We start from the raw sequence: 115,343 nt of genomic DNA, 5'->3' as shown, positions 1-115,343 counted from the left end.
GTTGTGAGCAATCAAACTGGAATTTCTATATCATAAATTACCAATCTTTGCCGATTTTCTCTGTGATGATTCCTTTACAAGGATGACAAGATTGTGGATATACCTTGCCAATAAACCTTGCGCCCCTTGGTTGCAACCAGGGGCTATACTCTTTAAAATAGTAATAAAAGAATTCGTGTAATTTGTGTAATTCGCGCAAAACAAAAAATCATTTTAATCTGCGCGCCTAAAACTAATTAATGAGCTTACTGGGCGGGAAACCAAACTGTTTTTTAAAGCATCTGCTGAAATACAAAGGATCATTGAAGCCCACCAGATTGGTCACCTCCGATACATTGTACTTTTTGGTTTTGAGCAGTTCTGCTGACTTTTTTAAACGAATGGTTCTGATAAATTCATTTGGTGCCAAATCGGTCAGCTCTTTGATTTTTCTGTATAATTTTGAAGAACTTACACCCAATTTATCACAAAGAAATTCTGTAGAAAGATCAACCTCGCTTAAATTATCATTGATCAGATTGGTCACTTTTACCATAAATTGCTCATCAATTGGCGAATGAGTCAGCATGCTGACCTTCCCTTCTACCTCACCTGAGAATTTTTGCTTGAGTTCTAATCTTGATTTGATCATATTCTCAATAACTGTTTTGAGAAGTAAGGGCTCAAAGGGTTTTACCAGATAGCCATCAGCCCCCATGTCGTAGCCTTTTACTTTATCCATATTCTCGGAAAGGGCAGTAAGCATCACAACGGGAATATGGCTGATGAATTCATCATTTTTAAGCTCACGGCAAAATTCCAATCCGTCCATAACGGGCATCATCACATCGGTAACGCATAAGATGGGTTTTATTTGTCGGCAGATTTTTAAACCTTCTTCTCCATTCTCTGCCTGGTAAACTTTATAATAATCCGATAAATAGTCTACCAGATATTTTCTAAGCTCGCTGTTATCCTCAATTACCAGGATCTTTTCTTTAAGATCTGTATTTTGAATGATTTTCTTGGCCGCCTTCTCTGGGATAAGCATACTGAGATTGTCATTTTTAAGAGCGTATTCAAAGACCTCTTTATGCTCGTAAGCATCACGGTCAATGGGAATCTCTACCCTAAAGGTACTTCCTTTCCCTGGTGTACTTTCCACAGATATACTTCCTTTATGAATGGCAACTAAAGATTTTACTAGCGACAATCCAATGCCTGATCCGGTATTATTGGCCTTACTGTTTGTGGCCTGATAAAATCTTTTGAAAATTTTATCCTGACTCTTCAAGGGAATCCCAATTCCATTGTCGCTTACTTCAATCACTAAAATATCCTCAACGGTATCTTTGAGCCTGATATACAAATCCACATTGCCGTTTTTATTGGTAAACTTCAAGGCATTGGACAATAAATTATAGAGGATTTTATCATACTTGTCATTATCCAGCCAACCCTTTATTTCATCGTCCTCAGAGACAAAACTCAGCCTTATCTTTTTATTGAAGGCCATCTCATTAAAGGAATCAAAGATATTTTTGGAATAAGAGAGAATATCGGTTTTAGTGACTTTTAATTTCAATTCACCTGACTGGGCTTTTCTAAAATCCAACACTTGATTGACCAAATTGAGCAATCTGCTGGCATTTTGATAAATTAAATTGTAGCGGCTTTTTTCATAATCCGTTGCATTACTGCTTTCCTCTAAAAGCTGTTTGGCCGGCCCCAAAATAAGCGTTAATGGCGTTCGCAATTCATGGGAGATATTGGTAAAGAAACGCAATTTCTCATTGTTTAATTTAATATCGTGTTCTCTGTTTACTTTCTCGGTAAGGAGCTCTTGTTTTAAACGAATTCTGTTTTTGATTTCTTTTCTTATGAAATAAAAAATTCCAAATAAAAGTGCCAAAAACAGTACAAAAGAAGTTGGCGTTAGCCAAAAAGGCGGCAGGATTTTTATTTTATAAGAAACCGTTTTACTCCAAAATCCGTCGCTGTTGCTTGATCTGATTTTAAAGGTATAACTGCCCGGATAAAGGTTGGTATACTGAACAATTCTTGAACTACTATTGGCAGTAATCCAATGTTTGTCAAATCCTTCGAGCATATATTGAAATTTATTGAGCTTTTCATTAGCAAATGAAGGGGCAGAGAACTGAATCGAAAAATTACGGTTTTTATGGCTTAGTGCTATTTCTTTTCCATAATTTAAATCTTTTGACAGTGGAACTTCGCCATTAATTTCCATCTCTGGAAGCACTTCTTCATTCTGAATTTTAAATTCAGAGATAACCGGCAAAGGTGACCATTTATTTCTTTTCATCTCAGGGGGTGAAAAAGAGATAATACCATTTTTACCTCCCAGAAAAATATTGGAATTGTTAAAGTAAAAAAAGCCACTTGAACTAAAAACATCCAGTCTATTGCCGCTGTTGACGTGATAAATACTGATATCGCGTAAATTGGATTTAACAAAGGCAATGTTGTTGTTATTGATATTGAGCCATAAATTTCCCTGGGCATCCGATAAAATATCAGTGATCCATTTTCCTGAGAGTTCTTTAAGATTTTTTACCGGTTCAAATTGGTTCTCCCTGGCATTGTAGAGACACAATCCAAAACGCGTTGATGCCCATATTTTACCTTTGGTATCCACCAAAACATCACTTACGTTCTCATCATGAGGAATGCCTTTTTCTTTGATAAAAAGCGATGAGTAGGTTTCTATCCTCCCGGAATTGATATTGTACTTTACAACGCCGGTTTCTGTTGCAAACCAAACATTCTCCTTGGTGTCTCTTTCAATGGCATTAATCTGAAAATCGGGCAGCAGTCTACTTGAAGATTCTACCTGGAGCGTTTTAGTATTTAAAATTACTGCGCCTTCTCCAAAGGAGCCCACAATCATGGAATGATCTGAGATTCTGGCAAAAGCAAAAACGGGTGATTTTTCAAATCCTGCCTTTATCTCCCTGGAAGAATTTGTGCTGTAATTGTACACCAATATATTGCCGTCCCAAAGACCGCAGTAAAAAATTTTTCCATCATCAGAATAAATACTGGCGATATCTTTTCCTGTATTGTGCAGTGGAGTTGAGCCTTTATTGTTAGAGATAAAAAGTCCGTTGTGATAGGTCGCTACAATCACTTTCTGATCATAGGTTTTGGCAAAACCTCTTATACGCGGTGCCTGATTGCCTATTGAGCGTGAGATATCTTTGTTTAAAGTGAACTGATTCTCATAGGGATCATATTTATCCAATCCGTCCTCGGTGCCAATCCATAAAACCCCCGAAGCATCAAAATAAAGGGATGAAATTAAATTATCTACCAGGGAGGTATCATCTGATAGAATTGAATAATACCATTTGTAATTTCCTCTCTGGATATCTTCGAGTTGATTGCAAACCAACAATCCCCCTAAGGTTCCCACCCAGTATTTTCCATCGGGAGCGCGCGCAACTGATAAAAAATAAGGTCCTAAAGCGCCTCTGACCTGTTTGTTTTCTATGTATAAATTCACAAACTCATCCCTGGCCTTATCGAGTTTGTACAAGCCTTCACGCGTTCCCACAAAAATATCGGACTTGGCATCCTCATAAATAAAATTACTATAGGGGTTCTTTATATTGGAATAGGGAACAGAAAGTGTGTAATTATTAATTCGAAGGATTGCTCCCTTAGGATCCATTGTTATTTTTGCAATACCTGATTTCTCGTAGCTACCCACCCAGATATTGCCTTTTTTGTCCTCAAAGATTTCTTTTACATAATCAAACCCCTTGAGCTTTATTTTTTCAAATCGGTTTTCTTTCAAAAAAAACAAATACATTCCTTTTGTTTTGGTACCTACCCAGACTCTTTTGAATTTATCGACATAAACAGATCTCACTTCATCATCGGGCAGACTCTTTGGATCCTGCTTTTTATGGTAAAAGGTGGTAAAGACATGCGTGTCCATCTCAAAGAGTGTGAGTCCTTTTCGCGTACCAATCCATAAGTGATTGGAGGCTTCGTCCAGCTCCAAAGCCGTAATGTCATCATTGTAGAGTTTATTTTTCCCCGGGGTGGAACTCATGTAGTTTTTAAACTGATAACCGTCAAAACGGTTTAAGCCTGAAAATGTTCCAAACCATAAAAACCCTTTTTTATCCTGCACAATATGACGTACAGAATTATGAGACAATCCGTTATTATCATTGTAGTGCGCAAATTTTATATTCTGTGAATAAGAATGATAAAAAATGGCAAGAAATAAAAATAGTGCAAATTTTTTCTGTCTCATTGAAATAAATTAAAAACGCAATTTAATGTTTTTGATTTAATTAATATCAAAATTATTTAACAGATAATCTATCAATTTTGTTGTTTTTTAAATCAATCCTAAAATGATCAGACGGCTCGCCATTCATGGTTTTGCAAAATATTTCTGCCCATAGGATCAGTTTTGGATCATTTGATTTTTTTAACGCTGTGCAAACCAATTCATATTGCTTTAATCTGTTTTTTCCAATTTCGGGAACTGCCAGTTCACCGGCGCTTCTCAGGCGGTAAAAATCCAATATCATATCAAAACCACTCCACAATTCAAAATCGCAAACTCCCAGTGCATTTGCTTTCAAACACTCACTAAGCTCAGATGCATTTTTATTGATTTCCAATAAATCTCTACCGGAAAGATTTAGAATTGATTGTAAAAAATCAGCTGGAAAATCTTCGGGCAGGAATCTTAAACGCACTAATTCTTTTAAATGCCAGCTTGTAAATGCTTTATAATCCTTGGCCTTTAAAATTTCCTTGTTCCAAATAGGATCGCTTTTACTTTGCTGCAAATAAGCATATTCTTGTTTGTAAAAAGCAAACAAACTATTGAATTTCTTGACCTTTCCAATGACTACTGTTTGCACCTCAAGCTCAGAGTCCGAGTGAATTGTCAATATTTTATACCCTGGCATATAGGCTGCAAGGGATGGCGTTTGAATATTAAACAATGTATTTCCCTTTGCTGATGTTCGCAAGCCCGTATCGTTGATGTGCATGTGGCCTCCAAAATGAATCTGAATTCCGGCATCTGCAAAGAGCTGCGCTACCTCTTCGCTGGGAACTCGCTGTAGCTGCATTTTATCGGCGCCAAAAAGCTGCTTTAATTCCCCCGACGCATTATCATTGAATTCCACCATGGGATAATGGCTAAAAGCAATGAGTATTTTATGGTTTTCCTTGGCCTGCTGAGCTACTTTTTTTACCCAGTTCAATAAGTGGCTTTTATAAATTAGAACGTTATTATAACCTGTATTGGCGCCCGAGAAATCATGCGCATTATCTATCTGACCCGATAGCTTCTGGCTGGGAACATAGGCGTTGGCATCTATGGCCAAAAGCCAGATTCCTTTGATGGGCTCCACCAGATAACTCGCATCGGAAAGACGAAGATTGGTGTTTTTAATTACATAGGTTCTTTTCTCCAAAACAGCTTCTCTTTGCGCCTGGGCAAAAGTATAATCTTCATAGCTATAGTGCGAAAAAGGGGTTTGCCAATACAAATGGGTCTTTTTTGGAAAAAAACCAAAATCCCGCATTTGCTCAATAATTTCCTTATAACCCCCGTTTTTTATATCGGCTGTGATAATGGGCGGCAGCTCGTTTTTATCTTTACTCAGATCAGTTTGTGAACTGCTGATGATCTGCTCTTTTCCGTCTTTACCTAAAAAATCAGTTTTCACAGCATCCTGCCAAAATGGTCTTACAACATCATGATTGCCGGTGGTGACAAAAAATGAGATTCCGTATTTCTCTGAGTATTGGCGGAGTATTTTTCTTAATCCGCGCACGTGAACCGGCTGCCCGTCATCACTGAAATCACCGGGAAGAACCACTTGCTTGATGCCTTTTTTGACAATATCATCTAAAGCTTGCAAAAACGCAAAATAATTTTCATTGAAAATTCTCGTAGAATGCAATTGCGCGTTCATCGTCCTGATATTGGCATATTCACCTGTAAGGGGATTTTTGATTCCCTGATAAGGGTTATCTTCAAATTTGGCAAAAATATCCTGTAGATGAGCATCGGCTATAAAGGCGATTTGGATCTTTTTCTCATTGAAATCTTGCCCTGTTTTACAGGAAAACAGCACCAGAAGAAGCAATGAGGCAAAGATATTTTTAAATGACATTCTTTATTGTTTTGATATTACGCGACAGACCCCATAGGTCTGTCTTCTTCGCGGGATTTACTTTTCAATTCACTTGGTCCACTACGCCTACCAAAGTAAAATTTATCCCTAGGGGATTCTTGGTTATTTTACAGATTAAAGGAAACTGCGGATTCTTTACAATCCACATTTCAGTTTGATCAATTTGCGCGATCACGTGCAGCGCATCGATTAGCTTTCCTTCAATAAAAACGCCGTTTTTGTCTTGGTTTTTATCCAGAACATATTGGGTATTGTTATAGAGAAAAGAACTGTTTTTCAATAAATCCCCATAAGCCGACTGTGAGATCATAAAAAAAGTCTCTGTTGGTTTTAAGTGTAACTCCGGGGCATATTCCCCTTGATTAAAACTCAGGGCATTTCCGTTTTTCACTGCCTCGCCGAGCATAACAATACTGCTTTTCACCCCTCTTGTCTCGAGTTTAAAAGTCAGTTTATCCTCTGACGTCTGGGCCCTTAGCGATAAAGTTCTGGTCTGTCCGTGAAGTTTGCACACGTAATGCAAGACTGTATTATTTTTTATTGTTGGAATGTAGCTCTGAGCTACACCTGTTTGATAAAATATCAAAAACAGAAATGCTGTAATTATATTTTTCATCTTTGTGATTGTTTTATTTTGCCGGTGGTAAAATAGTAGTTCCCCAAGGCGAAGGTTTGGAATCCATCTCTAAGATTAATTCTCCTCCCTTATTAATATCATCATGTAAAATCCAGGCTTTATTATAAGATTTTCCGTTTAAAAAAGCCGCTTTTATATATTTGTTTTTATCGGTCATTTTCTTGGCTGTAATTATAAACTCTTTACCGTTTTCTAATTCTATGGTGGTTTGTTTTACAAAAGGGGTATTGATCAGATAATAAGGCTGTCCGGCGTTTGGATACAAGCCCATCATGTGAAAAGCCAGCCATGAGGACATCGCTCCCGAATCATCGTTGCCAGGAAGTCCTTCTCTTGAAGTATTGAAATTCTTCTTGATAATGGTGCTGATTCTCTGGCTGCTCAAGTGCGGTTTTCCAATCCAGTGATAAAGACATGGGGTTAAAAACGAAGGCTCGTTGGCCACATTATAAAATTCTGAATCAAAAAAAGTATTCAATCTGTTTTCAAAGGCTTTTGCGCCTCCTGATTTTCGAATCAGTTCGGGAACATCATGGGGAATGCTAAGGGAATATTCCCATGAATTTCCTTCATAGAAAAACACGCACCAGTGGCATACATACCAAGGCGATTCGATAATTACCGGGGTGTATCTAAAGGTAGGCTTCTGGATTTTTGATTCCCCGAAAACAACATCATCGAGCCATTTTCCCTCTTTGTCCCTTGGCATAATAAATCCTCTGGCGCCATTATTTTCATAATCCGAGCGCCATAAATTCTGCCAGCTGTCGGCTTGTTTGATGTACTGATTGTACAGATCGGTTTTGCCTAAACCTTTGGCTAGAATGGCAATATTGTAATCATTGTAGGCGTAATCGATAGTTCGGTTTCCCGCGCGGTCTATGCCGTAGGGAACATATCCTAAGAGGAGATAATCTGCAAGTCCGCCCCTTCCTTCTTTTTCTTCATTTCCTCCCGGGGGCACTGTGGCGTCTTTGAGCATGGCCTGCAGGGCGAGATCATAATCTATTCCTTTTAAGTTTTTTACAAAGGCATCGGCAAGAACAACCTCGGCGTTAGATCCGCCCTGGGTTCTGCCGTTATCATTACCGCTTCTTCCTTCAGGCAGAAAACCTTCATGTTTGTAAATGTTGAGCATAGCGTTTATGATTTGCACTTTACGCTTAGAATCTATCAGGGTAATTAAAGGACTTGAGGTTCTAAAAGTATCCCAAATGGTATAAAAATCATCATAGTAAGGCTCCTCATTTGTCCATAAGGGATTCTCACCTGTGCGGTCCACAGGCATAATCATGGTATGATACAACCCTGTGTAGAACATTTTTTTATAATCTTGGGAGGTATCTTCAGATAATTTGATTCGGTGTAATAAATCCTCCCATTTGTTTTCTAAAGCAGTCAGGACAGTATTAAAATTCCAATGCGGAATTTCAAGCTCTATATTATTTTTTGCTTTTAATTCACTCAAAAAGGAAATTCCGATTTTAACATTCAGCTCTTCTTTTCCTGCGAGTCCAAAAGAAAGCAAGGCTGCTGTTTTTTTGCCTGAATCAAACTGCGCTTTTTCATTATTGTAAAACGCTCCGTCTTTAAAAGTTACATATCTTGCAATAGGCTGATCAAAAACGGCCCAGAAATAAACCGTGTAAGCGCGCCCGTTATTCCAGCCTCCCCTGATTCTACTGTATCCCCTCACTTCAGTATCTGAAACAATTTCTATTTGCGAGCCCACAAACTGCTGGGCTTCCCTGGCATCAGGAATCTTTTCTTCTCCCAGAAAAAATCCCGGATCAATCTTTAATTCTTTAGAGGTATTTTTGGGGTAAGTGATGCGGTAAAAAGATACTTTCTCTGCTGTTGTGATTTCGGTTTTGATTTTATTTTCCTTGAAAACGCTTTGATAATAGCCCAGTTTTACATTTTCTTCAGATCTAAATGCACTTTGATCCATTTTATCCAAAGCGCCGGAGAAAGGCATAATCTGAATGTTTCCGTATTTAGGGCCTCCACCTGTTCCACTGACGTGAACCTGGCTAAAGCCTGTTACTTCTTTTGGCATTGGAAGCCAGCCGCTGTTGGGACTCACCGTACAGTCCGGACTTGGTTTTACCATTCCATAAGGACAAGAGGGCCCAATAAAAACCCTGCCGACTCCTTCTGATCCAATCATGGGATCTACATACTGATTCACCGTTCTTTGTGCATTAATGCTAATTGCAGCAAGAAATGATAGTGCTAAAAAAAAGATAAACTTAGCCGATATTTTCATTTGCGTATTATTTCTTTAGTTTTTCTTTAGGTCTTTTTAAATGTTCTTTAATTGAAATATTTCGGGGATTTGGTTGAGCTGACATCTCTAAGATCAGCTCGCCTCCCTTTGCAATATCCTGGTGGGAGAGACTAAAATCCCGCACTGTTTGATTATTGTATTTTATATCTTTTATATACACATTCTCAGGGCTGTTATTGGCCGCCTTTATCACAAAGGTTTTGCCTTTATAATATTTAGAATTTAATTCTATTGCAATTTTACTAAATATTGGACTTCCTATTTGATAAACAGCATCCTTGTCTGTTCCTCCATTGATTTGAAATAAACCCAGTTTAAGCAACACACTTAGACTTCCCATTAATCCCTGATCCTCATCTCCGTTATAACCTGTCTCGGGAGATAGACCACTGAAGGTTTCCCTCACTACGCTTCTTGTCCAGTACTGGGCCAGATCGGGCCTTGCCAGCAGGGTAAAAATATTTGAGGTCTGTATGGAAGGCTGATTTCCAAAATTGACAGGAATTCTGCTAAACTCGGGATGTAACTCCGCATCGTGTGATGTACCGGAGGTATAATGTTGCTTTTTAGCAGTCTGAAATTGAGCGTTCAATTTTGCAACAGCCTTTTCTTTTCCGCCCATTAAAGCAGCAAGACCTTCAATATCGTGCGGCACAAACCAGGTGGACTGGGCTCCATTGGATTCTATAAATCCATTTTCATATTGATAGGGATCATAATTCTCGCGCCATTCTCCCTGCACGTTTCTCGGGCGCATCCAGCCTATGTCTGGATCAAAAACCTTCTGATAGTTTTTTGATCTTTTCATGAAATAATTATAATCCTCCTGATGATTTAGTTTTTTTGCCAGTTGGGCCAAAGTCCAATCCTGATAAGCATATTCTAGGGTCTGGCTAGCACCGTCCTGATGACTTCCAAAATTACCTTCGGGAAGCGGGTAAGGCACATATCCTTTTTGCAAATAATATTTTAATCCCCCACCCATATTGGTATTATGCTCATATCCGGCTTTTTCCATAATACCTCCGGGCATATGATTTTTTTTAAGAGCAATATAAATAGACTCTAAATCTTGCATTACAATTCCTTTTTGAATGGCGCTCACTATAAAAGGAGTTGTGCAGGCCCCTGTCATCACGTAAGTATCATCTCCCGCCGAAGGGCCACGCGGAATCATACCCCCATCTTTATAATATTGCATTAAAGAATACACAAACTGCTCCATAATTTCAGGATATACAAGACCCCAGAGATTATTTATGGTCCATTGTGCTCCCCAAAAAGCATCTGAGTTATAATGATTGAATTTGGGTTTTCCATCAGCATTTAAAGGCAGCTGTCCAACCCTGAATTGCTGCCCTGTATTATCAGGATAAGCTCCATTTGCATCACTGATCATTTTTCTGCCTTGCAGGGCATGCCACAGATCGGTGTAAAATCTTCTTTGATCTTCTCTTGTTGCTCCCTCTACTTTTATTCTTCCCAGTAAAGCGCTCCATTCTTCTCTGGAATCAGCCACTGTTGTTTTAAAATTCCAATGCGGTAATTCAGTTTCAATATTGTTATTGGCATTTTCAACTGAGGTGTAGGATATTCCAACTTTCATTAGTAGCTCAGGGGTAGCTGTATTAAAATGAACTAAATAATTCCCGGTCTCATTGTCTTTTTCCAGCGAAGTAACAGGCTGATTTGTTTTAATTTTAAAAAATACAGTTAAGGGTTTGGGGCGTCTGAAATTGGTACTCAAAACCAGTGATCCAGAGAGTTCATAATCATTGTTTTTTTCTAATTTCCCATTGGTATTCTCACAAGGCCCTAAAATAGTGTTCAGATTAAAAAGAACTGCTTTTTGCCCTTTTAGTGGAAAAGTATACCTGTGAAAACCTACTCTTGGTGTGCTGGTTAATTCTGCCTTAATTTGATATCGATTTAATTCTACCAAATGATATCCTGGTGTTATAATTTCGCTTTGATGGCTGAATTTGGAATAAAAATCTTTAAAAATTCTTTGTTTGTTTTCATCAGAAATTATTACAGGCATTAGAGATACACCCGACATCTGCCACTCGTGAATATGGCTAAAGCCTTTAATGGTATCTGTGGTATACTTATAGCCACCTCCCCAATCGCCCTTAATTTGGGTATCAGGACTTAAATTGACCATACCAAAGGGACGGCTTGCCGATGAGAAATAAAACCATCTGGAATTCTCTGTATCAAGCAGGGGATAAACCATATCGGAGAGCTGCTTTTTTTTTAAAGAAACCTGATTTTGGGTTGTACAGGCCCCTAAAAAAACAAGAGCTAAACTCATTGCAATGCGCGCTATTTTATAGATTATATTTAGCTTCATTTATTCTTTGTATTGTTGGGACAATAGTGGTTTATTTCTAAATCGAAATAGAAAAGCGCAGAATTTCTGCTGATAAGTATCGCGTTGTAATGCATTTTAAAAACATGCCTTGAGAGAAAATTACAAAGCTTAATCTTTCCTTTACTCCTCCCGGCGTCATTCAATTAAGCTTTGTTTTTATTTAAAAAAATCAATCTGAAACTGATTTTTATAAGAAACTGAAAAATCAGTTTTTCTCTATAGTAAAAAAGGAGAAGATTTTTTACTCTCCTCTCCTTTTAAAATCAGACTTGACTTACCCTGTTTACTTTATTGAATCCTCAGGATCAATACCCATCATTTTGAGTTAGAGCCGGATTTAAAACCATAGCATTGGTTGGGATAGGAAACACGCGATGACGAATATCTGTATCGGTTTTGTATCCCCATTGCCCTTCATATTTTCCAAAACGGATCATATCATTTCTATGCCATGCCTCCCAGGTAAACTCGCGGGTTCTCTCCTTATAAAGTTCTTCCAGAGTAACACCGCTTAGGGCTGCAGATGTTGTACGGTTAGAACGAACCATATTTACCAGTGCATCTGCACTTTGTCCTAAGGTTGCACCTCCTCCGCGAAGAATGGACTCTGCTTTCATTAAAAGGATATCGGAATAACGCAAGAAAGGAACGTCGTTCTTTTGGTTACGATTTGTTGAGGTAGCATCGGGATAGAATTTAATATTTCTATACCCCATATTCCAGGCAATTTCATCATTTCCAAGATCAAATAAAGTTACGCTTTGACGAGGCACAATATCCGGGGTTAAATTCACCTGATAGGTATATGCTGCCCCTCCATCAGATCCGCTATAAAACTGATCGTATCCTTTTTTAGTTGTGGTAACCATGACCGGGGTAACCCCGTCATTCATAAATTGAAGACCTGTAAGCCATTGTTTGTTACGTATATCATTTACATCATTAAAATATGCATAAAACTCCGGAAGGGTACTTCTTGGTGAACTTGGCGTATAGGGAAGACCGAACTTGGCTCTTTCAGAACGAGGTACATCATAACGCGCATGATACATTTGTCCATTAAAACCAACTGAAACTGATACCGGATCATAAGGAACTGCAAAAATGAACTCTTTGATCTGCGGTCCGTTAGTAGGATAAAACATTTGAAGATACGTAGCTCTTGGTTCAATAAGATATAAACCAGAATTAATTACCTGATCGCAAGCCGCAATACAATCATTATAGCGTTGCGTTCCTGTATATACATCAGCATTCAAATACAATTTGGCCAGCATTGCATTGGCAGTTTGTCTGTTGGGTCTTCCATAGGTTGTAATGCCCGCCGCAGGATTTAAATTAGGAACTGCTTTTTTTAATTCTTTTTCAATGAAATTGAAAACGTCTTTTCTTGGAGTCTTAGCATGAGAGCTAAAATCTCCATATAATGTATCTAGTGGCACATCTCCGTAACTATCCATTAACATGAAATAAGAAATAGCGCGCATTGTTTTTAATTCAGAAATCAACGTTTGTTTATCTGAACCCTCAGGCATAGTTTGATTTAAAATTGAAATGGCCTGATTGCTTGTTCCGATAACCTTAGAGGACCAGTCCCAAAGACTCCCTATAATACCATTATCTGCATTCCAGTCATGGTAATGCATGGCGATGTAATTTCTGTTATCAAACCAGTTACCTCCTCTTGATGGCAGAATAGCTTCATCTGTAGATAAAGATTGAGACCACCACCAGGCAAATGAAAATTCACCACGAAATGCGGAATAAACAGGCCCTGTGGTCTGAATATATTGCGCTGAATTTTGAGGAAAAACCTCCGGTGTCAATTGTGTTGTAATAGGCACGTCTAGATCATCACAAGACCATATTAAACCAGCCATAAGTACTGGAAGCCCTAAATATTTTAATATCTTTTTCATAATTTTTAGCATTTATTTTTTAGAAGATCACATTTAAACCGAACATAAAAGTTCTGGTCTTTGGATAGAAGTTGTTTGAATCTACACCTGGAGCTGTTCCTCCTTGTTCAACCTCGGGATCAATTCCTTTGTACTTGGTAATCGTAAATACGTTATTTACTGTTTGGTAAATACGCACACTGCTGATATACCTGCCCACTTTACCAAAATTATACCCTAAGGTCATATTGTCTAATCTGATATAACTTCCGTCTTCTATGAAACGATCCGAATATTTATATGAGTTTAAATCATTTGGTGACTCCCCTGCTGCATCCACCAATATATTGTTTGTCATGGCAGTACTCGGCCTGAATAAATCAGCGCGCGTTGCATTGAAAATTTTATTGCCGAAAACACCTCTGAAGAAAATACTTAAATCAAATTTTTTGTATTGAAAATTATTGGCCCACCCGGCTAATAATTTTGGCTGTGCACTTCCTGCATAGTGATAATCTACTCCAATTAGAGGTGTAGTGGTCAAATCACCATTTTTATCATAATATTGGGAAACCCCACTGGCATTTTTACCGGCATACTTCAAGGTAAAGAATTGTCCTAAAGGTTTTCCTTCTTTAAAAATCTGTAATGTACTTCCTGTTTGTCCACCACCATCTGGTTGTACACGACGGATAGAATCTCCCCCAACAAAGAAAGGGCTGGTTAATTTAACAATCTCATTTTTGTTGTGGGCCAAATTCAGGTTACTAGTCCAGCTGAAATTGGCCGTTTTAACCACAGTGGCGCTCAAACTAACCTCAATACCTTTATTGGACATAGTACCTCCGTTTGCTACAATTGTTCCCACCGGTACCAGTACCGGATTAACATTATAGTTAAAGATCATATCTGTTGTTTTTTTATCGTACAGATCAACAGAACCTGATATTTTTCCTTTTAAGATCGAGAAGTCCACTCCAATATTGGCAGTAGCTGTTTTTTCCCATTTCAAATCCGGGTTCGCAGCCTGGTTGGGACCATAAGCTCCAATTTGTTGTCCATTGTAGTAGAAAGTTCCCAAACTCCCGGAGATAAACTGCGCCGTATAGGCATTAAATCCAGAAGAGTTACCTGTTACCCCCCAGCTTGCGCGGAATTTCAAATCACTAAAAATATTTTGATTCTGCATGAAACTTTCTTTGTCTACTCTCCATGCGCCTCCCACAGAAGGGAAATATCCCCAGCGATTATTGGCCCCAAACATAGACCCGCCATCTCTTCTAAGGGATCCCTGTAAAAGATATCGGTCTTTATAATTGTAATTTAAACGTCCAAAATAGGATATTAAACGCGTTTTTTGATACGCCTTGCTATCTCCAAAATTCACCACATAACCATTAACAGAGGTGTAGTTACTCAGTGCAAGGTTGTTATATCCTACATTATCTACCGGGAAGTTAGTTGTGGTAGCCTGAAATCCGTCCCCTAAGGTATTCTCCTGCCAGGAGTACCCGGCTACAGCTTTTATTTTATGCTCTCCTATTGATTTTTCCCAACCAAGGTAGCTTTCAATAATGTTGTTTCTGGTCTCATAGGAATTTCTCAGCGCAGAGCCGTTTACTCCAAAATTAACCAATGTTTTAGTCAAAGGCGGATCTGGGTTGTTGTAAAAGTTGGCACTGTTGTACTGCGAGTAATAACTGTCATAAAATTCTCCATGAGATGAGGTTAATCTTTGGTGGGCTAAATTCAAATTATAAGTAAATCCAAAGGGAAGTTTTACCTCAGCGGTAAGATTACCCACAAGGTTATCGGTTTTAGTCTCATCAGTACCATGCTCAATTAAAGCCACCGGGTTAAAATATCCCGGACTGGTAAAGTTTTCAAAAAAACTGCCATCGGCATTTCTTACCGGAGAGATAGGAAGATAGCTTGCTGCCTGCAAAAGAACTGTATTTCTTTGTGGCACATTTTTATATTTGGTAGTAGAATTGGTAACATTTAAACCAAATTTAACCTTATCATCAAAAGCAAATTGTTCCACAGATAAACGCGCAATGATACGCGAGAAATCACTCTTAAGCATGATCCCTTCTTTACTCAGCGAGGTAATACTGGCCGTGTAGTTTCCATGATCTCCACCACCGCTCATCGATAAGTTATGGCTACTTGATGAAGCGCGTTCTGGTCTTAAAATTTCTTTTTGCCAGTTTGTATTGGCCCCCTTGTCGTTCTCTGGTGTAAAATTCAAATTGTTTTTAGTGGTAAAGGCCCTTAATTGATCGGCATTCATCATGTCCAGATTATTTGAAACTTCTTCCCAGCCAACATAACCATTGTAGGCAATCTGGGTTCTGCCCTTACTTCCTTTTTTTGTGGTTACCATAATAACTCCATTTGCAGCACGGTTACCATAGATTGCCGTAGCGGCAGCATCTTTTAAAACATCAATACTTGCAATATCATCTGGTGCAATCACCGAGATATCAACCCCTGGAATACCATCTATGACATAAAACGGACCTTGCGAGCTATTCAGTGTTGAGGCACCACGCAAAACCACAGAAGCCGTTCTTGTCGGGTCGCCACTTGATGAAATGTTCAAACCAGAAACCTTACCCTGCAAGAGCTGTCCAACATCGCTAATGGCTCCTCTGTTTAAATCCTCAGCCTTAACAGACGTTACAGCAGTAGTCAGGTTTTTACGCGATCCCTTACCATAACCAACCACTACTACTTGTTCTAAATTAGTGGTATTAGATTGTAATTTAATGGAATAATTTTTTTTTGCCGGCTCTAATTTTACAGACTGATCATTAAAGCCCATAAAAGAAACCAGCAGTATCGCATTTGGGTTTGAAACCGAAATTTTAAATTTCCCGTCAAAATCTGTTGTGGCTGTATTAGTTGTCCCTTTCTCCAGGACATTAGCCGCTGGCAGAGGAATACCTTTCTCATCTAAAATTATACCCGAGATTTCTGTTTTTTGCGCCCAGGTATTAATTGATAAGCCAAGAAAAAAGGCTAGTAATAAAAGTTTAAGTTTTTCCATTGTTTTTTTGGTTAATTGGTTAATATAGTATTGACGAAATTACTGGTAAAGAAATCTTAAGAAATGGACAAGTTATTCACAAACATGGATAAATCCTTTAAAGCCAATAAATGCAAGGGTTCAGCAGCGTATCTTTATAAAATTATATCATTAAAAACTGACTAATTAATCGATTTCGTAAAAGATTTCACTTCATATCTTCAGTATCCTTTAAGCCCAGGGTTCAAAGCTTAGGTTATATTGCCTTTATCGAGGTAATGGTTATGCTCTTTGTATTATTTATTTACTCTCAGACCATTTAATTTCCCAGTTTTTAATTAATTGTCTTTCTTTTACCTCATCAAATGGGGTGTTATCTAGAGCTGACTCTCTTAAGGCCTCTAAAAACATTTTCCATCTTGGCCAGTAAAATCCCTTGTACATTCCCTTCCATGATCTTGAAGCGTAATCATTTAAATGACCTTCTCCGCCCCAAAGGGTAATTAAGGTTTTGGCATTTTTTACATACAATTGCGCTACCTGTGGAGAACTTGCATACTCAGCGGCCGATTTCACCCAATTATCAAGACTGTTTAAAGGTTGTCCGGTCATGATATTGTCAATAGCCAAGGCTTGTTTTTGGATCTTTTTAAATAGTTGGTCTGCCTTTGTGATGTCTTTGTCCCGGTACGCCTTTACGCATGCTATCAAATCCTCATCAATGCAGAGTGAATAATAATGTCTTGAAATATCAATTAAATCATAATAAATAAAATTCTTTTTATCATATCCTTTAGCCTCTTTGCTCAAAATATCTAAAGCCTGTTTTAGTTTTTTCTTGTCTCCTGGATTTCCTTTAAATTCTGTAATTTCTTGCGTTGGACGCTTAAAAAGCAAATACGCTCCAGCGCTATCATTCCACCAGCGCGTTTCCCAATACTTGACATTGTAAACAGATTCTAACAATAATTGCCACGCGTGAAGAGCCCCAGCAGTAGTCTTTTTACCGTATTTGGCATGAAGATATGTCTGGAGCCAGTCCTCTATAGGCTCCTGTCCTTTATTCCAGGGAAGATCATAAATGTATTCATAGACTATAGAGTTGTTATTCAAACCTTCTGGCATAGCTCCATAGCCCACAATATTTCCTTTGTTGGGATTTTTCAGCAGACTTGTTAATTCATTTTTATAGAAATTCAAATCTCCATACACAGGATTTGACCCGCCATAATTATGTACATAACCATAAGTCCATTGTTTTCCATAAAAGGCTTCCTGATTCTCCCATACTTTATATCTGTCGTTGGCATAATCCTGAACCATTAGTCTGTCATTTGGCACTTTACTTAAAAATGCACTGGTGGCTTCTTTGGTCCAAAATTCCTTATTGTCTCCAAAAAGCCATCCCTGCATTACCCAAACCGCCCCTGGTGCTGCCTCATTAATAGTTTCATAGATAGCGCTTCCGTAATTGGAGAGTTCTTCATATTTATTATCCTGGGATACTGGAGGCTCGATCTCGTTAAAAGAATCTGCCAGATAGAAATTAGACGCTCCATAGATACCGGTATAAATTTCAATAAAGCGTTTTCCTAGTTTTTTAAATAAAGGATCTTTTGAATCCAGTAGAAACGTACTGGCAAAACCACCTCCTGACCAGGATTTTAATTCCGTTATTTTGGCCTCTGGATGTTTCTGGGCAAAAGCTTTGGGAACATACCCGCTAAATGCCGGTACAACAGGATGCATATCTAGAGCCCTCATTCTTGCCAGGATTCTCTTTTGCAGTGCTTCTTTTTTAGTGAACCATTCAGGGGGCAATGGTCCTTGAAGACTGTTGATGTTTCCCATACGCTGCCAAGGCAGAAAGGCTGGTCCTGCAAAATGTGCTTCCAGTTCAGTACTTGTCAAACCGTACTCTTTCCATAATTGCTGCCAAGCGGCTTCCTGACCTTCCATGGCCGTTGGAAGATTTACCCCGTGCATGGCCATCCAGTCAATTTCCTGTTCCCAGCGTTTCCAATCCCACCATGGTGTGGTGTATCCAAAAGTGCAGGCATTTAAATACTCTCGGTACTCAAAAGGCGTATCCCCTTTTTTTAAGTACTTGGGCCAACTCTTAGGCAAGCCTACTCTATTTCCTTCCCAGCTCACTAAAACCGCTCCGATATCCCTTAGAAAATGATACGCTGCATAACAAATAGCAGTATTACTTGATGCCTTAATTTTTACCTTATTCCCTGTCGTTTCTATTTCAAACCAATCTGATTGATTAACCTGTTTTTTCTCAATTATGCTCAATTCAAAATCACTGGCCCGGTTGCCTATAAGTCGCTCTATTACTCCAAAGGCCTCATTTGTATTTTCCTTGTTCTGACTATAGCCTGTAAAGGCGCAAAAAAACAAAAGTATAAAGAGTGATACCATCTTTAAGGAATGGCACTTTTTAATTTTAAAATTCTTTCTTTTCATATAACGTTATATTTATTAAATTCTCTGACCCCTTATTATTCTAGTAAAAACAATGGAGATGAATTCATCTCCATTGAAACTAAAAACCAAACAAAAATCTACTGCTAATAATCAGCAATCCTATTGCATGAATTCAGGATAAACCATAGATCCTAAACTAAAAATAAAATTATATAGAATTTTATGCTACTTAATGGATTTATCAATCAAAAGCATAGACATATTCATTGAATGCTTTAAGTTTTTAAAGTAAAAAGGTATAAATTGAGAAAAAAAGTAAATTCTATAATCAGTATATATAAAAAAAAAGGTTTTGGATTTACAGTTCGAATTACTCTTTGCCCGTCAGTATTTAAAACACATAACAATCCTTAAGGGCTTTATTTTTTTATTATATTATTTTCTTTGTAAATAGTTTCAAAAAAATTTCCACAATCGAAAAACCCCTTATATTTGCACTCGCAATCACAAAATGATCGCGACATACTGGAGAAATGGCAGAGCGGTCGAATGCGGCAGTCTTGAAAACTGTTGACTGTAACAGGTCCGGGGGTTCGAATCCCTCTTTCTCCGCGAAGGCCCGAAAACAAAGGAAAAACAAGATTTTCAAAGTTTTCAAAAATGGCCAAAAAAAGCGGTAAACCCTGCAAATCCAACGATTTGCAGGGTTTTTTATTTTATACCGCTTTTCAATATTTATAAAATCGAACAAAATCTTTGTGGCACATTCGTGGCACACTTGGAAATTTCGAAAATGTGCCACAAAATTTCATCTTAAGTCCCGATATCAAAGGGGTTAAGCACGTTTACATCTTGTTTAAATGAGGTTATAATTCTACATTTACTAATCTAATAAGTTGAATTATGCTAGAGAACAGCTTTGGGTTGATATTCTTTTTGAAAGCATCCCGCAATGAGAGTAACATTAGAATCGTTTATTTCAGGATAACCGTTGACGGAATCCCGAAAGAAGCATCCACCAGACGGAAATGGGACAGCGAGCGCTGGAACCAGAAAACTGAAAGAGCAACAGGCACAAGAGAAGATGCTAAGTCGCTGAACTTTTTTCTGGATTCACTCGCTATGAAGATTCATGAAATCAAATCAGAAATTATGTACACCGGAAAACCCATAACTTCCCAAAAGATTATGGATCACGTTATGGGAAGAATGATACCCAGAGCCAAGGTGCTGGAAGAATTTCAAAAACACAATGATGAATTGAAAGCCCTGATTGGCAACGGATATACAGAAGCCACATTGGAAAGATTCAATATTACTAAAAATCACTTAACGGCTTTTATTAAATCTAAATACAATTCTAGTGATTTTGAATTTGCTGACTTAAATTTTGAATTCATAAAAGACTTTGAGTTCTATCTCCGTACCGTAAGGAAATGCGCAAATAATACCACACTTAAATACATTTCCAACTTCAAGAAAATTGTAATACGAGCCATCGACAAAGAAATCATTATCAAAGACCCTTTTAAGAATTTTAAAGGAAAGAAAACTAAAATCGTAAAGAAGCCTATATCTGCAAAAGAATTGGCTGAATTGGAAAGGCGCGAATTTTCGACTGACCGGCTTAATACCGTGCGCGATATTTTTGTTTTCCAGTGCTACACGGGACTTGCTTATATTGATGCATTTCAGCTCCGGAAAGCTGACATAAAAGATGGTGTTGACGGAAATCAGTGGATTTTATCTGAGAGGCAGAAGACAAATTCTACGGCAAGAATCCCGCTTCTTCCAAAGGCGATCGAAATTCTTGAAAAATACAAAGATCATCCGGTTTGCATTAAACGCGGAACTGTACTGCCGGTTTCTTCTAATCAGAAAATGAATGAATACCTTAAAGAAATTGCTGCATTATGCGGTTTTCCATTTACGCTCAATACACATATGGCACGCAGGACATTTGGAAGCACGGTAACATTAAATAATAATGTCCCAATCAATGTGGTAAAGGAAATGCTAGGACATTCATCAGTCAAACAGACAGAATCCTACGCTATTACAGAGCAGGCTACTATAGGCCGGGAAATGACATTGCTGAATAAAAGGCTAAACCCTGAAAAAACTGAAATGTCACAGGAAGATCTAACGGCACTGATCAGACTGGAGAATGAATTAGAATTAATTAAAGAGAAATATAAGATACCATCCTCTTAGAATATAATCTCTAAAATAATTTGATATAAAAGAAAGAGGTTATCTCAATTATGAGATAACCTCTTTTGATATAATTCAACTTCACTTCTATAACCAGGATGGTAAGAAGGCATATACTTAATATAGCCCAAATCCTGCAGCTGTTTGAAATATTTATGATAAGTGGGCAGTGTATTGATATGTGACAATAACATGAGCTTACGACGGCTGACTTTAATTCTCTGCCTCTCTCCCTGCCTATATCCTAAACTTAGAATTGCATTTAAAATAGCCAAATGCCATACGTTGAGCTGCGGATCTTCCATATAAATGGATAAGCAATCTATGACTTGGTGTTCGGTTATATTATTAATTTGACTCATCTTTGAAAAGTTTTAAAAGATCTTCTTTATTGTAGTAATACGAGCCAAGAACCTTTTTAAATCGGACTTTCTGTGTCATTCGAAGATTTTGAACCGAACCGGCTGAAATATCAAGCAGTTTCCTGACGGCCTTACTTTTTAACCACTCTGGATCTGACGATTCTTTTTGTTGAGAATTCTTTTCTTTAAATATAGTTTGTATTTTATCCAGTAATAGAAGACCAAACTGCCTTAGATCTTCCTTTGTAACAATTTCTTCCATAACATCTTTATTTATGATTCTAAATGAAATAAATGCTGCTCCTTCTATTTTTATTTTTCGTTGGAACATAAAAAAGGTATCCGTATTCATGCAATTCACGCATGCACTTATGATATGTCTTAGGTGACATTATTTTGGCAATCTTTTGAATTTCGATGCTGTATGCTTGTATTGGGTTTATAAAATCTCTGTTTGCGCGAAATTGAAGCAGGGCAGCAAAAATTGCAATGTGAGTTGTGCCTATTCTGAAGTCGTTGTCAATTGCCTGAAAAAATCCCGATAAAAGTTTAAGATTTTCCATAACTATATAAGATATATACACATCACATGTGATGCGACTTTTTTGCGGTCTGAGTCTCAATATTCTGCTGCGGTTTTAGCAGCGGACTAATTTTACAGCCGTTTTTAATTTCTGTAAAACTAACTTTCTGCATCCTGTCGTTATAAAAAGTCAATGTCTTAAAGCGTGGATTTGCTTCCAAAAAAACTTTCATTTCTCTCCCTTGAATCAGAAGCACTGCTTCTTCCCTCCTGCCCTTTTTCAAAGAATCGGCCAAGGATTCGAATGTCTCATAGCCATCATATTTAAGAGGAATTGCTCTTAAGGCATTGCTGACGTTATATCCATACGCTTCCGGAAATTCATGCATCCGATAATTGTCATTAAGGTCTTTATCGTAGAAGTTAAACTGTTTCCAAGTTCCGCTCTTCAGAACTGCTCTTCCTGCAAGCATTTCGTATGCCTCTGTAGCGTTAAAACTCTCAGATTTTTCATTCTTGAAGTAGTGCGTACTACGGCTAGATGGCGACGAATCTGTATCCAGACTTGATCTGAATCCATCAAACTGGTAAGCCCCCTGTGCATCTTTTACAAATTGCAGTGAATGTTCAAGTCTTTCATTTTCTGAGATGTGATAAGAAACGGGAACAGAAAAATTTAACTGCTGTTCCTGAATATGTTCCAATACTTTGCCATAAGCCTCATGAAAACCGCTTTTTATAAGCTGTTCCTCTAAAGTCTTCTTGTTTGATTCCAGATCTCTAACATAATCACGTTTATCTATCCTTTCAAAAACAACAGCACTAATTGCTTCATTTAAAAGCCGCTCAATGATATTGGGATAGACCTGACGGCTCAATTTATTATATTCATGCTTAAGAAATCTCAAAGTTATTTTTTCGTCTACGGATTTCGTCTTTTTATATTTAAAAAGCAACATCTTAAAAAATTTCAGTTTCTCTATGCCAAAAGAGCGTTCTATCGGTGGGCTGTTTTGAAATAAAAATTTTAATTTTTCTTCCTTGGACATCCACAATTTTATCTCGTTTTCTACTCTATTGTTTTCAGAAGACATAGCTGATTCTTATTACTACAAAGCCTTAAACCGATCTGCCCGCTTTTTTTGAACGGGAGTTACTGTTCTTTTCCTTCTGAGAAGGCTCATCATCGTTATTACTCTGGCTGTTCTGCTTTGACTCAGCCTTTTTTTCCTCCTTGCTTTCGCGATGATTAATTCTCTGTTTATCGCCGTCGTAGACATTCAAAGTTTTAAATTGCGGGTTTGCCTCTACGTACATCTTGCTTTCCACGCCTGCTACAACAAAAGTTACAGACTGCAGGTTTCCTTTTTTTAGCGAGTTTAAAAGATCTTCTTTGTACTTTGGAGTATTGAGTTCTTTAATTGAATGTTTCTCAAGACTTGCTTCCAGATCGTAACCGTAATTTTGGTGGTAGTGATCCAATTTGAAGTTTGAATTGCTGTCGCTTTCTTTAAAATTTAATTTCAGCCACGCGTTATAAACTTCACCTTCCCTTGTTTTCAGGTCTTTATTAACCGAGCGACCTTCCATTAAATTATAAGCTTCTTTAAGGGTAATATTACTGCTGTTGTTATTAATATAAAAAGTCTGTTCCAATACTTGTTTGGAATCTTCTTTTTTAAGGTTTACATGATAGGAATTAAAAAAATACAAATCGCTTTGATCTGATTTTTTAAAATTCAGTACTGCAGTCATGGAATCTGTTCCATAGACACCTTCCTTCATAAGCTTAAATTCTGTTTCTCCTTTAAGCATTTTCTCCTTCAAGTCCTGGTCGAACGTTTCTCCAAAGCCGTTATATTTCAGCTGATCTTTCAAGAATTCTAAATTTTTCTGATTCATGACAATTATTTTTTTAGTTATTACTCATTTATAAGCTGTTTAGAACATCGAGATTTATTAGATCATTATTCTTAACATCTATTTCTATATGCCTCCCGCCATTTTTTTCAATAAGCTGTATAGTGAGGTATTTCTTTTCGGGGATCGTAAATTTGGATACGGCGTAAACTATATTCACTTCAGATTTGTCCGGAATTACAGAAGAGGCAGAAGTTGAATACAGGGGTATTACCTCTATTTCCTGAGAGGCTGTTCGCTTTGATTTCTTGCGGTCGCGTATAAAAAACCTCAGCTGGTCTATCTCATAATTAATTTTTGAATTATTGCCCAAGAGAAGCCTCAAGTACAATATATCCTGATGAATGAATATACCGGTAACATTCAGTTTCATTTCAAATCTTGAACGTTTTAGTCCTTCTAATTTTTTCTTTTTAGACAAAGCAAGGCTGGCATATTGCTCAATTTTCTTTTGATTATCGTTCTCCATTGAAAACAAAATATTCCCACTTACAACAGCTGTATTATCGGCTTTAATATTTAAATCAGGACAGGATTCATCATAGTTCAGAACAAATACATACAGCCTATTGTCAGCTGTCACTACAGTGAGGTTAGTCTGATTGAAATTTTCCTTTGACGCTTTGACCAGTAAAATATTCTCAACTCCTTTGGCTTTCTGCATTAAAACATCCGGGCTTCCCTTGTCAATACTTTTAATAGCATATGGAAAAATGATACTGGTAGTTTTCGAATATCCTATCTGAAGATTTTTATACTCTTCCTGATTCAAACCAATTTTTTCATTAATAAACTGCGCATAGCCTGACAGCATTGTCAGCAAACAGCATAACATAAAAGTCCAATTTCTAATTTTCATCTTTTTTAGTTTTTTAATTATTCAAATTCTTTTGTTTCTCATCAAACAGCAGTACCTGATACCCGGCTTTAACAACTACTTTAATCAGTTTCACTTTTTTGCTCATCAGGCTCTTTGCTGCTTCAATTCCCATTCCTGCTGCCTGCGCTCCCCAGGAATCTGTAACTCCGGTCAGTCCTAAGGTTTGAATAGAACGGTCAGCAGAAGCCTTGGCAACATCTCTGTTGATCGCACCTGGAATATAAATCCCGTCAATACCATCCATATCATACACCGTTAATTCCACCGGAAAAATTGAATTTCGAAACTGAATGTTGTTGATTTTAACTTCCAGCCTCTCCCCTTTCAAAGATGCTATTCCGTATAAAAATGTGTTTTTGGGAATCATAGTTCCTTGCAGAGATATATTACTGATTAGTCTGAGCTTGACCACAGACCCGTTGACGATGGTCTGAGTTTCATGGATCACTGCCTCTATTGAATTTTGCTGTTTCTCCTCGTGCTCCAGAGTCTCATCAGCTGTATAAAAGGAATTACTCTTTAAAGAACTTGAGATGGAATTATCCTTCTGAAGCGATGTTGTATTATCTTCTTCTTTTTTACGGTTAACCGTAAAGATTTTTCCCTTTTTATTATCTGAAGACTGTTTTAACCTTTCCTGCACACGCGATGGGTGTTGAATATCCAGTATGTTCTCAAGCATCCCTCCAAGCTGTTTGAGTTCCGGGTCAGGTTCCTGTGATTCTCCCATCTTACTCATTATTTGCTCTAAGTTCTTTACCTCATCGGAAACGCCTTTTGATGAGCCGTAGTTTTCAAACTCTCTCATGTCCTGACCATAATTGTCGGTTATTGCAGGCTGGCTGATTGCTTTTTGAAGTGCCTGCAGTTTTTGGTAAACTTTCTGCTCATTCCTGTTTTGAAATGATGACGAATTAAAACCTGTTTTGCCTTTTTGAAATTGTTGAACTTCAAAATCCGTATCTGAAAACTCTCCTATAGATTCTTGTACTATTTTTTGATTGGAATAATTAGGATCTTTTTTAATCTGTTCCTGAAGCTTAATAGAATCTACTGCTGCCTGATCATAATAACTCATTTTATCAAGCGCTGAATCTTCTTTAAATTTTGGAAGAGGCAGATTAAAATTAAATCCCTTTTTTATTTCATCTTTTCCTCCCATCGCTTCCATTTTTCCTCCTCCCAAAGTGTAAAACAGAATAGTGATGAAAGGAAGTGTTATAAGAGGCAGAACCAAAAGCATTTTTCGCTTTTTGGATTCTTTGGGTAATATTGATTTATGTTCCATAATTTTACTTTTTAAAGTTGATAGTTCTAATTTTTGAAATGACAGCTGTCTTTTGAGCGGTTGGAAAATCACTTTCTGAAAATGCTGTATAAATGTTATAGATAAAGTAACTTCCTGTTAGAATGGTAAATGAAATCAGAAGGCAGATAAGCTTTCTTCTGGAAAGACCATTGATTAGTACATCCATTTTCTGGGCCCATTTTGTCTGTGCAGAATGATAATACCTGTGATACACAAAAGGCGTTTCCTGTTTTTGTAATAGTGATTTCATAGGCGTCTATTTTCTATTCTCAACTGTTAAATCTTTGTTTTCGATGGTATTGAAGCGTTCAATTAAAAAACCGTGGGGATTATTATCGCTTCTTGAGACATTGCGAAGACACCCTTCTGTTACAAGGTTTCTTTTCAGAATGCTGGTTGTTCTTATAATGTTCTGTTTTGCAAAACATTTAAAGCGGTACGGATATTCATGTGTATCTATCGAAATACTGTCAATCTGAACGGTCTGACTGATATTGCCCGATATAATTCCGGAGTAAAATCCGTTTTCTTTCAGGTCATCATAAATACGTTTGGCACTGTCATCAGCCAGATAAAGCGCTTTTGTAACATTGGTTTTAATGACTTTATCATCGGGATCAAGGGTAAAGAAAAACTTGTGAAAGGTCTTTACGTGATCTCTTGCTTCCACCGGTACATTATCTTTTCTCTCCGACGCGTAAGCTTCGAGCGCTTTTCCATTTGCCAGTATATAAACCTTATCCTGCATCTGGGTTACAGACTCAAAACTTTTGTAAAGTGTATAACAGCATATCATAATACATCCGACAATAATCAGCATCGTAAAGCCTCTGACATATTTAAAAGCGGTATCTATATTTTTCATTTTGGTAAACATGAGCAGAATTTTTTTTTTATTTAGAATTTCCTTTAAGCCTGTCGCTCATATAGTTTCCTTTCTCCTCAAAATAAGGAGCACTTCCGGTCGATGATGACATGCTTTGGGACATCCGCCCTGCTGCATTCCCCATTGAATCCAGCACCATACCAGCTCCCATTGATGTTTTGGAAACCACTGAACTGGTTGAATTACTAAAGAGTCCGGTAACTTTCTGACCTAAGGCGCCTCCTCCAGCAGCGTGGACTATATAGTTGGCAACCGATGGAACGGTAAAATACCCTATGATTCCGATAATCATAAAAATCAAGTAAGACATATCGGTCCTGCTAAAAAAGGTGTCTCCTGTAGCCTGCACCTGGGACAGATCCAGTTTTAGCATCAGTTCCTGAATTTTCCCTATAATACTTCCAAAGATATTGGCCACTGGAAGCCAAAGATAAATGTTGATATATCTCGCCAGCCATACCGTGAGTGTATGCTGAAAGCCATCAAATACAGCGATACCAAATACAAGAGGTCCTAAAATAGATAACACCACCAATTGGAATGTCCTGAGCGTATCAATGCACAATGCCGCAGCCTCAAACAAAACTCTGAGTACCTCACTCATAAATTCCTTGACAGAGTTTCGAAAATTATAGGAAGCTTTTTCCATTGCAAATTTGACATCGTTTCCGATTCCGGCCAGCATGCTCTCATTGGACGGATCTTCATCATGGGTGTACTTATACCATTTATCCCTATCCCCTGTTCCTGTCGCACCGACATACATTTTCCACGGATCAGTTTCCTTTATTGCCTTTTCTTTCTCTTTCAGAAGAACTGCAACAGCATTATTGGATCCTGTAACCATAGCAGCAGTTGCTGTAACCGTTGGTTTCATTATTCCATTAATTAGAGCTAATACCGAAGGAAAAATCATAATACAAAACCCAATTACAAACGGTCTGAACAGCGGATAAAAATCAATGGGTTCGGCGTTGGCAATATGTCTCCATACTCTCGAAGCTATATACCAAATCGTTCCGAATCCTGCTATACCCTGCCCAACCGCTAAAAGATTACTGCATAACGGCATCATTTCATCATACAACTGTTCCAAAACAGAGTGAAGGCTCTGCATATTATCTCCAAGTCCTTGTGCATGGATAAAAAAAGGCATTAAAAATGTGACGGTTATAAAAAGAACCGTTTTGCAAGATTTAAAAATGTTCATCGCTTTAGTTTTTTAGTTCCTGAAGTTCTTTGGAAGCATAAACATCCTTCGCTTCTTTTGCTCTTTGCAGTGCCAGCACATTTGATGTTGAATTAAAGTTTCTGAGAAACAAAAGCTTATCCTGCATCTGCAGATAAATATCATCTACCGCTTGGAGCCTTTCGTCATCCGACATCCTTAGTTTATCTGCTGTTACAACCATTGTAAGTTCATCGAGATTCCTTAAACTCTGGCTCAGAAGATTTCCATAAACCTTTTCAAAATAGCTGATTTCTTTTTCGCTAAAGTTGCCGCTCTTTACAAATCGATTCAATCCATTTTTGGTTTCCTTCATCAGCAGCAGCTGAAAATTTATGATGTCCCCTACTCTTTTGTAATTTTTTACAACAGGGCTCACCTGCATAAGGGCATCCAGAAAAGTTTTATGTAGGCTGAAATTTCCCTCCGACATATCCTTGACTGTTTTATAGCCACCCGAAAGAAGCTCATAACCCTTTTTCATATCGCTTAAGATCTTTTTAAACTGGGAGAGTTTTTCAATGTTTAAGATTAGCTGCTGAATCTCTGCTGATTGTGCATTTGCTTTGTGGGAAACAATTGTCATTGAGACTGTCAATATTAAAATCAATATTTTTTTCATAGCTTTTTATTTTATAATCCGTAGATAGATCCTGCATTCTGGGCATCTCCTTTTTCACGACTCTTTGATAAAGACAGAAGTTTCGCTTCATTGCTGAAAGACAAACAGAAATTATAATCCTCCACCATCATTTTGTGCAGCGCATCAATACGCTCGATCCTCTGGTCATCTTGAAGTTGCAGTTTGGAATCGGTAGTAATAAACAGGAGCTGGTCAAGGGTATCGTTGCAGTTCTCAAGAAGTCTCTCAAAAGAACGCTCTATATAATCCAATTCATTTCCGTGAAATAAATCACTTCCCTTCAAATCACTATAGGTCCTTTTACAGATTTTCATTATTTTAAACTGCATGGAGAGAATCTCAGCTGTCTTATAATAATTTTTAACCTTGGGATTAATCTTCAGTAAAGAAGTAAAATAATCACCATGAAGATTCACTTCTCCCCTCTTTGCATCGCCAATAAAATTCAGTCCTTTTGATACAACTGAATATCCTTTTTTGGCGTAGTCAATGTAAACCTGAAGAGCAGCAATCTGCAAAAGCAGTTCCTTTCTCTGCTTGGCCTGCGCCTGAATTCCCTGATGGAAAAGCAGCACTATCAAGGATATTGAGATCATTTTTTTCATGATATTTTTATTGAATTACGGAATTCCGTAAAATTGTTTGACCTGATTTACATCTGCTTCTGTCTTGGCCCTCTGAAGGCTAAGCATCACATTCTGCTGATTAAAAAGAGTGAGATCATCATAATTGGCATCAATCTGATCTGCAGCTTCATTAATTATTTCGAGTCTTTTCAGATCGCTCATCTGTGTGCTGAAAGAATCCAGTATTAAAAATATCTGATCCATATTCTTCACGCTTTCTTCCAAAATGCCCGAATAAACACGCTCCATATATTGGATTTCATTATCTTTAAAATGAGTATCCTGTTTGAATAAATTCCAGGCTCTTTCATATTCCTGCACCAGTTTGGTTTGTTTTTTAGTAATATCTTTTATCCTCTGATAATAGGTAATAATTGATTTTACCTTTGCCAGTTCTTCATAATAGCCTTTATATAAATCTTTCTGCTTTTTAGTCCAGTCCGAAATTTCATCCAGCTTTAACTTAGAGAGTACATTTTCAATCTGTTTCTGGGCATTCTGAAGCCAGATCGTTTTGTTCTGAAGTTTCTGAATCCTAAGATCAATTGCTTTTATCACTTTTTTGGTGACTGCTTTTACTATTTCCAATATCGGCAGTGCAGCTATCCTTTCTGCCGGTCTTGCTGGCGTGCTGATTAGCAATAGACATATTATGCAGGTAATTATTTTTGCTTTCATTTTTTCCTTAATTAATTTCCATTCCTCATATCGTGGGCCATAGCTGCGATTCCTTTTTTGATGTCGCCCCCAAACTTTTGGGCATAGGCATTCATTTTCACTTTCTCGCTTTCCTCTGTTGTATAGGCTAAATACTCCTCCAGTGAAACTTCTGTTCGGTACACTTTTGAAAGCATACTTCCCAGTGAAATAAACACTTCCTTATATTTCTTATCAGGATCGTTCGCTTTATTAACCGATAGCACCAATGCCTTTTCTTTTTCGGTGAGCCCTAGCAATTCCTGTATCTGATCAAACTTGTTCTGATATTTGCTTTGGTCCAACAGTATCTTACAGTCGCTGTTATTTATAATAGCCTGTTTGACAACTGGCGATGAAATAATATCTTCAACCTCCTGAGTGACTACTATAGCCTCTCCAAAGAATTTCCGCACAGTCTTGAACAAATACTTAATATATTCTGACATCCCTTCTTTGGCAATCGCTTTCCAGGCTTCTTCGATGAGTATCATTTTACGAATGCCTTTGAGCTTTCGCATTTTGCTGATAAAAACCTCCATGATAATGATCGTTACCACAGGGAATAGAATCGGATGGTCTTTGATATTATCCAGTTCAAATACGATAAATCTTTCCTTTAAAAGTTCCAGATTCTCTGTGGCATTTAATAGATAATCAAACTCTCCTCCTTTATAATACGGACGAAGTACATAGAGAAAATTATTAACATCAAAATCCTTTTCCTTCACCTTATCGCCTTCCAGTATCTTTACAAAATCATCTTTCAGGAAATCGTAAAAGCTGTTGAAACATGGGAAGAGATCGGAGTTCAAATCCAGTTTTTCATAGTAGAGCTGAAGCGCATTTGATAAAGCCACATACTCGCTCCGATTAAAGGTTTCATCGTCTTTTTTCCAAAGTGCCAAAAGCAGTGTTTTAATGCTTTCTTTTTTCTCCGTATCTAGAGTATCTCCTTCTGAAATGTAAAAAGGATTAAAGCGGATAGGGTTTTTCTCATCGTAAGTGAAATAGTACCCGTTAACCATATCACAAAGTCCCTTGTAACTATGACCTACATCAACTAAAACAATATGTGTCCCCTGCTCATAATAGCTTCTGACCATATGATTGGTAAAAAATGATTTACCGCTTCCCGAGGGTCCGAGTATAAATTTATTCCTGTTGGTGCAGATTCCCATTTTGACAGGCTCATCACTGATATCAACATGAACAGGCTTTCCTGTTAAACGGTCTCCAAGCCTGATACCAACAGGACTTAGCGAAGACCTGTAGCCTGTTTCCATATTCAGGAAACATACGGCCTGCTCGGTGAAGGTGTCAAACGTATCATTCATCGGAAAATCAGCTGCATTGCCCGGCATGCCTGCCCAGAAAATCTGCGGAGCGCCGACCGTTTCCTGCTTGGCTGCCGCATCCATCTGAGCGAGTGCTGATGACACTTTGTTTTTAATATCCTTCAGTTCTTCTTTGTCTGTACTCCATGCCAGGACATTAAAATGTGCCTTAACCGGAAGTCTCTGCTGGGATACCGCTTCGTTCAAAAAATCATTCGTCGCATCCCTCGCAATCATATTTTCCCTACTATACGCTGATAAAGACTGTAATCTTAACCTTTTGCTTTCCAGTTTTTGAATAGTCTTCTGGGCATCTTCTATAAACAGATATTGATTATAAATATGATTGCAGGATAAAAGCTGTCCCAGAGTGGATGCAAATCCAATACTGAATTTGGTTTTATCAGTGGAATACCTATCAAAATTGATTCTCGAACCGCACAACGCCGGCAGATCAGCCGCATCTCCAAGTGTAAAAAGCTGGCAGTGTTTATCGCCGACAGCTAAACCTTCATCAAATTTGATATCCTTAAAAAAAAATGAATCTTCCTTCTCTGATAAAAAACAGTACTTTTCAATCAGTCCCAATTTTCTGCTTTCACTTTTAAGTGAATCATTTTTCATTCGGGTAAACTTGACAAAACCGCTGTCTTCCATAATTCTTTTAAACTGGCCGGTACAGTCAATAAAATCCTGTAACACCTGTGCTTTTAAAGTTTCTTCCGGCACAATTGAACGTCGCAAAAGATTTGAAAAAAGCGAACTTGAATTTTTTCTTCCCTGCGGCTTCTTAGTCAACATGATATAACAGGAATGATCCAAAAACGGTCTTTCATTAAAAAACCGCTCACTGCTCCGGGTTAAAAAACTGCTGTCATCACTCGTAAAATCAGCTTTGTGACTCTTTTCTAAAAACCAGTCCTGCTTGTGAAAAACACAGAATTTAGGAAGCACTTTTATTGCTTTTATCCACGACTGATGAAAAGCTTCATATTCATGATCCGACAAAGTAAAAATCTCAGGCAGCTCAGCCTTAAACACTACAGTTACATCGCCTTGTTTTGATAAAATACAGTCATGTTCAACTGCCATAATCGGCAGTAAATCTTCCATCCTCTTCTCCATCTCCTTTTCATTTCAACATTAACGTTCTATAGCTACATCTTTATGAAAATGGCCCTACTGTAAACTTTTATACATTTTGGAACCTGCTTTTTGGCCAGCGCCTTCATCATGCCGTATTCTCCGTACTGGTTACTCATTTTGTATATTTTAAAAACAAGAAATGTACCTGCAGTCCCGATAAAACCAACACACAATAATGAAGGCAGACCAATAATGTACATCACTGCAAAAAGAATCATAAGCGATACAACACCTCCTCCCAAATACCATATGTACTGAGCCTTCAAGCCTTTAAATTCTATACTCTGATTGATTCCTTTGTTGATCTGGTAAACACTGTTACTCATAAGATCTTGTCTTTAAACCCCGAAGAAGGATTTAATTACTGTGGCTACCACAACTAGAAACACACAGCTACCGAACCAGGCAGCGGCTACTTTACCTGTATCAGGATCTCCCGCATTCCATTTCTGATAAACCTTAACCGCTCCTATAAGACCCAGTATAGCACCAACAGCATACATAAGTTCTGTACCTGCATCAAAATAACTCCTTACTTTTTGGTTCGCCTCGTTAATTCCTGCTACACCATCCTGCGCATAAATTCTCGTCTCGTATGTTAACATCAATGCAAGAATGCAATATGACATTACTTTTTCTTCATCTAATTCCTTTAATTTCCACCAGCATTTTCTCATCACACATCATTTTTAAAGTTTATATCAATTTTAAAAAGCAGAGGAATATCGCCGTTGCAACTCTATTTCCTGTCACATAAAGCCATACCGCACCAGAGAGAACAGGGATTATTCCTCCGCTGAATTTTAGGAAGTAGTCTCTTCCCACAGAGTATCCGCTTCGGCAGACGTTAAATAGAACTGCGGGTGTTTTTCGCTTTCAGAGACTATTAGATTATTTATGTTTTCACGTAAAGAGGAGATCTTCACGTATGGGTATTCTTCCAGTACCATTTTAAGGTAATTTTGAAATTGTTCTTTTGATAAGCTCATTTGAGAGCTTTCTTCTACTGCTTGTACTATGCGAGTAGAAAGTTCCTCAGCATCTTCTAAAGTATCAAACGATTCTGAAAAAGCGGAAGACAACGAGTTTTGCCCTTCTAACTCGTTTTTAGAAGTTTTTTTTAATGCAGGAAATTTGAATTTCTTATCTCCCGAGAAAAGTTCCCTTAAATCCTTACTGTAAAATTTTAGTATTAATACCAAATACCAAATCAATAGTAATATACCCACGGCAGCGAGATAGCTGCCCCATGAAACATTTGTAAACATAGTCATCATCATTTATCATTCAACATTCATCTTGTCTATGTAAATCATTATCACAAAATTTGATATGATTCATTCTACAAGTCAAAGGAACGATTAAGATAAGTCTGCTACAAGTACAACTTTTTCTGTACCCCTGCTGTACTTCTGTACCTCTCAGTCATATAAAGAAATGAGAAAAGAAATTAAATTTAAACCGTAAAAAAACCTCCGTAAAAGGAGGCTGTTTTTTCTTGTTTTATATATCTATTTTTCCATAAGTTTATTTAACATCAGAAGCTCTGCGTCTTTTTTCAATAATATGCCACCCATTATCTGAGAATATAAAATATGCTTTTTCTTTCTTTTCAGCAGTTTCATAATCCAGTTCCTTTTCTTAGCAGCAGATAAGCATAAAATTCAGTAGTGGCACCATTCTAGATAATCTTTTCATAGTATGGCAAATTAAAATTAATATTCTTTTATGTGCTTTATCATCCTTTCTAACGTTTTAATTACAAACTCTTTATCTTTTTCTTCAGGATTATATGACTTGCTTCTCACTGAGTGATAAGACAAGTTCCGTTTAAATGGAGTGGACAGATACGGGACAATCGTTTTAAAAATTAAACTCATTGATTTAGCTTTTAATATTCTTGTTTCATCAGTTGCTCTCAAAATCAGCCCCATCTGATCACTTGAAAGTGTACACTGAATTTTATTTTCGTCCGGTAAATAAGAGGGATTTATAGTTCTTTTAGAATTTTTATTCCCAGACTTTTCGATTTCATCTCTGTTTTGCAAAAAGCTGATTTCTGATGTAAACCAGTTCTCCAAAACATCTTTTATATTTTGATGACTGGCATCAAATGTAATTTTTACATTTGAATGCAGCTGTTTGAAATCCTTGAAGAAACGTAAAAGTAAGTTCAATTTTGCAGGGTGCTTTTCAGTGATATAAATCTGCTCGGTCATTCTTTCTGTAAGAACCGAAATATACTGCAACGAATTAAAATTATGGTCAATTAGAAGTTCATCAAGCGGAGTGAAAATGGAAGGATTTTCAAGATCATCATTATGTTCCTCGAGAAGCTTTAATAGTTCTCTAAAATAAAGGATACGACGATATGTAAGTTTTTTGCCATTGTCTTCTTTAATCGCATTCTGCAGTATTTTCACTGTCCTTTTTATTGTCAATTTATCTGACTCTGAGCTAAAGATTCTTTTATTGATTCTCTGCAGTTTTAAAGCAAGTTCCTTTCTGCATACCATAAGGTATGTAATTGGAACCCTTTCGTCAAGGCTCAAATAATATGAAAATCGATCCTCAATGAAAGAAATCAGATAATCAAGATTTGAAATGAGAAGATCCGCAAGTCGTCTTACTTTTTCAGATTGAAGAACCTTTTCTGTCCTATTCTCAATGATACTATCCAGCAGGAAAATTAGTGTCGAATGATATTGCCTGACAGTAACGCGTATATGTCTTTTCTTCTTTAATGAAAAAACTTCATTTTTCAGATGTACTTGTATTTTAATAGATTCTTTGGAAATACTTTCGGAAATAACTGCTATATCACTATCAGTCAAACTATCAATATTCGTGCTCAATGGATCAAACGTCTGCAGTATCAAAGAATCAAACCATTCTAATGGATATATATTATTCATCATAGTGTACCTTTTTGCAATAATTACACTTGGAAACTAATGGCCTCTAGATTTCTCGAAAAAAGAGGTTCGATAGTCTGAGGGTGATAAAGAAGTATGCTTTTTAAAAAATATTCCGAAAATTGACGTACTTGCAAATTCCATTTCCTCTGCAATTTCAGCTAAACTTATTTGACCGTCTTCCAAAAGAATTTTGGCCTCACTGATGATCGCCTCTATTATTAAAAGTTTGACACTTTTACCAGTGACTTCTTTAACCACTCTGTTTAAGTAAATTGGTGTGATAAAAAGCGCGCCTGCATAAAATTGAACATGATGATGCTTTTTATAGTGAATTGACAAAATAGTAAGAAACTGCATGACAATATTTTCTTTTCGGGTGAAGTTAGGTATTGAGTTTGAAGCATACTTATTATAAATTAGCTTAAGTTCATAAATGAATAAATTTAAACTTATGCGGTGTAGTTCATTTTCATGCCCATCTTTTTTCGAATCCAGATTTATATAATAGATGAGTCTATAGATCAGTGATAAAACTGAATACTCGTTTTCATCAAGGGAAGCTTTCATAGGTTCTTTTCTAATAAAGAAATAAAATGAATCTACAAGTTCTTTCCTAAGACAATTTTTAACTGCAAAATCAGAAGAGAATATTATTAGGTAAAGGTGTAGTTTACCAAGAACTTCAATGACATGACAGTCAGAGTCTTTAGGGATTATTATTAAATCACGTACAGAAAGTTCTTGTATAACATCTTCTATTTTAAGCTTGAAATTACCGGATTTTATAAGTAATACCGCTAAATTCTGAGCTTTAAAAGATTCATCTTTACCGCTAAGTTCCTCATACTTTTTAATAATGTGAATATCAAAGCCTTCAATAGGAAACATTTGTAGTTTTGAATTAATCAGATTTTTAATCATGTCCATAATTCTTTATGTGTTCGGTAGTTATCATTCTACTCTTTAAATTTTTCACGAATAAGTAAGTAGAAGATGAAATAAAGGTTGAATAACCAGGTGATATACAGCATATATATCTGTAAACGGTAAGATATATATGCTGATTTTACAATTTGACAATAATCTGCCGTTGGGACGCCTAATAAAAATCCGAGAATAAAATAAAGGCTTATTAAATTGGTAAGCACCAGAGATAGACTTAAAATAGATGGTATTTTCATTAGACAACAGATTAATATTAAATTGTTTAGTGTCAAAGAATTTTATCAAGAAGAGCTATTATGATTACAATAGATCTCTCATTGTTTTTGAATAGTGATCTAGCAGGTTTACTTCCTACTAGAATATCCCAATCCTTATCCTTACGTTCTACTTCTGAATAGAGGGAGTATCTCGAAATTGATGCAACAGTTAAAATTGTTTCGGCTTCCTGTGATGTAAAAACTGTATCAGTGATTACTTCTGACTCGTATCCAGTAATATAATTATTTATGATACTGAATTCTTGCTGTCTTTTAATGATGAGATTCTGCAAAAAAGTGATAAGATTATTTTTTGCATACAACTGTAATGTACTATTCTGAACAATCTGAATCATACTATTGTCAGGATCTGCCATTATTGAATCTACCATTTCATCAGTAAAGGGAATTAATCTATTAGTCACATTAGAACTTTCTGGAAATACTTGTGAAATCAATCTAATCTGATGTGTCAGTTCGGCAACTGATTTCGGAGTCTGATTTTCTTTGTAATAGAAATTCAATGCTTCGTATAACTGGCGTCCTTTTAAATCGAAAGGGTTGTCGTTATTATAAATTTTTCCCGAACTTTCAGAAGCTTGTGGAATAATTTCTGATTTTTCGTTGTCATAATCAGCTGAACATGAAATAATAATAAATAATGTAGCGAAACATAATAAAAAGGTTTTCATAATTTTAATTGTTTGAAGTGAACGAGAATTTCTTCTCAGTCCTCTCACCCGGATAAGCAGACTTTTGTCCAGCACCCTGCCGAACATTTTGCTTTGAATTCAAGGCAAAGCTATTCTGCTAAATTTTGACTCGCAAGGCAACATCTGTGGATTTTCGGCATTTCCACTGTGGATTTCCACGAAATCCACAGTGCTTTTTCATAAAACAAATCACTGTATTTCAAATGTTTATGTTATTTTTATGTTATTTTAATGTAAAATAATATAACAGCAACAAACAACGTAGCTTGTCTGAGAATTCCCTAAATCACAAACAAATGAATAAGTCATATCTGTTATTAATTTCCTTATTACTTTTTCAAATTATATCTGCACAGAAAAAAGTATTCACAATTCCTGATTCTTTGAAGAAAAAAAATTACGAATACTTAGATAATAGATTCTATGATCTGAAAAAGGATAGCGCTCGTGCGTCAGTTTATGCATATGCGTTGCTTAGTAAAGCCAAAAAAGAAAAGAACATTAAAGAAATCTTAAATGGATTTCAAAACATAATGTTGATCTCCACTGAAAAAACAAGGATAATATATGTTGACAGTATGCTTTATACAGCAAAAAAATCTAAAGACAATGCCTTGATTGGAGGAGCGTACCTCAGCAAAGGCACATTTTTCTACGGATTAAAACAGCAGAAACTGGCAATGGATAATTATTTGATTGCAAACAACTATATTTCAAAGACTAATGATCAATATCAAATACATAAAGTAAAATACTGTATTGCCCTGACTAAATTTTATGTTGGATTTTATGATGAAGCGGTTTCACTCTTAAGAGATTGCGTAGACTATTATAAGAAAGCAGAAACCAGACCTTACCTAAATTCTTTACATATGCTTGGGCTCTGCTATAATAAGTTGGGAAATTACGGTTTATGCTCGAAGATAAATGCATTGGGAATATCCGAAAGCAGAAGACTTAACTCAACAGTGATGATACCATACTTTACACACTCTGAAGGAATCAATGACTACTTTAAAAAGAACTATTCAGAATCTATAAATCATATTGAATCCTCACTTGACTCAATAATTGAAAACAATGATTTTGCAAACGTTTCTATCGGAAACTTCTATATCGGCAAAAGCTTCTGGTCTCTTAACCAAAAGGAAAAAGCGGTGGAGCATTTTCAAGTAGTAGATGAAATTTTTCGGGAAAAAAAATATCTACGCCCAGATTTAAGGCAGGCATTTGAACTGCTAATTAACTTCTATAAAACAGAAAAAGATCTTGACAAGCAGCTTTACTATGTCGAAGAACTTTTAAAAGCTGATACTTTGTTGGTCGAAAATAATAATTATATCGTTAGCAAAATTCACAAGCAGTATGATACAAAGGAACTCATTTCTGAAAAGGAAAGAATTTTGATAGAAAAACAAGAAATTGCGGATGAACTTGTTAGGGAGAAGTACTATGATGTGTTTTATATATTTATCATCTTCCTTTTATTTATATTTATTTTATGGCTGACCCGTCGCCATCACAAAAAAAGAAAGGAATATAAAAAGAATTTTGAAGCGCTGATGCAAGAATATGAAGCTGCTAAAAATAAAGCAAAATTAAAAATAGAAAAAGAACCAATTAAAGACATTAACATTGAAACAGTAGCTTTAATTTTAAAACAGTTGGAGAAGTTTGAAAATGGAAAAAGATTTTTGGAAAAAGATTGGACCCTAGTTACTTTATCAGCTGCGTTTAATTCCAATACCAAGTATTTAGCTGCAATTTTGAGTCACTATAGAGATAAGGGCTTTAATGAATACATAAACGGTCTCAGAATAGAATACATAATTAATCTTCTTAAAAATGATAACAAATTTAGAAAGTACACTTATGAAGCGTTAGCAAATGAAGCGGGATTCAGCTCTACACAGCGCTTCGCTAATGCATTTTTGGCAAAAGCAGGAATGCCGGTCAGCTTTTTTATAGAACAGATTAATAAGATGTAATTTCAAATAATGAGGAGCAACATGTGTTCATTAGCTTTTAACATTTACATTTGCAGCCGTAATTAAAAAAACATGACAATATGAAAGATCTAATCGCAAAAATTAATTCAGAGATTGAAACATTCAAAACTGAATCCGATTCTTTATCTGAAAAAGGAGTTAAAGCTGCTGGTGCTAGAGCTCGTAAATCATCTTTGGAAATTGAAAAACTTTTAAAAGAGTTTAGAAAAGTTTCTATTGAAGAATCTAAAAAGTAATTACTTTACACTTAGTTCAAAAGCCTTTCAAGATTTTGTAAGGCTTTTTTTATAATATATTCTTGCTAGATTTAGTTCTATTTTGTTTTTTATTATAATCTTCAATTTCTGACTCTGTGCAAGGAGAAATTTTAATGCTTTTAAATCTTGATTCCTGGTTTTTAGTATTTGTATCTAAGAGCTCTATTTTAATTTTAACCACATCATTAGAAATTATTTTTTCAGGAAATAAGTCACAATATGATTTTAATTCCAACGCATTTGCAATTCTATTTAACATCCTAATATTATATTTTTGATTTTGCTTAGGGTTCTCAACATTCCCAATGAAACCTTCCGATACACCAATCTTATGCGCCAATTTTACTTGTGAGATATTTGCTTTTATTCTTAGCTCTCTGACTTTTTCAATTAAATAAAAATCTAATTCTGAAATAATAAACTCTACAATCATACTATTTTTATTAATTCAGAAATTACGGGATTAAATAAAAATTTAACACATACATATAAGTATGTGAATATTTTTTATGTATATTTGTTCTTTATTCAATATTTGAATATTAAATTTGCGATTCTTCACATAAAATATTTGAAGCATTCGCTTTGAATCTCGTTATCGAAAACTGGCGTTTAAAATAACCACGAGATGATAAGTGCTAATGCTCACGCCTTATATTGGGCGTGGGCTCACTTATTCGTGGTAAGGTACCGCCAGTACCTCGGTAACGTCTAAAAGTGAGTACCTGCCCTTTTTTTGTACTTTACATTTTCCGATTCTAGCGTCTCTCCAACTTAGAAATTTTCGTAAATCAATTATTTTTAAATTAATCCTAAAAATCTAAAAATATGAAGAGACAAGTATAATGTGATTATACAAAAATGGCCCTCAGCTGCAGCGACCAAACTAGAGCAGAGGACCTTAGCTAATCAAAATCCTTTTAACTAACCAATTCCAATATTATGAATTATTTTTCATTCTACAAGGGTGGAAAGGCGCTTTATTGCCTATTTTTTGCAGGCTTTCTAATGTCTTTTTCATCATCATTTGGTCGTGACATAGACCGGCATGATAATATTTTTTTCCAGCAAAATCAGGTGCAGGGTACCGTAACTGATGGCTCTGGTCCTCTACCTGGTGTAACTATTTCCATAAAGGGCAAGACTCGTAATTCGTCCATTACTGATTATAATGGCCAATACACAATAAATGCTCTAGCCAGCGATACACTGATTGTCTCCTTTATAGGCTTTAAAACTAAATTTATCCCAGTAAATAACAGCACTAAAATTGACATCAAACTGGAATACGATACTACTACTCTTCAAGAGGTCCGGGTTAATGCTGGTTATTATTCAGTAAAGGAAAGTGACCGAACGGGGAGCATCGCCCGGATTACCTCTAAAGATATCGAAACCCAGCCTGTTACAAATGTTTTGGCAACTATGCAGGGACGTATGCCGGGGGTGAACATTATTCAAAACACAGGAATGCCCGGCAGCGGTTTTACCATCGAAATCCGCGGCAAGAACAGTATTAGAAGCGATGGCAATAATCCGCTGTATATCATAGATGGAGTCCCGTATTCTTCACAAAGTATCGGAAGCTCCTACACTTCAACGAATATGCCCGCTGAGAACAGTCCCCTTAATAGCATTAACCCGGCAGATATTGAAGTAATTGAAGTTTTAAAGGATGCTGATGCAACCGCCATCTACGGTTCCCGAGGAGCAAACGGAATCGTGCTTATCACAACAAAAAAAGGCAGGGCCGGAAAAACTTTATTTACTGGTTCTTACACTTATGGAATAGGAAAAGTTACCCGATTTAAAAATGTTCTGCAGACGCCAGAATATATGGATATGCGTAAAGAAGCCTTTGCCAATGACGGCGTAACGCAATTTCCGGCTAATGCTTATGATGTGAATGGTACATGGGATCAGAACCGTAATGCCGACTGGCAGAAAGAATTGATAGGAGGCATTGCCGATTATACGAATGCACAGGCTTCACTTTCAGGAGGCTCCTTGCAGACTAAATTTTTGCTAAGTGCTAATTACTCTAAAGAAACCACCGTTTTTCCGAAAAATTATGATTACACAAAAGCGGGAGGGCATTTTAGTTTAAATCATGAATCCGAAAATAAAAAATTTAAAATTAATTTTTCATCAGTTTATACGGCGCAGCTAAGCAGTCTTCCATCTGCTGATTTAACACAGATTGCGGTCAGACTCCCTCCTAATGCGCCTTCACTTTATGATGCAAATGGAAACCTTAACTGGGAAAATAATACTTTTGACAACCCTCTCGCTCCTTTAGAGGGAAAGATAAAGGGTAATACTTACGATTTTCTGGCTAATGCCTTGCTAAGCTATGAGATTGGCGCGGGTTTTATTCTTAGCTGTAGTTTTGGTTATACGGATCTGCGTCAGAAACAGCTTAATTTACAGCCGTCAACAATTTATAGCCCTGCAGCCGGTGTTGGAAGTGAAGTGTCAACTGTTTTCACTAATCAGATAAATAGGGCTTCCTGGATTATTGAACCACAGCTGGCATGGAATAAAAATTTTGGCAAAGCCAGAATGGAAGTTCTTCTCGGATCCACATTTCAACACCAAAAAGGAGATCGACAGGTAAATTATGCACTTGGATTTGCCAGTAATAGCTTAATGGAAAATCCATCATCTGCTTCAAGTAACAGAGTTTTAAATAGCGAGCAGAATATATACAGATACAATGCAGGATTTACTAGAATAAACCTTAATTGGGATGGAAAATACATAATCAATCTGACAGGAAGACGTGACGGATCCAGCCGATTTGGTCCGGGAAAAAAGTTTGCAAATTTTGGAGCTGTTGGAGCTGGATGGATATTTAGCAAAGAAAAGATTTTAGAAGAAAACGTTTCTTTCCTTAGTTTCGGAAAAATCCGCGGAAGCTATGGCAGCAGCGGAAATGACCAGATTGGCGATTATCAGTATCTCGATACATATTCTTCTGCAGGAATTAATTATCAGGGAATTTCGGGTTTACAGCCAAGCAGATTATTCAATGCTGATTTTGGTTGGGAAACCAATAAAAAATTAGAGTTTGCCTTGGAAACAGGATTTTTAAATGACAGGATCTTTACGGCAATTGCATGGTATTCCAATAAGTCATCCAACCAGCTTGTAGGTAATCCATTGCCGGGAACTACAGGTTTCACTTCCATACAGGCAAATCTTGATGCGGTAGTCCAGAATAAGGGAATTGAATTTAGTCTGAGAACACTCAACATCAAAAACGATGTTTTTACTTGGACCAGCACATTTAATTTTACAAGCAATAAAAATAAGCTGCTATCATTTCCAGGACTTAACGCATCCACATATAAAAATCAATATGTAATTGGAGAGCCTCTTAACATTGTTAAAACATATGAATATAGTGGTCTTAATCCGTTGACGGGAGTTTACACCTTTAAGGATGTAAATGGCGACGGTATTTTAAATGTTATCGATGACAGGCAGACTCTAAAAAATCTCAATCCAAAATATTTTGGAGGTTTTCAAAACCAGCTTCTTTACCGCAGTGTGAGTCTTGACTTTCTATTTCAGTTTGTTAAACAGGCAAATTATAATGAGAATTTTTCCAATCCGATGCCGGGAACAATGTTTAACCAGCCAGACGGTGTTATTGCACACTGGCAGGGTTCAGGGGATGTCGGGCCTTACCAAGGATACAGCAACAGCAATACTGTAAGAAATATTGCCAATAGCCAGTTTTCACAAAGTGATGCGGCTATAAGCGATGCTTCATATATAAGGCTCAAAAATATTTCCCTCTCCTATCAACTGCCAAAAGAATGGACTAAAACAATGATGTGCAGACTGAGCATTCAAGGACAAAACGTATTGACCTTTACCCGATATAAAGGAATAGATCCTGAGTTTAGAATCGCTGGTTATGTGCCGCCATTACGCATTTATAGCACTGCTATTCAAATAATTTTTTAATCAAATTACTTTGAGCATGAAAACAATCATTTCAACAAAATACAAGTTAAGAAAATTAATCTCGCTGGCAGTGTTATTTTCAGGATGTTCAAATTTTACCGAAGTAGAACTTCCATCTTCACAATTAACATCGGCTGCCGTATTTGAAAACAAGACAACGGCGAATGCAGCAATGACTGACATTTATTCTAAAATAAGAGATAAGGGATTATTGACAGGCAACGCCACAGGTCTTTACAGGCAGCTTGGATTATATACCGACGAGCTTCAGTACTACGGCCTTGAGGGAACAAGTCAGGCAAATTTTTTCAATAATTCCCTCTTGGCTACAGGTTCAGAAATTACAGAACTCTGGAACAGCAGCTATAATCAGATTTATGCTGCAAATGCTGTAATTGAAGGCGTAAAGGGATCTCAGGCATTATCCGATATAGACAAAGCGCAGCTCACCGGAGAGGCGCTATTCGTTCGTGCATTAATTCATTTCTATCTGGTTAATTGCTTTGGGCCTATCCCTTTTATCACTGAGACAGATTACAGAAAAAACAGTGCTGTATCCAAGATTCCTGAAAAAACAGTATATCAGGTTGTCAAAAAAGACTTAGAACAAGCCGTTGAATTACTTCCCGTAAATTATGTCAATACAGACAGAGTGAGGCCAAATAGAGCAGCTGCACAGGCGCTTCTTGCACGCTTATGCCTTTACATGGAATTATGGGAAGAGGCTTCGAACAATGCTTCTGCAGTTTTAAATCAGACCGATCTTTATGTTTGGCCTACAGTACTCGATGCGATCTTTCTTAAGGAAAGCCGTTCTACAATCTGGCAATTTTCCCCATCAATAGCTGGACGAAATACATATGAAGGGGCTAATTTAATTTTTGCTCAGGGACCGCCTCCTTCAGTTGCAGTTACAAATGATTTGTTAATGGCGTTTAGTTCCAATGATTTGCGAAAAACGCAATGGATAAAGACAGTTACCAGTGGAACTTCGGCTTGGTATCATCCTTATAAATACAAAAGACAGACAACAACCAGTTCATCTGTTGAGTACTCCATAGTTTTTAGGATTGCAGAACAATATTTGATACGAGCTGAAGCTCGTGCACATTCAGGTGATTTAATTGGTGCCAAACAAGATTTAAATAAGACAAGAAACCTTGCGGGACTTGATAATACAGCAGCAGTGACTGCATCAGAAATTATTGATGCTGTTCTAATTGAGCGTCGCTTGGAATTTTTTACAGAATGCGGCCACCGCTTTTTTGACCTTAAAAGAACAAATCGTCTTGATGCAGCGCTTTTAAAAGTAAAGCCCCAGTGGAAAAATACGAATAGGCTTCTTCCTCTCCCCGAAAATGAGCTATTGTTAAATTCAAATCTAAAACCGCAGAATGAAGGCTATTAATTATATGATAAAAGATTTTTTTTTCAGGTTTACCTGTTTCATTTTTTGGTTAGTAACCTGCCCTGAAATAATGGGGCAGGCTGACCAAAAAAAACAATTGAAAACTGATGATTATAAATTATGGAGTCAGCTGAATCCTGACAAGATATCAATTAACGGAAAATGGGTCAGCTATAATCTTCATTACAAATACTCGGATGCTGACTCTTTGATTGTACAGAATTCGGATGATCTCAAAAACAGAGTGATTTTTCCGAATGCCAGTGATGGAAAATTTAATGCTGAATCGGATTTTGCCTGTATGACTGGCGACACTTTTAAACTCATAAATCTTAAGACTAAGAAATATTACAAAAGAAATGCAGTATCAAGTTTTGAGTTTTCATCTAATTATAAATATCTAATCCTTTTCCTAAAACAGAATAATGGAAACCTTGGTTTAGAAATAAGGGCTATAAATGGCAAAATTTTAGAAGCTGGTTCAGACATAACACATTACTGCTATGACCCTAAAATGAATGGTGTAGTATACAGCACCGCAAATGAAAAGCAGTTTGGAATTGAAGTAGTCACATTCGAAGATGCCATAATCAATAAGATTATTGTCAAAAATAACAGTTTTCCATTTCAGAATGTGATGTGGAAAAAGAATGCAATTGCATTTGTTGGCAATAAAATAAATGATCCTGTGCTTTACAATTATGACTTAAAGAAAAAACAGCTGGATAGTTTAAATTCAGCTAATAATCTAGGGTTTTCTGCTGATATGAAAATTTCAAATTTAGAATACAGAGTTCCTATTCGTTCTGACGATGGATCTAAACTATTCTTTTGGATGAAAGAGTCTCTTTATGAGAATAGCAAGTATAAGCAAGGGGAAGTGCAAGTCTGGAATTCCAAAGACAAACAGCTCTTTGACTTTCAAAAATACATGCCTTTTTATACGTGGTCAGATAAAATGGCGGTATGGAATCTAGAAGAGAATAAAGTGCTTCAGATTACAGACAAAGAGCAGCCAAAAGGTTTTCTGGCGGCAGATTACCGGACGGCTTTTATTTATGATCCAGTGGCGTACGAACCTCAAACCAAACAAAATGGTCCTTATGACTTATATGAAATAGATTTAAAAACTGGAAAAAAGAAATTAGTGATTAAAAATTATTCTGCCGGCGTCAAACCTTCAGGTTCACCCGACGGACGAAATATATGCTATCAGAAAGAAGGGCAATGGTGGGTTTACAATATTGAACAAAAAAAACATACCTGTATTACCTCACGGATGACCAACAGTTTTGTTTCTGAAGACACTGACAGACCTGGAGAAATTGCCTCTTACGGAATAGCAGGATGGACCAATGAAAGTCAGATTGTTTTGTATGACAAATATGATCTCTGGCTGCTTTCACTAGATGGGAAATTTAAGAAGAGAATCACTAATGGAAGAGAGAGGCAAAAGTCTTATAGAGTAAAACTCTTCGATGTTGAAGTTACACATGGAGACACCGAGACAAAAAAATATATTCTCGATCTTAACAAAGGTTTTCTAATGACAGCTTCCAACAAGGAAACAGGTGAAACAGGTTTAAGTTATTGGAGTTTAAAACTTGGAATCAAAGAATTGGTATGGGGTCATAAGAAAGTTTTACCAATCAGTAAAGCAAAAAATAAAAATGTTTACATGTATACAGAGCAGAGCTTTTCTTTGCCACCAAGACTTCTTGTTTATGACGGCAAGCCTAAAGAAATCATACAGAGTAATAAACATCAGAAACATTATGAGTGGCCGAAGAATGAACGCATTGAATATATGGTAAATGGCCAAAAAGTGAAAGGAGTGCTATCCTATCCTGCAGGGTATAAAAAGGATGAAAAATATCCAATGATTGTGTACATTTATGAAAGGCAGTTTTACAGACTTAACGAGTACGAGAATCCGACATTATTTTCTGGAGACGGTTTTAATGTTACGAATTTTACCGCTCAAGGATATTTTGTGCTGTATCCGGACATCGTATATGAGTTTGGTAATCTGCGTGAATCCGTAACTAAAAGTGTACTGGTTGCGGTAGATACAGTTATCAGAAAAGGAAATGTTCATCCTAATAAGATAGGATTGATTGGCCATTCTTTCGGAGCATATGAAACCAATCTGATAATCACACAGACCAATCGTTTCGCGGCAGCTGTTGCAGGTTCTGCGTGGACAGATCTGGTAAGCGCCTATCTTTACATCGGTCCGTCTTTTAGAAGGCCGGATTTCTTTAGGACAGAAAATCATCAGTTAAGAATAGGTAAATCTCTATATGAAGATATGACGAGTTATTTAAACAATTCACCTGTGCTTTTGGCAGAAAGCATAAAAACGCCTCTTCTGGGATGGGTGGGCGAAGACGACCGCCACATTCATTCACTTCAAACGATGGAATTTTACCTGGCTTTAAGACGGCTGAATAAGGAACATACGTTGCTGGTTTATCCGCATGAAGGGCATGAGATCGTTTCAAAAAAAAATCAGGAAGACCTTAGCCTGAGAATCATGAAATGGTTTGATCATTACCTTAAGGAAGGTCCAAGAGAGAACTGGATAGAACCTAATTATAAGCACTGAATTTATTAAAATACCGCCGCATAAATCCTATGCGGCGGTTTCATTATCCGCAGTCACTTTTTAAGGAGTACTTCTTTTAAGCGGAATTAAACAAGTTTCCTCATCATAAAGCTGTTTACCAATTCCGCTATCGCTAACAGTACACGCAAAATTTCCATTTTCGTCACATTGTCGTACGTAATCGCATGGGGTTGGATTAGCGGTGGTACGCTGATACCCGTTTTGGGCAAAAGCTCTATCCGTTGCACTTAAAGAGCTTGTACTAGCCGCACTTGCCAAGCCAAATGCTATGACACCCAGCGGCAGACCGATTTTTAAAACATTTGATTTCATAATAATATAATTTATGGTTAATGATCTACTCTTTTTTACAGGTTTTCGATCACATCCCTGCTATTTGGCCAATAGATTGTTTGTATTTGTTTTACTATATTTTGAAGTGATTTGCGAGTCCATTTTGAATCTTATGATATGAGTCCCTATTAACACATATAATTGATTATTGTGCGCAACAATTTTCTTTACTTTTCTATTATCAAGATCGTTTAGTGTAAAACTTAAAATATAAGTCTTATTCATTAGGTCATAAACATCTATAACACTCGTTCTCTTCCACATTCTGTCAGTCTCGTACCGGCCGGGAATAGCAGAATTAACAAACAGCAGATTTTTATATACCGTAACGTCTTTATTGACAAATAATGGAGGCTTAGAAAATTTTCTTTGATTATATTTTTGGTCTTTAATTATACTTAATTTTGCATGAGAGATTGTATCTATAGTAGTTCCTCTTCCTATAATCTTTAACTTTTTATCGCTAATTGTAAATTGATTTCTGTAAGCGTATAGATAAATTATGCTCTGTATGTCTTTACTGTATAAGAGATGCCCGTCAGTATCAAAAACACCATCAAATTGTTTCTGAAGTATCTGTGGATTTAATATGGTTTGAGTTTTATTTCCAATCTGAATTACACCAAGAATGTTATCTCCATTTTTTTTACTGTTTGTAGACACAGCAATGGTAACCGAATCAATTGGTATTACAGTTGTAAAATATTCACCGTTTTGATTAACCAATTCTGCTTTCCAGTTATCGGTTTTACCTCTAAAAATGCATGGTATGGTTCCATCTGCTGCAAAAAAATATGGGGGAATTACACAAACTTTGATGCCTCTAAAAGGAAGATTTTTTTTATTTATTTCAATCATATTTTTATGTATAGACTGAAATTGTTTGTCCAAAGTAGTAACTACTAAAGGGGCTGTCACATTCCCAAGATAAACATGTATACTATCTACACCTGCAATATAATACGAATTGAGTTTAAGATCCAATATAGCTTCCTGTTCCACTGGTGAATGGGGAAATCGTCTGGTCAGTTTATTGTGGTAGTGCATAATATTTTCTGAAAGGATGAATAATAATGCAACTATGCTTATTCCAATTATTGTTACTAATGAAAAAAGGCCTAATAACTTGCCGTTTAACATAAATTGAGAAGTGTTTTTTTTATTTTTATCATAGAGTAGAATGCCAGCAATAGCAAGACATACAAATAACGTGTTAAATATCATGTGTGATTTCCAATCGAGCTTTTCCAATACTCCTCCACAGGAACAGGGCACAAATGAGGTATATTTAAGAATAATAAAAATATAAGCAGTAAACATAACCATTAGACCATAAGCACAGAATAATCCCGCCAGCCTAAATCGTGGGATCAGAATCAGCAAGCATGTAAGATACTCCACGACAGGTACTAGTACCGAAATCCAATCTGCAAATGCACTCAGCAATGGAGACTGTCCCAGCTCAATTCTAAAATGCTCAAAATCCAATAATTTACTTGTTGCCGCATAAACAAACAACAGTACATATAGCAGACAGATGATTTCAATTATGACAATTCTTATTTGAGGTTTGATATTCATAACAGCTAATTAATTAGAGAACAGATGACTAAAAAAAACATAAACAAATTTAAAACGCTAATTTGAAAGAAAACACATCAAAAACACGCCAAAAAACATCAAAAACACGCCAATTTATATTTTCAAACAATTGCAATAAAAAATGCTTTACAGATTAAAAATCCATAAAGCATTTTCACTTTTCAAGTCTTTCTTTAATTTAAAACTTCGCATCTTCAATAAAGCTCAAAAGCTTTTGATTGAGTTCCACAAGCCCCGCCTTCTGAAGACATTCCTGCGAGATGTTTTTTAGTTCGGTAAGTTCGTCCTCTGCTATGCTTCCCATGAGGCTGCCTTCATCCTTTTCCATCAGCAGTCCTCGTTCGATAAAATGGGATAACAGTAGCACATTTTTGCGTGAAATTTTCAGATCAATCTTCACCGGCTCACTCATGCCAGGGATGCTCAATACAGTATCAAACACCTTGGCTGCATAATTCTTTGTACTCATAATTTCAGCGTTTTTAAATTAATAAATCACAGTCTAAAGTTAGCAATCGCACTTCAAAGCATCATAAGCAAAATTTACCTATGATGGGATGCATTGGATTTTCCTGCATAAATTCGTCTGAATATTTGAAAGAAGTCTGAGTTTTTTATTCAGGCTCTTAAAGATTGCTACGTTCCTGCAATCTGCAAGATGTCCGGTTGTATCACATCCGATATCTTGCCGCCTTTTTACTCGGAACTCGTTGGCGGTGAAATCAGAAGAAAAATAGTTTGTGAAATGAAAAAGATAAATGATGGAAGAAGAAAACAAAAACAGAACCAGATGGCTGCATCTGAGACTGACTAGCTCCGAATATGAAACACTGCAGAAGCAGTTTAAAAAATCAACCTGCAGAAAATTGAGTGATTATGCCAGAAAAAATCTGCTGCAGAAACCTGTGGTTTTGAAATATCGAAACGAATCACTCGATGAATTAATGCATGAACTCATAATACTCAGAAAAGATTTAAATGGCATTGGAAACAACTTCAATCAGGCAGTTAAAAAGCTTCACACACTTGTACAGATTTCAGAATTTAAACATTGGATTATGGTTTATGAAATAGAAAAAAAAGTACTCTTTAATTCCATAAACCAAGTAAAAAAACACATCGAAAATCTCAGTAAAAAATGGTTGCAGTCATAAATACAGGACGCTCCATTAGGGCTATTTTCAATTACAATGAGAACAAGGTTTCCGTTGGTGCCGCCCAGTGCATTGGAGAAGGAAATTATCCAATGGACGTAGAGGAAATGAATGTGAGCTTTAAATTAAACATGCTTTTAAAACAGCTTGAACTCAATGAAAATGTGACTCGAAACAGTGTGCATATATCGCTCAATTTTGACCCGTCAGAAAAAGAATTATCAAAGGAAAAACTCATGGAAATTGCAGGTAGTTATATGGATAAAATTGGTTTTGGGGATCAGCCTTATTTAGTTTATCAGCACCATGATGCCGGACATCCGCACATCCATATTGTCTCCATAAAAGTAAAAGCAGACGGCAGCAGAATTGACATGCAGAACATTGGAAAAAATCAGTCTGAAACAGCACGAAAACAAATCGAAACACAATTCAATTTGGTACGCGCAGAAAGTAAAAAAAAGACAACCGTAATGGATTTAAAACCATTAAACGTTCATAAAATCGAGTATGGTGTTTCAGATTCAAAAAAAGCGATCGCAGGTATTTTAAATGCCGTAATACCGCATTATAAATTTACAACTATTGGAGAATTAAATGCAGTATTGAACCTATATAATATTTCAGTACTGCAAGGAAAAGAGGATTCTAAAATGTTTATTCATAAAGGGCTGTTATACCAGATTATTGATGCAGACAAAAACCCAATTGGAGTTCCTATAAAAGCGAGCAGCTTTCATTTTATGCCTACTATGAAAACTCTTGAACAAAAATTTGAAGCCAATAAAAAATCCCGGGTTCCTGACATGAAAAGAATCAGAAACAGTATTGACATGGCATTTTTAAAAAACAGCAATATAGACCTTGACGGGCTGGAAAAAAAATTACTCAAGGAAGGGATCGCTGTAATTTACAGGCAAAGTTCTCAAGGTCTGGTCTATGGAATTACATATGTAGACCATACTACAAAATGCGTTTTTAATGGCAGTGCGTTGGGCGTTCAATATGCAGCGAAGGCAATTCTTGAAAGGTGCGGTAATGTATGGATAAAACCCGACGGAAATAATTATGAAAACAAATTACAGAAGGAAGAAGCAACTAAAAATCCTGCTTTTATTTCTGAGCGTGAATTACAAAAGATAATTGACAGCATTTTACAGCCTGAATATGCATCTGAATTTATTCCTGCCAGCTTAAAAGGCAGACGAAAAAAAAGAAAAAGAAAAGGACAGTCCGACAATTAATTAAACACTAAAGCCATGGCGATGCAGACAGGAGAAAATGATCAAGCACTTAGAAAAATTTTAGATATGACAAGGCTCATAAGCATAATGCTTTTGAGTATTCACTTCTATTATTTCGGTTATTCGATTTTTAAACATTGGGAATTGGTCAGCCCATTTAGCGATAAGATTTTACATAACATTTACAACACAGGGCTTTTCAGTAATTTTCATAAAACAAAAATTTTTGCCTTGGGTTTACTTCTCATTTCATTGCTCGGTGCTAAAGGACGAAAAGATGAAAAACTGCAATTTAAAACGGCATTATATTACATCCTGACAGGACTGATTTTATATTTTATCAGTTACCTGTTTTTGCTGACAGTTCTTAGTCCTGTTTTTAAAATTACAGGTTATATTATAGCTACTTCGATAGGATACCTGATGATACTTTCCGGAGGTACGCTGCTCTCAAGAATTATCAGTCGAAAATTAAATCATAAAGATATTTTCAACAAAGAAAATGAAACTTTCCCACAGGAAGAAAGGCTTATAGAAAACGAATACTCAGTTAACCTTCCTGCCCGATATCATTTAAAAGATAAAGTGCGAAACAGCTGGATTAATATTATCAATCCTTTTCGATCGCTTCTGGTTCCGGGAACACCAGGTTCGGGGAAATCTTATTTTGTAATTCGCCATGTAATCACCCAGCATATCAAAAAGGGGTTTAGCATGTTTGTGTATGATTTTAAATTCGCTGATCTGACGATCATTGCCTATAATACTTGGTTGAAATACAGGCATCTTTATGCTGTTGAACCCAAATTTTACATGATTAATTTCGATGATCTGAGCCGCACCCATAGGTGCAATCCTCTGTATCCTGAATCGATGACCGACATAACCGATGCAGCGGAATCAGCAAGAACTATTCTTTTGGGACTCAACCGGGAATGGATTAAAAAACAGGGTGACTTTTTTGTGGAATCCCCTATCAATTTTCTAACTGCTATTATATGGTATTTACGAAAATATAATGATGGGGAATTCTGTACCCTTCCGCACGTTATTGAACTCATGCAGCTGGATTACGACAGTCTCTTTACACTGCTGAGAACAGAAAAAGAGATTGAAGTGCTTATCAATCCATTTCTCAGCGCTTACCTTAAAGATGTTAGTGAGCAGCTTGAGGGTCAGGTTGCCTCTGCCAAAATTTCCATGGCAAGGCTCTCATCCCCGCAGCTCTACTATGTACTTTCAGGGAATGACTTTACTTTGGACATCAATAACCCGCTCGAACCTAAGATTGTATGCATGGGAAACAACCCTCAGAAAATACAAACTTACGGCGCTGTTTTATCACTTTATGTAAGCCGCTTAATTAAGCAGGTCAATCAAAAAGGAAAACTGAAAAGCAGTCTGATATTTGATGAATTTCCAACGATATACCTCAACAATATGGACAGCCTAATTGCTACGGCAAGAAGCAATAAAGTAGCGACCTGTTTAGGAATTCAGGACTTCAGTCAGCTTAGGAAGGACTATGGACGCGAACAGGCGGATGTGATCTTAAATATTACAGGAAATATTATCAGCGGTCAGGTCACCGGCGATACAGCCAAACAGCTTTCCGAACGATTTGGAAAAATTATGCAGGATCGTGAAAGCCTTTCAATTAATAGCGCAGATACCTCAATCAGCCGTTCCAAACAGTTGGAATCTGCCGTTCCTCCTTCCAAAATTTCTTCATTGAGTTCAGGTGAATTTGTGGGGATTGTAGCTGACAATCCTGATTGTAAAATTGAGCTCAAAACCTTTCATTCCGAGATTATAAACGATCATGATGCGCTTAAAAAAGAACAGGATAACTACAAGGACATTCCAATAATTAGAAAAATTGACAGTACTATGGTACAGCGAAATTATATGCAGATTAAACAGGATGTGCAGGATATTATGCATGCTGAAATAGAGCGTTTAATTAACAATCCTGCGCTGTCTCATTTAATTATAAAAAAAGATTCCTAAATTCCTTAATTAAGAAAAAACACATTAAAAAATAAACGCTTTACATTTTTTCTTTTAGGTTAATTTCTCCAGCATTTCAATTTTTACGGGTATTTAGCTCGTCAGAAAATATTGATTAAGTTTTTTTGTTATAAATTAGAACATATTAATACTGATTTAATGTTACGATCTATACTAATTTTGACTTGTATAAAAATGAGAAGATTATGGAAAGATCGGTTGTACATATCGATATGAATACGTTTTTCGTGTCCTGCGAAAGGCTCACAAATTCGGAATTAAGCGGCATACCGCTTATTATTGGAGGTGGAGACAGAGGGGTTGTAGCATCATGCTCTTACGAGGCACGCCGCTTCGGAGTCCGATCCGCAATGCCGATACAAATGGCGCTTCGTCTCTGCCCTCAGGCTAAAGTAATGAAAGGAGATATGGAATTATACTCCCGACTCTCACATGATATTACAGAGATTATTCAGGAAAAAGCTCCCGTGGTAGAAAAAGCCAGCATAGATGAATTTTATCTGGACATTACCGGTATGGATAAATTCCATGGAAGCTATAAGTGGACAAATGAACTGGCCCAGACCATTACAAAGGAAACAGGACTCCCCCTTACATTTGCCCTTTCAATTAATAAAACCGTTTCCAAAATCGGTACAGGGGAAGGCAAACAAAAGCAGAACCTTCAGATTCCCCCAGAAATGGTTCAGCAATTTTTAAATCCGCTGTCTGTCCAAAAAATACCAATGGTTGGGGATAAAACTTTTCAGCTCTTGTCAAGGATAGGGATCAGAACTATTGAAACTCTTTCTAAAATGCCCTGTGAGGTACTCCAGCAGATGATCGGAAAGAACGGAATTGAATTATGGAAAAAATCCAATGGTATTGATAATAATCCTGTAGAACCTTACACCGAGCGAAAATCCATATCCACAGAGCATACTTTCACTCAGGATACTATTGATATTGATAAACTAAAAAGAGTAATCCTTGGAATGGTGGAAAAACTGGCTTTTCAACTCCGGTCAGAACAGTGGCTGGCTTCAACGGTAACCATCAAAATACGCTACGCTAATTTTGATACAGAAACCAAACAATGTCGCGTTCAGTATACATCTGCCGATCATATTCTCACCAAAACCGTAACGGAACTCTTTGAAAAATTATACCAGCGCCGAATGCGGCTTCGGCTTATTGGTGTTCGGTTCAGCGGACTGGTTCGCGGTACTTACCAGATCGATCTTTTTCAGGATACCGAAGAAATGCTGGCACTCTATCAGGCTATGGACAAAATGAAAAGCCGTTATGGCTTTGATGCGGTAATGAGATGCGCCGGAGCTTCATTCAAGCCCAATACTAAAAATGAAATTTTAAAACGTAAACCCTAGTTATGTACCTAAACTGCCATTCCTTTCATTCCCTGCGATATGGCACCATTCCCCTTGAGGAATTAATCCAGCATGCAGTAAACTGCGGAGTGACTTCCATGGCACTTACAGATATTAATACCGTAACTGGAATTTACGATTTTATAAAAGGCTGTAACATTACAGGTATTAAGCCTGTTATAGGAATGGAGTTCCGCAGTGAAAATCAGCTGCGCTACATCGGGCTGGCAAAAAATGCAGATGGGCTGGCTGAAATGAACCGCTTTTTAACCCACCATAATTTTGACAATACCACTCTGCCGCTCTCTGCTCCGGAGTTTGACCATGTTTTTATCATCTATCCCTTGGAAAATGTGCCCTCCACTTTAAAAGAAAATGAATATATCGGCATTCGTCCTGAACAGCTGCAAAAGCTCATTTTGTCCGAATGGAAAAACAGGCAGGAAAAAATGGTTATCCTCCAGCCTGTAACCTTTAGAAACAAAAAGGAATACGAACTGCACAAGATTCTTCGGGCCATTGACCTTAATGTTATTTTATCTAAACTTGCCCCTTCGGATTTCTGCAGGGATTCAGAAGTAATGGTTGATGTTCAAAGAATTTTATCCTGCTATGGGCAGTATCCCGGAATTATTGCAAACACCGGAAAAATTATTGCGCAGTGCAATTTTGAATTTGACTTTAAGACTCCCAAAAACAAGAAATTTTATACCAATAACCGAAAAGATGATATGACCTTGCTGACTACTCTGGCCAAAAAAGGTCTGGAGTGGCGCTACGGAGAGAATAATGCAGAAGCAAAATCCCGCATGTTCAAAGAACTCAAAGTAATTGATCAGCTAGAGTTCAGCGGTTACTTTTTAATTACGTGGGATATTATACGCTTCAGTAATTCCCAAGGATTTCTTCACATCGGACGTGGCAGCGGTGCCAACAGCATCATTGCCTATTGCTTGGGTATTACAGATATCTGTCCATTGGAACTTGACCTATATTTTGAACGTTTTTTAAACCTCAACCGTAAAAGCCCTCCCGATTTTGACATTGACTGGAGCTGGAAAGAACGTGATACGATTTTAGAGTATATTTTTTCACGTTATGGATATGAACACGTCGCTTTCTGCGGTACCAATGTTGAATTTAAATACAAATCTATATTTCGTGAAGTAGGCAAAGTTTTTGGACTTCCAAAAGAAGAACTCGATGCATTGGCTAAAAATCCAATGGAACTTCACGCCACAAATAAGGTAGTAAGACAGATTCAGCAGTATGGTATGCTTTTAGAGAAGTATCCCAACCAAAGAAATATGCATTCCTGCGGCATACTGATTTCTGAAGAGCCTATCACAAATTATACACCTCTGGAAATGCCTCCTAAAGGTTTTCCAATTGTACTTTTTGATATGCATGTTGCAGAAGACATTGGACTGGAGAAATTTGACATCCTGAGCCAGCGCGGTATCGGTCACATTGATGACAGCGTAAAGCTCATTGAAAAAAACCGGGGTATCAGGCTTAACATCCGTGATACTGCTATTTCAAAAAACGAGACCAGGTGCAATGAGTTCTTAGCATTGGGTAAAACAATAGGCTGCTTTTATATTGAAAGCCCGGCTATGCGCGGACTACTTCGTCGTCTAAACTGTGATAATTACAAAACACTCGTTGCAGCCTCCTCTATCATACGTCCAGGTGTGGCACAGTCCGGCATGATGAAAGAGTATATTTTCCGCCATAACCATCCTGATAAATTCGAATACTTCCACCCGGTTTTCGAGCAGCAGTTGGGCGAAACTTATGGTATTATGGTATATCAGGAGGACGTCATAAAAATTGCGCTTCATTATGGAGGCCTTCCTGCCGCTGATGGAGATATCCTTCGCCGTGCAATGTCAGGAAAAGGACGTTCAAAATCGGCGCTGCAGAAAGTAAAAGATAATTTCTTTGCCTGCTGTGGTGAAAAAGGCCATCCGCTCAGGCTTAGTGAAGAAATATACCGCCAGATAGAATCTTTTGCGGGCTATTCTTTCTGCAAGGCACATTCGGCTTCTTATGCCGTGGAGAGTTATCAGAGTCTCTATTTGAAAGTGTATTATCCCGTTGAATTTATGGTAGCAGTCATAAACAATCAGGGTGGTTTTTACAGAACCGAAGTATACGTTCATGAAGCAAAAATGTCAGGCGCTTCTGTGCATAATCCATGCGTGAATAAAAGCGAGTTCGAAACAACGTTATATGGAACAGACGTGTATTTGGGTTTTATGCACCTGCAGAGTCTGGAATCCAAAACAGCTTTTATGATACAGACCGAGCGTGAAAAAAATGGAAATTACAAATCCCTGGAAGATTTTATCAACCGTATTCCAATTGGCATTGAAGGCATTCAGATCCTGATCTTTATAGGGGCTTTCCGCTTTACTGGAAAGACAAAGAATCAGCTGCTGGTAATCGCAAGATTGATTCTGATCAACTTCAAGCCTGAAAACAGAAATCTTATGCTCATTCAGGAGCCTGTCAAAGAATATGAACTTCCAAAACTGGAACGCTCGGAATTTGAAGATGCATTTGATGAAATTGAATTATTGAGTTTTCCTGTCTCATGCTCTCCCTTTGACCTTCTGAAAACTAAATTCAGAGGTGATGTCTTGGCTAAAGATTTATTAAAATATCACAAAAAAACAGTCCGTATGCTCGCTTATCTGATATCCAGAAAACATGTCCCGACTAAAATGGGAGCCATGTATTTTGGGACTTGGATAGATGCTTATGGCGAGTTCTTTGATACGGCGCATTTTACCGACAGCCTGGCAAAATATCCATTTCAGGGAGGAGGATGTTATCTGCTGTTGGGAAACGTGGAAGTAGATTATCACTTTCCAACGATAACCATCCTTAAGATGGAAAAAATGCCTTTCATCCCCGATCCGCGTTACTCCAATGCAAGTGATAATCAGTATAAAGCACACCAGCAGATTCGTGAAGATGTGAGTATGACCCATCGGGCACCATATCCGCAGGAACATGAAATTAATCTGCCTAGAAACAAAATGATTTTATAAATAATAAAGTCTTTTGAAAATCATAAAGAGAAAATTTTATCTGCAGTATAGTGACATAAAAAAGTCCCATTACATGTGTAATGGGACTTATAAAGTAAGAGGCATATATAATTGAATATTTAAACTTTTTTGTTAAGTATTCTCATGTAGTCGGGTTATATATCTACATAACGAAGAAATAATTACGATAGTATATCTCTTTTTTATTTAGTTTTCCGGGTTTTCCATCCTGCTGATGATCTTGCTGACTTCCGCTTCTGTGTTTTTAAGTTTGGTCTGGCAGAACTCAATAAGCTCTGAAGCCCTTTTCACTTTGGAAGCCAGGGTATCAACCGAGATCGTTTCATTTTCTATTTCTTTCGAAATAGCTGTTAGCTCAGAAAGGGCAGCCTCATAGGTCATTTTCTCTTCCATCGTATTGTATTTTTTCTTTAACGGTGCTTTTTAGTTTAGCGTCTTTCAGGATCACCTCTATCTCCTGCCCAGCCTGAATATTTTCTGCACTGCTGATTATTTTTTCATTGAACTTTACAATTGCATAGCCTTTACGAAGGATATTCTGCGGGGACATCATCTGAATACTTTTAAGGTGATGCTCCAAAGTAACTTTCTCCCGGCGAAGATAATCATTAGTAGTGTTCTTTATGGAATTTTTGATATGCGTCAAATCATTTTTTTTCTGCTGCAGCAGCATTTTTGGGCTCTGAACTACCTTATGGGCAGTCAGGATTAGCTTCTTTTGATGTCCATACAAAACCAATCTTGAACTACTGATAATCTGCTGGTTGGTTTTTGCCAGTTCTTCGCGATGTATCTGTAAAAGTTCCCTCGCATTATGGGAAACAGCGTTTTTAAGCTCGCTGAGTTCTTTGTAATGAACATGAAAAAGCTGCTGGGATTTTATGACAATATTTTGCTGCAGTGATAGGATTTCCTGCTCAAAACTGCGGTTATGGGCAATAATAAACTCAGCTGCCTTGGTTGGTGTTTTGGTGTGGGTATGGGCCATCAGATCCGTTATACTGACATTTTTCTGGTGTCCAATCCCTGTTATAATTGGAATTGGGAATTTAGCCACAGCCCTTCCGATATTATAATTATCAAAGATTAAAAAATCGGACTGCGAACCGCCGCCCCTGTTAACGACAACAGCGTCGTATGGGATTCCGGTATTGTAAATCTCGATAAGTTTATTCATAAAAAGTTTTGCATTATTATCTCCCTGCACAACAGTATAATAATCATCGATCTGAAAAACGTAGCCAAAATCATTATGCTGCATCGTATGGCGGAAATCTTCATTTCCTGCCGAGCTGCTCGACGATATGACAGCCACCTTTTGAATTACAGCTGGAAGTTTGAGCCTCCTGTTAAATGTGGAATAACCATCTCCCTCTTTTTGGATAAAATCATTTTCCTTCACCAGACGCTCAAGGGTGGCATTTCGCTGCTGCTCAAGTATTCCCAGCATAAAATTGCTGTCGATATCCAGAACGCTCACAGACAATCCGTATAAGGGATGATAATCCACACTCACCTGCACCAGTACATGTAGGTTGTTGGTAAAGGCCTGTCCTGTATTTTTTTCAAATTCTTCAATTCGCTGTGCTCCCCCACCCCATGATTTACCGAGCATCTTGGCAGTTACCGCATTGCCGTTTTGGGCTTTCTCCACCAGTTCGAAATAATGGCTTTTTTTATCTGCCTTATACGAATGATTGGTGATATCGGCCAGTACCCAGAAACGCTGCGAGGCAAAACGAGCACTGATCGTATCATGAATCATGTCATTAAGCGCTGAGAGTCTGATATAGGGATGCGGTTCCATTGATTGGGATTTCTTGTGTTTAGCTAAGGTACTACTATTAGCCGAAAATCTCAAAAAGGCTCAAAAAGTATAATCTGATTTTCATTCAAAACGGGTTAAAAGGGCAGCTAAAGTAGTGCCCGCCGTCACCTGCATGCGCATAACGGCTCTCGCCGCCCTTCGGGACTTATAGCACTCCGGCTTCCTTATCCGGACACTTTACTTGTGCTTTCTTTTTTCCCGTTTTTTCTTTTGAAAAAATTCATTTGGAAACATTGGGAAAGAAAACGAAAAAAAAGTATCCACTAAAAAATCAAGTACCATGGAAATCACAGGAAGAATTGTAAAAGATGCCTCAGTTTTTAAACTAAAAGAAAACCGTGAGGTGGTAAACTTTACCATAGCAGTCAATGACAGCTATAAACCTAAAGACAGCACAGAGCTTAAAAAAATTGTCACCTATATCGACTGTTCCTATTGGCTGTCTTCCAAAACAGCACAGTGGCTCAAAAAAGGCGCACTGGTGGAACTTTTCGGTCGCATTGGTCTGAATGTCTATATCGGGAACGATTCTGAGGCGCACGGCTCTCTGACCTTTCACACAAGCCACATTAAAATCCTTGCATTTGCTAAAAGTGAGCAGGAAACATCGCAGATAAGTGTAGGCACTAAAGCTAAAGCCAATGCCGAAAAAGAACCTGACGACCTGCCTTTCTAAGATCCCGATAAACAATGTATAAGCCTAAAGAAATAAGTTATGAAAGCCTTAGAAAAATCAATATACAAAGAGTACGAAGTATGCCAAGCATTCAATAAAATAATCCTTTCCGATTTAGGATCGTATGACGGAACTAAAAAAGAACAGCTCAAATCCTTTTTAGAGGATTTGCAGAATGGCGGATGCATGAGCGGTATGATATCCGAATTTATATACCATGCGGACTGCAAAAAATTCTACATCGAACATCTTGATGATTTGGAAAACATCAGGGAAGACCTCGAAGATTCTCTTGGCGAACCTGTTAAAAACCGCCACCGCCTGCCTCACTACACTTTTATGTGCTGGCTCTGCTTTGAAGAATACTGCTTTGAAATCTATAGAAGCCATTTTGTATAACATTTTTCAATCTTAAAATCTTCCCTTATGAAAGCTACAGAACAATTTAAATCCGTAATGGAAAAATATCTGAATGATACTGCGCAAAGCGATACTGTCTTTGCGCAGAATTTCAGTAAAAGCTCCAAGAACCTTGAAAGCTGTTTTAATTACATTTTTGGCGAGGTTAAAAAAACAGGATTATGCGCCTTTGACAATCAGGAAATTTTTGATATGGCTGTCAAATATTACACAGATGACAGTATCGGAATCCCCGCTCCTGTAATATGTAAAGCGGTAGTAAGTCAGCCTACAACCGCTGATTTATTTACCTCTGCTCCTATCGTTTCTGAAACTCATGCTCAGAAAACTGAAATGGCGGTAAAAACTTCTAAACCTTCTGCACAGCAAACCTTAACACTTTTTGACCTATGATACCGAAAACCATTATAGAAAAAGAGATTACTAAACTTAGCACTACCCTGAAACCCATATCAGCTGAGATGCACGCTTGGGCGGAAAAAAGTATTTTCCTTAAATGGGGCGTGCTGTCTCGTGGAAAATTTCATTGCCTTGAATGCACACATTCTTGGAAACCTGAATCACAGAGTAAATCCTGCGAGAAATATATAAAATGTACTGCCTGTCAGGGAAGGCTCAAAATGCAGGGATGCAATCAGGTGCATTTCAAGGAAATTGAATACTCTGCCGTTTTGGATACTTGTGCAGGGTTTCAGGTAGTACGTATTATCTGTTCGCATAAGAATATGAAAAAGAATACTATTCCAACTTACTCGCACAATGAAGTAATGCAGCATTGGATAAATGCTAAAGGCGAAGTACGTACCATGTCAATTAGTACTAATGTTTTTTCAAATGTCTATGATGCATGGCAGTATTATTCTGTTCTTGAAATCCGACCTAAGGATTTTCAGAACTCCCCGAAATACCGTATTAATCCTTATAAGGTTTATCCAAATATGAAAGTGCTTCCTGTCTTAAAAAGAAACGGGTTTAAAACTTCCGTTTACGATATCGCTCCCCAGATACTTTTTACCTCTCTTTTAAAAGACTCTATGGCGGAAACACTTTTGAAATCTTCACAGACTTCCCTACTTTCTTACTATCTTATGTCTCATGAACAGCATATCAGGGAAAATTGGCTGGCAGTTAAAACATGCTTGAAATACAGCTATAAAATTGAAGATTTTAAAATATGGGAAGATTACATAGCCCTGCTAAGATGGTTTAAGAAAGACCTGAACTGTGTCTCTTTCGTATGCCCTGAAAATTTAAATGAAGCGCATGACAAACTAGTTGTCAAAAAAAGGGAATTGCAGAGAAAAAAATATCTTTTAAAAATGCGTGCTGAAATAGAGCAGGCACAGGTTTTGTACAAACAGGAAAAAAAACAGTTTTTCGGGCTTTGTTTTAAAGAAGAAGATATTACTATTACATTACTTGAAAATGTGACTGAATTTATGGAAGAGGGAGATACTTTAAAACACTGTGTTTTTACCAATGAATATTTCAAAAAGAAAGATTCCCTGCTCTTCTCTGCACGAATAGATAATAGCCCCATCGAAACCATCGAGGTGTCGCTTTCTAAAATGGAAATAGCGCAGTGCCGTGGTATGAAAAATAGTAATTCAAAACATCATAAAGTCATTCTTAATTTGATGAAAAGAAATCTCTATCAAATTCGCTCCCGAATGAAAAAGGAAAAATTGGAAAAATCATAAAAGCGGAAAAACCGAAATTTATTCGGTTTTTCCGCTTTCCATTTTTTTAGACACTTTTATCTTCCCAGCAATTTTAAATATAACTTCCCTCTAAGATTTCAGAAGGCTTTTTTTATTAAATAATCTGGCTTCCATTTCGTGAGTTATAAAATTTTTGCCACCTGCCTATGTTGTAATCATTTCCTTTTTTTGTTTGAATTTTATAATAAGCATTGATACTAGTATGAAGATCATAAATCAGAAAAGGGACATTATATAAAATAGCAGTCAGCAAATTATTAAAATCATCATCCGAAATTTTAAAATTGTTACATAAGTGTACCATGTATTCCTTTATCAGAATAAAACGTTTATGCTCAGGATATTGCTCCAGTTTGTCTAAATACTGTTGAATTTCGGATAATTCCATTCTGGAAATGCCAAGTTCATTACCTCTGTCTTGAAGATAATCCCCAAGATGTAGTTTTAAAAGTGCTCCAGCATCGGATATTTTCAATTCTAATTGGCCTCCCTCTAATTTGGGAACATTCAGTTCACTGTTGTTTAGGGTAACTTCAAAAGGTGCAAATGCAAGCAGTCCCCAATTTAATAAGTCGGAATCCGATTCTACAGTATAAAGCGACCTGTCATCTTTAAGGAACAAATCCAATTCACTGACAAGACATTTATCAAGGACCAGACTGCATTTTAAAAAATCATTGTATTTTAATTTTCTTTCATTTACCGCTTTAAATAAATACCCAAGTATTCCAGCTTTATCATAATCATCACATTTATCAATTAAATAAAGTAACTTTTCACCTACCTTAATTCGATATTCTTTTGATGAATCGATTTCTTCAATAATCTTAAGTCGTTCTTCGGGTGTGGCAGTTTCAGAATAAATTAAAAATTTAATAATTTTTTTTAAAAATAACTGCTCTTTTACATTTATTCCGGTTTTTAGAAGTCCAATCAGTGAATTCAAAAAAGGAATATCTTTTACCATCCCTTCTTGCAAAAAACTGTCTATAACTGCTTCAATATTTTCTTTTGCTACATCATGAAAATTATTATCCTTGATTGCGCTTACAAAACTGTCGGCTAATTTTTTCATTAGTTTTTCTACAGATTTTGTTCCTTATTTACAAAATAGCTCGTGTTTACTACAATACGGATACTTGGGTCGTACAACACGTAATCTTCAAATTCAACTAAACTCATTTGCTCCAGTTTTGATGATTTTAATCCATTTGGAACAACTTGGGACTCACTTAAATTGATTCCTACAATTTTTTTATGCATCTTCAAGTAAGATACTGTCGTACCTGAAATGGAATCAAATTCAATAAAATCAGGATGTAAAGTAGTCTTGATCTGCGAATCAATTGAAACATATAGGTCTCCTTTTGTCATAATATTTAGATTTAGTTATTAAAGTAAAGCCGTTTAAAAGTAGTAAAAAATAAAAAAGACAGCACTTCTGCTGTCTTTTTCTATATGTGGAAAACTATTAATGGCAAGTTAGAGGGTCAGTCACGTTTTCTGAGTTTTTATACTGACTCGCCGCAGTTTTATAGTTTATTGTTTCCATGTTATTTATTTTTTTAGTTAAGTTATTATTTTCCGTAAAGTATTCTACCTTACTCTCTGCTGTTGAACTCTTTCTATCTAAATAAATTTTATTCCCGTATGAAACGGTTAATAGTAAATACGCTATAAAAGCAATTAAATTGCTGTAAAAGTGTGAATGACCTTCCTTATCAACTTCCAGGACTAGTTTAGGGTCTCTGTTTGTAGCAAAGGTACTACCTTATTGCCAATAAAGCAATGTTTAAACCGCTTTTCTGTTTCATAAAAGTAAGATCTTTGGTAAAAAACTCTGCTTTGAGGCCAAAAAATGCGCACTAATCATCCATGCCATTTCCTCATGCTTACACCGTTACCACTACGGGGGTGTCCACAGTTATCTGATTGGCAATTTCTGTATATATATCTGCTGTATTCTCAGGAGTCTCAATTGACACTATCAAAGAATAACGTAGTGAGGAATCATATTTTTCATGCTTTTTTAATTCTTTCCACCAGCCTGATGCAAGAGGAAAAACCGCTAATTTATTACAAGCAGCGATCTCAGCTGCAGATCCTCTCCAATAATTACTATGTATTGACCCTTTAAAAACAGTATCAGCTCCAAGTGCCCATCTATGTGTACCTGTAGTTTTATCATAATCCCCAGAATCTAATTTTTCTACTCCTAAAAAATCTTTTAAATCGTCCTGTTCTATTTTATTGGTTCTCAATTTGAAGTTACCAAAATCTTCTCCCGGGTTTATTAAAGAAAATTTCAAAGCAGTTGACTGATAAGCATATTTGGTTGTATATCCTCTATCCCCTGGATTAGGCTCAATAAAATAGGATAAAGTAACCCTTAAAGTAACATCTGCAGTTCCCAAATCTTCCAGAATCTCCTTTGGCCATGGAAATTCATAGTAATGAATCTGATTTGTTTTTACAGTTCCGTCTAATTTATAAGGCTGGATAGTCTGCTCCGAGATAAAAGTCAGATAATTTGATTTACATTCAATAGCTTTCGTAAGATTAGGAACACCGTAACCAACAATTTTAAGAAGTTTTAAAACATCGCCGACCCTATTGACATCAATATTAAACTGAACAATCATTTCCTGTGTCCAGGATGAAGAATGAATCATCAAAGCTCTTAAAGTTTCTTGCCAGGCCTCAGGATATGCATCTCTAATCTTAGCCAAAAAATTAGCAGCAAAAGCGGTTGCTGAACTTGTCGCGTTCATGGTTGTAAAATAATTTCTGTATGAGTTGTGTGCGACCGTCAAAACCTCTAAATTATCATGCCCTTCAACATCCCCATTTTGAAGACGAATTAAATTTCCTCCTTCAAAAACTACTTCTGGTTTGATCGGCCAATTTGAATCCCATGACGACGATGTTGTACTGTGAGGTGACAATTGAAATTTTTGAGCTACTGTATTTACATTCTCCAGTACCTTTTCTGTATAAGCGCCAATACTTATTGCATTCCAAGACTGCGCAGGACTCTCCACCGAAAGGTCTAAATTACTGGTTGGATAATTCTTCCAGTTATATTCCTCCCTGACATTGCCGGCACTGACAACAAATAGTTTTTTATCATCCGGGTCATCTCCAAATATGATACTGTCTAAAACTGAGGAATAGGTCGAAGGTTTTCCAAAATCTACCTGAAAACCAGTTGTAACGGCCATGCAAAATATTCTCCTATGTTCAGGGTTATTTAAAATAATCCTACTAACGGCATCGAGAGTTATTGATGGTAATTTATTATTTTCATTTGGATAAGCGGGATGCAAAATTTTTATGGATTCTAATTGATGATGAATAGATATTGGGAGCCTATTCTCGAGGATTGAATTTAAATTTCCGTAAACAGCCACTCCTGCCATATTTGTCCCGTGCCCCAAACTGTCATTAATACCCCAGTTGGGATCAGCAGTAAGTCGATCTACATCTTCTAAAACCGGTTCAATAAGTCTGGGGCCATTATTTACCCCTGTATCGAGTATAGTAACAAAATTATTGGTTTTCGTGAAATTTACCAGTCCTAAAGCGTCCTCTATCCACCCATTGTTTTCAGTATTGCTTCCTGCAATCCAAAAACTGTTTAGTTCTTCGGTTTTACGAATTTCAGCTATAAGACCAACAGAGGCTATAAGCTCATTGAGCTGGGCGTAATTTGCCTTTACAACCATGATTGAGCGTTGTGGGAAACTTAAAATCCCATCGAGTATCTCAATGCCAAAAAAAGCACAGATTTCCTTTAATTTCCGAATTACATAATCTAAATCGACATTTTCAGAAACAAGCCATAACTCACACCACAATGCTGTGTGTTTTGGAATGCTCTCCATTGAGCTGCTCCACAGATTCTCCACAGAAGTTCTGCTTATCAATTCTATTTTCTCAACCAGAGCTTGATTTGCAGGTTTTCCATTAGTATCGTGGCTTATATAATTTTCAACCTTTTGTACCAGCTTTTCTTTCTGGTCCTCTGGAATATAAAGAGTTGCCGTTTGCTGTTTTGTTTCTTTATCAACGCTTAAATTTAACAAGACTGCCCCGCTGGAATCTAAGGCATCAATCTTCAGACTATCCTTTTCAGCACTCTTAAAAGTTACATATTCGCCATCTTTTACAGGCAGGCCTTTCTCGTTTCTTAAGCTTACATCTTCAGCATGTAAATGCCATATTTCACTTAAAGACCGAAGCAGCGCCTCACCATGGGTAGCTCTTTCCCTTGGAGGCAAAGCTTTATCGCCTCCCCTGCTGCCAGGCGGCGTTGTGTAGTTTTCTGAGGAATGTACATTTTTTACAAATAGATGGGGTTTTGAATTTTCACTCATAAATTATTAAAAATTATAACTGATTTTTCTATCCTTCATCATTTGAACTAATAATTTTTGTGTTACTAAATTTTTATCGGTAAGTATAATTTCTTTCAGTGCGTCATTACAGGCATTTGTAATCTCTGCATGAGATAATCCGTTTGCCGCGTCAACAGAAGATTTGAGAGCAAAGTCACCAAGGAATTTATTAAGCTTAAGTTTAATTAATTCCTCAATTTCAGCCTTAGTTGGTAAAGTGTAAGTTATGATATCATCAAAACGCCTAAAGAGCGCAGAATCAAGTATTTTTATATTATTAGTAGCGCCAAAAATGATGCTTTCCGATGAGTCTTGTTCAATAAACTGCAGAAATGAATTTAATACTCGACGCATTTCTCCCACCTCATTATCTCTTCCTCTCTCTGCCCCAATTGCATCAAATTCATCAAATAAGTAAACCCCTCTGTTGGATATCATCATATCAAAAATCTGCCTCAGTTTTGAAGCAGTCTCACCCATATATTTTGTCATTAACTTATCCATCATAACAACGTATAAGGGTAATTTTAATTCAGCCGATATAGCAGAGGCCGTAGCCGTTTTTCCAGTACCTGGAAGTCCGGACAATAAAACTTTTCTTCGATTGTGAAGACCATGTTTTAAAATTTTATCACGCTGTTTATATTCTCGTATTATCCGGTTTAATTTATTTGAAATATCAGTAGAAAGAATGAGTTCGTTTAACCTATTTTCAGGGTAATAAACAAGAACTAAATCACTTAAATCAGGATTTATCCTGATTACTTTAAAACCATCAGTTTTTGATCTGTCAACTAACTCTTTTATCTCTTTTGCAATAGACATGTGACCTTGCCTAGCTTCATGCGCAGCTACCTGAAGTGCAATAGAAGTGAACCTCTCATTATCATTTTTATAATGAGACTGCAATAATGATTTTAATTGTTCCGCTGTTGCCATATCGCAAAAGTAATGAAAAAAGGTTGTAAATATATCTTAATTAATTTTGTAAGTTTATTTCTAAATTATTTATTTACTTTGAGTTATGTTAAAGTATAGAAAATAACTTAACAATCATACTAATAATTTTATCTGCTATGAAAAAAATTGATCCACAGAATAAAACTTGTATATATCTCGATCAATTTGTTGTCAGCAATCTCATTGACCAAACTAATGATACATGGAAAGAAATTAGAAACATGCTTGAATTTAATTTTTCTATAAATCTCCTTTACTGCCCTTTATCACATCAGCATATACTTGAAACTGCAAAAAAAGAAATTAATAATGCTGTTATTCATGATGAGTATTTTAGAAAACTGTCAGACAACTATATATTTAAAAATGAAATATTTTTAACTTCACAATTAATATCTTCCTTAATAAGAGGGAACAGACATACCATTAATACTTATCTTGAAACCGGTCCTTTCAAAAACTTAAATGAGTGCTATTCACAGATTAATGATGTTAATAAAGTTTTTAATGAAAGTATTAATTATCACATTCTATCTCAAAATGCAATTAGAAAAATTACTGACGGGAAAGCTGAAAAGAAAATCGAAAATAAATTTATAGAAGTAATAAAAAATCTTGAAATTGAAAATTTTATCGAAAGACTGGATTTTTGCATTACGGAAAAACAGATTTATATAAGACCCGATAATTATGGAATTCATGAATTTCCGAATTGGATTGATCAGTTATTATTTCAATTGGCTCATCGGCATTCTTTTAAGGAAATTCATTTCAAACAGTTTTTAAATGAACTTAAAATAAATGGCTTTAACAGAATACCAACATTGAATATACGATTTTCATTAGGAGCATATCTGACTGTTAAACATAAACAGGAAAATGTAAGTGATCATATAGACATCATGAGAATAACCAATGGCTTATTCTCATCTGATATTTTTTTTACTGATAAAAAGCGGAAATTTGAAATTATAGATTTAGGATTAGATAAGTTATATAATACAAAGATTTATTGTGGCGTAGAAAAAGATCTTTTAGATTTTAATTGTTATCTGCAAGATCTTAAATAATTTTTACTATTCCGCTATTTTTATTGACCCAATATGTATTTATAAAAAAACAACCTTAAATATTTTAAAGCATATGGCATTTATAAAACAATTACCTATCAATTCTTTAATAGATAATCCAATAGAATATAATTGGACTTTTGATGTTGAAAAACTGGACCTTGCTTTTCAATTATCTTACGACCCTCTGGCAGATACACTGGAAACGGATGCCCGACGACGTTTTATAGAAGCAGATAGATTATATTTTTTAAAGTCAAATAAACATATTGACATAAATGAAGGTTCAACAGCAGAGGGTAATGCCCGACGAAGCTGCAGCAGACAAATGCAGCTCTGGATGGGCTGGAGTGTTATGAAACTGCCGGGTTATGCCAAAGCAAACCTGCCGGGCTGTTCTCATCATAATTATGGTGTTGCAGCTGACTTACGTTATGTTACAGATGAAATGAAGGAGATACTTCTTTCACAAGGCTGGTCAGATATATATCACGGTGAGGAATGGCACTTTACATGTATTGAAAGCAATGCTTTTAAAAAAATAGAAGCAAAAATTAATGAACTTCGCAACGGCATATCTCAGCAATGGGCTCAGGACATGACTGTAGCTTATGAGCTCAATAAGAAAAAAAACAGTTTTTATACAGAATTGAAAGTCCGTCAAAAAAAATTTGAGGGTGAAGCTTTGGAATTTAACAGACAGGTAAAAATCTATAATGATGCAAAATTACAGTTTCAAACAGAGACACTGCCACAAGCACAGAGACGTGATGAAATATTAATTAGACTCTCACAACACGACCAAAGAATTGCACAATTAGAAAAACTTTATGTAGAGTTTCGCAATGTCGCTGATGAGATTATTGAAAGGCTTAGTGATCAAATTGATGAGATAAGAAGACTTATGGCACTACCAGTTGAGCAGATTCATCAGGTAATAAGTTCGAAAGTTCCTGCAGACTTAAGAGCCCGCTATGACAGTATAAGTGCTTTATATTTTGCAACAGCACAGCAAATTAAAAATGAAACTGATTATATCACTTCACTAATTAATTCTCTGAACAGTCAAACAGGAGGTTTCGAAAATAAGGCAGTTGTTCTTTTACAGCAGTACGAATTTTTGAAAAACTTAAGAACTACATTAGATAATGAGAAGCAATCCGTAGAACGTGGATTTGTTGATGTACAATTGATGAGCAATGAATCATTTTTAAGAATGAATAGAGCAGCACAGCTATTTGAAAAAATCGAAGCAGAAGTTAAGACAGTTTCAATATAGGAAAAACTCTAATTTTTCTTAGAATCAAGGTATTAAATCTGATACTAAATTGAGAAAATAAGAAAAGATTTTATAGCATATAAAAAATAAATCCTATAAGCAGTCTACGTTATAATTAGGTCAAACCACAAAATGTTTTTCATAATCAGCTTAAGAAACAGTATAGTACAAGTAAAAAAATTATTTTGAAATTATATGAAAACGGCAATTCCAATCAGCAAAAAACTTTTTGACATCTATCTTCTTTTTACTAGAGAACCTTTTGTACAATACTTTACAAAAGAATTAGAATTCTACACTAACGGAAATGGTGGTTTATTAGGTTTGATTAGTTTAGACATTACCGATAACGATTATTATGCTTGTATTTTATCAAGAGACAAATCTAAACAATATAGAGCTGAACTGGTTACTGCCAGTATCGAAACTATAGAAGAAGCTAGAAATTGGATTGATGAAAAAATGAGTAGTAACTCCATAGTTTTTCACGATAATAAACATGAATATTTTGATGTTTTCAAAGACTTAAACAATGATCATAAGCAGCATCCAAATTACAAATTATTAAACTCAAGTATTGCTTTTTCTTCTGCGAAAGAAACGATAAAAGAAATCTCATATCATTATAAAGATATTGACGGGAATTTTATAGATCAATTTCAGTCAGTAAATGGCTTTGATTCCAGAGTTTGGGAACTATTTTTATTCTGCTTTTTTAGAGAGCAATTTTTTTCTTTTAAGAGGAATTATGATGCTCCCGACTATATGATTGAAAAATTCAATCAAGAGATTGCTGTAGAAGCTGTAATTGTAAGTAGAAAAACCGACATGGGAGACAGTTTAAAAAGTCCAGAGGAAATTGAAAAAAAATTGAACAATGAAGTTCCATTGCTTTTTGGTAATGCATTATTTGATAAAATGAAAAAGAAATATTGGGAAAAGGAACATGTTATGGGAAAACCATTTTTAGTAGCAATAGCAGATTTCCACGATACTATGTCAATGTCATGGACATTTAGTGCTTTATCTGATTACTTATATGGTTATAAATACGATTACTCATTTGACAAAAAAGGAAAGCTTATTGTAAAACCCGTCAAGATTGGAAGCTTTATAAAACAAAACGGAACTGAAATTCCAAGTGGTTTTTTCTTTTTTCCTGAGTCTGAAAATATTAGTGCTGTAATTTTTTCTTCTTGTGGAACACTTTCAAAATTTAATAGAATGGGAAAACAAGCAAAACTTGGCAACACAATTCCCACTTTGATGAGGACGGTAAATTTTTACAATCACACTCCAAATGCAGATAAAGCAAGTATTGCAACTTATATAGTTGATGAAACTAGCGAAGAAACTTGGTCGGAAGGAGCTATTGTGTTTCATAATCCGAATGCCAACATTCCTTTAAATCCAGAACTATTTGATGATAAAGTTGCACAGTGCTTCTTTGATAATAATTTAATAAAAAGTTTAATGCCTAAATATTTCCCTTACGGCTCTATAACGATAAATCTAATACCAAAGGATGAAAAAAATAAAGGACAAAAATAAAATACTAATATAAGCATTTAAAAAATGATATCAACCAGTCATGTTTTTTAGATAGCTTTGATAAAAACACTAGCAAAAAAGTCAAGAATGATTGAAAAATTTCTCTCGACGAGTTATAGGCAATTAAAAAGTAACATCTGCAAATTATGGAGAATTTTCGACTAGATAAGCAACACTTAAGTTTAAAAGCACTTTACAATGAAATAGAAATCTCTCACAACAACAAACTTATTCATAAAGTTAGAGGAATATCGATAATTCCAATTCATGTGACTATTGAACCTCTTAAAATCAAAGATAATTTAGTTTGCAAATCACTCGATGTTGAAAGAGAATTGTTTACTGGAATTTATTATACAAATATTATTGACTACACACTTGGAGAAATAACTTTTGCAGCAAATTTTCTAACTGATGATTGGGTCGCAGACATCTGGAATTTATTAGTTGAGGAAAAAGAAAATTTTTTATCAATTACTCTTACCGACGAAACTATCAAAGAACATTTATTAAAAGAAAATTCAGAATTATTTCAAGCAATAGATGAAGTTGATTTTTTCTGCGAAAGGTATAATTTGAAAATTGAAAATTTTGTAGTAGCCGCCAAATTTGAACAAATTGAAGTAGATTTAGAAGGAATCTCAGCGAGATTATCTTCCGAGATTATTTTCTTTCGAAAAAAAATATTTACTGAATTATTAATTCAAAGACTGGATGCTAAAATATTTGAATATGAAGAAGTGAAAAAAAATTTACTTCCTAAGTCAAAAAAAGAAATCTTTCAAAAATGGAGGACAAAACAATTGCGAGAAATCGAACTTGTGCAAAAATATATTAGGTCACCATTTACTTTCGATGATTTGGAACAATTCACCAACTTTCGATCTGTAAATGAATTTGCCATTAGCAATTACAATCAGCAAGACTTAGTTTCGGAAACATTTTATTGGATTGGGCATTTCCCAAAAGCCAAGACACGGTTTGAAATTGCAATAAAGCATTATCAAAATAAAGAAAATTACAGAGATAGTATTGATAACCTAAGACTCGCTTTAGAATTGTTATTGAAAGATCTTTTCAAAAATTCTAAAAGTTTAGATAATCAAATTCCAGAAATTGGAAAATATCAAAAGGATCTTGGTATCAGTAAAGAAATTAGAAATACTTTTCAAAAAACATTGGAGTACTATAATGATTATCAAAATGAACATGTCAAACACGATGACAGTGTTGCAAATGAACATGAGGTAGAATTTATGTTTGGTTTAACGATGCTTCTAATTAGAATGCTTGTTAAGCCAAATCCCATGTTCAATATACAATAACTGCATATAACTGCCACAAATCGTAAGTGCATTTTTAAGTAAAATAAGCTTTTAATTTACTAATTTTGTTTTAGTTAGCAGAAAACACACTGCTCATTTTTCTGCACCGCGCAGTCAAAGGTCTAATGTCAGCAACAAGTTTAACTGACTGTATGTGTATAAATAATAATCCATAAATTCATATGTTAACATATAATGAACTCATAGAACTAAGAGACAAGCTAAAGAGTGGTGAAATAGGACTGGAACTCGCAAAAGCGCTGTATTGGCAAGATTCAAAAGAAGGACAACGATCTTGGTACACAAAAGACTGGAAAGAAAGAAGGTCTAAATTTATTAAAGACGAATGTGAAATTTGCAATAGCAAAGAAACATTAACGATACAACATCATTCTCACCCAAGAAAATACGCCGAATATCTAAGAGAACTAACAAGGGAATATGCTAAAGACTATATAGATACTAATCCTATAATTGATAAATCAGCATTAAGTAATCACATACTAAAAAATTACGATTATGTGCCCGTCCCTCTGTGCCCAAGTTGTAAGAATAAAAATCCCAGCGAAAGGGTGAGAAAAGCGCCAAAATATCGTTGTGCAGATTGTAAGCACGAATTTGATAAAGCAATTTATAGATCGTCAAATGAACTCATTTCTATTTTTTATGAAAATGAAGAAGCATATGAAGTTCGAGACAAGTGTTTTGTGTCTAAGGATAAATGGAGAAATATGCATAATCTATCACATGTTAGGTATTGGCTTCAAAGAGAAAGGGCAAAGAATAAAGATGCTGGCACAATTGATAAAGAGGCATTTTTGCTTCATGTAAATGACTGTATTAAATATCTTTCTTTTGAAGATGCAATAACTGCTTGTAAAAAATGTGCATATAATTATGATATAAAAAAAATGGACTTATGCCCTAAATGTAAACAACATTACAAAGGACTTCAGTATCCAACCTGTATTGAATGTTTACCAGAGGAAAAACGAAAAGCAGCATTAGAAAGTATTGAATTTGGAAAACAATGGACGGAAATGCATAGAAGACTTGGAATCGACTAAAACCCTCTGAAAACCTGCTACTATACAAGAATATCAATAATTAAAAACAATTTAAATGGGCACACTTATACTTTCGTATCCACCGCCAAGAAACTGGCAAGATTTTGAGCAATTGAGCAAAGATGTTGCTAAATTTAAACTCTCAGGAGAGTTTGAAAATTATGGTAGACAAGGTCAAAGTCAAGATGGAGTAGATGTTTACGGTTGGGATAAAGATGATATTAATACAGGTTTACAATGTAAACACAAAGGTCATACGCAAAGTATTGCAAAAAAAATCGTAACGACCATAACTAAAAAAACAATAGATGATGAAATTATACTTGCCGATAAATTTAAACCAAACCTTAAACGGTATATAATTGCCACAACAACTTTTAGAGATGTAGAAATACAAAATCACTTACATAATATAAACGATAGCAGAAAAGGAAAAGAGTTACCAAAAATAGAAATCTGGTTCTGGGAAATGTTTGAAGAAGAAATAAACAAACATACAGAATTAGCATATTTCTATTATGAAGAAATACTTAAAACTTTTGAGCAGTATGATAAAGATATCCATATTCTTGCTTTGCTAAAACATTCATTAAGTAGACCCGCTTTTAATACAACCTTTCACTCAGAAAATAATTGTGATGATTTTCTCAAAGCTATTTCTGATACGCAAAGAGCATTTAGCACTGGAAAATTGTATGATCGTGACGACAACTTACTAGCCTCATCTTATCCTGCTAAAACATTAAGCAAACAAGAAGATCGTGATAAAATTAATATATTAGAAAGTTTGCTTCAGAAAATTAGAAATTTCACAACAGATAATTTAAAAAATGGTAAGATTGAACAGCGCAAAAATTTCCTTTATTTCCCTAATGATTGGGAAAACAAAATTAGCAAAACTTTAAACGAGGATAGAAGTCAAATTATTGACATAATAAATACAATTCTAAAAACACATAAAATTGAAGAAATTCATTCTCATTTGCAGTAATATTACTATTTAATGAAGAATACAAGACGTTTATTATACGCTGTATCATTAAAAATTTTGAATAGAAATTTTTGTTAACAAGAATGAACCTGTTTTTTTAGCCCCAAATAATAATGTTGGCAATGCTACCTCCTTCAATAAAATAATAGCTGCAGTTGAAAAAAAGAGTAAAATTAAAAGGAGAATAATAGTTTTTATTCCCGGATTAACACATTCGAATTTTAAACCAAAAAAGTCGAATTTAAATGATTCGTTTGACTTAGATTTTTCCATTTGTAAATAGATTTTAATTTATTAGCCAAATTTCGTCAGTTTTAATAATTCTAAAAGGAACAAGGATTTACTAATTTCACACCCTTTTGTACCTACTCTAAATCAACAACTTAAAAGATAATTCATTTTTTTTCAAGATACAAGGAATGCCATTTTACAACCATCTTTACAGCATAATCTTCTGGCACTTGCTCAACATAAAAGAAACGGGAAAAACTTAAAAAATTAGCTATAATTTTGTAAAATCTGAATTCTGGATCGTATTCTGTTTCAGGTATTTTAGTTTCCGTTTTCAAATAATTATAAAATCCACCGACAAAACTTACTACAAATCTATCACTTGGTTCTGAAAATGAATTTTCACTTTTAATCTGTATCGCACCATTTTTTTCTTTTTTAAAGTGAATTTTATAGAGTTCCGTATCAAATTCTACTCTGTTATTATTCTGATAGCTTTCTAAAGCATCGTAAATTAATTGCAATGGCAACGTGGAATGTATAGATGGTTCCCCATCGATCCCCTCCATTTTAAATGATATTCTTTCAATCTTTTGCCCATTTTTAATCCCAAGCAGTAAACTCTTATAGGCTTCAAATTCCGGAAAATCAGATGGACTTCGTTTTCCTACTCCGGTAATCTGATGACCAATATAAAAATTAACCTGCTCCAGACATTGATAAATGTGTGCAAGATCCGGTCCTACAGATTCAATATCAAAACGTTTACCGAAATATAGGGCAGCGCTTATCGCATCAGCTCGTTTGATATCTTCACCCAAACTCAAAAATTCAATTGAAAAATATTTTTCCAATCGGGTGAAATCTGCTTTAATCTCCTGATAGGGTGAAATCCTACGTAATGTCGACCTTTTAACCCAGTTTCGAACAACTTTGGCTTTCTCAGTATCAGAATCTCCCCCCTTAAATACTTTAATTAGTGAAAACTCCATCAATTTTGCGATACAAGTCATTAGATTATTTGGAGTAGGTACCTTTTTATCAATCTTAAAAAGGCCAGTTTCTGTAAAAAGATTATAGAAAGAAATTGCCAGCCTGAATCTGTAATTCAATTTATCTTTATTTTCCTCAAATCTCAACGGATATCTTTCAAGATCTTTTCTCCAATCCTTATAGAGTAAATTATCATAGTGTTCCTTAAAATGTTCTATAAATTCTCCGGCAAGCCATTCATGTTCAATCTTGATAATTGCATCTGAAAATAAAAAATTTATTCCTTCCAACCTAGAAACTCTCATATCTGGATCCAATAAATTTAATGGATCTGCTTTTGTAATAATTTCAATTGCTTTATCGCTTTCTTTTTTTGCTGTATTAATTAGCTTTCTACTCGACTCCAATTCCCAAAATGCAATATCATCAGTATAATTTTGTTGAGCTATTGCAATAACCTCAAAAATAAGGTCCCGCATTGGAAGCAAACCATACTCATTAATAACTGCCATAATCTCATAATAAGTTTTCTTCGGCAATATTATTTTATAATAGGTATGACTGGCACCCACTCCTTGTTCTGCAGATCGATCATTAAATATGTCTCCAAAGTAGCTTATAAGCAAGTTTAACTGCCAATTACCATGTCTAATATATTCATCATAAGGTGGCTTTTCAGGGCTAGCATAAAGTTTCAATTCAAAGACTTCTAATAATTCTCTTCCTTTACTAATTGGATATTGCTCACCTGATTTTTTATAAATTGGATAAAAATGTTTTATTTCTTCTCTATATTCTTTGAATACATAAGTATATTTTCTTTCTCGTGCTTTCTCCCAATCATATTTTTTTCTTTCGTGTTGATCACTTTTACCATCTTCTTCAACTTTATTCATTTGATCCATTTACTTATTTTTAAATTTATGCCTTATAGTGAAAATATAAAATTACAAAATATGAACCTTAAATATAAAAAGTATCTGTTGAAAAGATTATATGCAATGAATTATGGAATTGGATGATTTTTTACCACAAAAAGTTTATTCCTTAAAGATATTTTACAAATCTAAGTTTCTGTGGCAGAATCGTGGCACATGGTATTTTTAAAAAATAAAACTCATTAAATAAGGCTCTAACAAGTTTAGGTTCGAATATATTATATACCATTATTATTGGTAAAAGATTCAATCATTAAAAAAATAAGTCCCTATAATATAGGGACTTTTTCATCTATTAGAAATATAAATCTACTTTCTGCGCCTTATGATTATAATTGAAAGGTTTGTAGTCTACTTTTTATGTTTCTTTTTAAAAGGACGAGGCCCTGATTTTTCATAATAGTTATCTATAATTCTTTTAAATTGATATAGTCTCACATTGTCAGATTTCCTTGTAAATCTATCAATCTTCAGATCATCTGTAAAATACAATCCAAGCAGATCCAACTCATCGGTGCCGGAAACTTTATCATTATTATAGATCGGTAGTCTTTTGTCAAGATAGTCCATAAACATCTGCTCGGATTCCATTAACTCTGCAAAAACCATCAAATCATATATATTGACCGCCCAGGCAAATTCTGAATTCTCGTCGATAATGCCGTATTGCTGAAGTTTTGAAAGAGCAGAAATTAAAGTTCCTACAAAGGAGAAACTGACCGATACCCGATATATTTTTTGGGTGTTTTTTGGAAATATTACGCTTCCGTCTGCCAGCTCAAAAGCAGGGTTAGGGGCTTCATTAGTGTACATAAAAGCCCGGTAGCTCTGGCATATCGCATCTCCTATAATTGACGTTAAATCTGTTTTAATACTCGATAAAGCACCTCTTTTAGATGCATCACTAACCAGACCTGCCTTGACCTCAATGAGATATATTGCCTTTTCGCTTACGCCCAAAATATCCAGCTCATACCGCCCATCAGCTGCTGCGCCACATTTTAACTGCACCCCGGGTTTTTGATAATTGTAATGAACCCCCTTGTAAAACTTAACCTCCGTAAGCATCTTTTCAAATAATTCAAGAACCTTTCGTTCAATAAATTCATCTTTTCCTATTTGAATTCTGTTCCCTAGGAAAGATCTTTTATAGTAATCCTTGTCAGCCCTTTGGATCAATGATTGTGTCATAACAAAGAGATTTCTTGCAGGCAGATTCATAGCAAAGAGATAAAAATTGCCATCCTGCTCAATAATAGGCCGATTAAATACCTCGCTGCTGTTTAAAATCTCATACTTAAACTTGTCGGGGGTTATAAAACTGGTATTCTCCCCAAACTGCATGGAAAGTGCTTTTACAACTCTCTCCTGACCATCACTAAAAAACTGTATTCGGAATAATCGATCATATGTTCCAATACGATTTAAAGGAAACAACACCACATGGTTGTGTTCTACCATAATTTCTGGATGTTCTTTCGAAAATCCAATGAGATAGCTTCCATCAAAAATTTCTTTTTCCGAAATTTTATTCTTCGATGCATAACTAAATAGTTTGAGTGTCTGCACTGGATGTGGTCTTCCATTGGGCATCAGAATCCTGCAGCCGTATGCCTCTTCTAATTTATTAAAAGTTTCTACTATATCTTTGGATTTAAAACCGTAGTGTTTCATTAAGAAATCATCATGACCTGTAAACATTTCATGATACAGTTCCAGAACATGTTTTAAATAACCCTCACCACGCATAAAAATTGCCTCAGATATCATCTCATATCTCAATTCGGACTCTATTTTGGAATGTTTGCCAGTTGCTGATTCAAAGCTGTAATAATGTGAAAAATATCTTCTTATCTTAATTAATCTTTCATTTATTTCTGTTAAGACTTCCCCTGTTGGCAGAACATTTATATTGCTATTTGAAGTGGCTAGTGCAATGCTTAAACAATACTCAATTAGTGTCTCTGACAAACCATCATCGGCAGGGTTGCTTATCATCTGGTTGTAACCAAAGGCCGCTATACCACCAATAACAAAAATCTTGTCGTATTGGTTAATTAAGTCTACTGTTTCATTTATAAGGTTCTTTATCTCCTCATAAGCCTTGGGATGATTTTCCTTTATTTGCTCCAAATATGATTGATGCTGCTGCTCATTTAGGCTGCTTTTTACGTAAACATTTCTCCCTTTTCGAACTATCTCCATTCCATTTGATCTTGTAATGTCCTTTTTAGATTTAGTATTAGGATGTTTCTTTTTCTTTCTACCTTTACTTTTTGGCATATGTATATGTAGTTAATTATTAAACATTTCGAAACAAAATTATTTATCAATATACAAAGATCTTTTTTCTTATTCTCTATAGATCAAATCGTTAATAAAAAAAACTATAATCAAAAAACCTTTTACATTAATCAAATTTAAGAAAACTTAAAAAACAAAGACATGAGTAAATCGAATCGAGACAAAAAAGAAGCCATATTTAAAATTTTTTCTCAAAATCTAGAATGGGTAAGAGAAAATCCAATAATTCGATTTGAACCCGATTTTTCTAACGGCTACATATGCCCTTTATGTTTTGATGTTTTTTTTATAAAAGACTTGGACAGTAATTTAAAAAATTTCCTGACTTTAGAAGATATTCCTCCAAAGTCATTAGGTGGTACACCTAAAGCTCTTACTTGCAAAGATTGTAATTCAAAAAGTGGATATGAATTAGATGTTCATCTTTTAAATAATCTTTTAGATATGGACGCTCATTCTTTCCTTCCAAATTCAAAATCAAAAGCTGTATTTGAATTATCAGGCAATAAAGTCAATGGAGTAATTGAGGTTAAGCAAGATGGAGTGGTAAATTTACATCTGCAGACTGAAAGGTCAAATCCTATCGATTCTAAAAAATTTATGACCGAATTCATTCCGCCAAAAACAATTTTAAACCCTATGTTTCACCAGGAGAAAGTTTTCGAAACAGGTTTTAAAAGCCCTACATTCAATTTAAAATTCGAAAACAATTATACAGAAAGAAGAGCCGAAGTTGCCTTACTCCGTATAGCATATTTGATAGGATTTTCAAGTTTGGGAAATGGCTTTTTAATTAATCCGGGACTGTATAAAGTGAGAGAGCAAATTTTAAAACCAGATGAAAAGATTCTACCCCAAGTCTTTTGGCTAAAAAAGAAATTTCCTGAAGAACAAGAAGGAATAAACATAATAACCCTTCCAAAAGAATTAAGATGCTTTTTAATAATATTTTCTCTAGTAACAAAAAGCAAATCCAGACAATTTGCCATAGTTTTGCCAGGACCTTCTGCACCAGGAATAGATGTATATGACTATATAGAAAAAAATCTATGTGAGGGTGATGGAAGTGATTCTCTAGCGGGTTTTTCTGAACATATAAATGTAGATAATTTTTTAAAAGAAAGGGCGTTAGTATTCGCTTCCAATTTACTTTGGCAGGAATACACTGATGATAATTATAAACCAAGAATAAAACCCAGTAATTATTGATTAAATACTATTTAAAGGAGTAAATTTAAAATTGAGGATTCTTGAATATTATAGATTGAGACCCGACACTAACATGTAAAACTAAATAAAAGATGACATTAGTAATTGGAAGAATAGTTCAAGTTTCATTACGAATAGATAGTGATTCAAGAATTACTGATCCTAACATAGTATCAAATAGAAATAATGTTTTTTCAGGTTTATTAAAAACGATTATTTTACACCCAAAGCTTTGTCTATCATATGCTGGCACAGTAGATTTCGCTCAAGAAGCAATTGAACAAGTTTACAAATTAAATGAGCACACGCCTGAAAAAGTTAAAAATTTGCTCATAGAAATAAACAAAGAATCCCATTATGAAACTGATTTTTTGATAGGCTCACTAGAAAATCAAGCTTTACTATATAAAATATCAAATGGTAAAATCGAGCCTTCCAACCAACATCATTGGATCGGAGATATAGATGGTTTTAATCTGTTTCAAAAAAACTTTGTACCTAATATAAAAAGTGCAGAAAGGAAACATATTATGGATGTCCAATCTCAAGCTTTTAAGGATGTTATGTCAAGCGGAACTGTCGAATCAGTGGGCGGATTACATATTACAGTTCATACCACACCTAAAGGACTTGAATATTTGATGCAACTTTCTTCCAGCATGGGACAGCCGTTTTCTATAGTTATAAAAGGAAATCAGTCAATTCCAATACCATTTGGCAATGCGGCAACAGGTGCCTTTTCTTATAGTTATTTGATTTCCAGCAATCCTTGTCAGCCAGCAATAGGAATACATTTTCCATTTGGTAATTTTGGAACCTTATATTATCCAAGGCTTACAAGGAAAATTGTAATATTTAAAAATGTAGATCCCTTTGAATTTGCAAAAAAGGTAATGGAAGATTACAGAGTAGATCTAACTGGTATTGTAAAAAATGGTGACCACATGACAATGATTTAAAATCATAATATAAAAATTTCAGTATGATTACTAATCAAAATTCATTCTTCTGAAACTCTAATACTAAAACTAAAATTATATCAGAATCCTGCATTTCATCTGACTAATAAAAAAGTCATTGCATTTATTCTCATCGCACAAAAACAATTTTTGTTTTTTTATGTTAGAAGGCTTCCTTTAGGTTCCAGGTGAGCTGCAGTGCTTCCTGGGACCCTGATTGTGCAAACTGATCTAGAATTATAATAAGCTGATCAAAATTATTAGTTTTGAAAAGCAGTTCTTTATGAGAATTTATCATTTTTTCCGTAAGAACAACTACCTCTTTTAAAGTGCTCTGGTCATATGTAAATCCATTAGCAGCAGCACAGCTAACCACTCTGGCACTAAGCGAGAGTGCTTGTGCCGGTTCAATCTCGACTATAAAGTTAAGACTCTTCATAAAGTAGAACCCTGTATGAGCCGCCATAAAACCATTTTGAATCTGCTCAGATTCTTCAACTGCATATTCCAAGATAGGCAGTACTTTTGCTACAAGAGCTTTTCTCTCTTGTTTGGTTAATATACGAGAATCATTATTGTTTTCAAAATCAAGGATAAAGTGTATGTTTTGAATTACATTGTCTACAATTTCGAAATGTTCATTTGAATCTGATCCATCAGAGAGAGCAGATTTCAAAGCCTTAAACCTAAATTCGAGCACCTGTTTTAAAACTTCGAAGAGAACCGAATATTCCTTAAGATTAACAATAAAATTATTCCCTTTATTAAACGAATCTATTGTTCCATTGATCTCGAAGATCAATGCTCTTGAGAATTCCCGATTTCCCAAAATAGCTTTAATTTCATTTATTGCATTCTCTCTGTCATGACGCAGTATTCTGATCAGCAGCAACACAACGTAGCTGCGCCAAAGATCCTGAGACACACCATTCTCGGAATTATAGAGCCTTCTAGAAATTAAAGAAGATATTTTTTGAATGTTCTCTAAACATTCTTTTATAAGATTGTCATAACAGAGTCTGCTGATTATTTCATTCAGACAAAGACCATCAGTTTCCCCCGCTACACGTTCAAAAGTTTTTTTCCAAAAATTTTCCTTATCAGTATTCCAAAAATAAGAAAGCGAAGAAAGCGCTTTGAGCCGCACTACAGCCATGTTATCGCTAATCAGCTCGAGCACGACCGTTTCCAATTCCCTATCATGGGAGTCATACATTAGATTCATTAAAGTGCGCACAGATGTAATTCTGGCATTCGGAGAATAAAATCCTCCATTACGGCTGCTTAAATCCCCACTCTGGTGATTTTTCTCTTTATATTGTTCGATATACATATAATGAAGCGCTATCCTTTTGAGAAAAAATTGCGTTTCCAAGTTGATTTTTTTAGGCCATGCAGAAAGGATATTTCCAAAATTAGCAATTGCATCATCACAAGAATTCTGTTTGAGGTCATTGTTGAAAATTCTCGCTTCTGCTAATTTAAAAAGATTAGATGCTGATTGATACTCCTTGTCATATGAATCTCTCACAGGTGTCTGATTTTCTTTCTTTGAAAAAAAATCATTGAAAGCTATTAATTTTTTATAATCGGAATAAACCTTCCCTTTTCTTTCTTCTTTGGAAAAACCATATCCCATCATTAGATCTTCATCTGTCCGGGATTTTGACTGCGCCAACTGTAGCCCTTTTTTAATCAGAGGCCTGTTTTCGTAAAGTTCATTTTCTTTAAGAAACTCTATACTGGAAGCCATTTGAAGTTCTGAAATCGGAATAACCGATAAAATTCTTCTAAGCCGTATTGCCTGCCATTCCTCATCATGAAATTCTTTTTTTGGATCTGCAAGCTGAAAGATCATCGTTTCCATCAACATCCGCTGTGCTTCACTCATTAACTTCCATGCGCTTTCCAAAAGTTCTGTGATCTCAAATAAAGTTTCATCATTCTTAAAAAATATATCATTTTTGAGTATCTCAAAAACTATATTTGAAAATAAATATGCATTCTCTTTGAGAAAAGAAAGGTATTTACGCCATAGTACTCCAGCCTGTATATACTGAGCAGTAATAAGTAGAAGTTCTTGAATTTGCTTATGATCGATACCATCTCTAACCAGCTCCTGCAGTACCTCAAATATAACCCTACCATGTAAATAAGGCCCATGCTGCTCATCCTTTTCGTATGATGAATAATCACGAAGAACCGCTCCTCGAATCTCTCCCAAGCGGACTGGGAACAGGTTATCATTCGGCCTATAAGATTCCTGAGAATTTATCTTATTGACTATCCTTGCTCCAAGATGAACTGCTGAAGCAAAATCGGTCTGAAGAAGTTCTTTATATTTCTGCTCAAGAATATAATATGTGTGACCAAAATCCTGTCTGCGGTTACTATTGAGCGTCAATACTGCTGTGCCCATATTAGTTACTTTATCACTATTTTCTTGATGGAAATAAATGCTCTTGTAAATATCTGCACCTAACAGGGAATCAAACGCAAATATTACTGTGATGCATTCTCCAATTGTCTGAAAGTAAGAGATCGGAAAATCCTCTTCGTCAAGGAGTGTCATAATCTCCTTTAGTATACTTTGGCCTGCTTCGGGCTGAAAACGAATTAAATTACAAAGGTTTTTTATCCCTCTATAACCTGCATTACGGTCGATATAATCTTTATGATTTCCAGACAGCCTTTCTTTGAGAACATAACGCATAAAACTTACAGTTGTCTCTGAAAGCCTGATTAAAACATCTTGATTCTCTTCTTTGGAATACTTATCAATTGCGGCCTCAATTTGCAAGCCTAGTGGCCATAAGAAAACAGGATGCAGGCAGCCTGATAAGCTGCATAAGAAATCCACATCTTTTAGCCTTACATTCCCTTTATGAATGAACCAGATCGACTCCATAACTCTGCGAACAGCTTCTGCGTATTTTTGTTCATCAAGCTCCTCTCTCAGCGGCAGTAAATCCTCAACTACTGAAAAGTTTTCTATAACAACATATTCAAGTATTGTCTGATGAAAGAGTCTAAAAAGTGGTTCATCAATCGTTTTTATATGGAAATAATGCTCCCAGAACACTTGACGATTAAAGTCCCAAAGATGATTATAAAAATAGATAAAACTCTGCCGAAACAAAAAAGGAAGTCTTTTGTGTGTAGCAATAAAATCAACCTGTAAATCGATCTGCTCAAAGAACATAAATCGGCTCACTGCATATTCCAAAAGAATATTATGAGCAAATGAGATACTTCTTCGATGAATACCATTTTCAGTTATTATCCCTTGGGCCAAAAGTTCTTCTGCCTCGCCTTCATTCTCCAGTGATACGATACTGTAAGTTTCAATGGAAAGAGCCGGTATCCTAATAAGTGCATCCGTCAGTGAATGGGTAAATACTTCGAGCCTTCTTTTATTTCCAATCTTTTTTCTCCAGTAAAATTCCAGAAGTTGTGATTCTGATGTTATGCCTGAAAGGCTTAACCTCTCATCAGTATTATGATATGCAATTTCCTCGAGAAGCCCCATAAAATAGGGTACAGTGAGCAGAGACAACAAATCATTTGTACAGTTGCGTACTAATGATCCCATTTTAGGGTGCGATAAAAAAATATTCTCGACCTCATTAGAGCTGTACGGCGGGATTTCAATGTTTCTACAGCCAATCAAGCCTGAGTCTGCCCTCGATTTAGGAAATAATAACTGTAATTCTTCAGATTTTACCGCATCATATGTTCTGCAGCCTGCCATAACATTCCAAGATCCTTTAAGTTTGCTTTGGGCAGTGCGGATAGCTTTAAATATACTTTTTCTCAGCAGTGGATCCTTGGCCGTATCAAGACCGTCAAATAAAATAAGCCCTTTATATTCATTCCTTGGTTGTACAGACAAGAGTTTTTCGTACCATTTCTCACCAACTCCAATATTCTCACCAACTTCTTTATCTCCGCCTTTTATTAGTTCATTGATCCTGACGACATAACATGGAATATCCAACTGATCATAATAACGCTGTAAGGCATCAATAACCGTTGATTTTCCAAAACCAGCTCCTCCTGCCAAAAGTCCGTCGTTTTCCTGACTGAAAAGAAACATTTTATCAATAAGCGCCTCTCTATGCAGATAAAGTCCCTTTTTTGGATTTATCAGTTGCTGTTTATCAACATGAACTGATATAGCTTTGGAAAGAGCATAACGTTTTATAACCAAAGGCCTCATCTCGAGAGTAAGCAGCTCGTCAATCTGCTGAATATCAAAAATATCACATCTATTTAGAATATTCTTTAAAAGCCACTGCACATCCTCTGCCCTGTATGATAGTCCATTATGTATAGTTTTTACTTTATATATTGGTGTTATTTTATTCTTCATAAAAAACACAATAAGTTCTGATCCTTCAGGAGTCTGAACATTCTTCATCCCTTCTAGAGAATAATTGATTTTACTCTTATATTGCTTATTGGCTGTAATCTGAATATATATTTTTCGACTGGAATCAATAAGATCGTAACCGCTCTGATTCATAGTCAACTCATTGGCATTAACAAGTTCCCAGTCAAAAACAATATTAAATATTCTTAAAAAAAGGTTTTCAGCGTGAAGGGAAGAATTAGTGAGGCCCGCTGCATTAGAACTTTCAAGCTCCGTCACAAACAAAAGCAGATTTCTTTGAACATTCTCGTAATAGGCCCCAGTACTCATAAATGAAAATTTCAGTGTTATTCAAATATAATACAATAAATACTTATTAAAAAAAAGAAGATCGTTACAACCTTTAAAATTGCGAATATTCCTTTAATAAAAACCCCGCACAACCATTGTATCGATAACTCATCAATCCTTTTTCTTCTTTCTTTTCAATAAACTATTTTGTAATATGATTCATAAGAGTTACTTTCGATATTAAAAAAAAATCAGGTCTATTGAAGCAAGTCCGCTTCCAAATCATTATGTCTTTATACTAATAAATCCCTGAAAATTTTTAGATCGCTGTGACAGTTTCATAACAATCAATTAAATAAAAAAAATCATAAATTTGTTCTATTAGTGATGAACCAAAACTTTGTATTGATGAAAAAAAATATTGTGATTACCCTCTTGACAATTCTTTGCCTCCTCCCAGCCAAATCTTTAGCATGGGGTAGAAAAGGACACGCTTTAGTTGCAGAAGTTGCTTTTAATTATTTGGATAATGAAACTAAAAAAATTGTTCTGGGATATTTGGACGGGATGACAATTGAAGATGCCGCCAATTGGATGGACGATATCAAAGACGATAAAAGCTATGATTATATGAAGCCATATCATTATACAAACATTGACAAAGGCCAAGAAGTCATTGAGCAATCTGGAAGCAATATTATTTATATTTTAAATAAAACCATCAAAGAACTTCAAAACCCTAAAAATCTCACCAAACAAGAAATTAAAACCAAAATGCTAATTGTTTTCCATCTGGTAGGTGACCTGCACCAGCCTTTGCATTTGGGGTATGGTTCGGACAAAGGTGGAAATACAGCACAGATAAATTTTAAAGGACAAGGTACTAACCTGCATTCTTTCTGGGATTCAGGAATTATTTCTGATCAAAAGATAAGCATTGAAGATTGCTTAAACGCAAATAAGTTTACTCCTGCAGAAATGAATAATCTGAAAACAATTGACGTTGTTGGTTGGTCCAAAGAATCTCGCAGCCTGCTTGATACAGTCTACAATACAGGTGGAACAAAGATCAAGGAAGACTATGTAATTAGTAGTGCGAAAATTATTGAATCTCAAATTCAGAAAGCAGGCATCAGATTGGCTTCAATTCTACAAAAGTCGTTTCATTCATAAAATAATTTTGAATTTGTATAATAGATGTAACATAAATAAAATGCCAGTTCTTGCGAAATGGCATTTTATTTATGTTTTTTCACTACTGTCTATCTAATTATATTTTAAGACTTAAGCTTGCAATCTCTTGTGATCTGAGGTCCTTTTAATTTTAGTATAATGAAGTGCGGAAGACTCATCTTTTCTAAATTTCAGCTACTTGGATTTCTAAACAACCCAACTTAACAAATTAACAATATATTATTTATCTGAAAACATTTCTGTAGGCACTAAATGAGAAACCTGTACCCATTGGCCTTGATTCAATTACAGATTTTAAAAATTTATGATCTCCTGTTGCTTTTTTACGTCCATATGCCTGGCCGTTTGTATTAGTATCTGCACAAATTTTGGTTAACTGCGCATCGGACAAAATATCAATATGAGGTTTTAGGATATCATTGAAAACCCTGTCAGCTTCATCAAAGCCTCTAACTGCGGGATATCTCCAAGCAATAAAATCTGAAATCTGCGAAACATATCCTTTTGCCTCTGCCATTTTAATCAAAGTCTCATATGCATGAGAATCGGCATCATAAGGCCATTGAGACATTCCAAAATCTTTTGGTATTTCCAATTTCAACTTTGCAAGATGTTTCACAAAATCACCTTCTAAAAACCAGCAGACCATTACAGCATTCGGGCTAGCTAAAACAAAATTCGTTAACAATAGCTTAAAATCAGCTGTAAAATCCTGATATAATTCCCCATGATTTGCAAGAAAATCCACAATCAAACTCATAGTTTCAGGTAAATTGGCCACGGTACTGTAATATTTACTTTCCTCCTTAATTTTTTGGTCGCACACAACAAAATTCTTTTTATAAAGCAAAGTCAACAGTCTGTAATTAAGATCTCTGTTAACAGAACTCTCCTCATCCTCCAATCTAAAAACAAACTTCCATAGTTCTTTAAAAATAGCTACTTCTGTTATACTGTCCAAATTTTGAAGATACTTCGACTGAACATATTTCTCCAGCTCCTCACCAATCAAAATCGATGCATTTGCAGCAATATCAACCAGTATTACCTTCAAAATTTTCTTGGATAAGATTACAGGTTTTTGCAATACCGACTCCAGCATATTTCTGATATGGGCCGCCACGGTTTCCCTGTTTGGAGTATAAAGCTTGTCTCCTCTGTCCAATACAGGATGGGCGCACAAATGTCGGTCACCTCTTAAAGATAAAATTCTTGCATGATCAATATTATTGAGCAGATTCGTACGAGTTTTAACCTCTTCAACCAACACTTTTTCCCATTCCGAACCCACTGAATTTGCAGCCTGCAAACCTCGAATCTGATCCAGTATCGCTTCAGCGGCAGGATCCGAATACATGTCGTATAAAGTTTCCAACTTTCCTAGAATATCAACAATCACTACACTGTATAGCGTAACTACTGCAGCGCGATAATTATCATTAAAATAAGAACTTGAAACTTCCTTAAAAAACAGTTTAGTTTCCGGGGAATTAATTTTTTGCGCGTTATGCTCAATACTGAAATCGTACATTTTTTATATTTTATATTAATCTTCTCAAAATTTTTCACTGTCAAACTGCCCAAGGAGACAGCTTGAAAAATCACTTATAAGCAAAATGCTAAAATATCAAAAACCAGCATTCTTCAAGCAGGTAAAAATACCTATTCAACTGCTGTTGGATAAATTACTTCAATCACTTTGCATTAAACGGACTTACTATGGTCCCACAAAAAAAACAGTTACAAGACTGCCTCTTTAAAACAAAACACTGAAATTCACATGGCACTACTTATTTTCTTTACCTGTGGAGCTAATACCTTTTCTTCAACAAAAAAATATGATGAATTTTAAAGATGATTCACCTTCAAAAAAAAATTATAAAATATAATATTGGGTGTTTTTTTGCATCCTTATATTCTACTCCAATTTTCGATATTACATCCAAGTAATTAATGTTTTTTTCTCTAGTTTGAATCAACAGCAACTACCTTTCAAAAATAAAGTATAAATTATTCCCCAAATGCTAATTTCACTTCCATAAATTAGTTTTGTACTATTAAATAATATAAAATGCTTTTAAAGTACATATATGATACAAATTCATAGATCATTATTAAGGGCAGAAAAGATACTTCAAGTTTTGTGGCAGAATCGTGGCACACTCTATTTTAAAAAACTAGAAATTCAGTAAAATCAAGCGTTGACGAGTTTAGGTTCGAAACTGTTAGAATCAGGTAATGGATGTATTCCTTACAATCGGTGATCATTTTATCAGAAAGATTTTTAATAGCTCTCTTTGCCGTTGCTTTGAATCATTGCACATCACTTTTGCTCCTGCCATACGCACGGTTTCATTTCTTTCGGCTTTCCGCCACCTTAAAATCAGGTATTTCCACCTACTGTTTATTTCGTTTTTAAAGCCGATTTTTGCAGTACTCAGCCATACGTAAGCGACAACTGTGTGAGCATCATCTAAATTACTTACTTTACCGAACAGGAATTATTCAAATCAATTTATTAATCGTTCTGCAAAAACATTCAGGCAGCACTACTTTTAAAAACCAGCATTATGACAGACGCATTCTTTAAATCGTGTAAATCGGAAACTTTCCGAAAGATCAATCTCTTTATGATAAATAAATTTGTCTTTGGATCACAACTTCTGGCATCACTTCTGGTTTCCCAGTCAATAGGCACAATATCAGCATCCCATGGGGCAATTGCTTTTTTAATCCTGATGCCACTCATATTCAAAATAAGAAGAGAGCTGCGCAGAACCTCACTAATATCAGTGACCAGAATTGTCTAGGCAGTTTTCCTCGTGCTTCAGATTTAATTTATAAAGTACGGAAATCCGTACAATGTCCATTTTCAGAGAGACTATTTTTGAATTTGATTTTAACCTAATTAATATTTTATGGCAACAAAAGAAGAAAATGAAATTGCTTATTCATTCTATAAATATAAAGACACCAATGAGATTCACATCTTCAAAGGGCGCTTTACCCCAGAGGGAGGTTGTACAGCCTTACATAAATGCATCTGTAAAAAAATCAAGGATTGGAGAGCAGATGACGTGACAAGAATTAAAACATGTCTGGATGAAGATCAGGCGAGACAGTTTGCAGCTGACAAGGGAAGACCGGTTTGTGGTACCTGCGTAAGCGATCTTTATGAAACCTACAGCTAAAAATCATTCTGTATAGCAGAATTTAAGCCACATCTACGCCTTGTCTTAGATGTGGCTTTATGGTTTTATGAATAAACAAAGATCTTAAAATGCTGCTTTTGTCTGGCAAATTCTTAAAATTACTTCTTTTAAAACTATTTTTAGCAGTCAACATCATATTTTTGAAAACTGGAATTAAAACCTTTTCTCTCATAAAAACTATAAGTTACTATAAAAAGAATAGCTAGTCCAAGTTTCATGGCAGAATCGTGGATAGTGAATTACTTAAATATAAAACATTTATAAAATCAGTACCTATAAAGCTTAGGTTCGAGTATATTATAAAACATCAATATTATCTCGTACACTGCGGGAATGCCAATCCCTATTGCATAATTTGTGCTTAAAATAACTACTTTTACCAACTTCTACTGGATTGTGTCAATAGTTGATAGAGAAATGACGCTGTCAAGCTTCTCGTAATTATATATATGTGCATCTAAAGAATGCGAAAAATACGTTTACAATAATGAAGACATTTAAGTTCTTAAAAAATAAATATAATGTTGAGCTCCTAATAGATATAGGCACTTATAAAGACATTCCATTTTATTTTTTTGAAAGTGAACTTCATCATACGGATTTTTATGAACTTATATTTTTTTCTAAAGGAAACGGGTATTTAGAACTTGATCAGCAAAGAATTGAAATTTCAGATAATACAATCATTTTTATTTCTCCATTTCAAAAAAGAAGATGGTTTTTGGACAAAACTAAAGTTGAATGTTATTTCCTGTTTTTCCAGGACAGCTTTCTGTCTAGCTTCTTCTCGGATAAACTCTTCTCTTTCAGGCTGCAGTTTTTCTACAACAAAACCAAACCGCTCTATCTAAAGGTTAATGATGGCTTCTTTTCACAGTTGGCCAATATAATTCAGGAGCTGCTTAGTGAGATCAAAACATTTAGATCAGATAGCGAACATATTATAAGAGCACTTTTGTACTTTATATTAATCAAACTCAATCGAGCCTATTCAGAGCATTACCTTCTGTCTTCAGAAACAGAAAATAACAGCATTGCATTTATGTTTAAGGAGATTTTACAAAATGAAGTTCGTACGACAAGAAGCATCGACTACTACGCACAACAGTTAGGTATTAGCAGGGTAACACTAAATAAATGCATCAAAAAGCAGTTTGGGGTTACTGTTTCTGAAATGGTAAATGAATTTATTCTCTTTGAAATAAAGTCTCTGCTATCTTATACGCAACTTAATATAAATGAAATTTCATACCTGTTGCAATTCTCTCAGGCAAATCATTTAACGCGTTTCTTCAAGTCGCAGACAGGAATCTCCCCGAAAGAATTTAGAAATGCTTATCAAAATGGTAGTTCTATTATCTAACTGGTAATTATTCTGTATACTTCTTTACTATTTTTGTATATGAGATTTTTTACTAACAGACAGCAACATCCCTGTCGAAATCACTGGAAAATGTTGCATAATCTCAGGAGGAATCAATTAAAGTATTGACAATTAAAAACAGCATTTCAATGAAAAAGCAAACCAAATTCACATATGTGTTTACTTTTATAGTACTCCCCTGCTTTCTATTCGGGCAACGACAACAAGTCATTGAACTTGCTGATCTGTATAAAAAAGGAAAGCTGAATTCAGTAAATAGAGAGATCAAAATCGTTTCGAGTGATAGTGGAGATTATTTAAAAATATTGGAAAGTAAAAAGGAAGGCATTGTATGGCTGCCTGTTAAGGACTTTAAAAAAGGTACAATTGAAATTGAAATGCGAGGAAAAGACGTTTTCCAACGAAGTTTTATTGGGATTGCCTTCCATGGTGTCGATGATATTAATTATGATGCTGTGTATTGTCGTCCTTTTAATTTTTTTGCTAAAGACTCTGTTCGGAGAATACATGCTGTGCAATATATTTCTCATCCGGATTTTACCTGGGAAAAATTAAGACAGGAAAAGAATGCCGTTTTTGAGAAAGAAATCATCAATCCACCAAAACCTAATGACTGGTTTATCATGAAATTAGTAATCGACAATACAATTGTTAAAGCGTACATAAACAATGCAGAGCATCCTTCACTGGTGGCTAATAAACTTAACAATTGGACATCGGGAAAAATAGGACTATTTACAGCAGACCACAGCGGAGGAGATTTTAAAAGCATTACGATAGATTATAAAAAATAAAACCAGCACTAAATTGGTACGCCAGCATCCTTGAAGCTGTTATAGAGAACATTTACCCATAAAATTACTGCTACCAATAATCCTGGCTGTATTTCGGAATATTAACTAAAATCTAAAAAAATGGAGATGGAGATTGCTAAAGAATTGATAGAGATGGCTCAACAGGACCTTCAGGTTCGAGATAAGCTTTTAAAAGAAGGGAAACTCTCACCTGGATATAATTCTGAAATGGAAAGCGTGCATAAAAAGAATGCTGGGCGTCTTAATGAAATTATCAATACCGTTGGATACCCTACAAGATTAATTGTTGGACAGGAAGCCAGCGATGCAGCATGGCTCATTGTCCAACATGCGATTAGTGAACCTGCTTTGATGAAAAAATGCTATGAGCTCCTATCAGCCAGCGATGGCGAAGTTAATCCTCAAAATCTTGCCTACCTGCATGACAGGATATGTTACTTTGAAGGAAGGCCCCAGAAGTACGGTACCCAGTTTGATAATCGTGGCCTATATCCTGTAGAAAATAAGGACGAAATGATACATCTGCGAAAAGAATTGGGGCTTGAAGAACTAGATCAGGATGTAGTTATTGAGTGTAAAACTGAAAATAATAAGAAGCTACATCATGATGATTTGGAGTTTAACAGCTGGCGAAAAAAGGTTGGATGGATATAATTCCGAATGGATTTTACATGACCGAAACATAAATATTTTTATAATAAAAAATATGAAAAAATTTCTAAAATGGACAACACGATCAGGCTCAGACAAGCAATTGAAACCACTTTCAACAAGAAAAAAAAGAAAACTGAATATTACATATGAATTGATAATAAACAAACTATACTATTATAATGAAAATAATATATTTAATTATCTTGCTTTCTACTCCCCTTTTTACTACTTCATCAACGAAGGAAACTTTTACCATCTGGGGACGACTTGTAGATAATGGATTTAGTCCTATTGAATCATTTAAGATTAAAGTATTCGAAATTAATACTTTTAAAAATCAAAAAAAAATAATCCAAGATTTTAAAGTCAGAGATGATAATGGAGAATTTTTAATAAAAAACCTTAACTCACAAACTTATCTTATTGAAATTACAGTTGAAAATTATACGAGGTACAGCATCATAAAAACACTTGGAAATAAAAACGAATCAGTTGGAGAAATCGTTTTGCAAAATACTTGGTAAAAATTATAAAAAATAGATTCGTTCTATTTCTGGAATTAGTATCGCTAAGACACAAAAGCCAACTGATTGTTAAATACTATTTATTTATATACTGCTCTTCCCATAGACGTATCACTCTAATTCGTTCTAAGGAGGCAGTAAGTAAAGTCCTGTCCTTAAAAGGCTCTTGAATATCTTTTACACTCTTCTCACCGCTTATCAGCTGTGGAATTATCACTTGCAATTCTGACCTTGAAATTTAAAGAAACCGAATTTCAATGTAATATGGGCTTGGCAAGTTTAGGTTCGAAACTGTATTAACACTAAATAAATTCCATACTTATTTTTTTAGATTTATAATCCTATGTGCTTTCTTTGTTTGATAAATAGAAAATCACTCATATTGACTTAAAAATACATTTAAAGCCTTTGATGGCAATTCATTATTTCTATATATTAAAAGTGTTGTCATAGTAGCAAGTTCTTTAGTGACCGGAAATGTTTTTATATTTCTATTGCTGTAATACTGTTTTACCACTTCGGCAGGAAGGATACTTATACCAAGACCAGCCTCAACAAAATTAATAATACCTTCTATAGAATTAAGTACCGTGCTTTTATAACGCAGTATTCCTTTTGAACCCAGCCAGGTTTCAAGCCTTGCCCTGAAAAAACAGCCCTGCCCGAAAACCACAATTTTTAAAGGATCTTGTTTTAGTACTACTGAAAGCTTCTCCACATTACTGCCTGCAATTATTACAAGCTGCTCATCACGAACAACAAGCTGCTGTAAACCCGGAATATTTATGGGCGCTGCAACAAAAGCAGCATCTAGTTTATAACTAAGTACGTCCTGTATTAATGCGGGTAGCATTGAAGAATGAAATTCCAGCTCTACATTAGGATAAAGTTCAGCAAAACCTTTAATGATTTCAGGCACTTTAAGAGCCATAGTGGTCTCAATACATCCTATGCGTATTGTCCCTCCAATTTTTTCTGCACTCTGTATATCACTTTTTGCATCATCTAATAATCGTCCTATTTTTTTAGCGTATTGCAAAAGGGTCTCCCCTGCTTCAGTTAGAATAACTTTTCTGGACACTCTCCTAAAGAGTTCAGCTCCAAATTCATCTTCGAGATTTTTTATACGCGCCGTTACATTAGACTGCACCGTAAATGTTGCTTCTGCAGCTTTTGTAAAACTTCCGAGTGTTGCTGCCGCTTCAAATATTTTCAAGTCATTACTATTCATAACATCACTATTAGTGATTTATAACATCATTACAAATCGTTTTCAGGTATCAAATATAGGATGTAATTTTGTTTTAAACAATTGAAAATATGAAAAATACAATTAAATCATTAACTCTAATTCTAGCTACAATTATGCTACCACAAACAGCTGTAGAAGCACAAGTAAAAAATAGTTTACCTGCAAAAAAAAACATTGAAATTCCCGCTACCAAATACAACAATATAAAAGTCAACGGACTAAAGATATTCTATCGTGAAGCCGGGGCTAAAGATGCTCCTACTGTATTATTGCTGCACGGTTATCCCACATCGTCTCACATGTTCAGAAATCTTATTCCTATATTAAGTAAAGACTATCATGTAATAGCTCCTGACCTGCCTGGTTTTGGTTTTTCAGATGCACCGAATCATCGTAAGTTTCAGTATACTTTTGACAATATTGCCAACACGATGCAGGCATTTATTAATGAGCTTGGTTTAAAGCGTTTTGCAATTTATGTATTCGATTATGGCGCACCAACCGGATACAGGATTGCCCTTGCCAATCCCGAAAAAATAACTGGCATTATATCGCAAAATGGCAATGCCTACGAAGAAGGATTAAGCAATGGCTGGAATCCTATCCAGAAATACTGGAAAGATCCTTCGCTGGCTAACAGAGACACGCTTAAGGATTTTGTTTCTAAAGAATCAACCTGGTATCAGTATCACGAAGGTGCTTCGGATACTGCTCTTATCGCACCTGAAACATACACATTGGATCAGCATTTTCTGGATCGTCCGGGAAACATCGAGATACAGCTTGACCTGCTAAAAGATTACAGAACCAATGTAGCTTTATATCCTAAATTTCAAGCTTATTTTAGAGATAAAAAACCTATGATGTTAGCTGTTTGGGGTAGTCAGGACCCTTATTTTCTGCCCGCAGGCGCAGAAGCATACAAACGTGACAATCCAAATACTACTATAAAGTTCTATAAAACGGGTCATTTTGCACTTGAAACACATTGTAAAGAAATTGGTGATGATATACTATTATTTCTTTCAAAACTTCCTAATTAGTAGATTATATTTTAAAGTAGAGTTTTTTTAAAGACAGCTATTATTTTATGATGCTGCCTTATAGTTTTTGATTTTCATGAAAGGTGGTAATTCGAGATAAATTTTAAAGCAATTTAAATAATTTAACTTTCAAATTACCACCTTTCATGAAAATCTTTGCACGAGTACTTATTTTTTTCATAAAATCAATCACTATGATCTTGAATTAAAGAGTCCATTCATAATTTAATCTGTCTTTGTTGTCTTTGCACAGCCTTTCTTAAAACTTTTATCAACCTCATTCCTAGCTACTACTGTCCACTTAATTTGGCTACAATTATTAAACAAAGAGTATTCTTTTATTGTTAAATATAACGAAAAAGATAATGAGAAATATAAAGATAAAAATCAGCGACATGCTCCAGTGAAAATAATAATTTAGAAATATAGAATTAAAGTAAATCTAGTTGTTTTTTTAGTCCTTTATACTAAACAATTTTCTATTTTAGTGGCTCTTACTATAACCTAACCAAGACCACACTTTCGATGATTTTTTTTAATAAAAATTGCTATTATGCATTCTTACTTTTGTTAATTAGTAAGTTAACCGCTTACTGCCAACAGAGCTACAATTTTAATCACTATTTGGTAGAGGATGGACTGCCGCATAATATCATCAATGATATCCTCCAAGATAAAAAAGGATTTATGTGGTTTGCCACGACTAATGGATTAAGTAAATATAACGGTTATCGATTCAAAAACTATAAAACAGAAGCTACTGATAAAGTTTTGATGAAAAACAACCGTATAGATTGGATCACTGAAGATGCGTATGGTAAAATTTGGATGCGCACTTTCGCCAACAAAAATAAGGCCTATTGCTTTGATCCAGTGATAAACCAATTTTGGGGAGCCGAACTTATACCAGAGGTAGCAAAAAATAACATAGAAATTACCCAGATACTTCCTCAGAAATCAGGTTTACTATGGCTCATTACAAAAAATAACGGCTGCATCGCCATAACCAGCAATAGTTATTCCTATAAAATTTTCAGTAAAGATAATGGGCAGTTAAACAGTAATAAAGTCAATACGGTTTTTGAAGACCGTTCTAAAAACAGCTGGATTTTAACTGAGCGAGGCATTATTCGGTTAAAAGTGAATAAGGTACAGACAAATCCAAAATCAATTTTAGGCATAAACGAACAAAAAAAAGCATTCTATAGTGCACTTGAACTTGAGGATGAAATATGGTTTGGAGGAGCTGACAGTAATTTGCTCCAGTATACAAAAGGCACGCAAAATTTTAGGACTCATCAATTAGGTTTAAAAGGGGAGATAATCATTCTAAAAAAAATAAGCACTAACACTGTCGTAGCCATAACCGAGCAGTCTGAGTTTTGTTTAATAAACATTTATACCAGGCAGACTACTAAATTTAAAACTGCTGATGAGGCACGTCTGGCACAAAAAAAAATCAATGTTATAAGCCTCACTCAGGATTTATTATGGTTTACTTGTAATGAAGAAGCCGGCATTTATGCTATAAATATAAAAAACAAAAAGTTAAGTTATTTCCCTGCAGGAGATAAAGAAACCGGAGCAACCCAGTTTTCAGTAAAGGCCGCAGTTCTAACAAATACAAAAGGAGAAATATGGGTTCAACCAAACAATGGCAGTTTTTCAAAATATGATGCTGCTGCTAATAGGTTAATTCCGTTTGAAACTACATCTTACTTCCCTAAGGGAAACTTTAGCAATAAACTTCATATTGCGTACTTTGACAAACAAGGTAATTTATGGTATAATACGCAGACAGCAGGAATAATAAAAGTTACTTTCAGCCAGAATAATTTCAAAACTCTAAAAATTGAAAACCCTCAAATAAAATTAGGTATCAAAGATGTACGTGCCGTATTTCAGGATAAGAACAAAAACATTTGGGTTGCCAATAAGCAGAACCATCTCATCCTTTTTGATCAAAACTTTAAAAAACTGGGCTATCTATCACCTAATGGCCAATTAGTACCTCAAGCTGTCTGGAAAAAACCAGTGTATAGTATTATTCAAGATAAGAATGCTGTGATATGGATAGGCACACGTGGAGATGGGCTCTATAAATTTACCCAAAAAAATCAAGACTACAGTTACCAAACAGAACACTTTAAAAATATAGAAAGCGATCCAAACAGCTTAAGCAGTGATAATATTTACACCATCTTTGAAGATCAGACTAAGCGTTTGTGGGTAGGTACCTTGAACGGATTAAATCTGATTCGAAAACGGGGAAATACTTTAGATTTTATTAATCATAATGGGCGGTTAAAAAATACTCCTTTTGAAAAACATGTACATATTCGATGTCTCAAACAAGATAAACAAGGAATTATATATGCAGGTTCTACAACTGGCTTACTGGTATTTGACGGAAAAAAAAGATTTCCTGACTTAATATCTTCTATAAAAATTTATGAAAAAACACAGCAAGAAAAGACCTGTTTAAAAAGTAATGACATTATTGATTTCTGCATAACTAAAAACGGTAAGACTTTTATAGCAACAGCCGATGGAGGCATTAGTAAAGTGCTAAATAGAGACGCAAATAGATATCCAAAAGAGTTTAAGCATTATACACAAAAAGAAGGACTTCCTTCAAATAATATTTTGTCATTATTAGAAGACAGCGATCAAAATATATGGATAACAACTGATTATATTTTGACGCGTTTTAATCCGCGGGCCGAGCTCTTTGAAGTATATTCTGAAGTGAAACCAATAATGGCCTTTAATAACTTTACAGAAGCTACGAGGATCAGATTACAAAGTGGTGAACTGCTGTTTGGCTATGCTCAGGGACTACTGCATTTTTTCCCAAACCAAATAAAATCAAATAATAACATTCCAACATTGGCCTTAACTGATTTTCAGGTTTATAATCAAAACAGCAACAATGATCCTTTTCATTTATCATATTCGATAGACAGTAATCCAGCAATAGAGCTAAAACACAATCAGAACTTTTTCAATATAGAATTTGCAGCATTGGACTATATTAATCCTGAGAACATCAAATATGCTTATAAATTAGAAGGTTTTGATAAAAATTGGAATTATACCAATGACCAGCATGCTGCCTTTTACACCAACGTTCCTAAAGGAAATTACGTTTTCAAGGTAAAATCGACCAACAGTCAGGGTAATTGGATTGCCAACGAAAGACAGATCAATATCACTGTAATGCCCTCGATATGGAATACTTGGATTGCCTACATTATTTATGGCATGTTGATATTGGGTATTATTTTAGGAATTAATTATGTTGTAATTACTATGTATCGACTCAGGACCAATACTCAGATGGAGAAAGATATCTTTGAAATGAAACATAAATTTTTTATTGATATTTCTCATGAATTAAGAACGCCTCTTACTTTGATTACTGGTCCTGTTGATTATCTTATTAATGACGCCAGAACTTCTGAAGTTGTAAAAAAACAACTTACCTATGTATCTCAAAATACCAATAGATTACAGCGCTTAGTAAATCAAATACTGGATTTTAGAAAAATACAGGATCAAAAGTTACAGATATCAGAAATGAACCTGACTGTTTTTGCCCATGATATATTTAACAACTTTTTAGAAACAGCACAGGAAAGAAATATTACCTATTTGTTTGAAGTTGAAGGAGACGATTTTCGCCTCTGGGCAGATAAAAATGCGTTAGAAAAGATTTTAATGAATTTATTATCCAATGCTTTTAAATACACCCCAGACGGAAAGTCTATTACATTAAAAATAATAAAAACATCCAGCGAGCTCCAGCTGCAGGTCATCGATTCGGGCTTAGGCATACAGGAAGATTTTCAGAGCCGTATTTTCAATCGATTTTCATCTTATAATACCAACGCCAATAATCCGAGTACAGGAATAGGACTTTCTATGGTTAAAGAGCTGGCAGAACAGCACCATGCAGAAATTACTTTCAGCAGCAAAACCAATGAGGGAAGCACTTTCAGCTTACGCTTTAAAATGGGATATGACCATTTTAATGATGAAGTAGATCTTCTCATTGAAGAACCAGCTGAAGTAATCGAAAATGCATCAGATAAAAATAGTATAAGGCAGACAAATGAAAGAATCCGAATATTGGTAGTAGAAGACGATTTGAATTTGCGCACGTTTATAAAAAATGTACTGGAAGAAGAATATGACGTAATCGAAGCAGAAGATGGTGAAGATGGTTATCAGAAAATACTACAAAATACCCCGGATTTTGTAATTAGTGATATCATGATGCCAAAACTTAACGGGGTAGAATTATTAAAGAAAATTAGGAACAATATCGAAACAAGCCATGTTCCCGTGGTATTATTGACAGCAAAAACAACAATTGAAAGCCAGTTGGAGGGAATCAATTATGGTGCTGACGACTACATTACCAAACCTTTTAGTGTTAGCTATTTAAGAGCTCGTATCGTAAATTTAATGGAACAGCGCAAACGCCTGCAAAGCATTTTTGAAGACTACAATAAAAATTCGAATAAAAATGAAAAACTTACTACTGAACACTACCAACCGAAACCATATCTGGTAACTGATAAGGACGAAGAAATAATGCGAAAAATCATGAACTGCATTGAAGAAAACATTGACAATAATGAATTTTCAGTTGAAATTCTTGGTAGTGCTGTGGGTTTAAACAGAACGACCTTATACTATAAAATAAAGAGTTTAACAGGTTATTCTCCTGTTGAATTTATTCGTGATATCCGAATAAAACGTGCTGCACAATTATTGTCAGACAGTCAGCTACTAATCAAAGAAATAGCCGATATGACTGGATTTTCAGATATGAAGTATTTTACCAAATCTTTTAAAAATAAATATGCAGTTACTCCGACAGAATACCGGCAAAAATATAAAAGTTAAGAATCCTCCGGAAAAATAAAACCATTAGAGAGATAAAATCTGTATTTGGAATTCTAATGGTCTGCTAAACTAAAAAACACATTCCTCTAATAGCGATTTGAAGTTCTCTTGCAGTAGAATCCTATAGGCATAAAAAAAGAAGTCCGAGGACTTCTTTTTTACACTAGTGTTAAACAAAAAAACTAACTACAATCAACCACAAAAACAGTTAATCACTTAAACCATAATCACTAGATTGGAAAAAAAACTAAACTATTAAAAAACCTTACTTTTCAATTTTAGATACTCTAAACCAGTCAACATCGGCATAGCCAGCATTATTTATTTTGCCTTCTCTTAAGGCAGCAAAACCAATTTTTGAACCTATCCAAGTTCCTTCAGAAGCTATAAATTCTATACCGGCTTTTAAGTATTTTTTATCATCCAAACTATAATAAAACTGACACTTTCCTCCTTTTTGAACTGTAACTCTGAAGTAAAAAGTATTATTAGAAAGTGTCGCTATTTGCGCTGGTGTTTCTGTTGTGCCTTTATCGGCTTTATTAGCTGATAGCTGCATTAATTTTAACTGACCGTTACTGCGTTTAACTGCTAAACTGCTATAACTTCTTCCCATTACAACCAATTCAAATTGTTCATTATCAAAATTTGGCGTAAAGGTTATTTTAGCTGTTGCCATAAACTCTTCAGCAGGAAATTTTTGCGCAAGTATATTAGGTACCTGCCATAAGCTTTTGAAATCAGCAGGCTTTGGAATACAATTAAAACGAAAATACCCCATACCAGCCGAAGGACAACCCCAAACTAACTGCTTATTGGCATGCCATTGCCACTGTAAACCTTGTACAGGCTCATTGAATTCATCTGAATTAGGAGGTGTTGCTAACGAATATTGAAAATTTACGTTTGGTTTTCTGAAAGTCAAAACAGGCTCACCAATGCCATTTTTATCATTATCGACTCCCATTACCGGCCAATCATTTTTCCAAGTCATAGGATTTAAATGTACCACGCGGCCATAAGCACCCTGATCCTGAAAATGTATAAACCAGTCCTCTCCAGTTACTGTATCTACCCAAGCTCCCTGATGTGGTCCATTTATAGCAGTTTTTCCTTGTTCGAGAACAACCTTTTCTTCGTAAGGCCCATAAATAGATTTGGATCTCAAGACTAACTGCCAACCTGTAGCCACGCCGCCTGCAGGCGCAAAAACGTAATAATAACCATTACGTTTATAAAATTTAGGCCCTTCAACAGTAGTATGATTTTTATGACCATCAAACAAAAGCACTTCATTATCATCAGCCATACAACTGATGGGATCTATGCTGCAAAGCATTAAGACACTTTTAGTTCCGGCTCTGCTACCTGCAAGCGCATAACCCAGATAAGCCTTACCATCTTCGTCCCAAAATGGAGCGGGATCTATAATACCTTTTGCTGCTTTGATCAAAACTGGTTCGGACCATTTACCGTGCGGATTTTTGGTTTTAGTCATATAAATTCCAAAATCTGGATCTGGATAAAAAATATAATATTCTTCGTTATGAAAGCGTATACAAGGTGCCCAAACCCCATTGCCATGCTGTATTTCATTATAGATTTCTACAGGAGGCTGCTTAGGCAGTGCATAATTTATCAATTTCCAATTCACTAAATCATTGGAATGCAGAATGGGAAGACCCGGAATACAATTAAAGGATGAAGCTGTCATAAAATAATCTTTTCCCACCCGGCAAACGTCTGGATCAGAATAATCGGCATAGATAATTGGATTTTTATAATTTCCATTTCCAAGATCGGCTGTCCAGACCTGAGAAACTATTTCAGTATTTTTTTGTGCATAAACACTGCCTATTTTATTTATAGCTAAAAAGGCAAAAGCCATATATTTTATTTTCATCTGATTACTGTTTTATTTTGAAGTAAAATTAAAAGGCTATCCACTAAGGGTGTTTTCTAGTATTAAGCAAGCCATCATAAAAGAACCTATTGCCGTACCATTATTAGAGCGTACCGATTCATGGATATAATAACCATAAGTGTCGTTGTGAACCAGATTGTGCTATTTTGATTTTGAGCAGATACTATTACTGAACTGCATAAAAAAAACATAACACCGAGTTTTCTTAAAGCCCTTTCTTTCAATTTTTCTATTTTTAGCTTAAACATAGGTAAATTTATTAATGATGTATTATTATTCAATACAAAGAGATTAATGCTCTCTTTTTGCGGAAAGATTCAAATTTATGGCGACAAAACTAACTCCTAAAATGGAATAGGAAGAGGTCGATAAACAAAATATAAGGGGGTATTTTACAAAAATTAGACTTTTCATAGATGGCTATAAAAAAAGGCGGTCATCTTTTATAAAAGATAGCCATTTTTATAATTATTACTCCGCATAAAATGTATAGCAACCACCTTTAGCAGTTACGATATCATATTCAAAAGCTATAGGATTGTCTAAGCCTATTAATTTAGCCTTTTCCGAAATAATAGAATTTTGTATCTGCGGTATTTTGAAAAAGAAATTAGGATTTAAACCCTTAGCAGCTATCAAGCCTTTTCCTTTTAATTTTGAATAACTTCTCAAACGAAGATTTCCTCCTAAATTTGATTTTATTGTTACGGAAATGATTTTTCCCTTATCCCATTTCATTTCTCCAATTTCAAATCCCCCTTGAGCTCTTAATCCTGATATATTACCTTTTATCCATTCATCAGGAAGCGCCGGCAATAAATGCACAACGCCGTCGTAACTTTGCAGCAGCATTTCTGTTATACCTGCTGTACAGCCAAAATTACCATCTATTTGAAAAGGCGGATGTGCATCAAAAAGATTCGGATACGTCCCTCCTGATTCTCCTTTGCTTTCTGTTGGTGCTGGACGAAGTTGGTCCTTGATTAATTTATAGGCTTTATTACCATCTAATAGACGTGCCCACCAATTTACTTTCCACCCCATTGACCAGCCTGTCGAAACATCTCCTCTGGATATTAAAGTGTTCTTAGCAGCCTCAGCCAGTTCAGGTGTCCTAAAAGGAGATAACTGGCCAGAAGGAAACAATCCGTATAAATGAGAAATATGCCTGTGTTTATCATTTGGTTTATCCCAGTCCTGTAGCCATTCCTGCACTTGTGAATGATGCCCTATCTGCATTGGCGGCAGTCGTTTTAAAGCTACAGCTGCCGAATCGGCAAAATTCCTATCACTCCCCAGTACTTTAGAAGCATTAATAATATTATTAAACACATCAAAAACCAATTGATTATCCATAGTAGTTCCGGCAGAAACACCAACACCGCTTTGATACGTATTCTCAGGAGAAATAGATGGGGATACAACTAACCATTTTTTTTGAGGTTCTTCCTGAAGCACATCAAGATAAAACTGTGCAGCGCCTTTCATCACAGGATAATACTCTTTTAAAAATTCGGTGTCACCTGTATAAACATAATGCTGCCATAAATGCTGAGTCAACCAGGCGCCGCCCATAGGCCAAAGTCCGTAAAATCCGCCGTCGACCACACCTGTAATGCGCCATAAATCGGTATTATGGTGCATATTCCAGCCTCTGGCGTGATACATTTCTTTTGCACTCTCCTGTCCGGTTACCGCTAAATCTTTGAGCATACTGAAAAGCGGCTGGTGCATCTCACTCAAATTTGTTGCTTCAGCCGGCCAGTAATTCATTTCGGTATTAATATTTACTGTGTATTTACTGTCCCACGACGGACTTAATTTATGATTCCAAATTCCCTGCAGATTTGCCGGCTGACCGCCAGGTTGTGAGCTTGAAATGAGCAAATATCTTCCAAATTGAAAATAGAGGGCTACGAGCTGCGGATCATAATTTGTGTTGAATTCATTTATCCTTACATCGGTTGTTTTCTTTGATTGCGGAGAATCTCCAATATTTAAGCGTACTCTGTTAAAATATTTTTGATAAGCCGCAAGATGATCCCGATAAACGGTCTTATAATTTTTCTGAGAAACCTTTTCTAATATTGTTTTTGATTTCTGAAAAGGATTCTCTGAAAGGTCGCTGTAGTTTTTAAAATTAGTTGCTAAAGAAATTTGAATTACAACCTCATCAGCCTTATCAATCACCAACTTATCTATCGTTGATGTTAAGGTGCCGCCTTTTAAAACACAATTGACCTGACCAGTATAGTGTACTTTTCCAATTTTATTATCATTTGTACCCGAAGTTCCTTCAAAAACCAATCTATTTCCCTCCGTTTTTACTTTGCTTACCAATTGCGGACTTGTAGAAGTTATCGAAAAACTGATACTATTTTTCTTGTCTGCTGTCAGTTTTACAATAAGAACATCATCAGCAAATGAAGTAAAAAATTCTCTTTTATACGTTATACCGTTTACTTTATAACTTAAGGAAGTCATCGCTTTTTCGATATCCAAATCCCGTTTATAATGCGAAAAATTGTCATGATCTGGAAAATCAAGCCACAAACTTCCCGCAGTTTGATAAGGCATACCATAATTTAAATCACTTGGTGCCTGCCTCGGAAAGGTTTTATTTGCCAGATCCTGCGCTTCTTTATACTTGCTCTCAAAAATAAGTTTGCGGATTGCTTCAATATTGTGGTAGGTGTTTTTAGGTATATTATTTCCGGGTTCGCCAGCCCAGATGGTTTCTTCATTTAGCTGCAGTTCTTCTTTCGCAGGGTTACCAAAAATCATGGCGCCCAAACGGCCGTTTCCAATAGGTAGCGCCTCATTCCAATTGCTTGCCGGCTTATCGTATTGAAGTTTTAGTTCCTGTGTATTTCCTTTGGCTGCCGCCAGTACCAGGAAGAATAGTCCAACTATTTTTTTGTATTTTTCTATTTTCATTTGTATAAGGATAAAAACACGTCTGCCATAGTCTGTTAACCTGCAAAAAGAGAACTTTTCTGCAGGCATAATAAACTAAAAAACAAAAACGAATTCTAAAAAGTATTATAATTTTAACTGCTGCTCGGTCTGTTTTGCTGCCATACTGTTAATATAGACCTCGACATTATCATAAACTACGCTAAGGGTTCGACCATTTGCATCATTTTTTTCGGGATTAAGGCGATTATTTTTTTCCCAACCATCGGGCATTCCGTCATTATCGGTATCTTTTAGAGCAATTTCTGACGCTAGTTCCGGCCAGCCGCCAGCAGCACTCTGGCTATCTATAAGTCCATTTTTACTGCCATTTCCACCATCATTAATCGTCACTTTACCAGTCTTCACATCGTTTATTATACGAATATCAACTGCATCGCGAACCAAAGAGGCTCCTGCAAATTTTAGTACTAAATCATACGCTTTTTGCGCTGTATGAGTGGTAACAAAAGCTGCATTATGCGGTTTATTTTGTTTAATTGCCATTTTATCTGCCTCGGAAACTACCCCGTAACCGGCAGCAAATTGATTGTATACGCCGTATGTCCAGTTATCCTTTGTACTTTCAGGAGATCCTTCAACTTCATTTCCATTAATATAATATTTTCCCCAAATATTGTACACGGGATTTGGCGAAATGTTCGCTTTCGTATTTTTATCAATAGCAATAATACGGTTTCTTTTTACAGTGGCCGGACCTGGTTTGTAATAACAGTTTACAATATTTACATTCATTGCCTCGCCTCCATAACAGCTGTTTCCTCCCCAATTGTAAATTACGTTATTGCGTAAATCTACTAAATCAGTTAGTGCAAAAGCATGATTAGCATACTCACCCAAGCGAGGATTACGGCTGTCGTGGCTGGCCACCAAATTATGGTGAAAAGTTGCATTTTTACCACCCCAAACTCCGCCATAACCGTGAGATCCTTTACTATGGGCAGAGTTTTTTAAAGATTCTGAAATAATACACCATTGAAGTGTAAAATTTTCATTTTGATAAAAAGAAACGCATTCATCAGTTGACCAGCTTACTGAACAATGATCTATAATGATATTTTTATGAAAACGGCCGCCAAGGGCATCAGCTTCAATTTTGTTTACATCGCCCATTCGAAAACGAAGATACCGTAATACAACATTATCAGCGCTGACATCTACATCGTAGTGAGCAACACAAATACCACCGCCAGGTGCAGTCTGGCCTGCAATTGTAATATCATTGCTGCCAATATGCAGAGATGACTTTAAATAAATCGTCCCGCTTACATCAAAAACTACAATCCTCGGTCCTGTCTGATTGATTGCATATCGTAAAGTGCCAGGAGTCTCAGCATCTTCTAAGGAAGTAACTTTGATTACCTTTCCCCCTCTCCCTCCTATTGTTTTACGGCCTCCTCCTTCTGCACCTGGAAACGCAAAAGCTTCCTCTTCTATGGGGTGCCTATTTATGAATTCATCTTTGGGAGAATATGACGTCTCATGCCATTTACCTGCTGGTACAAAGGATAATATACTGTAAGTACAAAATATTCCTATTACAGCGCTTGTTACTTTTTTATACATATTAAAAATATAAAGTTTTATATTTAGCAGTAGCAACAAAGGGAATATGATTGTCATGACTTCCTTACTTAAAGCTAAAAAATATGATTACTCGCAGATTAAAACCATCTGTTATCACCTGCTACACCCGTTCCTGTAAAACCAGTACCTTCTTTGATGTGAAAATCAATAGCTGCAGGATTTAAAAACAAGCCATAAATATCTAACGGAACCGCCGTTATACCAATCAGAGGCCTTGCATCAACAATTAAATCCTTTGTCATATAACTGCCTGTGTATGAAATAGGAATGCTCGCATAATTACCGTTTGTACTATTAATCTTAGCACCTCCATTTGGACCTCCAATAATCATATTCTGAACAGTAAGCTGTACTGGCTTGGCATTGTCAAAGAGCCACAAATGTCCCATTGCAGCAGTAATATTTACGCATGTAATGTTTGAAAAATTAATTTTTGCAGCCACGCGCACATCAGCAAATCGGGTACTAATTTCGGTCAGTGTGCAATTTTGAGCTGTTATCGAATTTATAACTTGTCCAGAAGCTACATTAAAGAGACCATAACCACCTGTCTTAGAAATCTTACTATTGGTAACACTGATATCATTTACTACAGAAGTACCGCTTAAACGCACTATAGAATTAATATTATCTATTTCGCAGCCATCGACATTAATGTTGTGTACATTTTTGGTTCCCAAGTCAATAAAAAATGCGGCGGCCGAAGTTGTATTTAGATATTGAATAATTAAATCATTAATCTGCGTCTGTACTCTAAAACGTGCATTTATCAGTTTGGGCAGTACACCGTTAGAATCAGCAACTCCCACAAAAGCAATATCATTAACCCCAGTAGGAATGGTAATATCTCCACCAATATTATAAGTAGTGTTTTTATTAAAAACAATGGTAAAATTTTTAGAACCCGAAGCTACCAAGCCACCAATAGCGGCTGCAATTGTCGCTGCATTATCAGCAGGCAGTACATTATAAATAGTACTTTCAAATATACCAGTTGTTCTTACGTTGAGTGAACCTCTTACATTTGAGTCGTTGAAAATCTTTACTGTATAACCCGTTCCAATTGCTAAATTATCTATCACCAAAGAACCTGCTATTTTTTGTTGTTCGGTTAAAGTGATTTCTTTAATACTTACTCCTGCCTGATCATATAAAACCACTTTAGTAACCCTTGGAGAAATAGTCCAGTCAATAGATAAACTATTTGCTGCCGGAGTATAACCTTTAAACAACTGCTCTGCAGGGGTTCTAAAAAACATGTGGCTTAATTTAGATTCAAGCCCTGTCACTTCATTAATACTTTTCATACGAACCGAATAACCTGAATCGCCATCAAGTTCATTAAATATTTCACGATATTCAACTTTAGTCTGGTTGGTAGAGGCTGCAAAAGGAACCAAATCAGAGCCTTTCAGTTCGACAGTTTTTACAATTTGATTGAATAGCAGACTATCTTTACTAAATTCAAAAACATATTTAGTGGCATCTATAGATTTTGTAAATTTTAATTCTACCTCAGTAGATTCTACTTTAGAAACTTCAAATAGCAGAGATTTAAAAAGGCGGTCGTGTCCCGCTTCCACTTCCCAGTCATTATAATCTTTTTCACAGCTTACCAGCACCATGGCAAGTAGAGAAAATAATCCGAATACTATATTTTTTTTCATTTCTTCAAATTTTACAGGTTTAAGTTTAGTATCCAAAGGAGTTCGTTAAATTTCCTTTAGATTCAAATAAATCTTCATAATAAATGGCGAAGTAATGCCTGTAATTACAGCTTCTGTTTCCCATTGTGTATTGTACTAAATTGGATTGTATTTCTCCCCCATTTGTCATTGAGCCTAAGAAACTGGAGTAATCATATGATTTATTGATACCCGTTCCTGCCAATAAAATACGTGTAGGCCAGTCGATATAATTTTTATTGGTGCCACTGATCGGCTTTTGTGCATTTTTTGTAAACCAGGAAGCCGATAAATATTCCGGCCCAGGACTTGCTCCTAAATTTCTATAATAATTAATTGTACTTTTGTCAATAAACTCTGCATCTTTAAACTTATAATAAATTGTCTGCGGAAAGTCAGATGCCTGATAACTTTTATCAAAAATCGTAACTGCTTCTTTATTGTCAAGCATTAAGCACAATGTCTTTTTCATGGTTTCAATTTTTTCATATAAAAGTCCCCATCTAACCAGATCTTGTTTGCGTATGGCTTCACAGCCAAATTCCCATGCACGCTCATTAACAATGGCGCTAAAGAAATCAGCATCATACTGTTTTACTTTTTGCGAATTGCTGCCAAAAGCACGTGTTCTTACAGTTTCTAATGCTTGACGCGGGGACATTTTAGCCACCGAACTAAAATTATCAGGACTTGATAACTGGCTTTCGGCTTCGGCAAACATCAAATAAATATCAGAATAACGCATTAAAATCCAGTTTACACCTGTCGCAATACGTGAATTAGCGGTTTTATGTAAAGCTAAGTAAGAAGGATTCATCCAGTATAAACGCCATTTTGCAAAGCTCACACTTAAGGCATCAGTTTTCATTACTTCTTTATTCTCACTTCCGTAACTTGTCCAAGACAGGGTAACATCGCGGCGCAGATCGTCTGGATCAAAAGAATAAAAATAGTAAGCCTGTGAACTTACATAGCTTCCTCCAAAGCCTCTAGAACCATTTTTAGTATTAGAAGCCACTTCATACCCCATTAACGAACCTATATCTCCGTTATTACCTAGACCAAAAGCAACTTCGAATAAGTTTTCATTTGAGGCATTTTGCCCCAGATTACAAATTGTTTTCCAAATATTTTCATAATTCGGATCTAATGAATGCTGGTGCTCTGAACTGCCTAAAATTTCGGCGGTCTGCTGTGCCGCAATCTGATAATAATCACGCCAATTTTTAACACGACCAACATAGTATCCATTTTCAGCCTGTATTGTTGGATGACGCTCCACATTCTCATCTGAAAAAAGATTACCGTCATGCAACGACCAGCCTCCCGCAAATAGGGCGACCCTTGCCAGTAATCCTTTGGCAAAGGCCTTAGAAATACGTTCTGCAGAAGTATATTCTGGAGCCATTTTAAGGTAAGGCAGATATTCTACAGCTTCAGTTAAATCTTTTACCAATTCTGCATAAACTACATCTCTGTCTGTTTTTCCAATATACACATTCGACAAATCAGATTTTGACGGCTCGCCTTTATAAGGTATATCACCCCAAAACCTAACCAGCTCAAAATAAGCTAAAGCTTTAAGTGTCAACGCTTCACCCAATAAAGGTTTCATTTCATTGGCTTTGGATTCGAAAACAGGAGAATTACGAATGCCATCTACAGCAGATGAAGCAAGTTCTGCAAACTGAAACAGGGTTTCCCATTTTGTAGTGGTATTGTAAGGATCGTCATAAAAATTACCCGCTCCGGAGTCAGAACTGGTAGAATTATATCCTGTTGTGGTAAATCCTGTATTGGTCTCAATATCACTCACACCCTGCCAGTTTACCGATAATTTCTGCCCATAAATGTAGGTATCGGTCATTTTTCCATAGACTCCCATTACAGCAGCTTTAGCCATAGAAGTAGTGTTGAAAACAGTTTGTGAACTTAGTTTAGAAGGCGAAGTGGTTTCTAAAAAATCTTCATTGCAGGAAATAGTTCCCAAAGCAACGAATACAAATGCTGTATAAATATATTTTTTCATGATAATAAACGATTAAAATGTTAAATTGGCACCAAATAATATGGTTCGTGCTTTTGGATAAGCTGACCAGTCCAGCCCAGGAGTTAAAGCAGAACTATTGGTGCTAACCTCTGGATCCTGTCCTGAGTAGCGGGTCCAAACTTTTAGGTTATTACCCGATACATAGCATCTTACTTTTTGAATAAACTTTCCTTTGGCAATTGTTTCAGGAAGTGTATAGCCGATAGTAAGATTTCCTAAACGTAGAAATGAACCGTCCTCAATAGCCCAGTCGGTAATAATTGTAGAGTTGGACAAAGGATGCCAGATGCTAGCACCTTGGTTTACTTCCTGTAATAACTGTGGATTCGCATCGTTTCCAAACATGATGTTATTTCCAGTAACCGGATCAATGGTTGTAAAACGATTGTCCAGACTCATCAATGCATTAGCATTGTTATAGCGTTTAGAACCACTGAAAGTCGAATTATCAATTTTGTTGGCATTATAAATATCATTACCGTAAGACCAGTTGAACAACGCTGAAAAATCTAAGCCTTTAAAAGCACTGCTAATAGCAAAACCACCTGTATGTTTTGGCTGTGCACGTCCGATGACTTTTCTGTCTTCATTAGGATTAATGACATTTCCAGTACCGCTTAATTTTTTTAGTTTCATGTGCCCTGGTCCAAAATAATTACCAGAAGTCGTAATTACCTTAGAGGCATCAGCAACACCTTCTTTTAAGATCCATTTTTTCTGTACATTATCGAAATTAAAATCATCAAATGTATACATGCCATCTGATACGTAACCGTACATCAAACCAACTGGCTGTCCTACACGCACTCTATAATCATCACGTCCAACATTGGGGGCCCAATTTGATGCTGCAATCATTTCGCTTGAACCATCAAGGCTTTTTACAATATTTTTATTAAATGCAATATTAAAGTTGGCCGATAATCGAAACTGAGAAGTTTCGATTATATTTCCGTTTACAGTAAATTCGATCCCTTTATTAGAAGTGCTTCCTATATTTTGATATTGAGAAACATAACCTGAGTTCGAAGGTAAAGCTACTGCTAATATCAAGTCATTGGTATCAATTTTATAAGCATCGATATTTACTGTTAATCTTTGATTAAAGAATCCCAGATCTAATCCCAAATTGGTAGAGACTGTAGTTTCCCATGTAAGATTTTCATTCTTTAAAGTATTTGAAGGTTTTAAAGAACTCTGTCCTACTTCACTAATATAAATAAGGCGATTAGCTGTATTTTCAAAACTATAATCCTGGCGCCAGTATGATCCCACACGGGCATTTCCAACTTCTCCAAAACTTAAACGAAATTTAGCATCGGATAACCAACCTTTAGTTTTTTTCATGAATTTCTCATCGGACATACGCCAGGCAAATGCTGCTCCTGGGAAATAACCCCAGCGATTATCCGGAGCAAAAACATTTTTACCATCAAAACGAGAAGTAAAACTAAAGATGTATTTATCATGAAGCGTATAATTAATACGTCCGAAATAAGAAGAAGTTCTAGTTGGTTCTCCAATAGTTGTATAAGTAGGCAGCGGTGTACCATAATTCCACATAGCCAAAACATCACTGGCACCAAAATCGGCAGGGAAAAATTTGGATTGGACTAGAGTTTCATTAACTTGAGAACTTCTGGCTTCCTGTCCAAGCAGGAAATTGAATTTATGAACCGATTTGTTAAATCCCCTATCATAACTTATGGTATTTTGAATAGACCAATCCGCACCTTTTATATCTTGACGTTTCGCTACCGGCTGGCCGCCATTTGCACTTGCTTCCCCAGTGTTACGCAGCCATATATTATCTGTATAATTTCTATTTAGTCCATAGCTGCCCTGCGTAACTATCGAAAGTCCTTTTAAAGGTTTCCAGGTCAGACCTCCATTCATTGTCAAATTAAGGTTGTTCTGCTCTTTATATTCGTTGATAATATTATATATTGGATCATTTAAACTGCTCAAAGCTTCAGCAGAAGTAATATTATCTGTTCCTCCTAAAGCTGACTCAGGATCCAGATATGTCAAACTCCTCACTGGAGCATATTTAATGCCATCCTTCAGTTTTCCTCCATTGGAAACGCTTGGTCCGGTTATTACAGTATTTGAGAAACGAGAGTTAAAATCAAAACGGAATTTAGAACTCAATTCTTTATTCAATTTAAAACTAACATAATCTCTTTTATAAGCCGAATTGATCATGATAAAGTCTTCCTGATCATGTGTATAGTTTAATTTGTACTGCAGTTTTGCATCTCCACCAGTCAGACCAATATCGGTATGCGTCTGCACTCCTGTATTTCCGTAAAGCTGCTCCTGCCAGTCTAAACCTTTTTTGGATTTGTAAATATCTATATCTTCCCATAAACCATAAGCAGAATAAAAACTGGTGCCCGTTACACTAGATCCTGGATCCAGTTCTTTTTGAAAATATACATACTCATAAGGAGATAAAACATTGGTAAGTTTATAGGTCTTTTTTAAGCCTGTATATGCATTCACCGTAATTTCTGTCTTTCCCTTTTTTCCTGATTTAGTAGTAATAAGTACTACTCCATTGGCTCCTTGAGAACCATAAATCGCTGTCGATGAAGCATCTTTTAATACATCAATAGTCTCAATATCACCCGGAGGAATATCATTAATGGTATTGACTTGAAAACCATCAACAATATAAAGCGGGCTATTGTCCTGAGTAATAGAACTGCCTCCCCGAATTCTAACGTTGATCTGCGCATCTGGAGAGCCTTCTGTTATGGTAACATTTACACCCGCTAAACGCCCAGCAATGGCCTGAAGAGCTGAAGTTGCAGGAATATCTTTCAGATCCTTCATATTTACAGAAGCCACAGAACCTGTTAAATCTTTACGTTTAGCAGTTCCGTATCCAATCACTACCACCTCATCAAGGTTTGTAGAGGCATCTTTCATGATCACATTTAAACTGCTTCTTCCGTCAATTGCAATATGCTGGGTTTCCATACCAATAAAAGAAAAAGTTAGAGTAGCATTT

80 protein-coding genes and 1 tRNA gene (1 of these 81 only partly in view) are annotated in these 115,343 nt (G+C 35.7%); 32 read left to right on the top strand and 49 right to left on the bottom strand.

Features of this window, described 5'->3' with window-relative positions; all coding sequences use genetic code 11:
- Window positions 1-232 precede the first annotated feature (232 nt).
- The 8 genes from IRZ78_RS13445 to IRZ78_RS13410 form a co-directional block, all read right to left on the bottom strand.
- Window positions 233-4,267: a hybrid sensor histidine kinase/response regulator transcription factor gene (locus tag IRZ78_RS13445; protein WP_194617036.1), complete on the bottom strand. Its 4,035-nt coding sequence runs from the start codon at window positions 4,265-4,267 to the stop codon at window positions 233-235.
- 52 nt (window positions 4,268-4,319) lie between these two features.
- Window positions 4,320-6,155, bottom strand: coding sequence for a metallophosphoesterase (locus IRZ78_RS13440; RefSeq protein ID WP_194617035.1), 1,836 nt, complete (start codon window positions 6,153-6,155; stop codon window positions 4,320-4,322).
- Window positions 6,156-6,219: 64 nt separating this feature from the next.
- Entirely contained in the window at window positions 6,220-6,792 is a 573-nt protein-coding gene (locus IRZ78_RS13435; RefSeq protein ID WP_194617034.1) for a hypothetical protein, read from the bottom strand.
- Between the two features lie 13 nt (window positions 6,793-6,805).
- Window positions 6,806-9,082 carry a GH92 family glycosyl hydrolase gene (locus tag IRZ78_RS13430; protein WP_194617033.1) on the bottom strand — a complete coding sequence of 759 codons (2,277 nt, stop codon included), beginning with the start codon at window positions 9,080-9,082 and terminating at the stop codon, window positions 6,806-6,808.
- Between the two features lie 7 nt (window positions 9,083-9,089).
- Entirely contained in the window at window positions 9,090-11,456 is a 2,367-nt protein-coding gene (locus IRZ78_RS13425; protein ID WP_194617032.1) for a GH92 family glycosyl hydrolase, read from the bottom strand.
- A gap of 326 nt (window positions 11,457-11,782) precedes the next feature.
- Complete coding sequence (locus IRZ78_RS13420) at window positions 11,783-13,396, bottom strand: RagB/SusD family nutrient uptake outer membrane protein (RefSeq protein WP_194617031.1); 1,614 nt, start codon at window positions 13,394-13,396, stop codon at window positions 11,783-11,785.
- A gap of 19 nt (window positions 13,397-13,415) precedes the next feature.
- Window positions 13,416-16,427 (bottom strand): TonB-dependent receptor, encoded by a 3,012-nt coding sequence (locus tag IRZ78_RS13415; protein ID WP_194617030.1) that lies wholly within the window; start codon window positions 16,425-16,427, stop codon window positions 13,416-13,418.
- 279 nt (window positions 16,428-16,706) lie between these two features.
- Window positions 16,707-18,878 carry an alpha-N-acetylglucosaminidase gene (locus IRZ78_RS13410; protein ID WP_194617029.1) on the bottom strand — a complete coding sequence of 724 codons (2,172 nt, stop codon included), beginning with the start codon at window positions 18,876-18,878 and terminating at the stop codon, window positions 16,707-16,709.
- Window positions 18,879-19,366: 488 nt separating this feature from the next.
- Here IRZ78_RS13410 and IRZ78_RS13405 point away from each other — a divergent pair.
- Both IRZ78_RS13405 and IRZ78_RS13400 read left to right on the top strand, forming a co-directional pair.
- Window positions 19,367-19,451: transfer RNA gene (locus IRZ78_RS13405), tRNA-Ser, on the top strand.
- Window positions 19,452-19,742: 291 nt separating this feature from the next.
- Entirely contained in the window at window positions 19,743-21,053 is a 1,311-nt protein-coding gene (locus IRZ78_RS13400; protein ID WP_194617028.1) for a site-specific integrase, read from the top strand.
- 44 nt (window positions 21,054-21,097) lie between these two features.
- Here the strand turns inward: IRZ78_RS13400 and IRZ78_RS13395 are convergent, their stop codons facing one another.
- The 19 genes from IRZ78_RS13395 to IRZ78_RS13305 all read right to left on the bottom strand — a co-directional run bounded on the left by IRZ78_RS13395 (window position 21,098) and on the right by IRZ78_RS13305 (window position 37,421).
- Window positions 21,098-21,415 (bottom strand): hypothetical protein, encoded by a 318-nt coding sequence (locus IRZ78_RS13395; RefSeq protein WP_228520476.1) that lies wholly within the window; start codon window positions 21,413-21,415, stop codon window positions 21,098-21,100.
- Window positions 21,402-21,767, bottom strand: coding sequence for a helix-turn-helix domain-containing protein (locus IRZ78_RS13390; RefSeq protein ID WP_228520481.1), 366 nt, complete (start codon window positions 21,765-21,767; stop codon window positions 21,402-21,404). The genes IRZ78_RS13395 and IRZ78_RS13390 overlap by 14 nt, the downstream gene beginning before the upstream one ends.
- Window positions 21,768-22,000: 233 nt before the next feature.
- A complete protein-coding gene (locus tag IRZ78_RS13385; protein ID WP_194617027.1) occupies window positions 22,001-23,032 on the bottom strand; it encodes a hypothetical protein in 1,032 nt (343 codons plus the stop codon).
- A gap of 25 nt (window positions 23,033-23,057) precedes the next feature.
- Window positions 23,058-23,840 carry a hypothetical protein gene (locus IRZ78_RS13380; RefSeq protein ID WP_194617026.1) on the bottom strand — a complete coding sequence of 261 codons (783 nt, stop codon included), beginning with the start codon at window positions 23,838-23,840 and terminating at the stop codon, window positions 23,058-23,060.
- Window positions 23,841-23,868: 28 nt separating this feature from the next.
- The gene (gene traN, locus IRZ78_RS13375) at window positions 23,869-24,717 is read right to left on the bottom strand and encodes a conjugative transposon protein TraN (protein ID WP_194617025.1); all 849 of its coding nucleotides are present in this window, start codon (window positions 24,715-24,717) and stop codon (window positions 23,869-23,871) included.
- A 13-nt stretch (window positions 24,718-24,730) separates the two neighbouring features.
- Window positions 24,731-26,026 (bottom strand): conjugative transposon protein TraM, encoded by a 1,296-nt coding sequence (gene traM / locus IRZ78_RS13370; RefSeq protein ID WP_194617024.1) that lies wholly within the window; start codon window positions 26,024-26,026, stop codon window positions 24,731-24,733.
- A 4-nt stretch (window positions 26,027-26,030) separates the two neighbouring features.
- On the bottom strand, window positions 26,031-26,297 hold the full coding sequence (locus tag IRZ78_RS13365; protein WP_194617023.1) for a hypothetical protein: 267 nt from the start codon (window positions 26,295-26,297) through the stop codon (window positions 26,031-26,033).
- Window positions 26,298-26,303: 6 nt separating this feature from the next.
- Window positions 26,304-26,912 carry a conjugative transposon protein TraK gene (gene traK / locus IRZ78_RS13360; protein WP_228520474.1) on the bottom strand — a complete coding sequence of 203 codons (609 nt, stop codon included), beginning with the start codon at window positions 26,910-26,912 and terminating at the stop codon, window positions 26,304-26,306.
- Window positions 26,913-26,940: 28 nt separating this feature from the next.
- Window positions 26,941-28,050 (bottom strand): conjugative transposon protein TraJ, encoded by a 1,110-nt coding sequence (gene traJ, locus IRZ78_RS13355; protein WP_228520473.1) that lies wholly within the window; start codon window positions 28,048-28,050, stop codon window positions 26,941-26,943.
- Window positions 28,051-28,147: 97 nt separating this feature from the next.
- Window positions 28,148-28,783, bottom strand: a complete 636-nt coding sequence (locus IRZ78_RS13350; RefSeq protein ID WP_194617021.1) for a TerB family tellurite resistance protein — start codon at window positions 28,781-28,783, stop codon at window positions 28,148-28,150.
- Between the two features lie 11 nt (window positions 28,784-28,794).
- Window positions 28,795-29,400, bottom strand: coding sequence for a hypothetical protein (locus IRZ78_RS13345; RefSeq protein WP_228520472.1), 606 nt, complete (start codon window positions 29,398-29,400; stop codon window positions 28,795-28,797).
- A gap of 24 nt (window positions 29,401-29,424) precedes the next feature.
- Window positions 29,425-30,108 carry a conjugal transfer protein TraI gene (locus IRZ78_RS13340; RefSeq protein ID WP_194617019.1) on the bottom strand — a complete coding sequence of 228 codons (684 nt, stop codon included), beginning with the start codon at window positions 30,106-30,108 and terminating at the stop codon, window positions 29,425-29,427.
- 11 nt (window positions 30,109-30,119) lie between these two features.
- Entirely contained in the window at window positions 30,120-32,588 is a 2,469-nt protein-coding gene (locus IRZ78_RS13335) for a TraG family conjugative transposon ATPase (RefSeq protein WP_194617018.1), read from the bottom strand.
- 32 nt (window positions 32,589-32,620) lie between these two features.
- Window positions 32,621-32,935 (bottom strand): DUF4133 domain-containing protein, encoded by a 315-nt coding sequence (locus IRZ78_RS13330; RefSeq protein WP_194617017.1) that lies wholly within the window; start codon window positions 32,933-32,935, stop codon window positions 32,621-32,623.
- A gap of 12 nt (window positions 32,936-32,947) precedes the next feature.
- The gene (locus IRZ78_RS13325; RefSeq protein ID WP_228520478.1) at window positions 32,948-33,238 is read right to left on the bottom strand and encodes a DUF4134 domain-containing protein; all 291 of its coding nucleotides are present in this window, start codon (window positions 33,236-33,238) and stop codon (window positions 32,948-32,950) included.
- 174 nt (window positions 33,239-33,412) lie between these two features.
- The gene (locus tag IRZ78_RS13320; protein WP_194617015.1) at window positions 33,413-33,877 is read right to left on the bottom strand and encodes a hypothetical protein; all 465 of its coding nucleotides are present in this window, start codon (window positions 33,875-33,877) and stop codon (window positions 33,413-33,415) included.
- A 447-nt stretch (window positions 33,878-34,324) separates the two neighbouring features.
- The gene (locus IRZ78_RS13315) at window positions 34,325-35,527 is read right to left on the bottom strand and encodes a hypothetical protein (RefSeq protein WP_194617014.1); all 1,203 of its coding nucleotides are present in this window, start codon (window positions 35,525-35,527) and stop codon (window positions 34,325-34,327) included.
- Window positions 35,528-35,560: 33 nt separating this feature from the next.
- Window positions 35,561-36,448 (bottom strand): helix-turn-helix domain-containing protein, encoded by an 888-nt coding sequence (locus tag IRZ78_RS13310; protein WP_194617013.1) that lies wholly within the window; start codon window positions 36,446-36,448, stop codon window positions 35,561-35,563.
- Between the two features lie 292 nt (window positions 36,449-36,740).
- Window positions 36,741-37,421, bottom strand: a complete 681-nt coding sequence (locus tag IRZ78_RS13305; protein WP_194617012.1) for a hypothetical protein — start codon at window positions 37,419-37,421, stop codon at window positions 36,741-36,743.
- A gap of 317 nt (window positions 37,422-37,738) precedes the next feature.
- Here IRZ78_RS13305 and IRZ78_RS13300 point away from each other — a divergent pair, with 317 nt between their 5' ends.
- Together IRZ78_RS13300 and IRZ78_RS13295 are read left to right on the top strand one after the other, a co-directional pair.
- Entirely contained in the window at window positions 37,739-39,430 is a 1,692-nt protein-coding gene (locus IRZ78_RS13300; protein WP_194617011.1) for an AraC family transcriptional regulator, read from the top strand.
- A gap of 80 nt (window positions 39,431-39,510) precedes the next feature.
- Window positions 39,511-39,687 (top strand): histone H1, encoded by a 177-nt coding sequence (locus tag IRZ78_RS13295; RefSeq protein ID WP_194617010.1) that lies wholly within the window; start codon window positions 39,511-39,513, stop codon window positions 39,685-39,687.
- A 49-nt stretch (window positions 39,688-39,736) separates the two neighbouring features.
- On the opposite strand, the gene IRZ78_RS13290 is transcribed toward IRZ78_RS13295, so the two are convergent.
- Complete coding sequence (locus tag IRZ78_RS13290) at window positions 39,737-40,141, bottom strand: helix-turn-helix domain-containing protein (protein ID WP_228520471.1); 405 nt, start codon at window positions 40,139-40,141, stop codon at window positions 39,737-39,739.
- A 509-nt stretch (window positions 40,142-40,650) separates the two neighbouring features.
- Between IRZ78_RS13290 and IRZ78_RS13285 the strand changes: the two genes are divergently transcribed.
- The 3 genes from IRZ78_RS13285 to IRZ78_RS13275 are packed head-to-tail and all read left to right on the top strand — an operon-like array spanning window position 40,651 to window position 47,699.
- Entirely contained in the window at window positions 40,651-43,683 is a 3,033-nt protein-coding gene (locus IRZ78_RS13285) for a SusC/RagA family TonB-linked outer membrane protein (protein ID WP_194617009.1), read from the top strand.
- Between the two features lie 16 nt (window positions 43,684-43,699).
- Window positions 43,700-45,091, top strand: coding sequence for a RagB/SusD family nutrient uptake outer membrane protein (locus tag IRZ78_RS13280; RefSeq protein ID WP_194617008.1), 1,392 nt, complete (start codon window positions 43,700-43,702; stop codon window positions 45,089-45,091).
- Complete coding sequence (locus tag IRZ78_RS13275) at window positions 45,078-47,699, top strand: prolyl oligopeptidase family serine peptidase (protein ID WP_194617007.1); 2,622 nt, start codon at window positions 45,078-45,080, stop codon at window positions 47,697-47,699. Before IRZ78_RS13280 ends, IRZ78_RS13275 begins: the two co-directional genes overlap by 14 nt.
- Window positions 47,700-47,759: 60 nt before the next feature.
- On the opposite strand, the gene IRZ78_RS13270 is transcribed toward IRZ78_RS13275, so the two are convergent.
- The 3 genes from IRZ78_RS13270 to IRZ78_RS13260 all read right to left on the bottom strand — a co-directional run bounded on the left by IRZ78_RS13270 (window position 47,760) and on the right by IRZ78_RS13260 (window position 50,124).
- Window positions 47,760-48,032, bottom strand: a complete 273-nt coding sequence (locus IRZ78_RS13270) for a DUF6520 family protein (protein WP_194617006.1) — start codon at window positions 48,030-48,032, stop codon at window positions 47,760-47,762.
- A 60-nt stretch (window positions 48,033-48,092) separates the two neighbouring features.
- Window positions 48,093-49,634, bottom strand: coding sequence for a MauE/DoxX family redox-associated membrane protein (locus tag IRZ78_RS13265; RefSeq protein WP_194617005.1), 1,542 nt, complete (start codon window positions 49,632-49,634; stop codon window positions 48,093-48,095).
- A 199-nt stretch (window positions 49,635-49,833) separates the two neighbouring features.
- The gene (locus IRZ78_RS13260; protein ID WP_194617004.1) at window positions 49,834-50,124 is read right to left on the bottom strand and encodes a hypothetical protein; all 291 of its coding nucleotides are present in this window, start codon (window positions 50,122-50,124) and stop codon (window positions 49,834-49,836) included.
- Window positions 50,125-50,413: 289 nt separating this feature from the next.
- Between IRZ78_RS13260 and IRZ78_RS13255 the strand changes: the two genes are divergently transcribed.
- From IRZ78_RS13255 to dnaE, 5 genes are all read left to right on the top strand, one after another.
- Complete coding sequence (locus IRZ78_RS13255) at window positions 50,414-50,809, top strand: plasmid mobilization relaxosome protein MobC (protein WP_347349829.1); 396 nt, start codon at window positions 50,414-50,416, stop codon at window positions 50,807-50,809.
- Entirely contained in the window at window positions 50,794-52,053 is a 1,260-nt protein-coding gene (locus IRZ78_RS13250) for a relaxase/mobilization nuclease domain-containing protein (protein WP_194617003.1), read from the top strand. The genes IRZ78_RS13255 and IRZ78_RS13250 overlap by 16 nt, the downstream gene beginning before the upstream one ends.
- Before the next feature lie 21 nt (window positions 52,054-52,074).
- Entirely contained in the window at window positions 52,075-54,063 is a 1,989-nt protein-coding gene (mobC, locus tag IRZ78_RS13245) for a conjugal transfer protein MobC (protein ID WP_194617077.1), read from the top strand.
- A gap of 206 nt (window positions 54,064-54,269) precedes the next feature.
- Window positions 54,270-55,451 carry a DNA polymerase IV gene (gene dinB, locus IRZ78_RS13240; protein WP_194617002.1) on the top strand — a complete coding sequence of 394 codons (1,182 nt, stop codon included), beginning with the start codon at window positions 54,270-54,272 and terminating at the stop codon, window positions 55,449-55,451.
- 2 nt (window positions 55,452-55,453) lie between these two features.
- Window positions 55,454-58,510 carry a DNA polymerase III subunit alpha gene (gene dnaE, locus IRZ78_RS13235; RefSeq protein ID WP_194617001.1) on the top strand — a complete coding sequence of 1,019 codons (3,057 nt, stop codon included), beginning with the start codon at window positions 55,454-55,456 and terminating at the stop codon, window positions 58,508-58,510.
- 207 nt (window positions 58,511-58,717) lie between these two features.
- On the opposite strand, the gene xseB is transcribed toward dnaE, so the two are convergent.
- Together xseB and xseA are read right to left on the bottom strand one after the other, a co-directional pair.
- The gene (gene xseB, locus IRZ78_RS13230) at window positions 58,718-58,924 is read right to left on the bottom strand and encodes an exodeoxyribonuclease VII small subunit (RefSeq protein ID WP_194617000.1); all 207 of its coding nucleotides are present in this window, start codon (window positions 58,922-58,924) and stop codon (window positions 58,718-58,720) included.
- Entirely contained in the window at window positions 58,902-60,338 is a 1,437-nt protein-coding gene (xseA, locus tag IRZ78_RS13225; RefSeq protein WP_194616999.1) for an exodeoxyribonuclease VII large subunit, read from the bottom strand. The genes xseB and xseA overlap by 23 nt, the downstream gene beginning before the upstream one ends.
- 301 nt (window positions 60,339-60,639) lie before the next feature.
- Between xseA and IRZ78_RS13220 the strand changes: the two genes are divergently transcribed.
- Genes IRZ78_RS13220 through IRZ78_RS13205 form a run of 4 tightly spaced genes read left to right on the top strand, consistent with a single transcriptional unit; the run spans window position 60,640 to window position 63,155 of the window.
- Entirely contained in the window at window positions 60,640-61,035 is a 396-nt protein-coding gene (locus IRZ78_RS13220; protein WP_194616998.1) for a single-stranded DNA-binding protein, read from the top strand.
- Between the two features lie 39 nt (window positions 61,036-61,074).
- Window positions 61,075-61,434 carry a hypothetical protein gene (locus IRZ78_RS13215; protein WP_194616997.1) on the top strand — a complete coding sequence of 120 codons (360 nt, stop codon included), beginning with the start codon at window positions 61,075-61,077 and terminating at the stop codon, window positions 61,432-61,434.
- A 27-nt stretch (window positions 61,435-61,461) separates the two neighbouring features.
- Window positions 61,462-61,848: a Cas9 inhibitor AcrIIA9 family protein gene (locus IRZ78_RS13210; RefSeq protein ID WP_194616996.1), complete on the top strand. Its 387-nt coding sequence runs from the start codon at window positions 61,462-61,464 to the stop codon at window positions 61,846-61,848.
- Window positions 61,845-63,155: a PcfJ domain-containing protein gene (locus IRZ78_RS13205; RefSeq protein ID WP_194616995.1), complete on the top strand. Its 1,311-nt coding sequence runs from the start codon at window positions 61,845-61,847 to the stop codon at window positions 63,153-63,155. The genes IRZ78_RS13210 and IRZ78_RS13205 overlap by 4 nt, the downstream gene beginning before the upstream one ends.
- A gap of 115 nt (window positions 63,156-63,270) precedes the next feature.
- Here IRZ78_RS13205 and IRZ78_RS13200 read toward each other — a convergent pair whose 3' ends face one another.
- The 4 genes from IRZ78_RS13200 to IRZ78_RS13185 form a co-directional block, all read right to left on the bottom strand.
- Window positions 63,271-64,251, bottom strand: coding sequence for a hypothetical protein (locus IRZ78_RS13200; RefSeq protein ID WP_194616994.1), 981 nt, complete (start codon window positions 64,249-64,251; stop codon window positions 63,271-63,273).
- A gap of 8 nt (window positions 64,252-64,259) precedes the next feature.
- Window positions 64,260-64,550 carry a hypothetical protein gene (locus IRZ78_RS13195; RefSeq protein ID WP_194616993.1) on the bottom strand — a complete coding sequence of 97 codons (291 nt, stop codon included), beginning with the start codon at window positions 64,548-64,550 and terminating at the stop codon, window positions 64,260-64,262.
- 518 nt (window positions 64,551-65,068) lie between these two features.
- Complete coding sequence (locus IRZ78_RS13190; protein ID WP_194616992.1) at window positions 65,069-67,552, bottom strand: S8 family peptidase; 2,484 nt, start codon at window positions 67,550-67,552, stop codon at window positions 65,069-65,071.
- Between the two features lie 6 nt (window positions 67,553-67,558).
- The gene (locus IRZ78_RS13185) at window positions 67,559-68,512 is read right to left on the bottom strand and encodes an ATP-binding protein (protein WP_194616991.1); all 954 of its coding nucleotides are present in this window, start codon (window positions 68,510-68,512) and stop codon (window positions 67,559-67,561) included.
- Between the two features lie 137 nt (window positions 68,513-68,649).
- Between IRZ78_RS13185 and IRZ78_RS13180 the strand changes: the two genes are divergently transcribed.
- The 6 genes from IRZ78_RS13180 to IRZ78_RS13155 all read left to right on the top strand — a co-directional run bounded on the left by IRZ78_RS13180 (window position 68,650) and on the right by IRZ78_RS13155 (window position 75,816).
- A complete protein-coding gene (locus IRZ78_RS13180) occupies window positions 68,650-69,603 on the top strand; it encodes a hypothetical protein (protein ID WP_194616990.1) in 954 nt (317 codons plus the stop codon).
- Window positions 69,604-69,676: 73 nt separating this feature from the next.
- Window positions 69,677-70,882, top strand: coding sequence for a hypothetical protein (locus IRZ78_RS13175; protein ID WP_194616989.1), 1,206 nt, complete (start codon window positions 69,677-69,679; stop codon window positions 70,880-70,882).
- A 195-nt stretch (window positions 70,883-71,077) separates the two neighbouring features.
- Window positions 71,078-72,433 carry a glycosaminoglycan attachment site gene (locus tag IRZ78_RS13170; RefSeq protein WP_194616988.1) on the top strand — a complete coding sequence of 452 codons (1,356 nt, stop codon included), beginning with the start codon at window positions 71,078-71,080 and terminating at the stop codon, window positions 72,431-72,433.
- Window positions 72,434-72,579: 146 nt separating this feature from the next.
- The gene (locus tag IRZ78_RS13165) at window positions 72,580-73,758 is read left to right on the top strand and encodes a hypothetical protein (protein WP_194616987.1); all 1,179 of its coding nucleotides are present in this window, start codon (window positions 72,580-72,582) and stop codon (window positions 73,756-73,758) included.
- Window positions 73,759-73,940: 182 nt separating this feature from the next.
- A complete protein-coding gene (locus IRZ78_RS13160) occupies window positions 73,941-74,825 on the top strand; it encodes a hypothetical protein (RefSeq protein WP_194616986.1) in 885 nt (294 codons plus the stop codon).
- A 55-nt stretch (window positions 74,826-74,880) separates the two neighbouring features.
- Window positions 74,881-75,816, top strand: a complete 936-nt coding sequence (locus IRZ78_RS13155) for a hypothetical protein (protein WP_194616985.1) — start codon at window positions 74,881-74,883, stop codon at window positions 75,814-75,816.
- 395 nt (window positions 75,817-76,211) lie between these two features.
- Here the strand turns inward: IRZ78_RS13155 and IRZ78_RS13150 are convergent, their stop codons facing one another.
- Together IRZ78_RS13150 and IRZ78_RS13145 are read right to left on the bottom strand one after the other, a co-directional pair.
- Window positions 76,212-77,945 (bottom strand): hypothetical protein, encoded by a 1,734-nt coding sequence (locus IRZ78_RS13150; RefSeq protein WP_194616984.1) that lies wholly within the window; start codon window positions 77,943-77,945, stop codon window positions 76,212-76,214.
- 384 nt (window positions 77,946-78,329) lie between these two features.
- Window positions 78,330-80,261: a hypothetical protein gene (locus IRZ78_RS13145; protein ID WP_194616983.1), complete on the bottom strand. Its 1,932-nt coding sequence runs from the start codon at window positions 80,259-80,261 to the stop codon at window positions 78,330-78,332.
- A 162-nt stretch (window positions 80,262-80,423) separates the two neighbouring features.
- Here IRZ78_RS13145 and IRZ78_RS13140 point away from each other — a divergent pair, with 162 nt between their 5' ends.
- Together IRZ78_RS13140 and IRZ78_RS13135 are read left to right on the top strand one after the other, a co-directional pair.
- Window positions 80,424-81,491 carry a hypothetical protein gene (locus IRZ78_RS13140; protein WP_194616982.1) on the top strand — a complete coding sequence of 356 codons (1,068 nt, stop codon included), beginning with the start codon at window positions 80,424-80,426 and terminating at the stop codon, window positions 81,489-81,491.
- A 92-nt stretch (window positions 81,492-81,583) separates the two neighbouring features.
- Window positions 81,584-82,450 carry a hypothetical protein gene (locus IRZ78_RS13135; RefSeq protein ID WP_194616981.1) on the top strand — a complete coding sequence of 289 codons (867 nt, stop codon included), beginning with the start codon at window positions 81,584-81,586 and terminating at the stop codon, window positions 82,448-82,450.
- Window positions 82,451-82,613: 163 nt separating this feature from the next.
- Here IRZ78_RS13135 and IRZ78_RS13130 read toward each other — a convergent pair whose 3' ends face one another.
- Window positions 82,614-87,152: an SMEK domain-containing protein gene (locus tag IRZ78_RS13130; RefSeq protein ID WP_194616980.1), complete on the bottom strand. Its 4,539-nt coding sequence runs from the start codon at window positions 87,150-87,152 to the stop codon at window positions 82,614-82,616.
- A 369-nt stretch (window positions 87,153-87,521) separates the two neighbouring features.
- Between IRZ78_RS13130 and IRZ78_RS13125 the strand changes: the two genes are divergently transcribed.
- Window positions 87,522-88,286 carry a S1/P1 nuclease gene (locus IRZ78_RS13125; RefSeq protein WP_194616979.1) on the top strand — a complete coding sequence of 255 codons (765 nt, stop codon included), beginning with the start codon at window positions 87,522-87,524 and terminating at the stop codon, window positions 88,284-88,286.
- Window positions 88,287-88,530: 244 nt separating this feature from the next.
- On the opposite strand, the gene IRZ78_RS13120 is transcribed toward IRZ78_RS13125, so the two are convergent.
- The gene (locus tag IRZ78_RS13120; protein WP_194616978.1) at window positions 88,531-89,838 is read right to left on the bottom strand and encodes a hypothetical protein; all 1,308 of its coding nucleotides are present in this window, start codon (window positions 89,836-89,838) and stop codon (window positions 88,531-88,533) included.
- 1,008 nt (window positions 89,839-90,846) lie between these two features.
- Window positions 90,847-91,056: a hypothetical protein gene (locus IRZ78_RS13115; protein WP_194616977.1), complete on the bottom strand. Its 210-nt coding sequence runs from the start codon at window positions 91,054-91,056 to the stop codon at window positions 90,847-90,849.
- Between the two features lie 169 nt (window positions 91,057-91,225).
- On the opposite strand from IRZ78_RS13115, the gene IRZ78_RS13110 reads away from it, so the two are divergent.
- The 5 genes from IRZ78_RS13110 (at window position 91,226) to IRZ78_RS13090 (ending at window position 94,896) form a co-directional block, all read left to right on the top strand.
- Window positions 91,226-91,498: a hypothetical protein gene (locus IRZ78_RS13110; protein WP_194616976.1), complete on the top strand. Its 273-nt coding sequence runs from the start codon at window positions 91,226-91,228 to the stop codon at window positions 91,496-91,498.
- 508 nt (window positions 91,499-92,006) lie between these two features.
- Entirely contained in the window at window positions 92,007-92,882 is an 876-nt protein-coding gene (locus IRZ78_RS13105) for an AraC family transcriptional regulator (RefSeq protein ID WP_194616975.1), read from the top strand.
- A gap of 149 nt (window positions 92,883-93,031) precedes the next feature.
- Complete coding sequence (locus IRZ78_RS13100; protein ID WP_194616974.1) at window positions 93,032-93,697, top strand: hypothetical protein; 666 nt, start codon at window positions 93,032-93,034, stop codon at window positions 93,695-93,697.
- Window positions 93,698-93,817: 120 nt separating this feature from the next.
- On the top strand, window positions 93,818-94,372 hold the full coding sequence (locus IRZ78_RS13095) for a DUF6624 domain-containing protein (RefSeq protein WP_194616973.1): 555 nt from the start codon (window positions 93,818-93,820) through the stop codon (window positions 94,370-94,372).
- A gap of 179 nt (window positions 94,373-94,551) precedes the next feature.
- On the top strand, window positions 94,552-94,896 hold the full coding sequence (locus IRZ78_RS13090) for a hypothetical protein (protein WP_194616972.1): 345 nt from the start codon (window positions 94,552-94,554) through the stop codon (window positions 94,894-94,896).
- Window positions 94,897-95,269: 373 nt separating this feature from the next.
- Here the strand turns inward: IRZ78_RS13090 and IRZ78_RS13085 are convergent, their stop codons facing one another.
- On the bottom strand, window positions 95,270-96,127 hold the full coding sequence (locus IRZ78_RS13085; protein ID WP_194616971.1) for a LysR family transcriptional regulator: 858 nt from the start codon (window positions 96,125-96,127) through the stop codon (window positions 95,270-95,272).
- Window positions 96,128-96,216: 89 nt separating this feature from the next.
- Here IRZ78_RS13085 and IRZ78_RS13080 point away from each other — a divergent pair, with 89 nt between their 5' ends.
- Both IRZ78_RS13080 and IRZ78_RS13075 read left to right on the top strand, forming a co-directional pair.
- Window positions 96,217-97,191 carry an alpha/beta hydrolase gene (locus IRZ78_RS13080; RefSeq protein WP_194616970.1) on the top strand — a complete coding sequence of 325 codons (975 nt, stop codon included), beginning with the start codon at window positions 96,217-96,219 and terminating at the stop codon, window positions 97,189-97,191.
- A gap of 525 nt (window positions 97,192-97,716) precedes the next feature.
- A complete protein-coding gene (locus tag IRZ78_RS13075) occupies window positions 97,717-102,105 on the top strand; it encodes a two-component regulator propeller domain-containing protein (protein ID WP_194616969.1) in 4,389 nt (1,462 codons plus the stop codon).
- Window positions 102,106-102,370: 265 nt separating this feature from the next.
- On the opposite strand, the gene IRZ78_RS13070 is transcribed toward IRZ78_RS13075, so the two are convergent.
- The 6 genes from IRZ78_RS13070 to IRZ78_RS13045 form a co-directional block, all read right to left on the bottom strand.
- Complete coding sequence (locus IRZ78_RS13070) at window positions 102,371-104,008, bottom strand: glycoside hydrolase 43 family protein (RefSeq protein WP_194616968.1); 1,638 nt, start codon at window positions 104,006-104,008, stop codon at window positions 102,371-102,373.
- Window positions 104,009-104,500: 492 nt separating this feature from the next.
- Window positions 104,501-106,966: a glycoside hydrolase family 95 protein gene (locus IRZ78_RS13065; RefSeq protein WP_194616967.1), complete on the bottom strand. Its 2,466-nt coding sequence runs from the start codon at window positions 106,964-106,966 to the stop codon at window positions 104,501-104,503.
- 105 nt (window positions 106,967-107,071) lie between these two features.
- Window positions 107,072-108,571, bottom strand: coding sequence for a pectate lyase (locus IRZ78_RS13060; protein WP_194616966.1), 1,500 nt, complete (start codon window positions 108,569-108,571; stop codon window positions 107,072-107,074).
- A gap of 98 nt (window positions 108,572-108,669) precedes the next feature.
- Window positions 108,670-110,259, bottom strand: a complete 1,590-nt coding sequence (locus IRZ78_RS13055) for a DUF5123 domain-containing protein (RefSeq protein WP_194616965.1) — start codon at window positions 110,257-110,259, stop codon at window positions 108,670-108,672.
- Between the two features lie 25 nt (window positions 110,260-110,284).
- Entirely contained in the window at window positions 110,285-112,306 is a 2,022-nt protein-coding gene (locus IRZ78_RS13050; RefSeq protein WP_194616964.1) for a RagB/SusD family nutrient uptake outer membrane protein, read from the bottom strand.
- A 12-nt stretch (window positions 112,307-112,318) separates the two neighbouring features.
- Window positions 112,319-115,343, bottom strand: the 3' portion of a protein-coding gene (locus IRZ78_RS13045; protein ID WP_228520470.1) for a TonB-dependent receptor. 344 nt of this gene lie beyond the right edge of the window; 3,025 of the gene's 3,369 nt are visible here — the last part of the coding sequence; the start codon falls outside the window, past its right edge; its stop codon occupies window positions 112,319-112,321.

Origin of the sequence: Flavobacterium sp. CSZ (genome assembly GCF_015350725.1) — a bacterium.
GTDB lineage: Bacteria > Bacteroidota > Bacteroidia > Flavobacteriales > Flavobacteriaceae > Flavobacterium.
Note: the sequence above shows the minus strand (reverse complement) of the source record. Positions and strands in the feature narration are given on the sequence as shown.

Coding starts and splice junctions, on each gene's coding strand:
- IRZ78_RS13445 (WP_194617036.1), bottom strand. CDS start 4,267: ATGAGACAGAAAAAATTTGCACTATTTTTATTTCTTGCCATTTTTTAT.
- IRZ78_RS13440 (WP_194617035.1), bottom strand. CDS start 6,155: ATGTCATTTAAAAATATCTTTGCCTCATTGCTTCTTCTGGTGCTGTTT.
- IRZ78_RS13435 (WP_194617034.1), bottom strand. CDS start 6,792: ATGAAAAATATAATTACAGCATTTCTGTTTTTGATATTTTATCAAACA.
- IRZ78_RS13430 (WP_194617033.1), bottom strand. CDS start 9,082: ATGAAAATATCGGCTAAGTTTATCTTTTTTTTAGCACTATCATTTCTT.
- IRZ78_RS13425 (WP_194617032.1), bottom strand. CDS start 11,456: ATGAAGCTAAATATAATCTATAAAATAGCGCGCATTGCAATGAGTTTA.
- IRZ78_RS13420 (WP_194617031.1), bottom strand. CDS start 13,396: ATGAAAAAGATATTAAAATATTTAGGGCTTCCAGTACTTATGGCTGGT.
- IRZ78_RS13415 (WP_194617030.1), bottom strand. CDS start 16,427: ATGGAAAAACTTAAACTTTTATTACTAGCCTTTTTTCTTGGCTTATCA.
- IRZ78_RS13410 (WP_194617029.1), bottom strand. CDS start 18,878: ATGAAAAGAAAGAATTTTAAAATTAAAAAGTGCCATTCCTTAAAGATG.
- IRZ78_RS13400 (WP_194617028.1), top strand. CDS start 19,743: ATGCTAGAGAACAGCTTTGGGTTGATATTCTTTTTGAAAGCATCCCGC.
- IRZ78_RS13395 (WP_228520476.1), bottom strand. CDS start 21,415: ATGAGTCAAATTAATAATATAACCGAACACCAAGTCATAGATTGCTTA.
- IRZ78_RS13390 (WP_228520481.1), bottom strand. CDS start 21,767: ATGAATACGGATACCTTTTTTATGTTCCAACGAAAAATAAAAATAGAA.
- IRZ78_RS13385 (WP_194617027.1), bottom strand. CDS start 23,032: ATGTCTTCTGAAAACAATAGAGTAGAAAACGAGATAAAATTGTGGATG.
- IRZ78_RS13380 (WP_194617026.1), bottom strand. CDS start 23,840: ATGAATCAGAAAAATTTAGAATTCTTGAAAGATCAGCTGAAATATAAC.
- traN (WP_194617025.1), bottom strand. CDS start 24,717: ATGAAAATTAGAAATTGGACTTTTATGTTATGCTGTTTGCTGACAATG.
- traM (WP_194617024.1), bottom strand. CDS start 26,026: ATGGAACATAAATCAATATTACCCAAAGAATCCAAAAAGCGAAAAATG.
- IRZ78_RS13365 (WP_194617023.1), bottom strand. CDS start 26,297: ATGAAATCACTATTACAAAAACAGGAAACGCCTTTTGTGTATCACAGG.
- traK (WP_228520474.1), bottom strand. CDS start 26,912: ATGAAAAATATAGATACCGCTTTTAAATATGTCAGAGGCTTTACGATG.
- traJ (WP_228520473.1), bottom strand. CDS start 28,050: ATGCAGAGCCTTCACTCTGTTTTGGAACAGTTGTATGATGAAATGATG.
- IRZ78_RS13350 (WP_194617021.1), bottom strand. CDS start 28,783: ATGAAAAAAATATTGATTTTAATATTGACAGTCTCAATGACAATTGTT.
- IRZ78_RS13345 (WP_228520472.1), bottom strand. CDS start 29,400: ATGATCTCAATATCCTTGATAGTGCTGCTTTTCCATCAGGGAATTCAG.
- IRZ78_RS13340 (WP_194617019.1), bottom strand. CDS start 30,108: ATGAAAGCAAAAATAATTACCTGCATAATATGTCTATTGCTAATCAGC.
- IRZ78_RS13335 (WP_194617018.1), bottom strand. CDS start 32,588: ATGGAGAAGAGGATGGAAGATTTACTGCCGATTATGGCAGTTGAACAT.
- IRZ78_RS13330 (WP_194617017.1), bottom strand. CDS start 32,935: ATGAGTAACAGTGTTTACCAGATCAACAAAGGAATCAATCAGAGTATA.
- IRZ78_RS13325 (WP_228520478.1), bottom strand. CDS start 33,238: ATGTCATATTGCATTCTTGCATTGATGTTAACATACGAGACGAGAATT.
- IRZ78_RS13320 (WP_194617015.1), bottom strand. CDS start 33,877: ATGTTTACAAATGTTTCATGGGGCAGCTATCTCGCTGCCGTGGGTATA.
- IRZ78_RS13315 (WP_194617014.1), bottom strand. CDS start 35,527: ATGATGAATAATATATATCCATTAGAATGGTTTGATTCTTTGATACTG.
- IRZ78_RS13310 (WP_194617013.1), bottom strand. CDS start 36,448: ATGATTAAAAATCTGATTAATTCAAAACTACAAATGTTTCCTATTGAA.
- IRZ78_RS13305 (WP_194617012.1), bottom strand. CDS start 37,421: ATGAAAACCTTTTTATTATGTTTCGCTACATTATTTATTATTATTTCA.
- IRZ78_RS13300 (WP_194617011.1), top strand. CDS start 37,739: ATGAATAAGTCATATCTGTTATTAATTTCCTTATTACTTTTTCAAATT.
- IRZ78_RS13295 (WP_194617010.1), top strand. CDS start 39,511: ATGAAAGATCTAATCGCAAAAATTAATTCAGAGATTGAAACATTCAAA.
- IRZ78_RS13290 (WP_228520471.1), bottom strand. CDS start 40,141: ATGATTGTAGAGTTTATTATTTCAGAATTAGATTTTTATTTAATTGAA.
- IRZ78_RS13285 (WP_194617009.1), top strand. CDS start 40,651: ATGAATTATTTTTCATTCTACAAGGGTGGAAAGGCGCTTTATTGCCTA.
- IRZ78_RS13280 (WP_194617008.1), top strand. CDS start 43,700: ATGAAAACAATCATTTCAACAAAATACAAGTTAAGAAAATTAATCTCG.
- IRZ78_RS13275 (WP_194617007.1), top strand. CDS start 45,078: ATGAAGGCTATTAATTATATGATAAAAGATTTTTTTTTCAGGTTTACC.
- IRZ78_RS13270 (WP_194617006.1), bottom strand. CDS start 48,032: ATGAAATCAAATGTTTTAAAAATCGGTCTGCCGCTGGGTGTCATAGCA.
- IRZ78_RS13265 (WP_194617005.1), bottom strand. CDS start 49,634: ATGAATATCAAACCTCAAATAAGAATTGTCATAATTGAAATCATCTGT.
- IRZ78_RS13260 (WP_194617004.1), bottom strand. CDS start 50,124: ATGAGTACAAAGAATTATGCAGCCAAGGTGTTTGATACTGTATTGAGC.
- IRZ78_RS13255 (WP_347349829.1), top strand. CDS start 50,414: ATGATGGAAGAAGAAAACAAAAACAGAACCAGATGGCTGCATCTGAGA.
- IRZ78_RS13250 (WP_194617003.1), top strand. CDS start 50,794: ATGGTTGCAGTCATAAATACAGGACGCTCCATTAGGGCTATTTTCAAT.
- mobC (WP_194617077.1), top strand. CDS start 52,075: ATGCAGACAGGAGAAAATGATCAAGCACTTAGAAAAATTTTAGATATG.
- dinB (WP_194617002.1), top strand. CDS start 54,270: ATGGAAAGATCGGTTGTACATATCGATATGAATACGTTTTTCGTGTCC.
- dnaE (WP_194617001.1), top strand. CDS start 55,454: ATGTACCTAAACTGCCATTCCTTTCATTCCCTGCGATATGGCACCATT.
- xseB (WP_194617000.1), bottom strand. CDS start 58,924: ATGGAAGAGAAAATGACCTATGAGGCTGCCCTTTCTGAGCTAACAGCT.
- xseA (WP_194616999.1), bottom strand. CDS start 60,338: ATGGAACCGCATCCCTATATCAGACTCTCAGCGCTTAATGACATGATT.
- IRZ78_RS13220 (WP_194616998.1), top strand. CDS start 60,640: ATGGAAATCACAGGAAGAATTGTAAAAGATGCCTCAGTTTTTAAACTA.
- IRZ78_RS13215 (WP_194616997.1), top strand. CDS start 61,075: ATGAAAGCCTTAGAAAAATCAATATACAAAGAGTACGAAGTATGCCAA.
- IRZ78_RS13210 (WP_194616996.1), top strand. CDS start 61,462: ATGAAAGCTACAGAACAATTTAAATCCGTAATGGAAAAATATCTGAAT.
- IRZ78_RS13205 (WP_194616995.1), top strand. CDS start 61,845: ATGATACCGAAAACCATTATAGAAAAAGAGATTACTAAACTTAGCACT.
- IRZ78_RS13200 (WP_194616994.1), bottom strand. CDS start 64,251: ATGAAAAAATTAGCCGACAGTTTTGTAAGCGCAATCAAGGATAATAAT.
- IRZ78_RS13195 (WP_194616993.1), bottom strand. CDS start 64,550: ATGACAAAAGGAGACCTATATGTTTCAATTGATTCGCAGATCAAGACT.
- IRZ78_RS13190 (WP_194616992.1), bottom strand. CDS start 67,552: ATGAGTGAAAATTCAAAACCCCATCTATTTGTAAAAAATGTACATTCC.
- IRZ78_RS13185 (WP_194616991.1), bottom strand. CDS start 68,512: ATGGCAACAGCGGAACAATTAAAATCATTATTGCAGTCTCATTATAAA.
- IRZ78_RS13180 (WP_194616990.1), top strand. CDS start 68,650: ATGAAAAAAATTGATCCACAGAATAAAACTTGTATATATCTCGATCAA.
- IRZ78_RS13175 (WP_194616989.1), top strand. CDS start 69,677: ATGGCATTTATAAAACAATTACCTATCAATTCTTTAATAGATAATCCA.
- IRZ78_RS13170 (WP_194616988.1), top strand. CDS start 71,078: ATGAAAACGGCAATTCCAATCAGCAAAAAACTTTTTGACATCTATCTT.
- IRZ78_RS13165 (WP_194616987.1), top strand. CDS start 72,580: ATGGAGAATTTTCGACTAGATAAGCAACACTTAAGTTTAAAAGCACTT.
- IRZ78_RS13160 (WP_194616986.1), top strand. CDS start 73,941: ATGTTAACATATAATGAACTCATAGAACTAAGAGACAAGCTAAAGAGT.
- IRZ78_RS13155 (WP_194616985.1), top strand. CDS start 74,881: ATGGGCACACTTATACTTTCGTATCCACCGCCAAGAAACTGGCAAGAT.
- IRZ78_RS13150 (WP_194616984.1), bottom strand. CDS start 77,945: ATGGATCAAATGAATAAAGTTGAAGAAGATGGTAAAAGTGATCAACAC.
- IRZ78_RS13145 (WP_194616983.1), bottom strand. CDS start 80,261: ATGCCAAAAAGTAAAGGTAGAAAGAAAAAGAAACATCCTAATACTAAA.
- IRZ78_RS13140 (WP_194616982.1), top strand. CDS start 80,424: ATGAGTAAATCGAATCGAGACAAAAAAGAAGCCATATTTAAAATTTTT.
- IRZ78_RS13135 (WP_194616981.1), top strand. CDS start 81,584: ATGACATTAGTAATTGGAAGAATAGTTCAAGTTTCATTACGAATAGAT.
- IRZ78_RS13130 (WP_194616980.1), bottom strand. CDS start 87,152: ATGAGTACTGGGGCCTATTACGAGAATGTTCAAAGAAATCTGCTTTTG.
- IRZ78_RS13125 (WP_194616979.1), top strand. CDS start 87,522: ATGAAAAAAAATATTGTGATTACCCTCTTGACAATTCTTTGCCTCCTC.
- IRZ78_RS13120 (WP_194616978.1), bottom strand. CDS start 89,838: ATGTACGATTTCAGTATTGAGCATAACGCGCAAAAAATTAATTCCCCG.
- IRZ78_RS13115 (WP_194616977.1), bottom strand. CDS start 91,056: ATGAGTGGCATCAGGATTAAAAAAGCAATTGCCCCATGGGATGCTGAT.
- IRZ78_RS13110 (WP_194616976.1), top strand. CDS start 91,226: ATGGCAACAAAAGAAGAAAATGAAATTGCTTATTCATTCTATAAATAT.
- IRZ78_RS13105 (WP_194616975.1), top strand. CDS start 92,007: ATGAAGACATTTAAGTTCTTAAAAAATAAATATAATGTTGAGCTCCTA.
- IRZ78_RS13100 (WP_194616974.1), top strand. CDS start 93,032: ATGAAAAAGCAAACCAAATTCACATATGTGTTTACTTTTATAGTACTC.
- IRZ78_RS13095 (WP_194616973.1), top strand. CDS start 93,818: ATGGAGATGGAGATTGCTAAAGAATTGATAGAGATGGCTCAACAGGAC.
- IRZ78_RS13090 (WP_194616972.1), top strand. CDS start 94,552: ATGAAAATAATATATTTAATTATCTTGCTTTCTACTCCCCTTTTTACT.
- IRZ78_RS13085 (WP_194616971.1), bottom strand. CDS start 96,127: ATGAATAGTAATGACTTGAAAATATTTGAAGCGGCAGCAACACTCGGA.
- IRZ78_RS13080 (WP_194616970.1), top strand. CDS start 96,217: ATGAAAAATACAATTAAATCATTAACTCTAATTCTAGCTACAATTATG.
- IRZ78_RS13075 (WP_194616969.1), top strand. CDS start 97,717: ATGATTTTTTTTAATAAAAATTGCTATTATGCATTCTTACTTTTGTTA.
- IRZ78_RS13070 (WP_194616968.1), bottom strand. CDS start 104,008: ATGAAAATAAAATATATGGCTTTTGCCTTTTTAGCTATAAATAAAATA.
- IRZ78_RS13065 (WP_194616967.1), bottom strand. CDS start 106,966: ATGAAAATAGAAAAATACAAAAAAATAGTTGGACTATTCTTCCTGGTA.
- IRZ78_RS13060 (WP_194616966.1), bottom strand. CDS start 108,571: ATGTATAAAAAAGTAACAAGCGCTGTAATAGGAATATTTTGTACTTAC.
- IRZ78_RS13055 (WP_194616965.1), bottom strand. CDS start 110,259: ATGAAAAAAAATATAGTATTCGGATTATTTTCTCTACTTGCCATGGTG.
- IRZ78_RS13050 (WP_194616964.1), bottom strand. CDS start 112,306: ATGAAAAAATATATTTATACAGCATTTGTATTCGTTGCTTTGGGAACT.